This window comes from Nocardia sp. NPDC051787 (assembly GCF_040681325.1).
Taxonomy (GTDB): Bacteria; Actinomycetota; Actinomycetes; order Mycobacteriales; family Mycobacteriaceae; genus Nocardia.
Map to the genome: position 1 here is coordinate 1 of NZ_JBFAYO010000026.1, position 108599 is coordinate 108599.

At 67.7% G+C, this 108599-nt stretch carries 102 protein-coding genes, 1 tRNA gene, 1 pseudogene and 2 riboswitches; of the genes and pseudogenes, 66 read left to right on the forward strand and 38 right to left on the reverse strand.

Features of this window, described 5'->3' with window-relative positions; all coding sequences use genetic code 11:
- On the reverse strand, positions 1-208 hold a 208-nt coding region (locus tag AB0M45_RS24590; protein ID WP_364333584.1), incomplete at its 3' end, for an acetyl-coenzyme A synthetase N-terminal domain-containing protein.
- Between the two features lie 402 nt (positions 209-610).
- On the opposite strand from AB0M45_RS24590, the gene AB0M45_RS24595 reads away from it, so the two are divergent.
- Genes AB0M45_RS24595 through AB0M45_RS24615 form a run of 5 tightly spaced genes read left to right on the forward strand, consistent with a single transcriptional unit; the run spans position 611 to position 6597 of the window.
- The gene (locus AB0M45_RS24595; protein WP_364333830.1) at positions 611-2200 is read left to right on the forward strand and encodes an ABC transporter substrate-binding protein; all 1590 of its coding nucleotides are present in this window, start codon (positions 611-613) and stop codon (positions 2198-2200) included.
- Between the two features lie 55 nt (positions 2201-2255).
- On the forward strand, positions 2256-3182 hold the full coding sequence (locus AB0M45_RS24600) for an ABC transporter permease (protein ID WP_364333587.1): 927 nt from the start codon (positions 2256-2258) through the stop codon (positions 3180-3182).
- Complete coding sequence (locus tag AB0M45_RS24605; RefSeq protein ID WP_364333590.1) at positions 3175-4134, forward strand: ABC transporter permease; 960 nt, start codon at positions 3175-3177, stop codon at positions 4132-4134. Before AB0M45_RS24600 ends, AB0M45_RS24605 begins: the two co-directional genes overlap by 8 nt.
- Positions 4131-5825: an ABC transporter ATP-binding protein gene (locus tag AB0M45_RS24610; RefSeq protein WP_364333593.1), complete on the forward strand. Its 1695-nt coding sequence runs from the start codon at positions 4131-4133 to the stop codon at positions 5823-5825. Before AB0M45_RS24605 ends, AB0M45_RS24610 begins: the two co-directional genes overlap by 4 nt.
- Positions 5826-5850: 25 nt before the next feature.
- Entirely contained in the window at positions 5851-6597 is a 747-nt protein-coding gene (locus AB0M45_RS24615; protein ID WP_364333596.1) for an oxidoreductase, read from the forward strand.
- 492 nt (positions 6598-7089) lie between these two features.
- Here the strand turns inward: AB0M45_RS24615 and AB0M45_RS24620 are convergent, their stop codons facing one another.
- Positions 7090-7899: an HAD-IB family hydrolase gene (locus AB0M45_RS24620; protein WP_364333599.1), complete on the reverse strand. Its 810-nt coding sequence runs from the start codon at positions 7897-7899 to the stop codon at positions 7090-7092.
- Positions 7900-8427: 528 nt separating this feature from the next.
- Between AB0M45_RS24620 and ssd the strand changes: the two genes are divergently transcribed.
- The 7 genes from ssd (at position 8428) to AB0M45_RS24655 (ending at position 13794) form a co-directional block, all read left to right on the forward strand.
- Positions 8428-9537, forward strand: coding sequence for a septum site-determining protein Ssd (gene ssd / locus AB0M45_RS24625; protein ID WP_364333602.1), 1110 nt, complete (start codon positions 8428-8430; stop codon positions 9535-9537).
- A 93-nt stretch (positions 9538-9630) separates the two neighbouring features.
- Positions 9631-10815: a TadA family conjugal transfer-associated ATPase gene (locus AB0M45_RS24630; RefSeq protein ID WP_364333605.1), complete on the forward strand. Its 1185-nt coding sequence runs from the start codon at positions 9631-9633 to the stop codon at positions 10813-10815.
- Positions 10812-11606 (forward strand): type II secretion system F family protein, encoded by a 795-nt coding sequence (locus tag AB0M45_RS24635; protein ID WP_364333609.1) that lies wholly within the window; start codon positions 10812-10814, stop codon positions 11604-11606. Before AB0M45_RS24630 ends, AB0M45_RS24635 begins: the two co-directional genes overlap by 4 nt.
- A gap of 159 nt (positions 11607-11765) precedes the next feature.
- Positions 11766-12389 carry a type II secretion system F family protein gene (locus AB0M45_RS24640; protein WP_364333612.1) on the forward strand — a complete coding sequence of 208 codons (624 nt, stop codon included), beginning with the start codon at positions 11766-11768 and terminating at the stop codon, positions 12387-12389.
- Positions 12390-12596: 207 nt separating this feature from the next.
- Complete coding sequence (locus AB0M45_RS24645) at positions 12597-12797, forward strand: DUF4244 domain-containing protein (protein ID WP_364333833.1); 201 nt, start codon at positions 12597-12599, stop codon at positions 12795-12797.
- 59 nt (positions 12798-12856) lie between these two features.
- Positions 12857-13171: a TadE family type IV pilus minor pilin gene (locus AB0M45_RS24650; protein ID WP_364333615.1), complete on the forward strand. Its 315-nt coding sequence runs from the start codon at positions 12857-12859 to the stop codon at positions 13169-13171.
- Between the two features lie 134 nt (positions 13172-13305).
- Positions 13306-13794, forward strand: a complete 489-nt coding sequence (locus tag AB0M45_RS24655) for an Rv3654c family TadE-like protein (RefSeq protein ID WP_364333618.1) — start codon at positions 13306-13308, stop codon at positions 13792-13794.
- 288 nt (positions 13795-14082) lie between these two features.
- On the opposite strand, the gene AB0M45_RS24660 is transcribed toward AB0M45_RS24655, so the two are convergent.
- Complete coding sequence (locus AB0M45_RS24660; RefSeq protein ID WP_364333621.1) at positions 14083-16485, reverse strand: DEAD/DEAH box helicase; 2403 nt, start codon at positions 16483-16485, stop codon at positions 14083-14085.
- 436 nt (positions 16486-16921) lie between these two features.
- Here AB0M45_RS24660 and AB0M45_RS24665 point away from each other — a divergent pair, with 436 nt between their 5' ends.
- From AB0M45_RS24665 to AB0M45_RS24685, 5 genes are all read left to right on the forward strand, one after another.
- Positions 16922-17128, forward strand: coding sequence for a cold-shock protein (locus AB0M45_RS24665; RefSeq protein ID WP_011206895.1), 207 nt, complete (start codon positions 16922-16924; stop codon positions 17126-17128).
- A 376-nt stretch (positions 17129-17504) separates the two neighbouring features.
- Complete coding sequence (gene topA, locus AB0M45_RS24670) at positions 17505-20348, forward strand: type I DNA topoisomerase (RefSeq protein WP_364333836.1); 2844 nt, start codon at positions 17505-17507, stop codon at positions 20346-20348.
- A 37-nt stretch (positions 20349-20385) separates the two neighbouring features.
- Positions 20386-20892 carry a DUF664 domain-containing protein gene (locus AB0M45_RS24675; RefSeq protein ID WP_364333627.1) on the forward strand — a complete coding sequence of 169 codons (507 nt, stop codon included), beginning with the start codon at positions 20386-20388 and terminating at the stop codon, positions 20890-20892.
- A gap of 63 nt (positions 20893-20955) precedes the next feature.
- The gene (locus tag AB0M45_RS24680) at positions 20956-22161 is read left to right on the forward strand and encodes a DNA polymerase III subunit delta' (RefSeq protein ID WP_364333630.1); all 1206 of its coding nucleotides are present in this window, start codon (positions 20956-20958) and stop codon (positions 22159-22161) included.
- Positions 22162-22223: 62 nt separating this feature from the next.
- A tRNA-Thr gene (locus AB0M45_RS24685) sits at positions 22224-22299 on the forward strand.
- Positions 22300-22662: 363 nt separating this feature from the next.
- On the opposite strand, the gene AB0M45_RS24690 is transcribed toward AB0M45_RS24685, so the two are convergent.
- Together AB0M45_RS24690 and AB0M45_RS24695 are read right to left on the reverse strand one after the other, a co-directional pair.
- Complete coding sequence (locus tag AB0M45_RS24690; RefSeq protein ID WP_364333633.1) at positions 22663-23133, reverse strand: SAM-dependent methyltransferase; 471 nt, start codon at positions 23131-23133, stop codon at positions 22663-22665.
- Between the two features lie 11 nt (positions 23134-23144).
- Positions 23145-24416: a helix-turn-helix transcriptional regulator gene (locus AB0M45_RS24695; RefSeq protein WP_364333636.1), complete on the reverse strand. Its 1272-nt coding sequence runs from the start codon at positions 24414-24416 to the stop codon at positions 23145-23147.
- Positions 24417-25344: 928 nt separating this feature from the next.
- Here AB0M45_RS24695 and AB0M45_RS24700 point away from each other — a divergent pair.
- The 3 genes from AB0M45_RS24700 to AB0M45_RS24710 all read left to right on the forward strand — a co-directional run bounded on the left by AB0M45_RS24700 (position 25345) and on the right by AB0M45_RS24710 (position 27305).
- A complete protein-coding gene (locus AB0M45_RS24700; RefSeq protein WP_280294631.1) occupies positions 25345-25554 on the forward strand; it encodes a hypothetical protein in 210 nt (69 codons plus the stop codon).
- 69 nt (positions 25555-25623) lie between these two features.
- Complete coding sequence (locus AB0M45_RS24705) at positions 25624-26157, forward strand: hypothetical protein (RefSeq protein WP_364333640.1); 534 nt, start codon at positions 25624-25626, stop codon at positions 26155-26157.
- 50 nt (positions 26158-26207) lie between these two features.
- The gene (locus tag AB0M45_RS24710) at positions 26208-27305 is read left to right on the forward strand and encodes a hypothetical protein (protein ID WP_364333643.1); all 1098 of its coding nucleotides are present in this window, start codon (positions 26208-26210) and stop codon (positions 27303-27305) included.
- Positions 27306-27403: 98 nt separating this feature from the next.
- Here the strand turns inward: AB0M45_RS24710 and AB0M45_RS24715 are convergent, their stop codons facing one another.
- Together AB0M45_RS24715 and AB0M45_RS24720 are read right to left on the reverse strand one after the other, a co-directional pair.
- Positions 27404-27886 carry a hypothetical protein gene (locus AB0M45_RS24715; RefSeq protein WP_364333646.1) on the reverse strand — a complete coding sequence of 161 codons (483 nt, stop codon included), beginning with the start codon at positions 27884-27886 and terminating at the stop codon, positions 27404-27406.
- A 176-nt stretch (positions 27887-28062) separates the two neighbouring features.
- Entirely contained in the window at positions 28063-29133 is a 1071-nt protein-coding gene (locus AB0M45_RS24720) for a hypothetical protein (protein WP_364333649.1), read from the reverse strand.
- 882 nt (positions 29134-30015) lie between these two features.
- Here AB0M45_RS24720 and AB0M45_RS24725 point away from each other — a divergent pair.
- Positions 30016-30240: a hypothetical protein gene (locus tag AB0M45_RS24725; RefSeq protein WP_364333652.1), complete on the forward strand. Its 225-nt coding sequence runs from the start codon at positions 30016-30018 to the stop codon at positions 30238-30240.
- Between the two features lie 212 nt (positions 30241-30452).
- On the opposite strand, the gene katG is transcribed toward AB0M45_RS24725, so the two are convergent.
- The 5 genes from katG to AB0M45_RS24750 form a co-directional block, all read right to left on the reverse strand.
- Positions 30453-32684: a catalase/peroxidase HPI gene (katG, locus tag AB0M45_RS24730; RefSeq protein WP_364333655.1), complete on the reverse strand. Its 2232-nt coding sequence runs from the start codon at positions 32682-32684 to the stop codon at positions 30453-30455.
- A gap of 33 nt (positions 32685-32717) precedes the next feature.
- The gene (locus tag AB0M45_RS24735) at positions 32718-33161 is read right to left on the reverse strand and encodes a Fur family transcriptional regulator (RefSeq protein WP_364333658.1); all 444 of its coding nucleotides are present in this window, start codon (positions 33159-33161) and stop codon (positions 32718-32720) included.
- Between the two features lie 72 nt (positions 33162-33233).
- Complete coding sequence (locus AB0M45_RS24740; RefSeq protein ID WP_364333661.1) at positions 33234-33656, reverse strand: PPOX class F420-dependent oxidoreductase; 423 nt, start codon at positions 33654-33656, stop codon at positions 33234-33236.
- A 107-nt stretch (positions 33657-33763) separates the two neighbouring features.
- Complete coding sequence (locus tag AB0M45_RS24745; RefSeq protein WP_364333664.1) at positions 33764-34201, reverse strand: hypothetical protein; 438 nt, start codon at positions 34199-34201, stop codon at positions 33764-33766.
- Positions 34202-34450: 249 nt separating this feature from the next.
- Positions 34451-35530 (reverse strand): alpha/beta hydrolase, encoded by a 1080-nt coding sequence (locus AB0M45_RS24750; protein WP_364333667.1) that lies wholly within the window; start codon positions 35528-35530, stop codon positions 34451-34453.
- 144 nt (positions 35531-35674) lie between these two features.
- Between AB0M45_RS24750 and AB0M45_RS24755 the strand changes: the two genes are divergently transcribed.
- From AB0M45_RS24755 to AB0M45_RS24765, 3 genes are read left to right on the forward strand one after another with little or no spacing between them, the layout of a single operon-like run.
- Entirely contained in the window at positions 35675-36052 is a 378-nt protein-coding gene (locus AB0M45_RS24755) for a glyoxalase superfamily protein (RefSeq protein ID WP_364333670.1), read from the forward strand.
- Between the two features lie 38 nt (positions 36053-36090).
- Positions 36091-36567 carry a DUF2752 domain-containing protein gene (locus AB0M45_RS24760; RefSeq protein ID WP_364333673.1) on the forward strand — a complete coding sequence of 159 codons (477 nt, stop codon included), beginning with the start codon at positions 36091-36093 and terminating at the stop codon, positions 36565-36567.
- A gap of 28 nt (positions 36568-36595) precedes the next feature.
- Positions 36596-36784, forward strand: a complete 189-nt coding sequence (locus AB0M45_RS24765; RefSeq protein ID WP_364333675.1) for a hypothetical protein — start codon at positions 36596-36598, stop codon at positions 36782-36784.
- Here the strand turns inward: AB0M45_RS24765 and AB0M45_RS24770 are convergent, their stop codons facing one another.
- The gene (locus AB0M45_RS24770) at positions 36785-38131 is read right to left on the reverse strand and encodes a M1 family metallopeptidase (RefSeq protein WP_364333839.1); all 1347 of its coding nucleotides are present in this window, start codon (positions 38129-38131) and stop codon (positions 36785-36787) included.
- Positions 38131-42045, reverse strand: a complete 3915-nt coding sequence (locus AB0M45_RS24775) for a Pls/PosA family non-ribosomal peptide synthetase (RefSeq protein WP_364333678.1) — start codon at positions 42043-42045, stop codon at positions 38131-38133. The genes AB0M45_RS24770 and AB0M45_RS24775 overlap by 1 nt, the downstream gene beginning before the upstream one ends.
- 682 nt (positions 42046-42727) lie before the next feature.
- Positions 42728-42841: riboswitch (SAM riboswitch) on the forward strand.
- Between the two features lie 47 nt (positions 42842-42888).
- Between AB0M45_RS24775 and AB0M45_RS24780 the strand changes: the two genes are divergently transcribed.
- On the forward strand, positions 42889-44208 hold the full coding sequence (locus tag AB0M45_RS24780) for an aminotransferase class V-fold PLP-dependent enzyme (protein ID WP_364333681.1): 1320 nt from the start codon (positions 42889-42891) through the stop codon (positions 44206-44208).
- Between the two features lie 68 nt (positions 44209-44276).
- On the forward strand, positions 44277-44876 hold the full coding sequence (locus AB0M45_RS24785) for a Uma2 family endonuclease (protein ID WP_364333684.1): 600 nt from the start codon (positions 44277-44279) through the stop codon (positions 44874-44876).
- Positions 44877-45131: 255 nt separating this feature from the next.
- Here AB0M45_RS24785 and AB0M45_RS24790 read toward each other — a convergent pair whose 3' ends face one another.
- From AB0M45_RS24790 to AB0M45_RS24800, 3 genes are all read right to left on the reverse strand, one after another.
- A complete protein-coding gene (locus AB0M45_RS24790) occupies positions 45132-45683 on the reverse strand; it encodes a flavin reductase family protein (protein WP_364333687.1) in 552 nt (183 codons plus the stop codon).
- A 64-nt stretch (positions 45684-45747) separates the two neighbouring features.
- Positions 45748-46224, reverse strand: coding sequence for a YbaK/EbsC family protein (locus tag AB0M45_RS24795; RefSeq protein WP_364333690.1), 477 nt, complete (start codon positions 46222-46224; stop codon positions 45748-45750).
- Positions 46225-46278: 54 nt separating this feature from the next.
- A complete protein-coding gene (locus AB0M45_RS24800) occupies positions 46279-46599 on the reverse strand; it encodes a 2-oxo-4-hydroxy-4-carboxy-5-ureidoimidazoline decarboxylase (protein WP_364333693.1) in 321 nt (106 codons plus the stop codon).
- A gap of 191 nt (positions 46600-46790) precedes the next feature.
- Here AB0M45_RS24800 and AB0M45_RS24805 point away from each other — a divergent pair, with 191 nt between their 5' ends.
- Both AB0M45_RS24805 and AB0M45_RS24810 read left to right on the forward strand, forming a co-directional pair.
- Positions 46791-47612, forward strand: coding sequence for a crotonase/enoyl-CoA hydratase family protein (locus tag AB0M45_RS24805; RefSeq protein WP_364333696.1), 822 nt, complete (start codon positions 46791-46793; stop codon positions 47610-47612).
- A 177-nt stretch (positions 47613-47789) separates the two neighbouring features.
- Complete coding sequence (locus tag AB0M45_RS24810) at positions 47790-48032, forward strand: hypothetical protein (protein ID WP_364333699.1); 243 nt, start codon at positions 47790-47792, stop codon at positions 48030-48032.
- A gap of 135 nt (positions 48033-48167) precedes the next feature.
- Here AB0M45_RS24810 and AB0M45_RS24815 read toward each other — a convergent pair whose 3' ends face one another.
- Positions 48168-48659, reverse strand: a complete 492-nt coding sequence (locus AB0M45_RS24815; protein ID WP_067469153.1) for an inorganic diphosphatase — start codon at positions 48657-48659, stop codon at positions 48168-48170.
- A gap of 197 nt (positions 48660-48856) precedes the next feature.
- Here AB0M45_RS24815 and dacB point away from each other — a divergent pair, with 197 nt between their 5' ends.
- The 4 genes from dacB to hpt all read left to right on the forward strand — a co-directional run bounded on the left by dacB (position 48857) and on the right by hpt (position 53212).
- Entirely contained in the window at positions 48857-50317 is a 1461-nt protein-coding gene (dacB, locus tag AB0M45_RS24820) for a D-alanyl-D-alanine carboxypeptidase/D-alanyl-D-alanine-endopeptidase (RefSeq protein WP_364333842.1), read from the forward strand.
- A gap of 13 nt (positions 50318-50330) precedes the next feature.
- Complete coding sequence (locus tag AB0M45_RS24825) at positions 50331-51440, forward strand: zinc-dependent metalloprotease (protein ID WP_364333702.1); 1110 nt, start codon at positions 50331-50333, stop codon at positions 51438-51440.
- A 162-nt stretch (positions 51441-51602) separates the two neighbouring features.
- Positions 51603-52601: a tRNA lysidine(34) synthetase TilS gene (gene tilS / locus AB0M45_RS24830; RefSeq protein ID WP_364333845.1), complete on the forward strand. Its 999-nt coding sequence runs from the start codon at positions 51603-51605 to the stop codon at positions 52599-52601.
- Between the two features lie 56 nt (positions 52602-52657).
- Positions 52658-53212, forward strand: a complete 555-nt coding sequence (gene hpt, locus AB0M45_RS24835) for a hypoxanthine phosphoribosyltransferase (RefSeq protein WP_364333848.1) — start codon at positions 52658-52660, stop codon at positions 53210-53212.
- A gap of 3 nt (positions 53213-53215) precedes the next feature.
- Here the strand turns inward: hpt and AB0M45_RS24840 are convergent, their stop codons facing one another.
- The 3 genes from AB0M45_RS24840 to AB0M45_RS24850 are packed head-to-tail and all read right to left on the reverse strand — an operon-like array spanning position 53216 to position 59093.
- Positions 53216-53932: a cyclase family protein gene (locus AB0M45_RS24840; RefSeq protein WP_364333705.1), complete on the reverse strand. Its 717-nt coding sequence runs from the start codon at positions 53930-53932 to the stop codon at positions 53216-53218.
- Positions 53929-56589: a protein kinase gene (locus tag AB0M45_RS24845; RefSeq protein WP_364333708.1), complete on the reverse strand. Its 2661-nt coding sequence runs from the start codon at positions 56587-56589 to the stop codon at positions 53929-53931. Before AB0M45_RS24845 ends, AB0M45_RS24840 begins: the two co-directional genes overlap by 4 nt.
- Complete coding sequence (locus tag AB0M45_RS24850) at positions 56586-59093, reverse strand: serine/threonine-protein kinase (protein WP_364333851.1); 2508 nt, start codon at positions 59091-59093, stop codon at positions 56586-56588. Before AB0M45_RS24850 ends, AB0M45_RS24845 begins: the two co-directional genes overlap by 4 nt.
- Positions 59094-59317: 224 nt before the next feature.
- On the opposite strand from AB0M45_RS24850, the gene AB0M45_RS24855 reads away from it, so the two are divergent.
- Entirely contained in the window at positions 59318-60802 is a 1485-nt protein-coding gene (locus AB0M45_RS24855) for an amidase family protein (protein ID WP_364333711.1), read from the forward strand.
- Here AB0M45_RS24855 and AB0M45_RS24860 read toward each other — a convergent pair.
- The 3 genes from AB0M45_RS24860 to AB0M45_RS24870 all read right to left on the reverse strand — a co-directional run bounded on the left by AB0M45_RS24860 (position 60792) and on the right by AB0M45_RS24870 (position 64570).
- The gene (locus tag AB0M45_RS24860) at positions 60792-61679 is read right to left on the reverse strand and encodes a LysR substrate-binding domain-containing protein (protein WP_364333714.1); all 888 of its coding nucleotides are present in this window, start codon (positions 61677-61679) and stop codon (positions 60792-60794) included. The genes AB0M45_RS24855 and AB0M45_RS24860 overlap by 11 nt on opposite strands.
- A 435-nt stretch (positions 61680-62114) precedes the next feature.
- Positions 62115-62948, reverse strand: a complete 834-nt coding sequence (locus AB0M45_RS24865) for an SDR family oxidoreductase (RefSeq protein WP_364333717.1) — start codon at positions 62946-62948, stop codon at positions 62115-62117.
- Positions 62945-64570 carry an aldehyde dehydrogenase family protein gene (locus AB0M45_RS24870; protein WP_364333720.1) on the reverse strand — a complete coding sequence of 542 codons (1626 nt, stop codon included), beginning with the start codon at positions 64568-64570 and terminating at the stop codon, positions 62945-62947. Before AB0M45_RS24870 ends, AB0M45_RS24865 begins: the two co-directional genes overlap by 4 nt.
- Before the next feature lie 168 nt (positions 64571-64738).
- Here AB0M45_RS24870 and AB0M45_RS24875 point away from each other — a divergent pair, with 168 nt between their 5' ends.
- On the forward strand, positions 64739-66037 hold the full coding sequence (locus tag AB0M45_RS24875) for a helix-turn-helix domain-containing protein (protein WP_364333723.1): 1299 nt from the start codon (positions 64739-64741) through the stop codon (positions 66035-66037).
- A 10-nt stretch (positions 66038-66047) separates the two neighbouring features.
- Here AB0M45_RS24875 and AB0M45_RS24880 read toward each other — a convergent pair whose 3' ends face one another.
- The gene (locus tag AB0M45_RS24880) at positions 66048-66311 is read right to left on the reverse strand and encodes a DUF2277 domain-containing protein (RefSeq protein WP_040773219.1); all 264 of its coding nucleotides are present in this window, start codon (positions 66309-66311) and stop codon (positions 66048-66050) included.
- A gap of 159 nt (positions 66312-66470) precedes the next feature.
- Here AB0M45_RS24880 and AB0M45_RS24885 point away from each other — a divergent pair, with 159 nt between their 5' ends.
- Entirely contained in the window at positions 66471-67304 is an 834-nt protein-coding gene (locus AB0M45_RS24885) for a DUF1266 domain-containing protein (RefSeq protein ID WP_364333727.1), read from the forward strand.
- Here AB0M45_RS24885 and AB0M45_RS24890 read toward each other — a convergent pair.
- The gene (locus tag AB0M45_RS24890) at positions 67284-68228 is read right to left on the reverse strand and encodes a hypothetical protein (protein WP_364333730.1); all 945 of its coding nucleotides are present in this window, start codon (positions 68226-68228) and stop codon (positions 67284-67286) included. The two genes, AB0M45_RS24885 and AB0M45_RS24890, sit on opposite strands and share 21 nt — an antisense overlap.
- A gap of 431 nt (positions 68229-68659) precedes the next feature.
- Here AB0M45_RS24890 and ftsH point away from each other — a divergent pair, with 431 nt between their 5' ends.
- The 21 genes from ftsH to AB0M45_RS24995 all read left to right on the forward strand — a co-directional run bounded on the left by ftsH (position 68660) and on the right by AB0M45_RS24995 (position 89561).
- Positions 68660-71044 carry an ATP-dependent zinc metalloprotease FtsH gene (ftsH, locus tag AB0M45_RS24895; RefSeq protein WP_364333733.1) on the forward strand — a complete coding sequence of 795 codons (2385 nt, stop codon included), beginning with the start codon at positions 68660-68662 and terminating at the stop codon, positions 71042-71044.
- A 240-nt stretch (positions 71045-71284) separates the two neighbouring features.
- Complete coding sequence (gene folE, locus AB0M45_RS24900; RefSeq protein WP_364333854.1) at positions 71285-71890, forward strand: GTP cyclohydrolase I FolE; 606 nt, start codon at positions 71285-71287, stop codon at positions 71888-71890.
- A gap of 161 nt (positions 71891-72051) precedes the next feature.
- Positions 72052-72909, forward strand: coding sequence for a dihydropteroate synthase (folP, locus tag AB0M45_RS24905; protein WP_364333857.1), 858 nt, complete (start codon positions 72052-72054; stop codon positions 72907-72909).
- On the forward strand, positions 72906-73343 hold the full coding sequence (folB, locus tag AB0M45_RS24910) for a dihydroneopterin aldolase (RefSeq protein ID WP_364333736.1): 438 nt from the start codon (positions 72906-72908) through the stop codon (positions 73341-73343). The genes folP and folB overlap by 4 nt, the downstream gene beginning before the upstream one ends.
- Positions 73344-73473: 130 nt before the next feature.
- Positions 73474-74010: a 2-amino-4-hydroxy-6-hydroxymethyldihydropteridine diphosphokinase gene (gene folK, locus AB0M45_RS24915; protein WP_364333739.1), complete on the forward strand. Its 537-nt coding sequence runs from the start codon at positions 73474-73476 to the stop codon at positions 74008-74010.
- A 2-nt stretch (positions 74011-74012) separates the two neighbouring features.
- Positions 74013-74483: a DUF3180 domain-containing protein gene (locus AB0M45_RS24920; RefSeq protein ID WP_364333860.1), complete on the forward strand. Its 471-nt coding sequence runs from the start codon at positions 74013-74015 to the stop codon at positions 74481-74483.
- A 70-nt stretch (positions 74484-74553) separates the two neighbouring features.
- On the forward strand, positions 74554-75477 hold the full coding sequence (locus AB0M45_RS24925; protein WP_364333742.1) for a DUF6779 domain-containing protein: 924 nt from the start codon (positions 74554-74556) through the stop codon (positions 75475-75477).
- A gap of 156 nt (positions 75478-75633) precedes the next feature.
- Positions 75634-76563, forward strand: coding sequence for a DUF2520 domain-containing protein (locus AB0M45_RS24930; RefSeq protein ID WP_364333745.1), 930 nt, complete (start codon positions 75634-75636; stop codon positions 76561-76563).
- Positions 76563-77543, forward strand: coding sequence for a pantoate--beta-alanine ligase (gene panC, locus AB0M45_RS24935; RefSeq protein WP_364333748.1), 981 nt, complete (start codon positions 76563-76565; stop codon positions 77541-77543). The genes AB0M45_RS24930 and panC overlap by 1 nt, the downstream gene beginning before the upstream one ends.
- A 13-nt stretch (positions 77544-77556) precedes the next feature.
- Entirely contained in the window at positions 77557-77976 is a 420-nt protein-coding gene (gene panD, locus AB0M45_RS24940) for an aspartate 1-decarboxylase (RefSeq protein WP_364333751.1), read from the forward strand.
- A 17-nt stretch (positions 77977-77993) separates the two neighbouring features.
- Positions 77994-78791, forward strand: coding sequence for a type III pantothenate kinase (locus AB0M45_RS24945; protein ID WP_364333753.1), 798 nt, complete (start codon positions 77994-77996; stop codon positions 78789-78791).
- A 181-nt stretch (positions 78792-78972) separates the two neighbouring features.
- Complete coding sequence (locus AB0M45_RS24950) at positions 78973-79581, forward strand: cysteine dioxygenase (protein ID WP_364333756.1); 609 nt, start codon at positions 78973-78975, stop codon at positions 79579-79581.
- A gap of 8 nt (positions 79582-79589) precedes the next feature.
- Positions 79590-80012, forward strand: a complete 423-nt coding sequence (locus AB0M45_RS24955) for a rhodanese-like domain-containing protein (RefSeq protein ID WP_364333863.1) — start codon at positions 79590-79592, stop codon at positions 80010-80012.
- 261 nt (positions 80013-80273) lie between these two features.
- Complete coding sequence (lysS, locus tag AB0M45_RS24960; RefSeq protein WP_364333866.1) at positions 80274-81773, forward strand: lysine--tRNA ligase; 1500 nt, start codon at positions 80274-80276, stop codon at positions 81771-81773.
- 116 nt (positions 81774-81889) lie between these two features.
- Positions 81890-82249, forward strand: coding sequence for an Lsr2 family protein (locus AB0M45_RS24965; protein ID WP_040773246.1), 360 nt, complete (start codon positions 81890-81892; stop codon positions 82247-82249).
- A gap of 180 nt (positions 82250-82429) precedes the next feature.
- A complete protein-coding gene (locus AB0M45_RS24970; protein ID WP_364333760.1) occupies positions 82430-83077 on the forward strand; it encodes an FHA domain-containing protein in 648 nt (215 codons plus the stop codon).
- A gap of 133 nt (positions 83078-83210) precedes the next feature.
- Positions 83211-83804: an anthrone oxygenase family protein gene (locus AB0M45_RS24975; RefSeq protein WP_364333763.1), complete on the forward strand. Its 594-nt coding sequence runs from the start codon at positions 83211-83213 to the stop codon at positions 83802-83804.
- A gap of 160 nt (positions 83805-83964) precedes the next feature.
- Positions 83965-84849, forward strand: a complete 885-nt coding sequence (locus AB0M45_RS24980) for an alpha/beta fold hydrolase (RefSeq protein ID WP_364333869.1) — start codon at positions 83965-83967, stop codon at positions 84847-84849.
- A 287-nt stretch (positions 84850-85136) separates the two neighbouring features.
- Positions 85137-87692, forward strand: coding sequence for an ATP-dependent Clp protease ATP-binding subunit (locus AB0M45_RS24985; RefSeq protein ID WP_364333766.1), 2556 nt, complete (start codon positions 85137-85139; stop codon positions 87690-87692).
- Between the two features lie 482 nt (positions 87693-88174).
- Positions 88175-89002 (forward strand): alpha/beta hydrolase, encoded by an 828-nt coding sequence (locus AB0M45_RS24990; protein ID WP_364333769.1) that lies wholly within the window; start codon positions 88175-88177, stop codon positions 89000-89002.
- A gap of 151 nt (positions 89003-89153) precedes the next feature.
- The gene (locus tag AB0M45_RS24995; RefSeq protein ID WP_364333772.1) at positions 89154-89561 is read left to right on the forward strand and encodes a hypothetical protein; all 408 of its coding nucleotides are present in this window, start codon (positions 89154-89156) and stop codon (positions 89559-89561) included.
- 172 nt (positions 89562-89733) lie between these two features.
- Here the strand turns inward: AB0M45_RS24995 and AB0M45_RS25000 are convergent, their stop codons facing one another.
- Complete coding sequence (locus AB0M45_RS25000; RefSeq protein ID WP_364333775.1) at positions 89734-90522, reverse strand: oxidoreductase; 789 nt, start codon at positions 90520-90522, stop codon at positions 89734-89736.
- A gap of 71 nt (positions 90523-90593) precedes the next feature.
- Positions 90594-91169 carry a TetR/AcrR family transcriptional regulator gene (locus AB0M45_RS25005; protein WP_364333778.1) on the reverse strand — a complete coding sequence of 192 codons (576 nt, stop codon included), beginning with the start codon at positions 91167-91169 and terminating at the stop codon, positions 90594-90596.
- A 177-nt stretch (positions 91170-91346) separates the two neighbouring features.
- On the opposite strand from AB0M45_RS25005, the gene AB0M45_RS25010 reads away from it, so the two are divergent.
- A complete protein-coding gene (locus AB0M45_RS25010) occupies positions 91347-91634 on the forward strand; it encodes a hypothetical protein (protein ID WP_364333781.1) in 288 nt (95 codons plus the stop codon).
- Between the two features lie 26 nt (positions 91635-91660).
- On the opposite strand, the gene AB0M45_RS25015 is transcribed toward AB0M45_RS25010, so the two are convergent.
- The 3 genes from AB0M45_RS25015 to AB0M45_RS25025 all read right to left on the reverse strand — a co-directional run bounded on the left by AB0M45_RS25015 (position 91661) and on the right by AB0M45_RS25025 (position 96212).
- Positions 91661-92668, reverse strand: a complete 1008-nt coding sequence (locus AB0M45_RS25015) for a hypothetical protein (RefSeq protein ID WP_364333784.1) — start codon at positions 92666-92668, stop codon at positions 91661-91663.
- 756 nt (positions 92669-93424) lie between these two features.
- Positions 93425-94117, reverse strand: a complete 693-nt coding sequence (locus AB0M45_RS25020; protein WP_364333787.1) for a response regulator transcription factor — start codon at positions 94115-94117, stop codon at positions 93425-93427.
- A 352-nt stretch (positions 94118-94469) separates the two neighbouring features.
- Positions 94470-96212, reverse strand: coding sequence for a histidine kinase (locus tag AB0M45_RS25025; RefSeq protein ID WP_364333790.1), 1743 nt, complete (start codon positions 96210-96212; stop codon positions 94470-94472).
- Positions 96213-96473: 261 nt separating this feature from the next.
- Here AB0M45_RS25025 and AB0M45_RS25030 point away from each other — a divergent pair, with 261 nt between their 5' ends.
- Positions 96474-97376, forward strand: a complete 903-nt coding sequence (locus AB0M45_RS25030) for an ABC transporter ATP-binding protein (RefSeq protein ID WP_364333793.1) — start codon at positions 96474-96476, stop codon at positions 97374-97376.
- Positions 97373-98236: an ABC transporter permease gene (locus tag AB0M45_RS25035; protein ID WP_364333796.1), complete on the forward strand. Its 864-nt coding sequence runs from the start codon at positions 97373-97375 to the stop codon at positions 98234-98236. Before AB0M45_RS25030 ends, AB0M45_RS25035 begins: the two co-directional genes overlap by 4 nt.
- On the opposite strand, the gene AB0M45_RS25040 is transcribed toward AB0M45_RS25035, so the two are convergent.
- Positions 98156-98839 (reverse strand): helix-turn-helix domain-containing protein, encoded by a 684-nt coding sequence (locus tag AB0M45_RS25040; protein ID WP_364333799.1) that lies wholly within the window; start codon positions 98837-98839, stop codon positions 98156-98158. The two genes, AB0M45_RS25035 and AB0M45_RS25040, sit on opposite strands and share 81 nt — an antisense overlap.
- 107 nt (positions 98840-98946) lie before the next feature.
- On the opposite strand from AB0M45_RS25040, the gene AB0M45_RS25045 reads away from it, so the two are divergent.
- The 3 genes from AB0M45_RS25045 (at position 98947) to AB0M45_RS25055 (ending at position 100680) form a co-directional block, all read left to right on the forward strand.
- Positions 98947-99594 carry an NAD(P)H-dependent oxidoreductase gene (locus AB0M45_RS25045; RefSeq protein ID WP_364333802.1) on the forward strand — a complete coding sequence of 216 codons (648 nt, stop codon included), beginning with the start codon at positions 98947-98949 and terminating at the stop codon, positions 99592-99594.
- A 1-nt stretch (position 99595) separates the two neighbouring features.
- Entirely contained in the window at positions 99596-99916 is a 321-nt protein-coding gene (locus AB0M45_RS25050) for a multidrug efflux SMR transporter (RefSeq protein ID WP_364333805.1), read from the forward strand.
- 323 nt (positions 99917-100239) lie between these two features.
- Positions 100240-100680, forward strand: coding sequence for an OsmC family peroxiredoxin (locus tag AB0M45_RS25055; RefSeq protein ID WP_364333807.1), 441 nt, complete (start codon positions 100240-100242; stop codon positions 100678-100680).
- Positions 100681-100862: 182 nt separating this feature from the next.
- Here the strand turns inward: AB0M45_RS25055 and AB0M45_RS25060 are convergent, their stop codons facing one another.
- From AB0M45_RS25060 to mhuD, 4 genes are all read right to left on the reverse strand, one after another.
- A complete protein-coding gene (locus AB0M45_RS25060) occupies positions 100863-101258 on the reverse strand; it encodes a hypothetical protein (protein WP_364333810.1) in 396 nt (131 codons plus the stop codon).
- 104 nt (positions 101259-101362) lie between these two features.
- A complete protein-coding gene (locus tag AB0M45_RS25065) occupies positions 101363-102145 on the reverse strand; it encodes a CbtA family protein (RefSeq protein WP_364333813.1) in 783 nt (260 codons plus the stop codon).
- Positions 102136-102330, reverse strand: coding sequence for a CbtB-domain containing protein (locus AB0M45_RS25070; protein ID WP_039794710.1), 195 nt, complete (start codon positions 102328-102330; stop codon positions 102136-102138). Before AB0M45_RS25070 ends, AB0M45_RS25065 begins: the two co-directional genes overlap by 10 nt.
- 29 nt (positions 102331-102359) lie before the next feature.
- Positions 102360-102512, reverse strand: a riboswitch (cobalamin riboswitch).
- An 80-nt stretch (positions 102513-102592) separates the two neighbouring features.
- Positions 102593-102907: a mycobilin-forming heme oxygenase MhuD gene (gene mhuD, locus AB0M45_RS25075; protein ID WP_364333818.1), complete on the reverse strand. Its 315-nt coding sequence runs from the start codon at positions 102905-102907 to the stop codon at positions 102593-102595.
- 58 nt (positions 102908-102965) lie between these two features.
- On the opposite strand from mhuD, the gene AB0M45_RS25080 reads away from it, so the two are divergent.
- Positions 102966-103712, forward strand: coding sequence for an alpha/beta fold hydrolase (locus tag AB0M45_RS25080; protein ID WP_364333821.1), 747 nt, complete (start codon positions 102966-102968; stop codon positions 103710-103712).
- A gap of 45 nt (positions 103713-103757) precedes the next feature.
- Here the strand turns inward: AB0M45_RS25080 and AB0M45_RS25085 are convergent, their stop codons facing one another.
- Entirely contained in the window at positions 103758-104702 is a 945-nt protein-coding gene (locus tag AB0M45_RS25085) for an A/G-specific adenine glycosylase (RefSeq protein ID WP_364333872.1), read from the reverse strand.
- An 87-nt stretch (positions 104703-104789) separates the two neighbouring features.
- On the opposite strand from AB0M45_RS25085, the gene AB0M45_RS25090 reads away from it, so the two are divergent.
- Together AB0M45_RS25090 and AB0M45_RS25095 are read left to right on the forward strand one after the other, a co-directional pair.
- On the forward strand, positions 104790-105413 hold the full coding sequence (locus AB0M45_RS25090) for a carbonic anhydrase (protein ID WP_357734849.1): 624 nt from the start codon (positions 104790-104792) through the stop codon (positions 105411-105413).
- Positions 105414-105537: 124 nt separating this feature from the next.
- Entirely contained in the window at positions 105538-106191 is a 654-nt protein-coding gene (locus AB0M45_RS25095) for a hypothetical protein (RefSeq protein WP_364333825.1), read from the forward strand.
- Between the two features lie 202 nt (positions 106192-106393).
- Here the strand turns inward: AB0M45_RS25095 and radA are convergent, their stop codons facing one another.
- Positions 106394-107791, reverse strand: a complete 1398-nt coding sequence (gene radA, locus AB0M45_RS25100) for a DNA repair protein RadA (RefSeq protein WP_364333827.1) — start codon at positions 107789-107791, stop codon at positions 106394-106396.
- A 569-nt stretch (positions 107792-108360) separates the two neighbouring features.
- Between radA and AB0M45_RS25105 the strand changes: the two are divergent.
- A pseudogene (locus AB0M45_RS25105) lies at positions 108361-108599 on the forward strand (IS110 family transposase); the annotation flags it as partial.

Sequence of the window (108599 nt, forward strand, 5' to 3'; positions counted from 1 at the left end):
CGACGAACCACCGCGCCACCGGCGCGGCGGTCCAGTCCAGCACCTGCTCGAACGGTTGATGCCAATGCAACCGCCCGGCCTGCTCCGCCCAGAACGCTTCGCGGTCGGCCGCGGCCCGCTGGTACAGCGTGGCGTCGGCGTTCGCCGCGGCGGCGAACTCCGGGGTGGGTGGGTACGAGTCCCTGTGGTCGGCGGTGGTTTCAGTCATTTCGTCTCTTCTTTCCACGTAGCCTGAGCGCACGATTCGACGCAGCCGAGTTCGACAGTAATCAACTGTGACCTACGCCGCGTGCGGTGTGTCGGCCGGGTTTCGCGGCCGTCACGCCGTCGCGCGTCCGCCCGGAGGCCGCCCGGACGCGGCGACCTCGGCGGAGGCAATGTTGCGGCCGCGCGGGTATTTATGCACCAAACTTGGGGTGTTTCGGCGATGTTGCCGGATCGGTAACAAGTGCAACGAAGTCGGATCAATCCGGTGACAGTGCCCGCGCCGGTGGTTACTCTGCCAACCACACAGGCGGATCGTGTCGGCATGCGCTGGTGGACTTCGCGCGGGTGCCGCCCGGCTCCCCCCTTCTCGCAACGGGAGAATGCGTTGAAATTCCACAGAGCGATGGCGCTGACCGCGGCAGTATTACTGGCCACGAGCCTCGGGCTGGCCGCCTGTTCCCCTGGCGACGGCGCCGATGCCGACATCGTCACCGTCAATGGCGGCGAGCCGCAGAATCCGTTGGTACCCACCAATACCAACGAGAACATGGGTGGCCGTGTGGTCGATCGGTTGTTCGCGGGCTTGAAGTACTACGACGCCAACGGCAAGGCGCATGACGAAATCGCGGAGTCGATCCAGACCGCGGATCGCAAGAACTTCCGGGTGACCATAAAGCCGAACTGGAAGTTCACCGACGGCACGCCCGTGACGGCCAAGTCGTTCGTCGACGCGTGGAACCATGGTGCGCTCGGCACCAACGCGCAGCTGCAGAGCTATGTGTTCAGCCCCATCCTCGGTTTCGACGAGGTGTCCGCGGAAAGGCCGACGGCACAGACGATGTCCGGGCTGAAGGTGATCGATGACCGCACCTTCACCATCGAGCTGAAGGCGCCCTCGATCGACTTCGAGACCGGGCTCGGGTACGCACCGTTCTATCCGTTGCCGGAGGCGGCGTTCAAGGACATGAAAGCGTTCGGCGAGAACCCGATCGGCAACGGCCCCTACAAGTTCGCGCGCACCGGGGCGTGGGAGCACAACGTCAAGATCGATCTGGTGCCCAATCCGGACTACCCCGGTGGTCGCCCGGCCAAGAACAAGGGTCTGCGGTTTGTGATGTATCAATCCTTCGACACCGCCTATGCGGACCTGCAGGCAGGAAACCTCGACGCGCTCGACACCGTGCCGGACAGCGCGCTCACTTCCTACAAACAGGATCTCGGCGACCGCGCGATCACCAACCCCACCGCGCAGAACCAGCACATCGGCATCCAGTCCAACGTGCCGCACTTCTCCGGCCAGGAAGGGCTGCTGCGGCGCAGGGCGATCTCGATGGCGATCAACCGAGAGCAGATCTCGGAGAACATCTTCCACGGCACCCGGATTCCGGCGCGCGACTTCACCGCGAGCACGCTGCCCGGCTTCGACCCGAACCTGCCCGGCTCGGAGGTGCTGAAGTACAACCCCGACGAGGCCGAGAAACTGTGGGCGCAGGCCGACGCGATCGCGCCCTGGTCGGGCCGCTACGAGATCGCCTACAACTCCGACGGCGGCCACCAGGCCTGGGTCGAGGCCGTGGCGAACAGCGTGAAGAACGTCCTCGGCATCGACGCCGTCGGCACGCCGTACCCGACGTTCAAGAACATCCGTGACGAGATCAACGGCCACACGATCAACAAGGCGTTCCGCTACGGCTGGCAGGGCGACTACCCGACCATGCTGCAGTTCCTCACTTCGCAGTACTACAGCTACTCCGAGACCAACAACGTCGACTACAACAACCCCGAATTCGACCGCCTGCTCGACGCCGCCCAGGCCGCGCCGACCCAGGAAGAGTCCTACAAGATCATCGCGCAGGCCCAGTCCCTGCTGATCAGGGACATGGCCGACATCCCGGTGCTCGACTACGTGGCCGCCGCGGGCCGCTCGGCCCGGGTGTCGAAGGCCGAACTGGCCTGGAACGGCCTGTTCGACTTCGAGAACATCGAGAAGTAGCCGCCCGCCGCCCTGCGTCGCCTCCGGCGCGGGCAGCGCTGACCCAGGAGGCGAAATGGCCTGGTATGTCCTGCGGCGTCTGCTTCAGATGATCCCCGTGTTCCTCGGGGCGACGCTGCTCATCTACGCCCTGGTGTTCCTCGTTCCCGGCGACCCGATCCACGCGTTGGCCGGTGACAAGCCGATGACGCCCGCGGTGGAGGCGCAGCTGCGGGCGCGCTACCACCTCGACGAGCCGTTCCTCGTGCAGTATCTGCTGTATCTGAAGGGCATCGTCACGCTGGACTTCGGAACGGCCTTCTCCGGCAGGCCGGTGCGGGACGAACTCGCGCGCGCGTTCCCGATCACGATCGAGCTCGCGTTGCTGGCGGTGCTCGTCGAATCCGTGTTCGGCATCGCGTTCGGGCTGATCGCGGGGTTGCGCAAAGGCAGGCTGTTCGATTCGACGATGCTGGTGATCAGCCTGATCGTCATCGCGGTTCCGGTCTTCGTGGTCGGCTTCCTCGCGCAGTTCCTGCTCGGCGTGAAATGGGGAATCGCGCCGGTGACCGTCTCCGGTCGGGCGACGATCGGTGAACTGCTGGTCCCGGCGTTCGTGCTCGGATCGCTCTCGTTCGCCTACGTGCTGCGGTTGACGCGAAACTCAGTGGCGGAGAATATGTCCGCCGATTACGTCCGCACCGCGACGGCCAAGGGGCTCGGCAGGCGCCGCGTGGTGACCGTGCACATCCTGCGCAACTCGATGATCCCGGTGATCACCTTCCTCGGCGCCGATCTCGGCGCCCTGATGGGCGGTGCGATCGTCACCGAGGGGATCTTCAACATTCCGGGCGTCGGCGGCACGCTCTACCAGGCGATCACCCGGGGCGAACCGCCGACGGTGGTTTCGTTCGTCACGGTGCTGATCGTCATCTTCCTGATCACCAACCTGGTCGTCGACCTGCTCTACGCCGCACTCGACCCGAGGATTCGCTATGCCTGACCCGACCAAGGGCGGCGGCCAGGAGCGCCGCGGCCACGAGCACTTCGTCGCGCCGCCCGACGAGGTGGAAGTGCTCGCGACCGACGTCGTCGTGGATTCCGGTGCGCCCACCAGCATTTGGCGCGACGCGTGGCGACAGCTGCGACGCAATCCGATCTTCATCGCCGCGGCGGTGCTGATCGTGTTCGTGTTGATCGTGGTGATCTGGCCGGGCTGGTTCACCAGCCAGGACCCGCGCTACTGCCACGGCGACTTCAGCATGGACCCGCGCAGCGCGGGCCACCCCTTCGGCTTCGACAAGCAGGGATGCGACATCTACGCCCGAACCGTCTACGGCGCACGGGCTTCCGTGCTGGCCGGAGTGGGCGCGACCGTGCTTTTCGTGCTGATCGGCGGCACGCTGGGGGCGCTGTCGGGCTTCTACGGCGGACTACTGGACGCGTTCGTATCCCGGGTCGCCGAGATCTTCTACGCGATTCCGCTGATGCTGGCCGCCATCGTGATCATGCAGCTGCTGGATGCGCGCACGATCTGGACCGTGATCATCATCCTCGCCTCGTTCACCTGGCCACAGGCGGCGCGGATCGCCCGCAGCGCGGTGATCCAGGCCAAGAACAGCGACTACGTCACGGCGGCACAGGCGCTGGGAGTGTCCCGGCTACAGACGTTGCTACGCCATGTGCTGCCGAACGCGGCGGGACCGCTGATCGTGGTCACCACGCTGTGGCTGGGCGTATTCATCGTCACGGAGGCGACACTGTCCTACCTCGGCGTCGGGTTGCCACGCACGGTGGTGTCCTGGGGCGCGGATATCGCCACCGGGCAAAAGGAGATCCGCACCTCGGCGATCCTGTTCTATCCCGCGACGGCTCTGGCACTGACCGTGCTGAGTTTCATCATGCTGGGCGACGCGATGCGGGACGCCCTCGATCCGAAGGCGAGGAAGCGATGAGGGACGGGCAGCCGCTGCTCGAGATCACCGACCTGAACGTGAGTTTCACCGCCGATGGCAAGCAAGTGCCCGCGGTACGGGACGTGAGCCTCTCGGTGTACGCGGGCCAGACCGTGGCCATCGTCGGCGAATCGGGCTCGGGCAAATCGACCACGGCGCACGCCATCATCGATCTGCTGCCGGGAACGGGACGGGTCACCTCCGGCTCGATCCTGTTCGACGGCAAGGACCTCACCGCGGCCTCGAAACGAGACATCGTCGCCGTCCGCGGCAGCGGCATCGGATTCGTGCCGCAGGACCCGATGTCGAATCTGAATCCGGTCTGGAAGATCGGGTTCCAGATCCGGGAGACCCTGGAGGCCAACGGCATCGCGAAGGGCAGAGCGGCCGGCAAGCGAGCCGTGGAACTACTGGAGGAAGCGGGCATGCCCGATGCCGGACGCCGGGTGAACCAGTATCCGCACGAGTTCTCCGGCGGCATGCGCCAGCGCGCGCTGATCGCGATCGGCCTGGCCTGCCGTCCCGAACTGCTCATCGCCGACGAGCCGACCTCGGCGCTGGACGTGACCGTGCAGCGGCAGATCCTCGACCATCTCGATCGGCTCACCACCGAACTCGGCACGGCGGTCCTGCTGATCACCCACGATCTCGGACTCGCGGCGGAGCGCGCCGAACACTTGGTGGTGATGTATCGCGGGCGGGTGGTGGAATCCGGCCCGGCCTTGCGGATCCTGCGCGATCCTCAGCACCAGTACACCAAGCGGCTGGTGAGCTCGGCGCCCTCGCTGGCCGCGCAGCGGCAGTCGTCGGTGCGGCGGCGGGCCGAGGTCCGCGCGCAGGCGGTGCGGGTGGCCGAGCAGGCCGCGGCGGCCGATGCCGAGCCCACGGTGGGTCCGGACGAGGTGGTCGTGGCCGAGAACCTGACCAAGACATTCCGTATCCGCGACCGCGTGCCGTGGAAATCGACCGAGTTCGTCGCGGTGGACGATGTGTCGTTCCGGCTACGCCGCGGTCGCACCACGGCGATCGTCGGCGAATCCGGCTCTGGCAAAACGACGGTGGCCCGGATGGTGCTCGGTCTGCTCGCCCCGACATCCGGATCCGTCACCTTCGACGGCAACGATGTCGCCACGCTGGATCGCAAGGGCGCCTTCGCCTTCCGGCGCCGGGTGCAACCGGTCTTCCAGGACCCCTACGGCTCGCTCGACCCGATGTACACGATCTACCGCACCATCGAAGAGCCCCTGCGCACGCACCGGATCGGCACGCCCGGGGAGCGCGAGGCGACCGTTCGGGAACTGCTCGACAAGGTCGCGCTGCCGTCCAGCGTGCTGCGGCGCTACCCGAACGAGCTGTCCGGCGGGCAGCGTCAGCGGGTGGCCGTGGCTCGGGCGCTGGCGCTCCGGCCCGAGGTGGTGGTGTGCGACGAGGCGGTGTCCGCACTCGACGTACTGGTGCAGGCACAGATCCTGCGGCTGCTCGGCGAGCTGCAGGCCGAGTTGGGGCTGACGTATCTGTTCATCACCCACGATCTGGCCGTCGTCCGGCAGATCGCCGACGACGTGCTGGTCATGCAGCGCGGGAAGGTGGTCGAGGCGGCTTCCATCGACGAGGTGTTCGACAACCCGCGCCAGGAGTACACCCGCAAGCTGCTCGACGCGATCCCGGGGCGCGCCCTGCTGGCCGGGTAAGGGCAGGCAAGTAGCCTCGTATGCCGTGACCGATCCGCTACAGCCCCTCGCCGATCTACCGGGTGTCCGGGACGCGGCCGACCGTGCCCGCGACGCGCTCGCCGAGGTGCACCGGCACAAGGCGAACCGTCGTGGATGGCCGACCACGGCGGCCGAGGCCGCGGTGCGTGCGGCCCGTTCCTCGGCCGCTATCGATGGCGGCAGCACGGAACTCCCGGCCGACGGCCGCGTGGCCGATCCGATCCTGGCCGGTTCGTTGCGGGTGGGGCAGGCGTTGGACGGTGACGCATTGCGGAACCTGGTAGCCACCTGGCAGCGGGCGCCGCTGCAGGCGCTGGCGCGGCTGCATCTGCTCGCCGCCGCGGATCTGGTCTCGGTGGAGGAGTCGCTCGGCAGGCCGCGGGGCGAGGCGGGTGTGGCGCAGCGGCTGGATCTGTTGGCGCAAACGGTGCTCGGCTCGCGAGCGCCGGCACCGGTGATCGCCGCGGTAGTACACGGTGAGCTATTAGCGCTGCGACCGTTCGGGACGGCGGACGGCGTAGTCGCGCGGGCGGCCTCACGCCTGGTCGCCGTGTCCAGTGGGCTGGACCCACACAGTCTCGGTGTACCGGAGGTGTTCTGGTTGCGTAGGCGCCAGGCCTATCTCGACGCTGCCGCCGGGTTCGGGACCGGAGATCCGGAGGCCGTGGGCGGCTGGGTGATCTTCTGCTGCGGGGCCTTCGAGGACGGGGCGCGCGAAGCCACATCGATCGCCGACTCGGCGGTGGGATAACGGCGGCCCCCTACACGTCAAAGCGGGCGGCGTTGTCTGTCGACCTCACCGCCCGCTAGCACGGACTACCGGGTTACCAAGCGTGCTGGTTGGGTTGTGTTCTGCGGCCTCGGCGACCATCCGGATATCGCCGGTTCATCCCCGCAACCTGTGCGAGGCCCTCGCCGTCGAATACCCGGATTTCGCAGGCCCACAACGCTTCTGCCCTTGTCGCGGCGTGCTCCGCGTGGGTGCCTGGTGTCCGTGCTGGGAAGGAAGGCAGGGAGACAGTCCCTTCTCTTCTGGTACTGCCTAGGCCTTCCGCCCTTCCGTAGTTACCTTTCTACACTGTGACCGCATTCACAGCAAGGGTTCCGATGGCATTGAATAAACGGCGTGTTTTTGGGCGTTTCGTGGGTAAAATCCCTGGTCCTTCGCCCCTTGTGCGGAGTAAGCGAACCTACTGGCAAGGACCTGGCGACCCGCGCGGGGCGGCGCCCGAACGTTCGAACCTCAGCGGCGACGGCGCAGGATCCGATAGCTGATCGCGCCGGCCAGTACCGCACTCACACCGACCACGGCCGTGGCCGCGAGCGTGGTGGACGACGGCGCCTGGAAGCGCGCCCACAGCGACACGGGGTTGGAGAAGGTCAGAATGGGCCAGCCGCGCGCGGTGGCCTCCCGGCGCAGATTGCGGTCCGGATTGACCGCGGTCGGGTGCCCTACCGCGCCGAGCAGCGGCAGATCGGTGATCGAGTCGGAGTAGGCGTAGCAGCGCGACAGGTCGTAACCCTCGCTGGCGGCGAGCTTTTCGATCGCGGCGACCTTACCCTCGCCGTAGCAGTAGAACTCGACCTCGCCGGTGTACTTGCCGTCCACCACCACCATCCGGGTGGCGGCGGTATGCGAGGCGCCGAGCGCTTCGGCGATGGGGGCGACGATCTCCTCGCCGGAGGCCGACACGATCACCACGTCGTGCCCCCGGATCTTGTGGTCGGCGATCAGGTCGGCCGCCTCCGCGTAGATCAGCGGCTCGACCAGCTCGTGCAGTGTCTCGCCCACAATGGATTTCACCTGCTCGACATCCCAGCCCGCGCACATGCTGGTCAGGTGGGCGCGCATCCGCTCCATCTGATCGTGGTCGGCCCCCGACAGCAGGAACAGGAAGTGGGCGTAGCTGCTCTCCAGGACGGCGCGGCGGTTCAAGAGCCCCTGGGCGTAGAAGGGCTTGCTGAACACGAACGTGCTCGATTTCGCGATCACGGTCTTGTCCAGATCGAAGAAGGCGGCGACGCGACCGCCCGTGGTGGGTGGGTTGTCCACCCGACCAGGATAGGCGGCGGCCTCGCCTCCGCTCGGCCCGGCGCGAGCTACGGACGGACTTCAGTGGAACTTCGTGCGGTCGTGTCGTTGCCGCGGCTGCCTCTGCCTCTGCCGCTGCCTCTGCCTTGGCTCGGCGGGGCTGGAGGCGGACTTTGTCCAGGTGCGTCCATTGGGCATGGGGTGTCCTGGTCGGGGGCGGGCCGCGGTGGGAGACCGTGCCGGAGGGTTTGCCCCGCAGACGCCGGGGCTGGGGTGGCCGCAAACTTCTCCGATTCCGGACTTGCGTCGTGGCCGGGGAATAGGTGTAGTATTGCTGGCACCTGGACATGGTCCAGGCGCGTTCAGCCCGACCCCCCGGGGCTGAACCCGACGGCCCCAGCCTCCTCCCCCCCCGGCTGGGGCCGTCCTCTATTTCCGGGACGATTCGTTTGGCGGCGTGGCTCGAGAAGTTGTCCACAGCCCGTGAGTTATCCACATTCGGCACGGACCCCCTTCTTTGCCGGGTCGGATTCGGCCACGCTGACCTGCATGAATCTCGACCACTCGGCGCCAAGCGGCGCGCCGCCGGCCCTCGTGCTGATCCACGACGCCCGCTTGCGTGACGAAGTCCGGCGCATCGCGGCCGCCGCCGAACGGGACCTCGACGAGCCGTCGCAACCTGTCGGAAGGCATGCCTGGACCGGCGCGGCGTTGGTGATCCTCGACACAAATGCCGCACGAGACGTGGCGGCGGGCGGGTATCTGCGCCGGACCGGGGTGGTGCTGGTAACCGACGGTGAGCCAGGTTTGCTCGATTGGCAGGTCGCGGCATCGGCCGGCGCCGAGCGGGTTATCGCTCTGCCGGGTTCCGCCGTGGGGCTCATCGAGACGTTTGCTGAGTACGGCGAGCGGCGTGCGGGCGACGGGGTGGTCGTCGCCGTCGCCGGGGCAGGCGGTGGGGCAGGGGCGTCCACATTGGCCGTCGCGGTCGCACTGCGCGCCGCGGCCGGGGGGTTCCGGCGCGAGACCTTGCTGGTCGACGGCGCACCCTTCGGAGGAGGGCTCGACCTGCTGCTCGGCATCGAGACCACAGCGGGCCCGCGCTGGCCCGACCTGGTTGTCGAGGACGGACGGGTGTCCGCGGCCGCGCTGCACGGCGCGCTGCCGGAGGCCGCGCCCGGCCTTGCGGTGCTGTCCTGCGCTCGATGTGGTGCGGGACGGTTGCCGCGCGAACTCGGCGCGGCCAGTGTCCGTGCGGTGCTCGAAGCAGGCCGTGCCGCAGGCGATTTCGTAGTTTGCGACATTTCGGGTGAGCGCGGGGCGCATGCCGACCAGATGCTCGACGCGGCGGATCTTGTCGTGTTGGTCGTTCCGGCGCGGCTGCGGGCGGTCGCCGCCGCCGAAGCGGTGTCCGCCCACATCGCTCGGCGAAACCCGAACCAGGGCTTGATCGTTCGTGGTCCGGCACCCGGTGGACTACGTGGAGACGAGGTCGCCGAAGTGCTCGATCTTCCCCTGCTCGCCGCCGTCCGCGCCCAAACCGGGCTCGCGCACCGTCTGGAGCGTGGCGCGGTCTCGGTGCGCCGCCGGGGACCACTGCGCGATGCCGCCGACGCGGTCCTCGGTGTACTCAGCGCACCAGCTGGGCAGCGACGGTGACGAGGCAGCCATGAGTGAGTGGAGCGGGCGAACGATGGATACGGCACCATTCGCGGTCATGCCGGACCCGAGGAGTGTCAGCGAGGTGCAGGCATGAGTCCGTTACTGACGCGTGAGCTGCTGGATCGAGTGCGCGAGCGACTGGCCACAGAGACGGGTGACCCGGATCCGGCCCAGGTCGCCGCCGCGATCCGGGCCGAGGCAGGCGGCGTGCTCGGCGACACCGACCTGCTGCGGGCACTGCGGTTGTTGCAGACCGAGATGACTGGCGCGGGCGTGCTCGAACCGTTGTTGCACGATCCGGACGTCGCGGACGTGCTGGTAACCGGCCCGGACGCGGTGTGGATCGATCGCGGACGTGGACTGGAGAAGACCTCCATCAAGTTCCCCGACGAGGCCGCGGTCCGGCGGCTCGCGCAGCGCCTGGCACTGTCAGCGGGACGGCGGCTCGACGACGCACAACCTTGGGTGGACGGCCGGCTGTCCGGGACCGGTGCGGCGCTGGGGGATTCGTTCGGTGTCCGCTTGCACGCGGTACTCGCGCCGGTCGCCCACGGCGGCACCTGCCTTTCGCTGCGCGTACTTCGCCCGGCTACACAGGGGTTGGACGCGCTCGCGTCGGTGGGTGCGGTGCCGGCGGAGGCAAAGCTGTTGCTGGAGCGGATTGTTCGGGCACGTCTGGCGTTCCTGGTGGTCGGCGGCACCGGGGCGGGGAAGACGACGCTCCTGTCCGGTCTGCTGGCCACGGTGCATCCGACCGAGCGGATCATCTGCGTCGAAGACGCCGCCGAGCTCGCACCGCCGCATCCCCACGTCGTCCGCTTGGTTGCCAGGACCGCGAACGTCGAGGGCGTCGGTGCGGTGACCGTGCGCGATCTGGTCCGGCAGGCACTGCGTATGCGTCCGGACCGAATCGTGGTCGGCGAGGTCAGAGGCGCCGAGGTCGTCGACCTGCTGACCGCGTTGAACACCGGTCACGACGGCGGCGCGGGCACCGTGCACGCCAACTCGCCGCGGGAGGTCCCCGCGCGCTTGGAGGCCCTTGCCGCGCTGGGTGGGATGGACCGCGCGGCACTGCACAGTCAACTCGCCGCCGCGGTTCAAGTCGTCCTTCATGTGCACCGCCGATCCGACGGCACGCGCGGACTGCGTGAGATCGGCCTGGTGCACCGCGCCGACGGTGGCCGAGTGCGAATCACGCCCGCGTGGCACTCCACGGGCGTGGCTCCCGCCGCCGCCGACCTGTCCCGCCTGCTTGCCGAACGGCTCGACGGATGACCGCGGCGATGGTGTGTCTCGCGCTGGCGCTGGTCGCGGTCCCCGCGCCTGGATCACGACGCCGGTTCGCCCGGATGTTCGTCGGACGAGGCGAGCGCCGGAGGCTCGCGTGGAGCACCATGGCTCGCGCTGGTGCCATCGCAGGCGTTGTAGCCGTACTCGTCCCGCTCGGACCAGGTCCTTTCCTCGCGGCGAGCATGATCGCAGGGACGCTGGGGCTGCGGGTCCGCCGGTCCGCGCGGGACCGGCGCAGGAACGTCGAGCGCGGCTACCTGCTCGAGGCGCTGGAAGCCGTCATCGGCGAGTTGCGGGTAGGCGCCCATCCGAGTACGGCCGCCGAGGTCGCGGCGCGTGAGGTACCCGGCGAGTCGGCACGAGTCTTCGCTGTCGGCGCGGCACGCAGTCGGCTCGGCGGATCAGCGGCCGAGGGGCTGCGCCGACCGGAGTCCCTTGTGGCGGAGGAACTGTCCCGCATCGCCGGCGCGTGGCAGGTCGCCGAGCAGCACGGTCTCGCACTCGCCGAGTTGCTGTCGGCAGCCCGTACGGACCTCACGGAGCGCATCCGGTTTCACGGCCGCACCACCGCGGCGTTGGCCGGTGCCCGCGCCACCGCAGCGGTTCTGGCCTGTCTGCCGTGTCTCGGTATCGCGCTCGGCCAGATGATGGGCGCTTCTCCTCTGCATGTCCTCTTCGCCTCATCCGCAGGCCGGGTGTTGCTGCCCCTTGGCACCGGGCTGGCCTGTGCCGGGTTGCTGTGGACCGATGGAATTACGCGAAAGGTGCTGGCGTGAGAATGCTTTCATCGATACGTCCTGATCGGGCGCTGTGGCTGCGTCGCGTGTGGTTCATGCACTTGTTGCTCGGAACGGTTTGGGCGCGAGTGCCTCTGCTGCCGTTGACGCTGTGCGCGAGGGATTTTCACGCATCTGCTCCGGGAATGGAGGATTGGGATGACAGTGACGACGGAGACGGTGGCACCGCTGCTGTTGTTGGCGATTGCCCTGGCACTACTGCCGGGACGGGTGGCGGTCAGTCGGCGGTTGCGTGCCCTCCGCCAGCCGGTCGGCGGGCCGGTCGAGGTGTCGCGTGGAGGAAACCGGAACGCCGATCCGCTGGCCGCCGCCTCGGTCTTCGACCTGCTGGCTGCGTGCCTGCGAGCCGGCCTGCCGATGGCGGGCGCGGCGCGGGCCGTGGCGCCCGAGGCGCCGGAACCACTGGGCGGAGCACTGCGGCGGGCGGCGGATCTGCTCGCGCTGGGCGCGGACGCGGTCACCGTGTGGGAACAGGTCGCCCGGGATGGAGCCGGGCGTCCGGGGGCCGCCGAGATCGAATCGCTGGCCAGGATGGCGCGCCGTTCGGCCCGGTCCGGTGCATCACTGGCGGTCGCGGTCGGCGAGCTGGCCGAACAGCGCAGGGCTGCGGTCGAAGACGCGGCCGCCGCGAAGGCGGAACGCGCAGGCATCCTGATCGGCGGACCGCTGGGCTTGTGCTTCCTTCCCGCGTTCGTCTGCCTCGGCATCGTGCCTGTGGTCATCGGCTTGGCGGGCAGGGTACTCGGCGGCGGTCTGCTGTGATCCCACCGAGCGCCTCCTCAGCGGCGACGCGTTCCTGCGCCGCAGCCGAGCGGATTCGGATCGGCCGGCTGGGTTCGATGCGGTGGCGTGGGACCGCGCTGCGCCGTGCGTCGGGGGAAGCGTGCTCGTGCGGAGGGGCCGCACGGGCCAGAAAGAGAGGGGAATCGCGTGCGTATCGAGTGGGTGACGAGGTCCGTCGGCCAGCGACTGCAGGCTATATATACGGGCCTGCGCGGGCGAGCGGTGCAGGCGTTGGTCGCGGAGGACGGCATGAGCACGGCGGAGTACGCGATCGGCACGATCGCGGCGGCGGCGTTCGGTGCGGTGCTCTACGGCGTAGTGACGGGCGACAGCATCGTGAACGCGCTGACGAAGATCATCGATCGGGCGCTCAACACTTCGGTGTAGGCGGCGGCATCGGTGGGGAGCATCACGGTCGGCCGAGTCGGAGTGACGACCGAGGTGCGGTGACAGTTGAGGCGGCGCTCGCACTGACCGCAGTCGTCGCCACCGTCGTGCTGTGTCTCGGTGCCTTGCTGGCGGCGTCGACGCAGGTCCGCTGCGTCGATGCCGCCCGCGAGGCGGCGCGTTTGGCCGCGCGGGGCGATCACGGCAATGCCGTACCCACGGCCCACCGGATCGCCCCGCCGTCGGCCGACATCGCTCTGCGCACCGAAGGCACCCGTGTGGTCGCTGTCGTCTCCGCCCGAACTCCCCTTCTGCCGCTGCTCACGCTCCGCGCCGCGGCGGTCGCCACCCTCGAGCCGGGGGCTACCCCGTGACGGCGAAGTCCTCGCTCCGCTCGCGGGCACAGCCGGCACTTGTCGATCCGGCCCGCCATCAATGTGCCACCGGTCGTGGTGCTCGGCGGACCGGGAGATCTGGCGTCACGCGGCCTGCGGCTGGACTTCATCGCGTGTCCAGGCGGGAAGCGGCGAGCCACTGTGAGCGGCAGCACGCAGGTGATGCGCATCATGGACGTCCGCGTCGCGGGCGGACCCGTCATGAAGACGTCGACCCGACCGAGCACGGGGCCTGGCGGCGGTTCGCGGAGGCAGTTCACGGCGAGAACGGTGTAGGCACCGTGTTCGCCGGCTCGGCGTTGGTGGCGCTGCTCGGTGCCACGTTGTTGATCGCGCACGTCGGCGCGGTAGTGGTGGCGCGGCATCGTGCGCAGGCGGCGGCGGATATGGCGGCGCTGGCCGCGGCGAGCGCATTGGTGCAGGGAGTGGATCCGGCGTGTGCCGAGGCGGATGAGGTGGCGCGGCGAATGGGGACACGGATCCGGATCTGTGCGGCCGCGGAGTGGGACGTGACCGTCACTGTCGAAACGAATGTACCAATAGGTCTGTATGGCGATCGCAGTGTCCGAGCGATCGCTAGAGCTGGACCAGTTGAAGACTGAAGAGTTCGATACACAGCCGCCCGGACGTCGCTTTAGGGTGGCGGGAATCGGGAATTCTACTGGCCGGTCAAAAACCGGCTCGCACAATTCTCCGCGGCGCTCTGGATATCAAAAACGAATGAATGCGCATGTTCGCAACGGACGATGTGGCAATAGTCTAGTTAACATGAATTCTCTCCTTTTTATTCTGTGGGCTTGCGCGGTGCCGCACCAGTAGGAGGTGTCCCAGTGTTCCCTGCGAGTGCGCTGGCAACCTGGACAAACGATCACGTGCCGGGCACCGCGTCGTCACGAATCGAGCGAGACGCCGTCACCGTCGGTCAATGCGGCCAGCACAGCGGTGAGCAGGCGTGCCGCGCCGGCCTTGTCCAGCGGGTGGTTCCCGTTGCCGCACTTGGGCGATTGGACGCAGGACGGGCAGCCGGCGGCGCACCCGCATGACTCGATCGCCGCGAGGGTCGCCGAAAGCCACCGCCGCAGCTGGGCGAACCCGCGTTCGGCGAAACCGGCGCCGCCTGCTTGGCCGTCGTAGACGAAGACCGTGGGTAGCCCGGTGTCCGGATGCTCGGCCGTGGAGACACCGCCGATGTCCCAACGGTCGCAGGTCGCCACCAGCGGCAACAGGCCGATCGCCGCGTGCTCGGCCGCGTGCAGCGCTCCCGGAACGTCCTGGGGTTCGATCCCCGCCAGCGCCAAGAGTTCCGGTGTCACCGTGTACATCACCGCCCTGGTGGGGAGTGTTCGCGGGGGCAGATCGAGTTCCACGAGGTCGAGCACTTCGCCGGTGGCCAGCGTGCGCAGGTAGCCGATCACCTGGCTGGTGACCCGCACCTGCGCCAGAGCTGTCGTCACGTGACCGTGGCGGTGATGCTCGGACATCGCGTCGATGGTGATCGAAGTCGTCTGCCGCGCGCTGGTGGTCCATCCCGGTTCGGCGGCATGCACGAAGGCCACACCATCCTCGAGATCCAGCTCGTCGACCACGTAGGTCTCGCCCTGATGGAGGTGGACGGCGCCCTGGTGCAGCGTTGCCTGCGCCCGTCCCGCGTCGGCGGTGCCCAGTAGCCTGCCGGTCTCGCCGTCCACGATGGCCACCGGCGTACCGATTCCCCCTCGGACGTCGACGGCGTCGTGCGGCTGCGTCTCCGCGGTCACATACCACCGTGCGCTGTTGTGCGCCCCGCGTCGTCTGATCAGCCCTTTCGCGGTGAGGTCGTGCAGCACTTCGCGGGCGCCGAGCTCGTCCACCTCGCTGTCGGTGAGCGGCAGTTCCAATGCGGCGCACAGCAGTTGCGGACCGAGCACGTAGGGGTTGCGCGGATCGGTGATGGTGGCCTCTATCGGCTTGTCCAGCAGCGCGTCCGGGTGGTGGACCAGGTAGGTGTCGAGTGGATCATCCCGGGCCACGAGCAGGACCAGCGATCCCTGGGTACGCCGTCCCGCTCGCCCGGCCTGCTGCCAGAACGATGCGACCGTGCCGGGAAAACCCGAGATGACCACGGCATCAAGCCCCGCGATATCGACGCCCAGTTCCAGTGCGTTGGTCGTCGCCGCACCCAGCAGCGACCCGTCCGACAACGCCGCTTCCAGGTCGCGCCGGTCCTCCGCCAGGTAGCCCGCGCGATAGGAGGCCACCCGCGCGGCGAGGTCGGGATCGACTTCGGTCAACAACCTCCTGGCATCCATCGCGGTCTGCTCGGCGGCCCTGCGCGAGCGGACGAAGGTCAAGGTCCGCGCCCCTTCCGCCACCAGATCCGCCATGATCCGCGCCGCCTCCGTGGTGGCCGCCCTGCGTACCGGAGCGCCGTTCTCGCCGGTCACCGCGGTGAGCAGCGGCGGTTCCCAGAGCGCGACCGTGCGCGGCCCTTGAGGGGAGCCGTCCTGCGTGACCGCCGCACAGGGCGCGCCGATCAGCCGGGACGCGGCCGCCGCTGGTTCGGCCGTGGTCGCCGAGCACAGCACGAACACCGGATCGGCGCCGTATCGCGCGGCGATCCGCCGCAGCCTGCGCAGCACCAGCGCGACGTGCGAGCCGAAGATCCCGCGATAGGCGTGGCATTCGTCGACGATCACATAGCGCAGCCTGCGCAGCACGCGTGCCCAGCGCTGGTGCGACCGAAGTATTCCCAGGTGGAGCATGTCGGGGTTGGTGAAAATCCAGCGCGCGTTGGCGCGCACCCACTGCCGGATCTCGGCCGGTGTGTCGCCGTCGTAGGTGGCCGGACGGATATCCCGCAGCGGACCTTCGTGGGTCAGTTCCCCGACGGCACGCAGCTGATCGGCGCCCAGCGCCTTCGTCGGAGCCAGGTACAGCGCGGTGGCTTTCGGATCCGTTTGCAGCGTCGTGAGCACCGGAAGCTGATATCCGAGTGACTTGCCCGACGCGGTCCCGGTGCTCACGACCACGTGTTCACCTTCGAAAGCCAGGCCTGCCGTCTCGGCCTGATGACTCCAGGGCGCGTCTATGCCCGTGTCGCGCAACGCCGCGACCACGTCCGGCGATGCCCATGCGGGCCAGGTGGTGCGATCGGCCGCCCGCGCCGGCAACTCGACGACATGGGTCAGCCGACAATCGCGCGCCTGCCGGGGGTCGTCATCCGGGACTCCGGCTAGGACACGATTCAGCAACGATGTGCCGTAGCGGTGGTCGGTTCGGGGCTGTGCTCGGGCCGCCGAGTCGGCTGGATTCACGAGATGATCCCCGCAACACGCTCGGAAAGTGTGAAACGTGTGCGTCCGGGAAGCATCACCTGCCATTTCGATACCCAATAGCGACCTGGGTCACAGCTGGATTGCCGAACGTCCACTCGGTTATCAGAAGGCAAACGAACTGCAAGTCCGGATTCCGCCATTGTGTCCCTCACCTGCGCATTCGCAAGATCAACTTTTTTGCAAATTGTCGGTAACTCGACTGTTGAATTGCCCGGAGACATGGTTCACTGGTTCCTGGTCGCAAGCTTCTGTGTTCGAGGGACGGATCCAAAGTCCAAACCGTCAGCAGGATCGATGTTGCGAACGGTGTGCTTGGTGCTTTCCTGCAGGGGGAACCAACAGTACAGCGGTCGGAACGGACCCGGTGGACGAACCCAGTTGTCCGCCGTTCCGGTAAGAAAAGAGAAGGAACAGAATGGCACAGGGAACTGTGAAGTGGTTCAACGCGGAGAAGGGGTTCGGCTTCATCGCGCCCGAGGACGGCTCCGCTGACGTCTTCGTCCACTACTCCGAGATCCAGGGTTCGGGCTTCCGCACCCTCGAGGAGAACCAGAAGGTCGAATTCGAGGTCGGTCAGGGCACCAAGGGCCCGCAGGCCACCGGAGTGCGTGCGCTCAGCTGAGCGGCGCAATGATCCACCCGCTCGTCCCTCACCGCCGGAAACGGGGTGAGGGACGAGCTATATCTGGGGGTAGACACGGCCCGCGCGAACTGGCGGAACGTCCGTCGAGCACGCCGCCGCGCAGAGGTGGCCGAAAGGCAGGGCATACTGATTCGAACTGACGCGCGTACCCTCAGTGGTTCGAGTCGCAAGCACTCGACCACACGCGGCGTCACGGTATAAACGTGTCTGGTGGCGACGTACAGCCGTCGCAGCCGCTTACCCCAGCCGCGCACAGCGGAAACAACGCAGCGCGGGTCGATCAGGAAAGGTGTATTCGCCGGTGGCAACACGAGACCGCGGTGCAGCCGACCAGGGCCGTCCCCTGCGTCGTCTCGTGATCGTCGAGTCCCCGACCAAGGCCCGCAAGATCGCGCCGTACCTCGGTCGTAACTACACGGTCGAGGCGTCGGTCGGTCATATCCGGGATCTGCCGCGGGGCGCGGCCGACGTCCCGGCCAAGTACAAAGGGCAGCCCTGGGCGCGCCTCGGTGTGGACGTGGACAATGATTTCGAGCCCATCTACGTCGTGAGCCCGGACAAGAAGGCCAAGGTCACCGAGCTCAAGAGTCTGCTGAAGGACGCCGACGAGCTCTACCTGGCCACCGACCCCGACCGCGAGGGCGAGGCCATCGCCTGGCATCTGCTCGAGACGCTCAAGCCGAAGGTGCCGGTCCGGCGGATGGTGTTCCACGAGATCACCGAGCCCGCCATCCAGGCCGCCGCGGCGGACACCCGCGAACTCGACAGCGACCTGGTCGACGCCCAGGAGACCCGCCGCATCCTGGACCGGCTGTACGGCTACGAGGTCAGCCCGGTGCTGTGGAAGAAGGTCATGCCGCGGCTGTCGGCGGGCCGCGTGCAGTCGGTGGCCACCCGGGTGATCGTGCGGCGCGAGCGCGAGCGGATGTCGTTCCGTTCGGCGGAGTACTGGGACATCGCCGCCAAACTCGACGCGGGCACCGGCGAGGAAGGCGACACCACCAACCCGAGAGCCTTCGGGGCCCGGCTGGTCACCGTCGATGGCGCCAGAGTCGCTACCGGGCGGGATTTCGGTCCGGACGGCCACCTCAAGGCCACCAACGGCGTCATGGTGCTGGACGAAGGCTACGCGCGACGGCTCGCCGAGGCGCTGGACGGTACCGACCTGGTGGTTTCCTCGGCGGAGGCCAAGCCGTACAGCCGCAAGCCGTATCCGCCGTTCATGACCTCGACGCTGCAGCAGGAGGCGGGGCGGAAGCTGCGTTTCAGCTCCGAGCGGACCATGCGGATCGCGCAGCGGTTGTACGAGAACGGCTACATCACCTACATGCGTACCGACTCGACCACGCTGTCGGAGTCGGCGATCGCCGCGGCCCGTGCGCAGGCGACCCAGCTCTACGGCGCCGAGTACGTGCACCCCACCGCGCGGCAATACAACCGCAAGGTGAAGAACGCCCAAGAGGCGCACGAGGCGATTCGCCCGGCGGGCGATACGTTCGCCACGCCCGGCCAGCTGCACTCGCGGTTGGACAACGACGAGTTCCGCTTGTATGAGCTCATCTGGCAGCGCACCGTCGCCTCGCAGATGGCCGATGCCAAGGGCACCACGCTGACCCTGCGCATCACCGGCGTCGCCGGCACCGGTGAGGAGTGCGTGTTCTCCGCCTCCGGTCGCACCATCACCTTCCCCGGCTTCCTGAAGGCCTACGTGGAGAGTGTGGACGAGGAGGCGGGCGGTCAGTCCGACGACGCCGAATCCCGCCTGCCCGCGCTGGAGGAAGGCCAGGCGGTCACCGCGGTCGAGCTGAATCCCGACGGGCACAGCACGAATCCGCCCGCCCGCTACACCGAGGCGTCGCTGATCAAGACGCTCGAAGAACTGGGCATTGGTCGTCCGTCGACGTATGCGTCCATCATCAAGACGATTCTCGATCGCGGGTACGTGTACAAGCGCGGCAGCGCACTGGTGCCGTCCTGGGTGGCGTTCGCCGTGATCGGCCTGCTGGAAGAACATTTCGGCCGACTGGTCGACTTCGACTTCACCGCGGCCATGGAGGACGATCTCGACGCCATCGCGGGTGGACGCGAACAGCGCGGAAACTGGTTGTCCAGCTTCTACTTCGGCGGCGATCATGGCGTCGAGGGCTCGGTCGCGCGCTCAGGCGGGCTCAAGAAGATGGTCGGCGACCGGCTCGACGACATCGACGCCCGAGAGATCAACTCCATCAAGCTCTTCAGTGATGCCGACGGACGAGACGTCGTCGTCCGGGTCGGGAAGTACGGGCCGTACCTGGAGCGGATGGTCACGAATCCCGATGATCCCGAGGGTGATTCGGTCTCGCAGCGAGCCAATCTGCCGGACGATCTCCCGCCGGACGAGCTGACCCCCGAGGTCGCCGAGAAGTTGTTCGCGACGCCGCAGGAAGGCCGGTCGCTCGGCGTGGACCCCCAGACCGGGCACGAGATCGTCGCCAAGGAAGGACGTTTCGGTCCGTACGTCACCGAGATCCTGCCTGAGCCGCAGGTCGAGGAGGGGCAGGAGCCCGCGAAGAAGAACGCGAAGAAGGCTGCCGCGCCGAAGCCACGTACGGGTTCGCTCTTCAAGTCCATGGAGCTGGCCACCATCACGCTCGACGACGCGCTCGAGTTGCTGTCGCTGCCGCGTGTGGTCGGTACCGATCCGGCCAGCGGTGAGGAGATCACGGCGCAGAACGGACGGTACGGGCCGTATCTGAAGAAGGGCACCGATTCGCGGTCGCTGAACACCGAGGACCAGATCTTCACCGTCACGCTGGAGGAGGCGCTGAAGATCTACGCCGAGCCGAAGCGCCGCGGGCAGGGTTCGAGCTCGGCTCCGCTGCGTGAACTCGGCACCGACTCGGCCTCCGGCAAGCCGATGGTGATCAAGGATGGCCGCTTCGGCCCGTACGTCACCGACGGCGAGACCAACGCGACGCTGCGCAAGGGCGACGAGATCGAGTCGATCACCCCGGAGCGGGCCATGGAGCTGCTCGCCGATCGGCGGGCGCGTGGGCCGGTGAAGAAGGCCGCAAAGAAGACAGCGGCGAAGAAGGCCCCCGCCAAGAAGGCCGCCGCGAAGAAGACGGCCGCCAAGAAGGCGACCACCACCAAGACGGTCGCCAAGAAGACCACGGCGCAGAAGGCGGCCGCGAAGAAGACCGGCGTCGGAAAGGCGTGAATGCCCGAGGCTCGTCTTCGGCCGTAGCGTGAGCGCCATGAGTACCGAACAGGAACGCGAGGATCTGATCGCGATGCTCGCCGACCAGCGCGAGCTCTTCCGCATCACCCTGCGCGGCATCGGTGAGGAGCAAGCGCGGCGGCGCACCACCGTGAGCGAACTGACCCTCGGCGGTCTACTGCATCACCTGACCAACTGCGAACGGCACTGGACCTCGGTGATCGTGCGCCGGGACGAACACGCGGAACTGGACGTCTCGAAGTTCGAGGGTGAGTACGTCATGGCGTCCGACGAGACTGTGTCCGGGTTGCTGGCGGCCTGGGACGAAGTCGCCGCGGCAACGGCCGAGCTGATCCGTTCGGTGGACAGCCTCGACAGCTCGATTCCGACGCCGACGGCGCCGTGGACGCCGGAGCGGATCTGGCAGTCGGTGCGCTATACCGTCCTGCACATTCTGCGGGAGATCGCGCACCATTCCGGGCACGCCGACATCATCCGCGAGGCGCTGGACGGCGCGAACAGTACGCGGCAGCGCGCCTCCTAGCTCGCGGTTCCGATGCGCCGACGCCCGGCGGCGGTGTCGGTGCGGGCGGCTAGGGTGTACGGCGTGGCGGGTGTCTTCGATCGGTTGGTCGGCCAGGAGGCGGTCGAGTCCGAGTTGACGGCTGCCGCCATCGCGGCGCGCGCGGGCGCGGTCGAGGGGGCGATGACGCACTCGTGGTTGTTCACCGGCCCTCCGGGATCGGGCAGATCTGTTGCGGCGCTGTGCTTCGCGGCCGCATTGCAATGCACCGACCCGCAGGCTCCCGGGTGCGGCAGCTGCCACGCCTGCACCACGACCATGGCGGGTACGCACGGCGACGTGCGCCGGGTGGTGCCCGAGGGACTGAGCATCAGCACCAAGGAGATGCGCGAGATCGTGCAGGTCGCCTCGCGCAGGCCGAGTACCGGCCGCTGGCAGGTGGTGGTGATCGAAGATGCCGACCGGTTGACCGAAGCGGCGGGCAACGTGCTGCTCAAGGTGGTCGAGGAGCCGCCGGACCGGACGGTGTTCCTGCTGTGCGCGCCCTCGGTGGATCCGGAGGACATCTCGATCACGCTGCGCTCCCGGTGCAGGCACGTCCACCTGGTGACGCCATCGGTGCCCGCCATCGCGCGGGTGCTCACCGAACGCGACAAGCTCGACGAGAAGACCGCGACCTGGGCGGCCTCCATCAGCGGCGGGCACGTGGGACGTGCCCGCAGGCTCGCCACCGACGAAGAGGCGCGTGCCCGCCGCCAGCGTGCACTGGCCTTGGTCGCCGCGGTCGGCAAGCCCGGAGCGGCCTACGCCGCCGCCGACGAACTGGTGCGCGCGGCCGACGACGAGGCCAAGCAGATGAGCGCCACCCGCGACGAACGCGAGCGAGAAGAACTCGCGACCGCACTGGGCGCGGGCGGCACCGGAAAGGGCGCGGCGAGTGCCACCCGCGGTTCCGCCGGCGTATTGAAGGACCTGGAACGACGGCAGAAATCCCGCGCCACGCGCACCGGCCGCGACGCCCTCGATCGTGCCCTGATCGACGTGGCCGGCGTCTACCGCGACGCGCTTGCCGTCCGGTTCGGCGCCGCCCGCCGTGATTCCGGCATCGAGCTCACCCACCCCGACCTATCCGACCAGATCCACGACCTGGCCGCCCGCGTGCGCCCCGAGGGCCTGCTCCAGTCCATCGAGGCCGTCCTCGCCTGCCGCGCGGCCCTCGACCTGAACGTCAAACCCCGCTTCGCCCTTGCCGCCATGGCCGCAGCCCTGATCGCGGCCCAGGCACAGTGACCGTGACCACCCGTTTTCGCGATCCGGCCCCGAGACGATAGACTCGCTTGGCCGAAAGGCACGCCGCCTTAGCTCAGTCGGTAGAGCGCTTCACTCGTAATGAAAAGGTCGGGGGTTCGATTCCCCCAGGCGGCTCCATCTACCAGCGGAAACTCAGATATTTGCGGGCCGTGATCAGGCCCGATGACACGGAAACGACACGGTTTAGCTTCCGTGTCGGTCCAGAATGGCCGTGAAGTCGGGCGCTTCGTGCGGCTTGTCGATGTAGTGCTTGCGGGCCGCGGGGTGTCGACATCAAGGCCGAAACCGGCTATATGGCATCCGCTACCGGTTGACCGAAGCCGGGTAGCCGTACACGGTGTACCAGACGTACACCCCTCAAAAACTGGGATCTACCAGCGAGAATGAGGGGTGTACCGACCGTACACGGTGTACGCGCGCCCGATGAATCAACGAGCCCTGCCACCTTCCTCCCACGAAGGGGCGGGGTATTCCGTCGGTCTAGAAATAGTCTTTGAGCATCTCGGCGGACCATGGAGCTTGCCGGACCTCTCCACGTGGGCCGAACTCCGCAAACCACGGCTTGATGTCCAGCACTGGAGTGCCGTCTACCGCGTCCAGTTCGGCTACGTGGAGGTCCAGGCCATCTACTCGGAGCAGTCGAGAACGGGATACCCCGAGCCAGTTGAGGCGTCGCATGTTCCGATGCCCGAAGATGCCGACCTTCGGCCATGCGGGGTTGTCGCGGGCACTGCGCGCGCCGAAGTGCAGATCGGTTTGGTCGGTCAGGTGGAACCGGAACACGATTTCGAGGTGGCTGAACGCGTCCAAGCCTTGCACGGACTCTTCGGTGAACCGGGGATCGTCTATGCGGATGATTGCCTGGGTGCCGCCCCAGTGATCGTCTGTAGGTTCGCGACGGCCACCCACCACATGGGCAATCGGCACTACGTCGAATACTTCGTCTGCCATACGACCTTGTCTTACTTCCCGTTGGCGGCTAGATAGTCTGCGGCCCGTTCATCGACCGCGTTCGCACCTGCGATGCGCCGATAAGGCGCCACAGTTGCGCGTATGTCACGAGCAACTTTCCTGGTGCGCCCTGACTGGACACCGTCCATGGTGTCGAGTGCCGAGGTCCAGGTAGCGCACGCCTGTTCCAGTTCACCGCTGCGTGCCTGCACGGTGCCGAGGTAGCCGAGCGTCACCGCGTGAGTCCGGGTGAATGCCGTGGCCTTGCGTTTGCGGACACTGAGCTGGAATTGGTCGGCTGCCCCTGCGAGGTCGCCCGCGTCCCGCAATGCGCAAGCGGTTTCGTGGGCAAGGCTTGCTTCGGAGAAGAAGAACACCCGAGTGGGTTCGTGATCCGAGTCGGAAGCGGCCGCAAGGTCCTGTTCGGCCTGGAGAAGGGCTTTCGCTGACTCGGCGGTCCGACCGGCCGCGCTCAATGCCTTGGCGTGGACAACCTTCAGTAGCGCCCGCTCCCGTGGGCAAGCGGCTCGGTAGCGGTTGCCGTTGACCGAGGCTTCGGCGAGTTGTAGCCCTTGTTCGGGGTGCCCGAGGTCGACGGCTTGGTGTGCCATGGCGCGCAGCACGTGACCGGCCAATGGGGCGTCATCTGCTTCGGCGGCAAGCTGGGTCGATGTGGCGAAGTAGCGCTGTGCGGCGGCGTGTTCGTCGTTGTCGAACGCCATCCAGCCGACCAGGTACGCCATTTCGGCTGCCGTTGCGAACATGTCACGTCGCACAGTCTCGCTGGCAAAAGATCCCTTCAGGTAGCTGGTTACCTCGTTGGTCAGGTACTGAACGACGGCGGTCCGGCCATGCCCGCCGCCAAGTCGCTGATCAAGCTGAGAAAACACGAGCATCACGTCTCGCACGGCGGCTACGTCGGCTTTCCCCACGTGCCGAACGCCGGTTTCCTTGCGTGGCACGCCAGCCGTCACCGGGTCGCCCCAGCTCGGGAGCAAGACGGACGCGGTAAGCGCTGTGGAGTAACCGACACGTAGGAAAGAGCGCCGTTCCACATCAGCCTTTCCGAGGTTGAGCAACGTAGCTACCGGGTCTTGGATGCGACCAAAACGCTTTTCATACCACGCTATGACATCCGGTGTCGGCGTGCGCTGTCCGGTCTCGTAGTAGGCAAGTACGGACTTGCTGTAGTGAATCTGAGTAGCCAGTGCGGCCAGGGACACTCCAGCGGCTTCGCGGGCCGCTCGGAGTTGCGCACCGACGATCGCGGCGTGACTGTCCATATCGCCGAATCTAGCCCGTTGCGGCCGCGAATCCTGCCGGTTGTGGATGCGCTGTGGACATCAATCCGTATTTCTCGGCTCATCTTCCGTGGTCATCTGAATGTGCGCCTGGCAGGGAGTATGGAACCGCAGACGCCGCAAGGCATCCGCTCCCGTCCTCGGGTACCGGTCAGGGGGTCGTCGAGGACCGTTCGCACCCTAAGCCTTTCCGATACGAGTAGAGGTCTTCATGGGCCACATAGCGTTTGGGGACACCCCGGTGTCCCGATGTCACTTCTACCGGCGTGTGTGCGATCTGCCTGCGGTGATCGACCCGCCCGAGCTGGGACGCATCATCATGCGCTCGTCGCACGTCGGGGCACTGACCATGCCTGCGCCTTTGGGTCGCGCTGTCAGAGACGTGATGCGGCGGCGTCGAGATGCGTTGGGGCCGATCGTGGCGCATCCTCGCTCGAACAGGTGGACGTATCTGATCAGACCCGATCTTCCTGAGGACACGAAGCTTTTCGCGGAGTTATTCCGGATCAACGTGTCGATTGTCCGGGAAGGTGGGACGGTCGCGTTGCCCTCGCCCACGGCTGAGTCCGGCGCGGTCCGGCATTGGATCGAAACACCCCGCGATCGGTTCCGTCCGTCCGGACTTCTTGTCGTGGAGTGCATCCGGGCGTGTGGCGGTCCGGGTCGGCGTTGGGCGGTCGCTCATGTCTGACTGCACGGTTCTGCTGTCGCGGTGCCGATGGTGGAAGACAGCAGACGGAACACCGAACGGGCAGCGTGGTTTCGTGACGCACGTCAGGTGCCCGGACTCCCGACATTGCCTGCACCTGGTCCCCTTGGTCGACGGCACGATCGGGGAGCACGAACGCAACATCGGTGGTGTCTGCCCGTGGATCGGCTTCCGGGTGGTTGATGATCGGAGGAATGCGTGATGACTTCTCCGCTGCCGGACGATCCGGATGTGCATCTGTCGGTGTTCCTGCACGGCGCGCGGTTCGACTTCGCGGCCTGCCTCACTGCCGCTCTGATGTTCGTTCAAGAGCATCGGGAACGGCACTACGTCGACGCCGTGAACGTGCTCCCTGATAGCGCTGAGGGCTGGCCGAGGTTGCCGTGTGAACGGCTGTATGTCGAGCGATGATGTTCCTTGCCCGGTGACCGTGCGCGCGCGACACTGACCTGTTCGGACTATGACGAGAAGGAGCTAGGCGTGGGGAATGACGAGCAGTTGATCATGGATCTCGGCGTACCCGTCGAGCAGACCGAATGGGGTAAATGGGTCGACCCGGAACGCCGCAAGGCGCAAGCCCAGAAGTTCATGGACTATGCGGGCATACGTGAGATTCCTTCGGGACCATGGCCGGAAGACTCGGCGGAGGTGAAACGGCTCAACCCCGTTGTCGCGGAGTTGTTCCCGGATTTGGCTACCGCGATGGCTCCCGAGAACGCCGACATGGCCGATGCTTTCATTTGCTTCGTCGGCGAATGCTTCATCAAGTTCGCGGGCGCTGAATGGATCGACTACGACTGGCCCGGCGGAGAATACACGTTCTATGAAGACATAAATCCCGCACTTCTATTCGACACAGACGACGAAGATGAAATCACGGCATGGTACCTGATGAACAGCATGATTGGATACAACCCCGAAGATCACGAAGGGATGTTCTCGGATATGGCCGCAGCCATCCGTGAATATGCGGGCTATCACAACGAGAAGCGCAGCGAAGATTCCAGCGCGTAACGTAGTCATTCACCTTCAGTCAACTGCTTCACGCCTCCGGGGGCGCGGCAATGCCCGAGTACGACAGGGACCGCCATTACTACAACAACAACGAGCGTGGCAGGATATTTGAAAACGGCGCGGCTCAGTACTTTCGCGACCGTGAAAATGGGTACGTCCAGCAGTCGCGAATTTTCAAGGTCCCGAATGTAGGTAATATTAAGTTCGACAAGATCAGAGACGACCGAGGGCTGATCTTCGCGGTTGAAGAGAAGTCCGGGAGGATGGAGAGTAAGAAGGATAAGAAGCAGCTGGAGGTTGTTCGAGCGCTTCTCGACAAGGGTGAAATACAGCAACACGTACTACGGACCGTCGAGGGCGAATACAGGTCCCCGGAAGTGCAGAAGCTTATAGATGGCTTGGTCCGCGACTTCAAGGAAAAGTTCACGCATCAAATCATCCCCCGACACGTTGCACGCGAGATTTGGGCAATTGGACTACAAAGGGAAGCAGGTAAGCAGCTCGAATTGCCCGGTGTCCGCGAGAAGGCGGGGCAGGAAAAGGCTCAGGAGCTACGAAAGCGGCGCGATAAAATCGCATTGCTGGCGCGAGCGCGTGCGCGAGCCGAAAAATTCGCGAAGATGCTGCGGTTCCGGGAAGGTGCCACGCGTGGCAGGGCGGATGCCCCGCAGAAGATCGAACGTGATCGGCAAGCGCGAGAAGAAGCCGAGCGAGCCAGACAAGCACGCGAAACCGATGAGCGTGGACGGGTTGAACGGGCGGCTGCCGAACGGGTGGCGGTGGAATTCCCGGTGCCCGAACAGTTTCAGGAATGGGAAGCCGTCGACGCGGGGGAACAGGCGGCCCGGGACGTGGCCGATGCTGCCAGCCTGGAACGCGCAGCAGCCGACGCCCGCACGGCGGAGGAGAAAGCTCGCGAACAAGCCCGCATTGAGCGTGAGGCAGCCGACAACAAGGAACGCGCAGAAGAACTGGCGCGACGGCAAGGGCGGGGAGTGCCCCCGGAAGTGGTGAAGCTTCTCGGGCTCGGGCAAGCGCAACCACCGTCAGCGGCGGTGCGGGAGCCACCGGGGCAAGCTCCGCAGGTGCAGCGCGGCGGCACCGGCTACGGGCAGGAACGCAGCCGAGGAATCACCCGAGACCGGTGAGGAATCATCTGTACCCGGGCACACACGCGTGGACAAAAATAAGTGGCACCGAGCGCATTAGATAAGGTTCCTGGCTCTGAGCCATGTATCCCAGTCTGCTAAGGCAGCATTGGCCAGATCAAGCGCGTCATGAACAGTGCCATTATTGCCACGATAGTCCAGGTGTGTTGGGTTGCTCCTCCAGTGCTTTCGAGGTGTGTGACTGTGCCGTCGCTATGAATTTCCGCGGCTGCTGGCGGGGCAAAGATGGTAACGCCTTGGGTCACAATCTGTGCATGTTGCCCACCCGCAGTACGTGCCTGTCCGTGCAGGTGCAAATGCTTGATCCCGTTGGCTATATCAGCGCATGCCGCAAGCGCGATTGAGCGATTGATTAGCCTCTCGACGGCCCGGCCGTAACGCCTTTTTGGCCCACCGAACTTTATCCAATCCTTCAGCTTGTAGGCTTCTTCGAAGAAGCGGTAAAGCGCATCGCGGGCCTCGTCCGAGCCTACATCTGTCGCCGTGCCGCACAGTACCGTAAGGCGTTTGTGCGCCCTATGCATGCGTGCGTACTGATCACGCCATCCTTCATTCAGCATGAGGATCTCCTAAGTACTCCGCGCGGCGGCGAAGAGAGCCAGAGTAGATGAACAGAGAAAAGCCGTCAAACTCCCGGCCTCTTGGATCGCTCCAGACGGTCCGCAAGCTGAGCCGGGACTCGGCTCTCAAGCTCGAACTGATACCACCACAGTAAGCATGCGCGCCATCCCGGTCTTCAGCCCCACGAATATCTCTCATTCAGTGCAAGCATCAGACTGGTCGCAACCATCACGGCGATGATCGCGTTATCGCGTGTAAAGTGTTCCGGATGCGCCTGATGAATGGTTACATGCCGAGATAGCGCTTCCGGGCGCGGTTTGGGGCTTTTGGGGCTCCATTCCGTCAATAGGTTGACTACCGGCCCGACGCCGAGCACGTACCGTAGCTGATTGGCGCTGAATGCTGCATCCAGGTTCTTAACAACACATACGCTCTTGGCCTTGTTGTGCTTGCCGTCGATATGGGCGGTGATGAGCGTGTCACAGATGCTGATGCAAAGCGCCTGCGCCGCCTCGAAATGGTTCTCTCTCAGTGCTCGAATGGCTCTGCGGATCAAGGGCCGCAGCGCCACTACCTCATCTCCGAGCGGCTCGTCCAGCGCCTCGGCACAATCGTCCAATATTTCCGGAGTGCGCGCTACGAGTACTGCTACGCGTCCAGCACGGTCGGGCTCTGCGACGAGTTCGGATACGATTTCTCCGCGAGGAATGTAGACGATGGGTATGCCCTCTTCTTCGACGATCTGCTTCGCGAGCGCGAAGTCCGGAGGGTCATCTGGCCAGTTATGCGGCCATCTCTTCGCGAGCTCCTCAAGTATTCCGCCGATATCCGGCAATTCTATTTTCGGAATTCGCAGCGTGAGCAAATCCTTCGACAGCAGAGCTGCCGTGTCGATGACCGGCACAATGCTCATGTCGAGCTTCAGCAGGTTCCTCGTGACGCTATTTAGCGCGCTGGCCTGCATCATCCGGATGCTCGCGGAATCCGAGAACAGATCTGGCACCCCGAGCTTCCCCGGTCCATACTCCGCCGCTGAAAGGATCGGTGGTATGCCTTTGCCTATCAAGTCCGCAACCGGAAACGAGCGCTTCAGATCAGTAAACCCTGAGATATTAAACGACGGACCGACCAATTTGCTAAGGTCCGGCAATTTCATTCTCTGGAACACGGTCTCCCGGAGGTGCTGCGTAGCAGCAGCATTGATCACTCGCATAAAGCTGTCATCGAAGCCCCGCCGACCGGTCACGCGCAAACACTACATGACCACAGGTGGCGACGCGTCAGCATTTCCGTCAGCGTACACAGGAGGCCTCGGAATCCGTATACACCGCGATCCACGGAGCGGTGCGGTGTGCCGTGGTGTTGGGGTGGGGAGTGGTCCCCGCCCGGACTCTAACTATTCGTCCCGTATAGCAAGAGCGAGACGGCTAGGGTCCCAAGGGTGCCCGCACGGTCGCTGTGGGCCAAGTCTTAGCGGGGACGGGGCCAGGGGACCTGACGCTAGGTACTTGACAGATCCTTCAGGTGAGAAGCCTGTCGGCCGGATTCTACCTGCGACACGCTAACGACACGTTTTCGGTGAATGCCGACCGGATTCGATGGGAAGAGACCGGTACCGCATTCCGCTGAGCTCCGCTGGTAGTGGGCACGATTGGGAATCGTTGCTAATGGTGTGCTGGCGACGATCCGTAAAGAAAAGGTCGGGGGTTCGATTCCCGCAGGCGGCTCCATACTTCCGGGGTTCCGGGGCCGGTGGCGACACCGTTGGTCTCGGACGGCCCGTTCAACCCCCCGCCACCGCATCACGCTGCAGCACGTCTTGGCATATTTTGTCGCAACGACCTGCAACGCAGCAGCAGCTGGCGCATCTTCCCGCGCGGTGACGTACAGGCACGCATCGTGAAGGCGCTGTCGGCGTGTCTCGATATCACGTGTGCCGGGTGCTCATGTTTCGCTGCCGCTGTTCCCGAGGAGGCGGTTGCCATCGGTACGAGTTCATTCGGCTTCCGGATGACGCTCGAACGGCAGCGCTGAGTAACACTGCGGTAACGGCCGAAGCGGAGCCCGCGATGGTATTGGCGGTACGCCTCAGCGGACCGAAACCCTAAGAGAGAAAGGAGGATTCGAGATGACTCGAATCACTCGGCTCACCATCGGCGCGCTGTTGACCGTCGCTGTGCTGTCACCCGCTGCGACCGCGCAGGCCGAGATTCCGCAGCCTATTCCGTCCGTGTCCTTGGTGGGCGCCGACGATAGCGGCTTGTCCAGCGGTTCGGCGGGGCTCCAAAAGCAGGTCGTATGCACGATCATCAAGCTGGTGCTTATGAACCAGGGCCCCGAGTTCTGCCGGTAGAACCTCGAGGGCGCGTCCGCGAACCGATCGCCAGCGCCACGGCTCACACCCCGAACAGTCGGTGCCCCTTGGCGAGGCTACGGCACACGGGGCCAACGCCTCTCACATGCGGAATCGTGTGCGGGGGCCTTTGCTGGTCGACATGAGGTCGCCGAACCCCGAACGAAATCCAGGCCGGCCCGGAAGGGCCGGCCTGGAACTCGTCGATAAGATCAGGCGAGGTCGAACCGGTCGTTGTTGACCACCTTCACCCACGCGGCGACGAAGTCGTTCGCGAACCGTTCCTTGGCATCATGCTGTGCGTACACCTCGGCCAGCGCACGCAGCACCGAGTGCGACCCGAAGATCAGGTCGTTGGCGGTGGCCGTCCACTTGGCCTGGCCGGAGGACCGGTCGAAGCCTTCGTAGACGTTCTCCGCCGACTCGGACGGCTTCCACTCCGTGTTCTGGTCGAGGAGGTTGACGAAGAAGTCGTTCGACAACACACCTGGGCGGTCGGTGAACACGCCGTGTTCGGTGCCGCCGTAGTTGGCGCCCAAGGCGCGCATGCCGCCGATGAGCACTGTCAGCTCCGGTGCGGTCAGGTCCAGCATGTACGCCCGGTCGAGCAGCAGACGCTCCAGCGGAGCCTTCTCGCCGGTCCGCACATAGTTACGGAACCCGTCGGCCCGCGGTTCGAGCACCGCGAACGACTCCACATCGGTGTTCTCCTGCGTCGTGTCCGTCCGCCCCGGTGCGAACGGCACCGTGAGGTCGTGCCCCGCGTCCTTGGCCGCCTTCTCGACCGCCGCGGACCCGGCCAGGATGATCAGGTCGGCAAGGGAGACCTTCTTGCCGCCGGAGGCCGAGCTGTTGAAGTCCTGCTGGATCTGCTCGAGCACCGGCAGTACCTTGTCCAGCTCGGCAGGCTCGTTGACCTCCCAGTTCTTCTGCGGCTCGAGGCGGATCCGAGCGCCGTTGGCGCCGCCGCGCTTGTCGGTGCTGCGGAAGCTGGCCGCCGATGACCAGGCGGTCTTGACCAGCTGCGCAACAGACAGGCCGGACTCGAGGACCTTGCTCTTCAGCGCCGCGATGTCCTGCTCGTCGACCAGCTCGTGGTCGACGTCGGGAACCGGATCCTGCCACAGCTGCGGCTCGGGAACCCACGGCCCGAGGTAGCGGCTGATCGGTCCCATGTCGCGGTGCAGCAGCTTGTACCACGCCTTGGCGAACGCCTCGGACAGCTCCTCGGGGTGATCCAGCCAGCGACGGGTGACCTCCCGGTAGATGGGGTCTTCCCGCAGCGCCAGGTCCGTGGTCAGCATGGTCGGGGTACGTGCGGGACCACCGAACGGATCCGGGATGGCACCCTCGCCCGCGCCGTCCTTCGGCTTCCACTGCCATGCTCCGGCGGGGCTCTTGGTCAGCTCCCACTCGTAGCCGTACAGGTTTTGCAGGAAGCCGTTGCCCCACTTGGTCGGGGTGGCTGTCCAGACGACCTCCAGGCCGCTGGTGATGGCGTCCTTACCTTTGCCGGTGCCGTAGGCGCTCTTCCAGCCAAGGCCCTGCTGCTCGAGCGGGGCGGCTTCCGGTTCGGCGCCGACCAGGCCGGCATCGCCGGCACCGTGGGTCTTGCCGAAGCTGTGGCCGCCGACGATCAGTGCGGCGGTCTCCACGTCGTTCATCGCCATGCGGCCGAACGTCTCGCGGATATCCCGCGCCGCGGCCACCGGATCCGGCTGACCGTTGGGCCCTTCGGGGTTCACGTAGATCAGGCCCATCTGGACGGCACCGAGCGGACTCGCCAGATCACGGTCACCGCTGTAGCGCTCGTCGCCGAGCCAGGTGTCCTCCGGACCCCAGAAGACCTCTTCCGGCTCCCAGATGTCCGGGCGGCCGAAGCCGAAGCCGAACGTCGTGAACCCCATCGACTCCAAGGCCACGTTGCCGGCGAAGACGAGCAGGTCGGCCCAGGAGATTTTGTTGCCGTACTTCTGCTTGACCGGCCACAGCAGCCTGCGAGCCTTGTCCAGGTTGGCGTTGTCCGGCCAGCTGTTGAGCGGTGCGAAGCGCTGGGCGCCCTGACCGCCGCCGCCGCGGCCGTCGGCGATGCGGTAGGTACCGGCGGCGTGCCAGCTCATCCGGATGAACAGGCCGCCGTAGTTGCCGTAGTCGGCGGGCCACCAGTCCTGCGAATCGGTCAGGACCGCGGCGACGTCGGCCTTGAGGTCATCGACGTCGAGTTTCTTGAATTCTTCGGCGTAGTCGAAGTCCTCACCCAGCGGGTTGGCCTTGGACGAGTGGGCGTGCAGCACCGAGACATCGATCTGCTCGGGCCACCAGTCCTTGTTGCTGCGGGGGCGATGCTCCGTCTTCGCGGTCGGGGACGGGATGGCCGGGTTCTCGCTCTCGCTCGCGCTCTGAGTTCTGGTGTCAGGATTGGGTGGGCGGCTATCGGATGACACGGCATTCCTTCCTGAATGAGTGATGGGCTGCGATCACGGGTGCGATCGGGAAGCCTGGGATTCCACACAGTCGGGACACAGGCCCCAGTAGATGACCTCGGCCTCGTCGATCGAGAAGCCGTGGTCATCGGACGCGGTCAGACATGGGGCCGCGCCGACGGTGCAATCGACATCGGCAATCACCTCGCATGCCCGGCATACGACATGGTGGTGGTTGTCGCCGACCCGCGACTCGTAACGTGCCACGGAGCCGGACGGCTGAATACGCCGGACCAGGCCGGCGGCGGTGAGCGCGTTCAGCGAGTCGTACACCGTCTGGTGGGACACGTCGGGCAGACCGGATCGCACGGCGCGGATGATCGAATCCGTGTCGGCGTGCGGGTGGTCGTGCACCGCGCTCAGCACCGCGACCCGGGGACGGGTCACGCGCAGCGAAACTCCCCGCAGCATCTGCTGAAACTCCGAGGCTGTTGCCACGGAAGGAAGTCTTGTCCCTTTTCTGGAACGAGTCAAGAGTCTGTTGCCGAGCGGTTCCTGTGGGCCGAGTTGTCAGGATGCCCAGGGGCCGATGCCGCCGACCTTGTCGATGCGGATGCGGGTGAGGTAGCCGGGCGGAGCGTCTTCCGGTGGGAACTTCGCAGTCGGGCTGGCCAAGGTCTTGGCCAGTTCGGTGAGCAGTTCGGGCGCGCCGCCCTCGACGACGCGCGCGGTGCCGGTGATCGACAAATACGGGCGCATCACCTCGCCGCGTTCGGGCGAGAGGATGGTGACCGCGACGCGCGGGTCACGGCGGACGTTGCGAATCTTCTGGTACACGCCGAGATGGGCGGTGACTAGCTCGTCGCCGTCCGGCGTGGATTGCACGGCCACCCAGACGACGGATACCTGAGGGCTGCCGTCGGGGTTGATGGTGACCAGCGTTGCGTCGGCGCCGGAACCGATGAGTGCGCGAGCGTCGTCGTCGAGTTTCATGTGTTGTTCTACCGCTCGACCACCGCATTCATTCCCGGTCCTGCCGGCCATTGGTCGGACAGGTATGGGTGCACCAAAGGGCGAAATCGACTGCCCCGATTGCGCGATTACGTGACGACGAACGTTCCCTTGCCGGGCATGTGCGGATAGTTGGTCGCGATCAGCACTTCGGCTCGGCCGAGACCCGAGGGGATGGTGAGCGGTACCCAGTGGCCGTGGACATTCTCGCCGGATGGCGTATCGTCGCTCACCCAGACCGGTGGGAGGCCGCCGAACTCGCCGGTATCGGAATCTCGCCAATACACCGTGATCTCTACGTGGCAGGAGCCACCTGGGAAGGCGGGGGTGAAGACGAACTCCGGGCGGATCCATAGCGTTGGATTGTCGGAGGAGTTGCGGGCGGGATCGTACTGCGCCGCAATCATTCCGATGCCGGTACCGCCGCCACCACAGAGGGTGCGTGCCGGTGTGACGCCTATGGGAATCGCGGACGAAGTCGGAGCGGTCAGCGCGAGTGCCCCAGCGGCCAAAGCCACTGCTGTCATTCCGCGATAGCCCTTCACCGTTGCTCCACTCTGTTGTAGGGGCCGAACTACCTGCCCATGTGTCGCTCGAGATTCGCAGAATGTTAACCACCGTGCGCGGGATCGACGTCCGCCTCTTGCTGTCGATGGGAAGAGGGCTACCGCGAGCGGGATCGGGTAAGCCGAAGGGGCGCAAGCCGTTACTCCTGGGCCGGGCGCCGTTGACCGACCCAGGAGAACGTCTTCCGTCCAGCGCGCGGCGGCGGTGGATCAGCCGGCGGCTGCGGAACGCAGGTGGACGCGCTCGGCGATGCTCGCCAATTCCGCGTTGAAGCGGTCGGCGGCTTCGATATTGCCCAGGTGGCCAGTGGGCCACACGTGGTACGCGGCGAGATGACCGGCGTCGCGGAGCGCGTCGGCGATCCGGCGTGACATGCGCTCGGGCAGCAACCGATCGTGCATGCCCGCGATCACCGTGGTCGGCACCGTGAGCGACGCGGCGGCCTCGGCGAGATCGATGTCGGCGAGCGCGGCGGCGTGCCTGCCGCGGGTGAGCGGCCGGCAGGACCGCACGATGCCGAGGGCGAACTCCACTTGGTCCGCGGTGGCCTGCTCGGTCATCACGCGCGCCTTGAGCAGCGCGCTCGCCGGCCAACCGCCCGGCAGTGGCACCGGGGCGGTGAGCAAGGTCTCGGCGACGATCATCGGCATCCGTACGGTGGCGCCGAGTACGGTGATCGGCCGGTCGGCCAAGGTCAGCGGCTTGTTCAGCAGCGGAAGCAGATCGGTGTCGTAGCGGATATTGCCCGAGCTGGTGTTCAGCAGTACGGCCGCGGCGGCCTGCCGCCGCACCTGGTCCGGGTAGGCGGAAGCCCACGCCTGCACGGTGATTCCGCCCATGCTGTGCCCGACGAGCACCGCGCGCCGACCCGGGCGCAGCGTGGCGGACAGAACGGCGGACAGGTCGTCGGCCAGCGTTTGCTTGCCCGGCGCGGACTTGCCGAGTTCGCTCGCGCCGTGACCGCGCTGGTCGTAGCAGACCACTCGATATCGGTCGGCGAAGGCGTTGATCTGCGGATTCCAGTACTCGATGCTGCAGCTCCAGCCGTGGATGAGGACGATGACGTCGGCATCGGCGGAACCGTAGGCGTGCACCCGAAGGCGAGCGCCGTCCTTGGTGGTGACCGGGATGACCGCACAGGGGGCGGTGGGGGCGTTCAGAGACGCGGTCCGGAAGGTGCGGGACCGCAGTCCGGCACGGTAAGCGGCTGTGAGCGCGCCGTTGCGCGCGTCCGCCAGCGTCCTCATCGACTTCACCAGCATCGAGCACTCCTTTGTGTCCTCCGTCACCGTACAGTGCTAGCAAGATGCTTGCTAGTGCTAGCGCTCGATGACGGCATTCCCTGGCTTGTACCGGGGAGTACCCCGAATTCGGTCCGGTCAAAAGATCATTTCGCAGCTGATCTTGCCGGAGCCCGGTGCGAGTATCAGGGCATGGTCAACGAGGAGATCCGCTTCGAACCGCCGATACCCGTGCTGCGCATGTTCGACGTCGCGCGGACCTTCGAGTTCTATCGGGACTATTTGGGTTTCACCGTCGACTGGGAGCACCGCTTCGGCGCCGAGTTCCCGCTGTACGCGCAGATCTCCCGGGCCGGAGCGAGGATTCATCTCAGCGAGCATCACGGTGACGGCACGCCCGGCAGCGTCGTATGGATCGCGGTGGACGACGTATTCACCTGGAAGGCGGAATTGGCGGGCAAAAGCTACGGCTACGCCGAACCCGGCAGCCCCGAGGACGGTCCGGGCGGCCCGGGGTTCGAGCTTGTCGATCCATCCGGCAACATGCTGCGTTTCGCCCAGCCGGAGTAGCTGCGCGCTGCACGACAAACACGGCTACGGTTGATGCTGTGGACATCGCGCGCACTGACTCCGGACCCGCGACCGTCGCGGAGGCCGAGCGGAGGACGGAGACCGAGCCGAGGACCCGTTGGCGCGGAGTTGGACTGCCGCTGCTCGTGGCGGGCGTCGGCGTGGGTGTCGGCGTGCTGTTGCACCTGCGCGATCCCCATGTCGAAGGCTCCTACGGCACCTGCCCGGTCTATGCGCTGACCGGTTGGTATTGCCCCGGCTGCGGCGGGATGCGCGCCGTGCACAACCTCACCGATGGCCAGATCGTCGATGCCCTGCACAGCAATCTGCTCGCGATTCCCTTGGTGCTCGCGTTCGCGGTGTGGGTGACGGACTGGACCATCCGGGCTTGGCGTGGTCAAGCGATGCGTCTGCCGCCGATCAGCCGGACCACCATGTGGACATTTTTCGGATTGCTGGCGGTATACACCGTGCTGCGCAATACGCCGTGGGGAACCTTGCTCACACCGGTGTAGCCGCCAGGCGTGGAGGCAAGTTCCAAATATGAATGATTCGCTGAAGACAAGGCTGCGGGAGAAGTTGCTGCGCCAGCTCGCCGAGGATGGCCCCCTCGACACCGAGCACGACGACCCACGGCAGATCGCCGTGGAAACCGATCTCGACGCACTGGAGAACGTCGCGGAGGACGATCCGCTCGTCGAAGAGCTCGCCGCGCGCTACCTGGTGTTCTGATCAGGCGATCGACGCGCCGCCGTGCGGCGGCAGCTGGGGCAGCGGTTCGGCGAGCAGCCAGCTGTCCCACAGCGGGCGCAGCGGCATCAGGCTGTAATGCCCCGCGAGGTCGGTGAATTCCTCCGTGGTCACCGAGGAGTGGCGGTAGCGGATGGTCCACTCGCGCAGCAGGTTGAAGAACGTCGAGTCGCCGAGTTCCAAACGCAGCGCGTGCAAGGTCAGCGCACCGCGTTTGTAGACGCGGTCGTCGAACATGCGCCGAGGTCCCGGGTCGCCGACGATGATGTCCTGCGGCTGGCGGGACAGATTGTGCCGCGCGGCGCGCGCCAGCTGGTCGGCCGTGGGCCCGCCCGCCGCTTCCGACCAGATCCATTCCGCGTAGCAGGCGAAACCTTCGTGCAGCCAGATGTCGCGCCACTGCCGGATGGTCAGGCTGTTGCCGAACCACTGATGGGCCAGCTCGTGTGCGACCAGCCGCTCGGCGCCGCGGCGGCCGTCGCAGTGGTTGGCCCCGAAGATGGAGATGCCCTGCGCCTCGATCGGGATCTCCAGCTCGTCGTCGGTGACGACCACCGTGTAGCCCTCGAACGGGTAGGGGCCGAACTTCTCGGTGAAGACCTCGAGCATCTTCGGCTGGCGGGCGAAGTCGTGGTCGAAGTTGGCGCGCAGCCGGGGCGGAAGGACGGCCTGCATCGGCACCGGGGCCTGCGCGGAACCGATGCGATGCTTGCGGTAGTGGCCGATCTGGATGGTCGCCAGGTAGCTCGACATCGGCTCGGACTGCTCGTAGACCCAGGTGGTCTGGCTCGCCTTGGTCTGCTTGCGCAGCAGGGTGCCGTTGGCCAGCGCGTAGTACGGCGAATCGGTGGTGATCGAAATCCGGTAGGTCGCTTTCGAACTCGGATGGTCGTCACAGGGGAACCAGGATGCCGCGCCATTGGGCTGGCTGGCCACGAGCGCGCCCTCGGTGAGCTCCTCCCAGCCGACCTCGCCCCACGGTCCGCGCACCGGCTTCGGGATACCGCCGTAGTGCACCACCACCGACAGCACGCCGCCCGCCGGAATCCGCTGCTGCGGAGCGATCACCAATTTGCCGTGCTGATGGGCGAATTTCGTGGCCTTGGTTCCGTTGACGAACACCTTCGAGACGGTGAGTGCCTGGGCGAGGTCGAGCGCGAACCGCGGGCGAACGGCGGTGGTCACCGCGGTGATCGTGGCGCGTCCGGTGAGCCGGTTGCCTGCGACCCGGTAGGCCACTTCCAGTTCGTATCGTGAGACCCGGTACCCGCGATTGCCGTTCTGCGGTAGGTACTCATCGATGGGGGCTTCGTAGAACTTGCCCGCCATCAGCTCGCTCCGGGGTCGCCCGCGAACCAGGGTGCGATCGGGTTGCCCCACCAGCGCGACGATGCCGGGACGGTGTCGCCGCGCATGACCAGCGAGGCCGGGCCGATGGTCGCGCCGTCGCCGATAGCCGAAGCGGGAAGCGCGACGCAGTGTGGTCCGAGGGTGGCGCCCGCGCCGAGGGTGACGCCGTCCATGGCCATGATCCGATCATGGAACAGATGGGTCTGCACCACGCAGCCGCGTTCGACGGTCGCGCCGTCGCCGAGAGTCACCAGGTCCGCCTCCGGTAGCCAATAGGACTCGCACCATACCCCGCGGCCGATGGTCGCGCCGAGCCCGCGAAGCCACAGATTCAGTACGGGCGTACCGGTTGCCGCGCGGGCGAACCACGGCGCGGCAACCGTTTCCACGAAGGTGTCGGAGACCTCGTTGCGCCACACGAACGAACTCCACAGCGGGTGCTCCTCGGCGCCGATCCGCCCCACCAGCAACCATTTGGCGGCCACCGCGCTCGCGCCCGCGACCGCACCGGCCGTCAGCAGCACCAGCCCGCTGAGCAGCCCGGCGGCCAGGTGGCCGAACGTTTGCGCGAGCCAGGCCAGAGCGCACAGCGCACCGAGTCCGATGGCGAAAGTCACCAGGACTGGGAAGAGCCGACAGGTTTCGACGATGGCGCGGGCGATGCGCAGGCGGGCGGGCGGGTCGAAGGTTCGTGCGGTGTCGGTGCTTTCCGCCGTGCGGCGCAGCCGGACCGGCGGGCTGCCCAGCCAGGAGGAGCCTGCCTTTGCCTTGGACGGCGCCGCCGACAGCACCGCGACCAAGCCGTTCTTGGGGACGCGGCGGCCGGGGGCGGTCATCCCGGAGTTACCGAGAAACGCGCGCTTGCCGACCTTGGCCTCGCCGATATGCAGCCAGCCGCCGCCGAGTTCGTAACTCGCGATCATGGTGTCGTCGGCCAAGAAGGCGCCGTCGGCGACGGTGGTGAACTTCGGCAGCAGCAGCACCGTGGACGCCTCGACGCTCTTACCGATCTTCGCGCCGAGCAAGCGCAGCCACACCGGCGTGAGCAGGCTCGCGTACAGCGGGAACAGGAAGGTGCGTGCGGAATCCAGCAGCCGCTCGGTGGCCCACGCCTGCCAGCCGACGCGACTGCGCACCGGGTGGTAGCCCCCGGTCAGGCCGATACTCAGCAGCCGGACCGCGACGATGGTGGCCGCCGCGTATACGCCGAGGCTGAGCAGGGTCGCGACGGGAAGGACCGCGAAGGCGCGGACGACGCCTGCGCCGAGCGTGCGGGTATCGCGGACGAACCAAGCGAGGAACGCGCCGCCTGCGCCGAGGCCGAGAATCGGCATGGCGGCCAACGCCATCGATGTGACGCCGAAGACGCCGACCCAGCGCCGGGCCCGGTCGGGCGTATGCGCCGGCCAGCGATGCTGCGCCTTGCCGACTTTCACCGCGGGTGAACCCGCCCACTCCTGTTCGGCCTTCACCTTGCCCGACACCGCGGAGCCCGGCGCCACCTCGGCGTTCTTCCCGATCTTCGTGCCGGGCAGCAGGATCGAGCGCGAGCCGACCACCGCGCCGGGGCCGATGGTGATCGGGCCCAAATGCACCACGTCGCCGTCGATCCAGTAACCGGACAGGTCGACCTCCGGCTCGACGCTGCACCCGTCGCCGAGTTCGAGCATGCCGGTCACCGGCGGCAGGGTGTGCAGGTCGACGCCCTTGCCGATCTTCGCGCCGAGCGCCCGTGCGAACGGCACCATCCACGGTGCGCCGGCGAGGTTCTCGGCACCGCTGGCCTCGGACAGGCGGACGGCCGCCCACAGGCGCAGGTGCACCGAGCCGCCGCGCGGATAGCGGCCCGGCCGGACGCCGCGCAACAGCAGCCGTGCGCCCGCCACGCAGATCGCCATGCGGCCGGGCGGCGAGATGAACAGTGCGAACGCGGCCAGCATCCACCACCAGGACAGCCGCGGCAGCCATGGCAGCGAGCCGGACCAGGCCGCGATATTGCCGACGATCGCCAGCCAGGTGAGCCACTGCAGGCCGGTGAGCGTGGTCAAGGGGATAGTGGCGAGCACCTGCACCGCCTGCGCGGCCAGCGGCGTCGGGCGCACCGCCCGTTCGGCGACGGCGACCGCGGGCGTGGTCTGTTCCAGCAGGTCGACCAGGGCGCCGAGGCGGGGATGGTCGTAGAGATCGGCGACGGCGATTTGCGGATAACGTTCGCGCAGGGCGGCGACCAGCTGTGCGGCCGCCAGCGAGCCGCCGCCCAGATCGAAGAAGTCGGCGTCGAGATCGCCGACTTCTCCACCGAGAATCGAATCCCATAGTCCGGCAACCCATTGCGCCGTGCCGGTCAGGTCGTTGTCGTCGTCGTCCTCCGCGGTGCCCGGCAGCGGCCACGGCAGCGCGTCGCGATCCACCTTGCCGGAGGTGCGCGTCGGTAGCTCGTCGACCACCGCGAGCCGGGGGACCAGCGGGGCCGGAAGTCGTTCGGCGAGAATGGCTCGTGCGGCCTTGGCGTCGAAGTCCGGTCCCGGCCCGGTGAGGTAGCCGACCAGTAACTTATTGCCCGCCTTGGTGGTTCGTATCGCGGCGGCGGCGCCGGTGACGCCGGGAAGATGCTGGAGTGCGTTGTCGATCTCGCCGAGTTCGATGCGGCGGCCGCCGAGCTTGATCTGATCGTCGGCGCGGCCGAGGAAGACCAGGCCCGCGCTGTCGTTCCGGACCAGGTCGCCGCTGCGGTAGGCGCGATCCCAGCCGACCGAGGGCAGCGGCGCGTACTTCTCCGCGTCCTTGACCGGGTCGAGATAGCGCGCCAGGCCGACACCACCGATCACCAATTCGCCGGATTCGCCCTCGGCCACCGGATTTCCCGCCTGGTCCACCACGACGAGATCCCAGCCGTTGAGCGGAAGCCCGATGCGAATCGGCCACTGGCCGTTCAGCCGTGCGGCGCAGGCGACGACCGTGGCCTCGGTGGGCCCGTAGGTGTTCCATACCTCGCGAGTCGAATCACCATCTCCGGCAAGGCGTTCGGCGAGCTCGGGTGGGACGGCCTCGCCGCCGAAGATCAACAGGCGCACCGCCTCCAGCGCCTCGACCGGCCAGGTCGCCGCCAGGGTCGGCACCGTCGAGACGATGCTGATCTCCCGCCGCACCAGCCAGGGTCCCAGGTCGGCGCCGGTGCGCACCAGGTCACGCGGGGCGGGCACCAGGCAGGCGCCGTTGCGCCAGGCCAGCCACATCTCCTCGCAGGAGGCGTCGAAGGCGACCGAGAGACCGGCGAGAACCCGGTCACCGGGGCCGATCGGGGCATCGGGGAGGAACAGGTCGGCTTCGGCGTCGACGAACGCGGCGGCGCTGCGGTGGGTGACGGCAACGCCTTTCGGGGTTCCGGTCGACCCGGAGGTGAAGATGATCCAGGCGTCGTCGTCGGGGCTGGGAAGCGCCGACCAGGTGCGCGCGCCCTCGTGCTGCTCCGCGGCCCGGATACCGGCGGCCGTCGTCTCGATGCCGTCAGCGGTGACGATCGCGGTGACCTGGGCTTCGCCGAAGACGAGCTGGGCGCGATCGTCCGGGTCGTCGGCATCGACCGGCACGTAGGCGGCGCCACTGTAGAGGACCGCGAGGATGGTGACGTAGAGCCCGCGCGTGCCGGAGGGCATGCGCACGCCGACCCGGTCACCGGGACGCACGCCCGCCGTGGCGAGGCGCGCCATAGTCTTCTCGACCTCGACGACCAGTTCGAGATAGGACAGCACCACCTGGCCGTCATCGATGGCCGGCGCGTCGGGATGTGTGAGTGCCGTAGCGGTCAGGATGTCGACCAGCGTCCTGGCCTGTGGCGCATGGTCGCCCCGCGACAACGGGCGCACCGGCGCGTCGACCTCCGTTCGGAGCATGGTGCTCAGCGAACCTCCCATCGACCTGCCTCATACTTTCCGTTGTCGCGCCATAGCTGGGTTACCAAAGGGCAAATGCCACGATTGGCCAGCTGTCCACGGTACTGGGTTTGTTTCCTCGGCGCCTGCCGCGCTGCTCGAACGGGGAATGCCCGTCTCGCTTCGCTCGAGAACCACGGCGGCCGGTGTGGCCGTGCCGGCGGTAACCGCGCTCAGGTTCGGCTGCTTGTTGGTAGCTGGAGAAGGAGTTGGTGTCGGAGCCAACTCTCTCGCTGAGAGATCGCGAATCGGGGGGCGACTGGCTGCGAACAGATAACGCTTGGTTTTGCTGCCGGAAAAAGTTCGGTCCGCTGTGGTTATCTGAGAGGCGAGCGCCGATTGTCCGGGTTCCGGGATGCTGCTGCGTGTTTGCTGCATTTGTTCAGTTGTGGCTTTGTCGTGGATGAGGTGCGGTGCCTGCTCCGAATCGGAAGCGGGAGGCGTGATGTATTCGGGGCAACTGCGATTCGGTGGATGTGAGTTCGATGACGAACGGCGCGCGCAGCACTTGGTCGGGGTGTTCGTAGGACTCGCGAGTGTGCTTGCGATGACTCGCGTCTGTGGTCATGTCCCGATCGGGATGTGTCGGCTCGGATTGGCATGCGGTTGACAGTGCCGGGCCGCTTCTGCCAATCTCGGGTCAGGTCACGAGTGCCAGCGCTAAGCCCCGGCTTGCTGGCCGGCAACCCTCCTCCGCGGTGGGGTGCTCCGGGTGACGACCCGGCCGACGCCCAACCGGGCGCGGCAAGCGCGGACTCGGCGGATCGTTCGATCGCGGGTCCCTTAGCCGACGGGATGCACGTGATGACTACTGCTGTCGACAGCACCTGTGCCGCACTCGCCCGGGTCTCCGGCGACGAACTGCTGGTGCCGCTCGTGCAGGGCGGAACGGCGACCTACGCCAACTTCGACTACGCGGCGAGCGCGCCGGCGTTGGTGGAGGTCACCGACCGCGTGCAGCGGCTGTTGCCGTTCTACGCCAGCGTGCACCGCGGCGCTGGGTACGCCTCGCGGATCTCCACCGAGTGCTACGAGGCCGCCCGCGGATCGGTGGCCGAGTTCCTGGACGCCCCCGACGATCAGGTGGTGGTGTTCACCCGCAATACCACCGACTCGCTGAACCTGCTCGCGTCCTGCGTGCCCGGCGACACGGTGGTGCTCGATATCGAGCACCATGCCAACTTCCTGCCGTGGACGAGGCACGGCCGCCGCGTCGTGCAGGCGGCCGACACCGTCGAGGAGACTGTCGGCAGGCTGGTCGCCGAGTTGTGCAGCAAGCCAGCCGCGTTGCTCGCGGTGACCGGCGCGTCGAACGTCACCGGCGAGGTGCTTCCGCTGGAGCGGCTGGCCACCATCGCGCACCAGTGCGGCGCCCGGATCCTGGTCGACGCCGCCCAGCTGGCGCCGCACCGCCGGATCAGCCTGCGCGACATCGGAATCGATTACCTGGCCTTCTCCGGCCACAAGCTGTACGCGCCCTTCGGTTCGGGTGTGCTGGTGGGCAAGCGCGATTGGCTCGACGCGGCGCAGCCCTATCTGGCCGGCGGCGGGGCGGTTCGTGAGGTGAGCACCACCGACGCCGAGTGGGCGCCCGCTCCGCAGCGGCACGAGGCCGGGTCGCCGAACGTGCTCGGCGCCGCCGCGCTGGCCGCCGCTTGTGACGCGCTCTGTGCCATCGATGCCGAAACCCTTGCCGCCCATGAAAAGCGGCTCGCCGACCGGCTCCGCGACGGCCTCGCCGCGATTCCGGGTGTGCGACTGCTGCGCATCTGGTCCGATAGCCCCGACTCGGTCGGTATCGTCGCCTTCGCGCTCGACGGATTCGCTCCCGGTCATGTCGCCGCCTACCTCTCCGCCGAACACGGCATCGGCGTGCGCGACGGACGTTTCTGCGCCCACCCGCTGCTCGCCCGCCTCGGCGTGGACGGGGCCCTGCGCGCCAGCATCGGCCTCGGTACCACCTCCACCGACGTGGACCGCCTGATCGATGCGGTGTCCACCCTCGTGACCACCGGCCCCACGTGGGATTACGCCGCCACGAATGGCCTGTGGAACCCCACCCCCGAAACCCGCCCCTTCACCTCCACGGCCCCCACCGGCGCGGCCCCCTGCCTGGTCGGCTGAAGACGCCGACCTAGCGGCGTTGCCGGATACTATCGGCGTATCCGGCAATCCGACCCCGAGGTGGACCTATGAGCACGCTGCCAGTCTGGGCCACCGACCCGGGCGCTCTCCTCATCACGGAGGAGGGCTACGACGCGCTTCCGGAAGATATTCAGCGGCAGATCGAGGTGGTTGACGGCCACGTGATCGTATGCCGCAGCGGAACTTTCCAGCACAACAACGTGGCCCGGCGGCTCGCGAACGCTTTGGAGCAGGCGAGCCCCGACGAGCCGTGCACCGGCGTGGTGACCGATTTCGAGATGCACTACGTCCGGAGCCGTCCAGCGAGCCCTGGTTTCTCGTTTCGCCGCCCGGATGTCGCGCTGTACCGGTGCATCGATGGCGATCGGAAGCTGACGACCGCGGACGTACTTCTGGTAGTGGAGGTCGTCTCGCCGGGATCGGAGTACACCGACACCGTCGACAAGTGTGCGGAGTATGCGAACGAGGGGATCCCGATCTATCTGATCGTGCACTTGGCCGCCGATCGCACGGTGAAGATCATCCAGGAGTACCGCCTCGACTGGGCGAGCCGCAGCTACCGGCTGGCGGAGACGCACCAGGATGTACTTCGGCTGACCGACCCTTTCCCGGTCGACGTCGACTTCGCCGACCTGGACGGCGCCTGAGCTGTCGCGCCGAGGTCCAGTAACGCCGCATCGCGGAGCGGCGCACCGCCGAGGAGGATGAGACCACTAGCTGAGCGTGGCGACTGGGCGGAGATCAAAAATCGCCGGATGAACGAGCCGGGTGCGGCGGAAGCTGCCCGGCTGGCCTATGAACTCGGCCGGACGATCCGGCGGATGCAGGAAGAGAGGGCTGGAGTCGGCCCGGACTGGCCGACGCCGCTGGCATGACCCAGTCCGCTGTCGCGAGATTCGCCGTCAGTCGCCCAGCGGGGTGGGGCGGTAATAGCGGCCGTTGTAGTAGAGGAGCGGCGCCGCGGCGGGCTCTTCGTCGGTGTTGTCGTGGACCCGGGTGACCAGGCCGACGACGAAGGTGTGGTCGCCGATGGGGATGAGCTGGTGCACGGTGGTGCGCAGCCAGATGGGGGTGCCGTGCAGGACCGGCTCGCCGGTGTCCAATGAGGTCCACAGGGAGCGGTCGGTGAATCGCTCCTCGGCGGCGCGCGAGAACCGGTGGGCCAGGTGCTGCTGGTGTTCGCCGAGGAAATGGATGACCACGGATTCGGCGTCCAGCATGGCGGTCAGGCTGGAGGACGTGTGCGCGATGTTGAACGAGACCAGCGGCGGGTCCAGTGACAGCGACGCGAAGGACGTCGCGGTGAAGCCGACCGGTCCGCGCGGCGACCTGAGCGTGACGACGGTGACGCCCGCGGGGTAGTGGCGCATGGAAGCGCGATACTGCTCGGCGGTGATGCCGCTCAGATCATCGGGGATCTGGAGTTCCGTCTCGGGCCGTGGTGCTTCTGTCACAGGACGAAACTACGCCGGGTCGCCGGGCCGGTGCGGAGCGCGTGGTAGGGGGAGCTGCCGATGTTCAGTCCACGTCGAGCGGAAGACCCGCGGTGATCCGCAGCAGCTCCGGGAACGACGTGCGGAAAATTGTGTTCGGGTGCCCGCCCGCGGCCCAGAGCTCGCGATGTCGCGAGAGCGCGTTGTCCACCCAGGTCGGCAGGTTGGTCGGATGGCCGACCGGTGCGACACCGCCGATCGGCTGGCCGGTGACCTCGCGCACCAGCTTGGCGGGGGCGCGGGTCAGGGTTCCCTCCAGGCGCGCGCCGGTGTTCGCCAGGTCGACCTGGTGCGCGCCGGAGACCAGCAGCAGCACCGGGTCGTCATCGAGCAGGAAGACCAGCGACTTCGTGATCGCGCCCACGTCGACGCCCAGCGCTCTGGCGGCGTCCGCAGCGGTGTGCGTCGGCTCCGGCTGGGCCATGATCAGGCCGTGGTGGCCCCGGGCGATGAGGGTATCGGCGACCCGGCAGGCGACCGGTGGCAATGACGACCTGCGCATCCCACCAGGGTAGAGCGATTGCGGGTAGTACGCCGGGCGAGTCGCGCTGCCGGCTCAGTATTCCGGATACCCTTCGCTCGGGCCGAGCATCCCAGAGATCCGCGCCCGGGTGATCCGCGCGAGCTGGGGCAAGTCGTGCGACGAGACGCGCTCGTGCACAAGCGCTTCGAGGGCACGGTCGACATCTCGCTGGGAGAGGGCGAGCAGCTCGACATCCGCCTTGGTGAGCAGCGCGTCCCGGTCGGGGTAGGGGCGGGCGTCGGTCAGTTTCGCCGCCCAGGTGACGTTGCAGCAGCATTCGTACAGCGCGTGAATCGCGCGGCCCCGCGGCATTTCGTTGAACCGGTCGAGGCCGATTCCGCGATGCATCAGCATGATCTCCTCCGAACCCGGTGAATGAGGGTTGCTGACTCGACCATGATCCGGCCTGCGCCGAACCGGGAACCAGTGCGCTGCCGCTAATTTGCACAGGATTTACACGCTGTGCGGTTTGCGCGGTGCGTCCGGTATGCCGGGATGTCCCGGCCCGGAGTTCCGATCTCATATTCTCTCGATACGCTGTACAAATGACAGATTGGCAGGCTTTCACCGTCGAAACGAAGGACAACGTCGCGCAGGTGACGCTGACCGGTCCCGGCAAGGGCAATGCGATGGGCCCGGATTTCTGGCGCGAGCTGCCGGAGATCTTCCAGGCGCTGGACACCGACCCTGAGGTCCGCGCGATCGTGCTGACCGGTTCGGGCAAACACTTCTCCTATGGTCTCGACCTGCCCGCGATGAGCGGCATGTTCGGCCCCCTGCTGGCCGATCGGGCCTTGGCCGCGCCGCGCACCGACTTCCTGACCGAGCTGCGCAAGATGCAGGCTGCGGTCACCGCCGTGGCGGACTGCCGCAAGCCGGTGATCGCCGCGGTATCCGGGTGGTGCATCGGCGGCGGACTGGACCTCATCGCGGCCGCCGACTTCCGCTACGCCAGCGCCGACGCGAAATTCAGCCTGCGCGAGGCCAAGGTCGCGATCGTCGCCGATATCGGGTCGCTGCACCGGCTGCCCGGCATCATCGGCGAGGGGCACCTGCGTGAGCTCGCCTACACCGCCAAGGACATCGATGCCGCGCGTGCGGAGAAGATCGGCCTGGTCAACAACATCTTCCCGGATCAGGAAGCGGTGCTGGACGCGGCGCACGCCACCGCGCGCGAGATCGCCGCGAATCCGCCGCTTGTCGTGCAGGGGATCAAAGACGTGCTGGATCAGCGGCGCAAGGACGAGATCGCCGCGGGCCTGCGCTACGTCTCGGCGTGGAATGCCGCGTTCCTGCCCTCCGAGGACCTGTCCGAGGCGGTCAAGGCGGTCTTCGAGAAGCGGGCGCCCGAGTTCCGCGGCAAGTGAGTCCGGCGGCGCGTCCGGATCTGAACGGACGCGCCGTGCCGGCCCATGGGATGGAGGGTGGGCAAGGTGATTCGCCCCAGGGTTGCCCTTCCGTCACCCTAGGGGTGGCTGTGCGAGGCGGCGATCGACCATAACGTTCGTGACGTCAGAAACTCCGCCCCGCATTCAGGAGCAACAATGCGTATCAAGTCCATCCTCGCCGCTGGTCTGCTGGCCATCGCCGCCGTCGCCGGGGTGTCGACGGCAGCTTCGGCCTCTGCCGTGCCTGGATACCAGGAGGTCGCCTATGGCGGCACCTACGTCGGCACCTACGCCACCTTCGACGCCTGCCGCGCCGACGGCATCTCGCCGAGCACCGGCGGTTACTACTGGGAGTGCGTCGAGACCTACGGCGGCTGGGACCTCTACATCTACTACTGAGCCACCTGTCACTGAGAAGGGACATCCGGTATCCGGATGTCCCTTTTCGCCTTTCCGGCCACGACGGGCCCGGAAAGCAGAGCGGGGAGCCCGGACGTTACCGGACTCCCCGCTTCTGTTGCGCCGGACGGGCTTTCAGTGCCCGCCCTGGTCCTTCAGTCGCTGGATGGAAGCCTCGACCTCGGCCTCGGCCTCGGCGCGGCCGACCCACTCCGAACCCTTGACGTACTTGCCGGGCTCGAGATCCTTGTAGCGCTCGAAGAAGTGCTTGATCGCGGCCAGTTCGAACTCGGGGACATCCTTCAGGTCCTGGATGTGGTCCCAGCGCGGGTCGCCGGCGGGCACGCACAGGATCTTGTCGTCGCCGCCCGCCTCGTCGACCATCTTGTACATCGCGACCGGACGGGCCTCCACGATCACGCCGGGGAACACCGAGTCGGGCAGCAGGACCAGCGCGTCCAGCGGGTCACCGTCCTCGCCGAGGGTGTTCTCGATGTAGCCGTAGTCGGCGGGATAGACCATGGACGTGTACAGGAACCGGTCGAGCCGGACCCGGCCGGTCTCGTGATCGACCTCGTACTTGTTCCGGGATCCCTTGGGGATCTCGATGGTGACGTCGAACTCCACGCCATCTCCTTCACTGCATCGGTGCCGAGCCGGCGACTCGGCTTTCTTTTCGGCGACTCCCGACTCGGCCGCCGCGGAGTGCGCCGACTCGCCAGGTTGTTCGGGGGAACGGTTGCGCAACGAGGATAGTGTGGTCGGCGGGGAGATGGGTGCGGCAGGCGGCTGCTGCGGGAATCGGTCAGGAGAGCGGCGGCGACGTGTTTGGTGGCAACGAGAACATCGGTGGGCTTGCTGCCCGGCGGCGGCGCAACAGATCGATCGGCGTAGCGGTCACGCTGGGCGTATTACTCGGGGTCGTGGTCGTGGCGCTTTTCACAGTGCGGCCGTGGACCGACGAATTCCGGCACGGCACGCTGACCATCGCCGCCCCGCCCGCGGCGGTCGAGCCGTCGCCGCAGGTCAGCCCGGCACGCTCGAACGCGCCCGCGCCGAGTCCCGCCGGTATCGCCGCGGCGCTGGCCCCGGTGATCGGCAACCCGGATCTCGGCGCGTTCGCCGGCCAGGTGACCGATGCCGACAGCGCCATGGTGCTGTGGAGCGGTGACGCGAACAAACCGATGATCCCCTCGTCCACCGCCAAGATCCTCACCACTGCGGCCGCCCTGCTCACGCTGCCCGCCGAGCACCGGATGACCACCAGGGTGGTCGCCGGTGCGACGCCGAACGAATTGGTGCTGGTCGGCGGCGGCGATCCGACGCTCACCGCGCAGCCGGACGGCAAGGGTTACTACCCGAACGGTCCGCGCCTGTCCGATCTGGTGGCGCAGATCAGAGCCGCGGGCCGACCGGTGGACACGATCGTCGTCGACACCTCCGCCTACACCGGCCCGACCATGGCTCAGGGCTGGGACCCGATCGATATCCCCGAGGGGTCGATCGCTCCGATCGAGCCGGTGATGATCGATGGCGGCCGCCTGCAACCGCTCGTCGAGTACTCGCCGCGCACCGCCACCCCCGCACTGGACGCGGGGCGGCGCCTGGCCGCCGACCTCGGGCTCGACCCCGCCCTGGTCAGGATCGGCGTCGCGCCGCAGGGCGCGGCCGAGATCGCCAGCGTGCAATCGGCGCCGCTGCGTGATCGGCTGCGGGACACGATGGTCTACTCCGACAATGTGCTCGCCGAGGCGATCGGACGGGAGATCGCGACGGCGACCGGCGGCGAGGCCTCCTTCAGCGGCGGCGTCGCCGCGGTGCGAGCGGCGCTGAGCACGGCCGGTTTCGATCTCACCGGCTTGGATATGCACGACAGCAGCGGGCTTTCGGTCGACGACCGGATCCCCGCCCGGTTGCTCGACCGAGTCGTGGCGACCGCGGCCAAGCCCACCGGCGCCGCTGTGGTGCAACCGGCGGGCACCAAGGCCAAGCCGGAGAACGACCGGATCGCGGCGACCTTGGCGCCGATGCTCGACAGTCTGCCGGTTGCGGGCGCAACCGGCTCGTTGACCAGCCGATACGTCACCAGAGACCGGCAGGGCGCGGGCTGGGTCCGGGCCAAGACCGGAACTCTGTCGGTGTCCAGCGCGTTGGTCGGGTATGTGCTGGACGCCGATGGGCGGGTGCTGACCTTCGCTCTGATGTCGAACGATCGACCACCGGAGGTGAGCAGGCCCGCGTTGGATGCGATCGCAGGCACACTGCGAAACTGTGGATGCTCGTGACGGGTGGTTGACCATGACCCAACAAGATTCCGGCACAGCCGGGCCCGGCCCGGTGGGCGCGGTCGAGCGGCGGAAGGGTCGTACGGGTCTGTCCGGCGTTGTCGACTGGCGCCTGGCCGCGAAAACCGGTTCCGCCCTGGTGCCGGCGGGTCCACGCACGTCGCGCTACTCGGCCGAGCAGGTCGTCGCGGAACTGGCCGACGCGTCCGTACGCGCCGAAGCGCCGGTTCGCGAGGTGAGCGGACTGCTGGACGACCGCCCGGTGCCGGCCGCCAGAATCGTCGACCGACCCGGCTGGATCACCGCCGCCGCCGACTCGATGGCCCAGCTCACCGGCACCGGTGGTGCACCCGCCGGAACCAAGCTGTTCGCCGGCAAGCCCGCCGGTGTGCAGGCGGGCGCGATGCTCGCGTTCCTGTCCACCGCGATCCTCGGCCAGTACGACCCGTTCACGGGGTCCGACGGCACCCTGCTGCTGGTCGCGCCGAACATCGTGGCCGTGGAGCGCGCGCTCGGGGTCTCGCCGAGCGATTTCCGGCTCTGGGTCTGCCTGCACGAGGTGACGCATCGAGTGCAGTTCTCCTCCGCTCCCTGGCTGGCGGAATACATGCGCGCCAACGTCGAGGTGCTCGGCGAAGTCGGCGACGAGCCGCTGGCCGAGATGCTCTCCCGGCTGGTCGAGGCGGTGCGCGAGCGCCGTCGCGGCGGCGTATCCGACGACCCGGCCGCGCGCGGCGTGGTCGGCCTGCTGCGCGCCACTCAGGCGCAGCCGCAGCGGGAGGCGCTCGACCGCCTGCTCATGCTCGGCACCCTGCTGGAAGGGCACGCCGATCACGTCATGGACGCGGTCGGTCCCGCGGTCGTCCCGTCGGTCCGGCAGATCCGCACCGCTTTCGATCAGCGCCGCAGGCGTCCGACCAACCCGCTGCAACGTCTGCTGCGCGCCCTGCTCGGCGTGGACGCGAAGGTCGCGCAGTACGTGCGCGGCAAGAAGTTCGTCGACGAGGTGGTCGGCACCGTCGGTATGGCCCGGTTCAACACCGTGTGGACCGACGCGGACGCCCTGCCCCGTACCGACGAGATCGAGAACCCGCAGCGCTGGATCGCGCGGGTGCTGGGGTAACCCGCACGAGAATCCCATCGGTACGCCGTGGCGGAACCGTACAGCACGGTCAGTCGGTAGGCTGCGCGCATGGGGCGTGCGCCAGGAACGACACCCGGGCGCTTCGGTTCGGAGGCCGGGTCACCGGGTTCTGGGGGCCCGCGTGCGCCCGATGCCACCGGTGTGCGGCGCCTGCCCGAGACCGCCGCCGTGCTCGCCGTCCGCAGGGCGGTGCGGGAGTGGCTGAGCCGGTTCGGTCCGGGCGAGAACCAGGAGCAAGCGGTCGCGGTGGCCCTGTCCGGCGGCGCGGATTCGCTGGCGCTCACGGCGGCGGCCGTGGTGGAGACCAACGCGGTCGACGCGCTGGTGGTCGATCACCGGTTGCAGCCAGGATCCGGCGCGGTCGCCGCGGAGGCGGCGGCCAAGGCGCTCGCGCTCGGCTGTCGGTCCGCGCGGGTGCTCGCGGTCGAGGTCGGCACCGAGGGAGGGGTGGAGGCAGCGGCGCGCCGGGCTCGATACGCCGCACTGGACGCGGCGCGCAACGGTCTGCCGGTGCTGCTCGGTCACACGCTCGACGACCAAGCCGAAACCGTGCTGCTCGGGCTCGCGCGCGGATCGGGTGGCCGCTCGATTCAGGGCATGGCCGCGTGTGCCGAGCCGTGGGGGCGGCCGTTGCTCGGCGTGCGGAGGGAGACGACCCGGCAGGTGTGCGCCGACCTGGGGGTGACGCCACACGACGACCCGCACAACGCCGCGCCGGAGTTCACCCGGGTTCGCCTGCGCACCGAGGTATTGCCGCTGCTGGAACAGATTCTCGGCGGCGGGGTGGCCCCGGCGCTGGCTCGCACGGCCGAGCAACTGCGCGAAGACGGCGCGGTGTTGGACGCGCTCGCCGCGGAACTGCTGCACACCGCGAGTGATGGGCAAGCGCTCGTGATCGAGACCCTCGCCACTGCGCCCGCGGCGCTGCGTAAACGGGCGATTCGGGCATGGCTGCTGGCGGGCGGTGCGAAAGCCCTGACCAACAAGCATTTACAGGCCGTCGACGAGTTGGTGACCGCTTGGCGCGGACAGGGCGGTGTCGCTGTCGGCGGAGGAAGGCCCGGCAGCAGGTTGGTCGCCGGGCGCGAACATGGCAGGCTGACACTGCGGCTGGGCGAGGATGACCATCGGAGGCGATGACGCAGACTCCCACCGGCCCATCGGGCTTCACCACCACGGAAGGGAATCCAGCTGACGTGTACGGGGACGACATCGCGTCGGTACTGATCACCGCCGAACAGATTGCCGCCAAGACCCAGGAGCTGGCCGAACTCATCGCCAAGCGCTATCCCGTCGATGCCCCCGAGGGCGACCTGCTGCTGGTCGGCGTGCTCAAAGGTGCGATCTTCTTCATGACCGACCTGGCCAAGGCACTGCCGATCCCGACCCAGATGGAGTTCATGGCCGTCTCGTCCTACGGGTCGTCGACCTCGTCCTCCGGCGTGGTGCGCATCATGAAGGACTTGGACAAGGACATCGCCGGCCGTAACGTCCTGATCGTCGAGGACATCATCGACTCCGGGCTCACCCTGTCCTGGCTCAAGCGAAACCTGTCCACCCGCAACCCCGCGTCACTCGAGGTGGTCACGTTGCTACGCAAGCCCGACGCGCTACGCACGCACGTGGACGTCGCGCACGTCGGCTTCGACATCCCGAACGAATTCGTCGTCGGCTACGGTCTCGACTACGCGGAGCGCTACCGGGACCTGCCCTACATCGGCACCCTCGACCCGAAGGTCTACGGGGGCTGACCGCTACCTCGGCAGGATGCCGAAAATTGTTGCGGGGGAACCGGATCCGTCGCGGTAGAGCGGACCGCCCACCAGCACCCACGACCCCGAGGCGGGCAGCTCGGCGAGGTGCGCCAGACATTCCAAGCTGATCCGATGCTCGCCGTAGAGCAGCTTCGACACCGCGTAGGTGTCATCGGTGCCCAGGTCCGGGCCGAACGTGTCGATGCCGAGCGCGCCGCGGTGGCCGAGCCTGCCGGTGCGCAACAGCCATTCGACGGTCTCCACCGCGAAGCCCGGTTGGTGGCCGGCCGATTCGCCGGTGCCGATGAACTCCGGTGTACCCCACTTCGCGTCCCAGCCGGTCCAGGCGATCACCGCGGCTCCGTCCGGAATCCGGCCGTGCTTCGCCTCCCACTGTCGCAGGTCGTCGACCGTGATCGCGTAGTCGCGATCGTTCGCGCACCGCTGCCTGAGGTCGATCTTCACCGCGGGCAGCAGCAGGTCGTCCAGATCCAGCTCGTCCGCGGCGAGTCCATCGGCGTCGAAGTGGATCGGCGCGCCCCAGTGGGTTCCGGTGTGTTCGCCCTGCTGGATATAGCGCAGGTAGTAGCCGTCGTTCGCGATGGTGGCCACGATGTCGGTGCGGAATTCCGGATCGTCGGGGTACAGCGGCGTGGTGGCCGGATCGTGCACATGCGACAGACTCACCAACCGCCCCAGCGGCCGCGGTGCGGTCATCGCGTTCTCTGCGGAATCGCCCTGGCCACGGCGAGCAGGTCGGACTCGAGGAGCCGGAACAACCGGTAGGTCAGCACAAAGGCCAGAATGCCACCCACGCTCAGCACGCGCACCGGAACGATCACCAAACCCAGGTCGGCGGCGTCGACGAAGGTCGCGCTCGCCACACCGAGCAGCGGAACCGACGCCGCGACACCGAGGTAGAAATTGCCGCGCTCGGCCAAAGCCCGGAGCTGGCGCTCGTCGCCAGGACCGATCCCTCCGCGTACCAGCAACTGTGGATAGACCGAGCGCAGCGAGTACACCATGATCGGGAAGAACGGATAGGCCAGCGCTATCGCCGCGCACACCACCTGCGCGGCGAAGAAATGCAAGAAGGTCTTCGGCGGCAGGTCGACACCGGAGAATGCCACTCCCAGCGGCCAGAGTACGCCCGCGACCAGCCAGAAGCCGAACGGCACCCATACCGCCCAGTCGCCCATCAGCAGCGTGTCGCGACGCGCTTTCGCGAGCGTGCGCGCGGAGTACTCGTGACCGCGTCTGAGACGATACGCGAGGGCGAGGGGCCGCCGGGCGAGGAACAGCAACAGCAGCGCGGCCACCGGAAACGCGATCACGTTGTTGATCAATCCGACCGCCGCGAATTTCTCCTGGTCGGTCGGGGACATCCGGTCGATGATCAGGGTCTGGTTCAGCTGGATGTTGTACAAGCTCGCGAGCACGTTCGGCACGCCGATGCACACCACCGCGATCGGGAGCAGCCAGCCGCTGGCTCGGTAGGCGAGGCTGTCCGGCGGGGGATCGACCAGGTCCCGCGCGCGGGCGTCCAGGCACAGGTCGAGCTGAACGGCGAGTTCGGCGCCGCTGCGCCAGCGGCGCTTCGGGTCCACGTGCAGGCATTCCAACAGCACGCGGCGCAGTGCGGCCGGTGTTCCTTCCGGCACGCGCGACAGCGCCATCGCCGAGACGCCGCGTCGGCGCACCTCGAGCATTCCCGCGTAGGTTTCCGCGGTCGGGACGGACTCGGCGAGCGGTGGGTCATCGAACGGGCGCGTCCCCGTGAGCATCTCCCACAGCAGCACACCAAGGGAATACACGTCGCTGCTGGCGCCCGGCGCGGGCGCGTTGGGATCGAGGTAGCGCGCCAACTGCTCGGGCGAGCGGTAGGCCAGCGAATCCGTCGAGACGGCGGCCTCCGACGCCCCGTTCGCGCGCGGTCCCGACTCGCCGAGGGCGAAATCCGCGAGTTTCGGGATGCCCTCGGCGGTGAACAGAACGTTCGCCGGTTTGATGTCGTGGTGCAGCACGCCGTGGTGCGCGGCGTAGTCCAGCGCGTCGGCCAGCCGCCTGCCCACCCACGCCACGGTCTCCGGCCAGCTCAGCCGCGCGATCTCGGCCCGCACACTCGAATCCGACGGCCTGCTCTCGCCCTTGGCCTCCATGGCGCTGTCCACCGCGCGCAGCAGCAGCGCGCCACCGTCGGCAACCGGTCCGCGACGACGTTGCTCGAGCACGCCGACCGCGGTGCCCCCGGGGAGGTACTGCATGTAGACGAGGCGAGGGAGGGCGGTGGCCGCGGCCGTCCGGGCGTCCGAAGTAGCGGAGCCGAGGATCGGATCGCGCGGTGCCGCAGGAGTGGCTGCGGCGCGATCCGGCGGGCTGACGAGTGCCGCGTCGGGGCCGGCCGTTCGGTCGGCGAGCGCCACGTCGGAGTGGGGCAGGACGGCGGTATCTTCCGCCGTCGCTTCATCGGCCCGCCGCGTGACGGCCTCGCCGTCCGCGCCGGGGCCGGTCGTGCCGGGTTCGGCGACGGTCGCTTCTCGGGCGTGCTCGGCAGGGTCGATTGTCTCCCGGCGAGCGGGAGGACTGGCGATTGTGGCGTCCGGATCGAACGGCACGGCGACAGTGGTGTCGGGGTCGGGCCGCGGCTCGGTGATAGCGGCACGCGCGTCGGGCGCTACGGCGATTCCGTGCTCGCCGGCGGGTGGAGCGGAAACGGTCCGGGTGTATGCGATGTCGGCGCTGAGCACCCGCTGGTCGAAAACACGCACGATGTGGGCGTGGTCGAGCTGGGCCATCATGTGCGGTGCGCCCGCCCGTCCGGCCGAGAACCGCACGGCGACAAGCCGTTGCATGGATCGCTGCCTGGCGAGGAAGACACGGCCGAGCAGGCCGGCACCTAGGTCCGTGAGCAGGTCGAAGTCATCGATCCGCAGGCCGCGGGTGAGATCGGCCAGCGCGGCGGCGGCTGGGCTCGATTCGGCGGTGTCGACCTCCGCCGCGTCGCCGGCGGCGAAGTCGGCGAGGCGTTCGCGGACCTCGTCGGCCAGGTCCGGATACACGGCGAGAAAGTCCGGCAGCGGCAGCGGCGCACGTCTGCGGCGCGCCAGAAACTCCTCGCACACGAGCTCGACGAGTTCGGGGCTGCCGTCCACTTCGGGGAATTCTTTGCGGTACTCGGCTACCGGCTTGCCGAGCCCTTCGCGTTCCCAGCGCCGCCGCAGATCGACCCGGACCAGATCGGTGAGCACGGCCAGGCGCACCTGCGTGCCGTCGGGAACATAGTCGGAGATCCGCGGCGGTAACCGATCACCTTGGAGACTGCGTTGCCAGGCGGTGGCGAAGCGGGCGACGGCGTCGGTGCGCGAGGAGGTCACCTGCCGGTCTCCGCCGCGTCCGCTTCGACGCGCGCCTGCTGGTCAGGGGGCGCGCCCGCTACGGCGGATTCCGGGTCGACGACGCGCTCCAGCGCCCGCAGATCCGCCTCCAGCGCACGGAACAGCAGATAGGTGCCCACGAAGGCGATTATGCCGCCGACGCACAGCAGCCGGACGGCGAAGATCACCGACGGGATGTCCCCGGCGGGGAGGAAAGTCACTCCAGCGACCGCGAGCAGCGGAACCGACGCGGCCACCGCCAGGTACCAGTTGCAGCGCTGGTCCAGCCCTCGCAGCCACACCGCGTCCTCGGGACTTATATCCCCGTGCCGGAGGAACAACGGGTAGATGCACCGCACCATGTAGAAGGTCAGCAGGAAGAACGGATAGGCCACCGCGATCGCCCCGCACACCACCAGCGAGGAGAAGAAGTGCACCACGTCCCCTGCCGGTATGTCTCCGGTGGACAGCTGTAGCGCGAGCGGAAAGATGGCGCCGGCCAATACCCACAGCGAAAACGCCACGGCGACAGCCCGATCGCCCATCAGTAGCGCGTCGCGTCTGGCACGTCGCAGGGTGTCGGGGTCGTATCGTCGTCCTTTGCGTAAACCGCGCGGCACCGTCAGCACGTATCTGGCCATGTACAACACCAGCGCGATGCCCGCCGGGAAGAAGATCGCGTTCACGACGCTGGTGATGACGAGGAACGTTCGCTCGGCTTCCTCGGTCATCCTGCTGATGATCAGATGCTGGTTGTGCTGGATGTTGTAGAGCGAGGCGAGCACATTCGGCAGTGCCACCGCCAGCAGCGCCACGATCACGATGTAGGGGCGCAGCCGCCGCCGCCAGCTGTTCTGCGCGGGGTCGACCAGTTCCCGCGCGCGTTGGTCCAGGCACATCTCCAGCTGTCTGGCCAGGACCGCGCCGCTGGACCACCGGCCGTCCCGCTCGGGCGCCAGACAGGTCAGCAGTATGCGGCGCAGGGCGGCTGGGCAGTCGGGCGGAACGCGGTCCAGCGCCGCGGCCTCCACGCCGACGCTGCGGCGCTCCAGCATGGCCTCCAGGGTGGTGTCGTCGCCCTGACCACCCGCGCCCGCCGTGCTGTCGTCGAACGGCTTGGCTCCGGTGAGCAGCTCCCAGAGCACCACGCCGAGCGAGTAGATGTCGGCCCGGGTGTCCAGGTCGGCGGCGCCGCGGTCGAAGCCGGGATGACAGGCTTCCAGCTGTTCCGGCGACATGTAGGCCAGTGAGCCGCCGAAGTAGGCGACCGGGCTGGTGCCCTCGACATTGCGGCTGAAGCTGATGTTGAAGTCGGCCAGCTTCGGCACCCCCTCGGCGGTGAGCAGCACGTTGGCCGGTTTCACGTCGCGGTGCAGCACGCCGTGCGAGGATGCGTAGTCCAGCGCCTCGGCAAGCCTGCGCCCGAGCCAGGCCACCGTCTCCGGCCAGCTCAGCGCCGCGATCTCGGCTCGCACGCTGGAGTCGGTCGGCCGGATCTCACCTTTCTCCTCCATGGCCGCGTCGACGGCGTCCAGCAGCAGTTGCCCACTGCGGTCGGCGGGCGGGACGGCCCGTACGCGGCGCAGCACGCCGAGCAGCGTGCCACCGGGCAAGAATTGCATGTAGAGCAGCCGGAGCCGGCGCGTGGTGCCCTCGGCGTCATCGAGCAGCCGCTGGTCGAAGACCCGCACGATGTAGTCGTGGTCCAGCTGGGCCAGTGTCTGCGGTTCCGTGCCGTGATCGGCGGAGATCTTCACCGCGACCAGCCGTTGCAGCGACCGCTGCCGCGCGAGGAAGACCCGGGCGAACGCACCGCTGCCCAAACCGGTCAGCAGATCGAAATCATCGATCCGCTGGCCGATTTCGATCCGGTCGAGCGCGTTGCCTCGGCTCGGCCCGGTCGCGATCGTGGAGGGAACGGCGGTGGCCGTGCCCGTCAGATCGGCGGCGGTCGTTCTGGTCACCTCAGAACCACGATCGTGCTCGACCGTTTGGTTCAATGCGGTGTCGTCGAGCGCGGAGCGGGTACGCGCGAATGCGGTACGGGTGGAATCCTCCAGCACCGCCCGCCGGGTGCTCTGGTCGATCTCGTCCGCGTTCAACAAGGCGTGCAGTTCCTCCGCCTGATGCGGATATTCGCGCAGACAATCTCGCGGATCGACCCGTTCCCCGCTGTGGCGGCGGATGACGAACTCCTCGTACACCAGACCGGCCGGGATTTCCCCGGGAGTGAGTTCGGAAAATTCGGCGCAGTATTCGGCCAGGCGTTTACGTGCGGATGGTTCGGGCCCGGCGCCCTTGGCCGCCGAGGGACGGCGCAGCCAGCGATGGCGCAAATCGACGCGGATCAGCTCGACCAATGCCTCGCGGCGCAAGGTGGTCGCGTCGGGCAGGTACTCGGCGATCTCGGGCGGGCGACGAGTGGATTCCCACGCCGCGGAGAAGGCCGCCACCGCGGCGAATTCGGCATGCGACAGGTCGCCATAGCCTGCACCGGTGGCCATACCCGTGTAGGTATCGGAACTGCTCTCGGAGTTCGCACTCATACTCGGACCTAGTGGGCTCGGCGGACGCCGCGGAATCCGCAGTGGTCGGTCGGTGGATGTGCCGCAAAAATTTCCGCCACACCCGACACCATCATCCCCCGCGCCGTATTCGAAATGATAACTTGCGGCTCGACAGCGGATCACCCGATTTCGACAACGATGCGACGGGGGATGACCAGCACATGTCTGATGATGCCGCGGTAATGGCGGACGGCTCGATCTCGACGAGAACAGCCGCGCCGCGAACAACGATTCGCAATGGCAGGACCGCCGAGGTGGTCGCTCAGCTACTGTCCGCCGCCACGGATACGCGCTCCGGGCGCGGTCGAGAAGTCGAGCCCGATCTCCGGCACGACACCGCCGTGACGATCGCGGCGGGTGTACGGGACGGCGTGCTGCTCCCCAGCCGGGTGGTGGCCGATGCAGCGACTCGGATCGCGGCGGTGGAGCGGGAATCGAACCCGCTGCCCGTTCTTCGCGCCGAACTGGCCGCGGCCGAGGCCGCCGCGCTGGAGGAGCGGGACGACCTCGACGTACTGCCGCTGGCCGGTGTGCCCGTCGCGATCGAACAGGGCGCGTCGATCGCTGGCGAGCCCATGCTGTGGGAGTCGGTGGCCGGGCATCCCGTTGCCGCCCGGCTGCGCGGCGCGGGCGCCGTCGTCGTCGGGCTCGGCGCAGGAGAGGCGCAGGACAGACGGGACACGGGCGACGCTCCAGAGCGCCTCGTGCACAACCCGTGGAACGCCACGCGTGACGCGGGCGGATCGGCCGGTGCGGCTGTCGCGGCAGGACTTGTGCCGCTGGCGCACGGCAGTGACGGCCTCGGTTCGGTGCGCGTCGCTGCGGCCTGCTGCGGGGTTTTCGGGATCAAGCCCGGGTGCTACACCGCAGCCGGGGCGAGCGGTTGGCCGGACTTGGTCGAAAACGGCGTACTGGCGACGACGGTGCAGGACGCGGCATTGGCGCTGTCCGTGCTGGCCGCGCGGCCGAATCTAGCCGAGGTGGACCCACCCGGCCGACTACGCATCGGGCTGGCCGTGGATCCACCGTCGCGCCTGGTGCACGTCGACCGGCATTGGACCGCAGCCGCCCGCAGAGCCGCTTCGGTCGCCGCGGCGGCAGGCCATCTCGTCGAAACCGCCGCCGTGCCCTACGGCAACGCCCTATTCGCGGTCTTCCTACGCTGGCTAGCCATGGGGGCGCGCGACGCCCCCGCCCTACCCCAGTCCGCTCGACTATCGGGTCGCACCCGGCGCCAACTCGCCCTCGGCCGGACGGTGCACAACTTGCGGCTCGTGCGCCCAGCCCAGATCGACCGGGTCGAGGCGCGACTACTGGAATTCTTCGACCGATACGACGTGGTGATCACTCCCACGCTCGCCGCCCCGCCACCAAAGGCGCGGGCCTGGCACTCCCGCGGTCGACCGGCCACTCTGCTCGCCGGCGCGCGGTTCACACCTTTCACCCCGCTGTGGAATCTGGTCGGCTGGCCCGCCGCCTCTGTGCCGATGGGCATGCATCCGTTGTCGGGGACGCCCGTGGCGGCACAGCTGGCCGGCCCGCCGGGCAGTGAATCCACCCTGTTGCGACTGGCCGCGCAGCTGGAGACCCGGCACCCCTGGCAGCGCACCGCGCCCTCAGCCGCGACGTCCTCGGTCAGACGCTGACCGCGGATTGCTGCGCGGCGAAGCCGCCGTCCACGGCGCGGCCGGCGAACTCCAGGATGGTCGGCCGGTTGTCGTCGGCCCGCCACGCCACGGCGAGCTCACACGGCGCGAGCCCGGAGATGGGGCGCGCGGTGAGGCCGGGCCAGCGGTACATCGGCACGTTGTTCTCCGCGAGCAGGCAGACGCCGAGGCCGAGGCTCACCGCCTCCAGCCGGTCCTCCGGGGTCGCGGCCTCGGCGCCGATCTTCGGCGCGCGGCCGCCACGGCCCTCGTTGCCGAGCCAGAAGTCGCGCACGGCACCGGCTTCGGTGGGCAGCGCGACGAACGGCTCGTCGAGCAGATCGGCGAATTCGACGGTCTCCGAGACCGCCAGCGGGTGGTTCTCCGGTAGTAGCACCCAGCGCGGCTCGGTGCGTAGCACCTGCCAGCGGTAACGGCTCGGGTCCGGCAGCGGAAGCCAGACCAGGGCGAGGTCGGCCTGACGGCCCGCGAGTCCGCTGGAGGGATCGGTCCAAGACGCGGCATGCAGTGCGAGGCGGTGGCCGCTCGCGCTCTCCAGATCGCTGAGCAGGCCGCGGCCGAGCGCGGACTGAATGCCGACGCGCAGCACCTCGCCCGCCTCCTGCAGCGAGACGTTGGTGACTTCCCAGAGCTCCAGGATCTTGCGGGCGCCTTCGAGCAGCTCCTTGCCCGCGACGGTCAGCGCGACACTGCGCTGATTGCGGTCGAACAAGACCACGTCGAGCTGACGTTCCAGCTGACGGATCTGACGCGACAGGGTGGGTTGAGCGATGTGCAGCCGCTGAGCGGCGTTGGTGAAGTGCAGTTCCTCAGCGACGGCGACGAAATACCGCAGGTCGCGCAAATGCGGGTCCATAGCCCCTTGCTATCAGAATCAGTCCTGAATTTCCAGCCTTATCAGGCCGAAAAGTCCGGATACGGGCACCGAAACAGTCGGTAGGTTTGTTAGAGACAGCATATTGCTTGTCATGGTGCTCCGCACTAGGCAGTTGGCCAATCCTCGGCATGCGCCGAGCTATCCGACTCGAAACTCGCAGTTGGGCGTTTGACCAGCATTGATGTGAGGATACCGGCGGCGTCGTTAGCGGATTATGGACACCCGAAGGGTTGCCGATGACCCGCTGCGCATTTGCCAACGAACGTCCAGTAGGTGTAATCGATCACTCGCGTGACTTTCATCACATATTGTTTGTGACACCAATCCGTGCGCGCCATGTGGAGTGCCCGAACGCACCGCGGCGCCGCCCTCCGGATGAACCCCGGGACGGCGGCGCCGCGGCCTGGCGATGGATCACACTCCGCGGGCGCGCTCCTCATACGCTTTGCGCTTGCCGGCATCGACGTCGTCCAGGAACGCGTGTCCGGAGCCGAGCGCGCGGCCGATGCTGTCACCGAGCTTCTCTGGCAGCAGCCCGACGACCTGGGCGATGAACCCGGCCAGCGCGGTCACCCTGACTTTGGACTTCGGTGCGACGATCAACTCGGCGATGGCGTCGGCGATCTCTTCCGGCTCGGCCGCACGCAGCAGGCCGGGCGCCGTGACGCCCGCGCCCAGCTCGGTATTGGTCAGCGTGGGCAGGACCGAGGAGAAGTGCAGGCCGGTACCCCGGTATTCCTCGCGCAAAGTATCGGTGAACCCCAGCACGGCGTGCTTGCTGGCGTTGTAGGTGGCCAGGCCCGGGATGTGCGTCTCGCCCGCGAGCGAGGCGATGTTGATGATGTGCCCGCGCCCGCGCGCCAGCATCCTGCGCAGGCCGAGTTTGGAGCCGAGAATCACGCCGTAGACGTTGATGTCCAGGATGCGGCGCGTCACCTGGTCCGGCTCGTCCACCAGCTTGCCGGTCGGCATGATGCCCGCGTTGTTGATCAGCACGTCGACCGGGCCGAGAGTGCGCTCCACGTCGTCGAGGAAACTCTCGAACGAGTTCTGATCGGTCACGTCGAGCTTGCCGTAGAGCTCGAACCCGCGCGCCGTGCCGACTTCTTTGACCGCGGCCTCGTCGATATCGCCGATGGCGATCTTCGCGCCGAGAGTCTGCAGCGTGGTGGCTGTGGCGAGTCCGATGCCGCGGGCGCCCCCAGTGATGACGACGACTTTGCCGCGGACCTGCTGCACATCGATCACTTGTCGTCACCCTTCAACTTCAAGAGGGCGGGCAGGTCGAGGCGGCGCAGACCGCGCGCACCCGCCGCGCGCATGGCGCCGAGCGCGAACAGGAGCTTCGGCATCGAATACGGGTACCAGAACAGTTCCTTCTGCTGAGTCGGCAGGATCGGCGTAGTGATCGCCTGCTGACGGCAGTACTTGCGCACACCGTTCGCCCCGCCCCAGCGGGCGCCGAAGCCGGACAAGCCCCAACCCCCCATCGGCAGCGCATAGCTGAACAGGTTGGCGAACACATCGTTGATGTTGACCGCACCCGCATCGAGTTGCCGGGCGATCCGCGCGCCGCGCTCTTTGTCGCCCGTCCACACCGACGCCGACAGCCCGTAGACCGAGTCGTTGGCCAGCCGGATCGCCTCCGCCTCGTCGGCCACCTTCATCACCGGCAACGTCGGGCCGAAGGTCTCCTCGGTGACGCAGGACATGGTGTGGTCGACGTCGACGAGCACGGTCGGCTCGAACGCGGTGCCGAATCCGGCCCGCTTGCCGCCGGTCAGCACCTTCGCGCCCGCCGCGACGGCCTCGTCGACGTGGCGCTGCACGATGGCTACCTGGTTCTCATTGGCCAGCGCGCCCACGTCGTACTTCGCGTCGCGTCCGTCCAGGCCCTGGCGCAGCGCCTTGACGTTGGCGGTCAGCTTGGCGACGAACTCGTCGTAGACCGGCGCCTCGACATACACCCGCTCCACCGAGATGCAGACCTGGCCGGAATTGAACATGCCGCCGAAGGCGATGCCGTGCGCCGCGCGATCGAGGTCCGCGTCGGCCAGGACGATGGCAGGGTCCTTGCCGCCGAGTTCGAGGCTGTAGGGGATCATCCGCTCCACGCAGGCGGCGGCGATCTTGCGGCCCGTGGCGGTGGAGCCGGTGAACTGGATGTAATCGGCGTTGCCGACGACGGCGGCCCCGGTCGCGCCCGAGCCCGTCACCACCGCGAAGACCGGGGGAGCGCCGATTTCCGCCCAGCCCTTGGCCAGTTCGAGCGCCGACAGCGGAGTCACTTCGGACGGCTTCAGGATGACGGCAGCACCGGCGGCGAGCGCGGGAAACACGTCCATCACCGGCATGGCGAGCGGGAAGTTCCACGGCGTGATCACGCCGACCACAGGATAGGGCCGGTAGACCGTGGTCAGTCGCTTGACCCTGGCCAGCGGACTGTGCGGCGACGGGTGGTCGTCGGCGAGGAACTTGGCCGCGCGGCGCGCGTAGTAGCCGATCAGATCGGTCGCGAAGCCGGGGTCGATCAGGGCGTCGACCCGTGGCTTCGCGGTCTCCGACTGCAGCACGGTGGCCAGGCGGTCGGTGTTGTCGATCAACCAGTCCTGGAACTTCAGCAGCCATGCTTTGCGGCCGTCCGGACCGATCGCCTCCCATTCCGGCTGGTACAGCCGCAGCTCCCGAACTTTCGCCGCGACCGCGTCCGCGGTCTCCTCCGGCACCGTGCCCACGACCTCACCGGTACCGGGGTTGCGCACCTCGATGACGGCCGCGGTGTCGCCGGTCTTCGCGGTTTTCGTGCGTGGCTGCGTTTTCTTGGCCGTGGTCTTCTTGGTCGCGCCCGGCGCTGGTTCGGTGTTGGTCACTAGCTGTTCTCCCACTGACGTTGTGCTGAACCGCGGTGTTCCTGTGAATCAGGCCACTGAACTATGATCGTGACACAATTCATGGGGAGTTTCTTGGCCCCATTCGTCAATGCTGGCTGGTGGGTTTGTGTCTTGAACACAAGTAGTCCCGAAGGGGAGGAGTCGGCGATGACCGTTCCGCCGTCGCCGCGCGCCGCGACCAGGTCGAGCCCGGACCCGGACGAGGTGCGGGACTGGCTGGCCGACTACGTCTACGAGACGATGCGCGGCGAGACGCTAGACCGCCTCGTCACCCGGCTCGACGACGTCATCATCGCGCGCATCCCCGAACTCGCCGATCGCGATATGCGCCGCGATCTTGCGGCGAGCACCAGGGCGCACGCCAGGATCGTGCTCAGCCGCCTGACCAGCGACGCCTTCGAGTTCTCGCTGCCGGAGGAGGCACACGCGTTCGCGCGCAGCGTGGCCAGGCGCGGATTCGCGTTGCGGTTGCTGCTGCGGGTTTACCACGTGGGCATGGAGGCGGTGCTGGACTACATGACCGAGGTGGTCGAGCAGCGGCAGGCACCGCCGGAGATCGAGCGTGTGGTGCTGCTGCGGCTGTTCGAGCGCGCCACCAAGTGGATGGGCACCTCGGTCGAATTGCTCACCGAGACCTACATGGAAGAGCGCGAGCAGGTCCTGCGCGCCGCGCTCAACCGGCGCGCCGAGACCGTTCGCGCCGTGCTCGAGGGCGACGACGTGGACGTCGAGCAGGCGTCGGTGCGGCTGGGATACCGGCTGTCCCAGCAGCATCTGGCCTTCCTGTTGTGGACCGATGAGCCCGGCGGCGGGGACGGTGAGGCGACCGGAATGCTGGACCGGGTCGCGGCTCGGCTGGCCGCGGCCATCGGCAGCGGGCGCGTGCTCACCGTCCCCTCCGGCGCCAGTGCGATGTGGGCCTGGGCGGGGTTGGACGACCCGGAGCGCGCCGCCGAACTCGCCGCGCCGGGTGAGGTCGAGCGGCTGGTTTCCGGTCAGGTCGAGGCTCCGGTGCGGGTGGCGCTCGGGGTACCAGCCGGGGGGATCGCGGGTTTCCGGCAGAGTCATCATGAGGCGGTCGCCGCGCGGAATGTCGCCGAGCGCGCGCCCATGGACGGGCGGGTGACCGGGTATCGCGCGGTGGAGATCGCCTATCTGGCGGGCGCCGACGACGCCGCCATGCGCGGGCTGGTGCAGCGTGAGCTGGGCGCGCTGGCGGCCAGGGACGCGAACGCCGCGCGCCTGCGCGAAACGCTGCACGCCTACCTGCGCAGTCACCGCAGCCCGGAGACCACGGCGAAACTGCTCGGCGTACACAAGAACACGGTCCGCTACCGCATGCAGCGGATCGAACACCTCCTGGGATTCACGATCGAGGAGCGGCGTTTGCCGCTGGAGATCGCGCTGGCCTGCGTCGCGATCTACGGCGTGGACGCCCTGCCCTGAACCGGCCGGACTACTCGCCCGCGGCCTCGCGCGCCGCGAGGCGGCGTAGCGGTGGCTCGGTGGTGGGCGCGACCCTGCGGTCGGGCAACTCGGCGAGCAAGGTGGTGGTCGCCGCTGCGATGGCCGCGACGGCCTTGTCGACGGCCGGTTTGGTGGTCGAGCTCAGGCCGGACACGCCACCGACCTTGCGCACGTACTGCAGTGCGGCGGCATAGATTTCCTGCTCGGTTGCGGCAGGTTCCAAACCACGCAGGACGGTGATGTTTCTACACATGCGAGAACACTAGCCCCAGACCACGACCTGCGTCAGGCAAGTAGACACCGAGCGGCGATCGATTCGCTCGACGCATATGCGTCGCGGCCCAACGCGACGACCAACGCCGGAAGCGCGAATACCCGGCCCGCGTCGTGACGGATGGGGAACAATCGGGTCATGTCTTCGCGCGGTGTACCGACCTTGACGACGTTTCCGTATGCGGAGCTGGACGAGCGGGAGGAAGACCATTGGTCCGGCGCCGCGATCTCCGACGACCAGCTGCGGGCGCTGGCTCTCGGCGCCTTCTACTCCGCGCGCTGGGACGCGTTCCACGACGCGCTGCTGCTCGGGCCGGAACGCGCGCATCCGCTCGGTGACCGGCGCGAGCTGGCCATCGACACGCTCACCGGCGCATGGGGCATCACCGACGGAACCGAGGCGCGAGCGTCGATGGAACAGTTGCTGGACGGTATGCACGCCCCGCTCTACGCTTTGGTGCATCCGCTCGTGACGGCCTCGATCAATGCCAGTGAGCGTGACCGCTTCGGCGAGCGGGCCGACCGGCACCGGGCGTTCCTGCGGCAGGTCGGCGCGTTCCGCGGCATGGACAACCCCGAGGCGCTGGTCCGTGACTACGACATCTGGTCGCAAGCGATCAAGATCGGTTTCACCGATCATCTGGCCAGGCCGCTGCCCAGCGACATCCACGCCTGGGATCTGGCCAGGGTGGTTGCGGTGGCGAGAATGGCTTACACCGCTGGCTACCTGGATGCCGACTTGGCCTGGAGCTATCTCGGGCGCGCCTTGCCGATCGCGCAGAGCAAATACCGCAACTGGCGCCAGTTCGGGGACGCCTACCTCACCGGCTGGACCTATTGGCAGGCCTGCGAGGACCTGGCCGAGCTGAAAAACGGCGGCGTCGACCGCCGCATGGAGCTGCTGCGGCTGTGGCTGCGCCCGACCAGCCCGTGGCGGCGGGTCGCGCTGAACTCAGCTCCCGTCGGGGAGTGAGCGCAGGATGCCGCGGCCGTAGCGCTGGAACTGCGCGTCGTCGACCATGCCGAGGGAGTGCCGCTCGACCAGCAGCTCCCATTCCGAATACAGCTGGGCCACACCGGGATCCGCGGACCCGCTGGCGCCGTCCGCGGATTCGCGGCGCACCGCGAAGTTCACCGCGCAGGTGACCCGCTCGGTGTCGGCGCGCTCGGCGCCCGCGAAACGCAGTGTCCGGTTGCCGTCGTGCACGTCCATGCCCGTCGTGCCGCGCACCGGGCCGATCTCGCCGGGGCCGACCGGGGGAGTGTCGGTGTTCCGCGCCCAGATGACCGCGGGGATGGGAAGTTCGTACGCGTACCGCGGCTCGCCGATGGCGATGAACAACAGCCGTTCCGTCGTCGCGGCGAGCAGACCGAGCCCGGTCCCCGCAGGCGGATGAGCGACCGCCAGGGCGGTCTCCAGGACATACTCGTCAGGCGTCACGTAACGATGCAGAGCGGCTATGGCCGGTTTGGCCTCGCGGCGCGGCGTCATCCGGCCGGTCGCCCGGTCCACGTCCGCGCGGGTCGGGCCGCTTCGGCCCCAGGTGGGTGTGGGCGGACGCAGATCGGGCGCGGCCACGTCGACGCGCTGCGTGGCCAGAATGTGGGCGTTGATCCGGTCGACGATCTCGGTGGCCGCGGGGACGTCGTGCTCGGCGATCAGTACCGGCAGTGGGGTGCGGTCCGCGGGCACGCCGGTGAGCACCGGCGTCGGATATCGCAGGTAGATTTCGATGACCACCGCGTCGTCCGCGCGCCGGTTCAGCCGGACCTTGAGCAGGTCCGAGACGGGAACGTCGAGTACGCGCTCGCCGTCGGATCCGGGCCGCAGAACGATCAGCCTGCCGCGGCCGTGACGCAGTATCGCTGTAGGTGTCCGTAACTCGACTATGTCCATACCCCCTGCGTTCTTGTCCGATTCGCGGCGCTCCCGGGGGCCTTGGTGGTTACGCGAGCTACCGTGCCCGTCGCTCGCGCCGCTCTGTCTGATGGGTGGTGCTCCGGGTGCCCTTCGTGGTTACGCAAGCTACCGCCTCCGTGCCCGTCGCTCGCGCCGCGTGTTGTGTCGTCGCTCACGATAGGCCGAACATGCCATGATTGTTGCCACTTGGAGGAAGCCGAACCGGAGACATCGGGAACCACCGTCGGTCTCCGGCCGTTTACCTCTTTAGCTGCACCTGCAGCCGAACTGCGCGATGTATCGAGTAGACCGTACGCGGTAACGTGGCATGTCCGCATCCGAACCCCCGCGGAACCGGACGCGCCAGACGCATCGCTAGGCAAGAACCGGAGACACCGGAAAGGACTGGCCGCCCCGGCCGACGCTCTATGAACCGCAAGACTGTGTTTCGCACCCTGGCCATAGTCTCGGGCATCCTGCTCGTGATCTATGCGTTCAGCTACTTCGGCAACGACACGCGGGGCTGGAAGAGCGTCGATACATCGGTTGCCCTGAGCCAGCTCGAAGACAAGAGCAACGTTCAGAACGTTCAGATCGATGACCGCGAGCAGCAGCTGCGGATCGAATTGAAGAACGGCAACGACGCCACCGGTGGTCAGGCAAAGATCATCGCGAAGTATCCGGGCGGCAGCGAGACCTCCGCGCAGATCTTCGACGCCGTCAAGAACTCCGGCGCTCACTACAACACCGTGGTCAAGCAGGAGAGCTGGTTCACCCAGATCCTGCTGTTCGTGTTGCCGATGGTGATCCTGCTCGGCCTGTTCATCTTCGTGATGGCCCGCATGCAGGGCGGCGGGCGCGGCGGCATGATGGGCTTCGGCAAATCGAAGGCCAAGCAGCTGTCCAAGGACATGCCCAAGACCACGTTCGCCGACGTGGCCGGTGCCGACGAGGCGGTCGAAGAGCTCTACGAGATCAAGGACTTCCTGCAGAACCCGGTCCGCTACCAGGCCCTCGGCGCCAAGATCCCCAAGGGTGTGCTGCTCTACGGCCCGCCCGGCACCGGCAAGACCCTGCTGGCCCGCGCGGTCGCGGGCGAGGCGGGTGTGCCGTTCTTCACCATCTCCGGTTCGGACTTCGTGGAGATGTTCGTCGGTGTCGGCGCCTCCCGAGTACGCGACCTGTTCGAGCAGGCCAAGCAGAACAGCCCCTGCATCATCTTCGTCGACGAGATCGACGCGGTCGGCCGCCAGCGCGGCGCAGGCCTCGGCGGTGGTCACGACGAGCGCGAGCAGACCCTGAACCAGCTGCTGGTCGAGATGGACGGCTTCGGTGACCGCACCGGCATCATCCTGATCGCGGCGACCAACCGTCCCGACATCCTCGACCCCGCGCTGCTGCGTCCCGGCCGTTTCGACCGGCAGATCCCGGTCGGCAACCCCGATCTCGCCGGTCGCCGCGCCATCCTGCGGGTGCACTCGCAGGGCAAGCCGATCTCGCCGGATGCCGACCTGGACGGCCTCGCCAAACGCACCGTCGGCATGTCCGGCGCGGACCTGGCCAATGTGATCAACGAGGCCGCGCTGCTCACCGCCCGCGAGAACGGCGCGATGATCACCGGCGATTCGCTGGAGGAATCGGTCGACCGCGTGATCGGCGGCCCGCGCCGCAAGAGCCGGATCATCAGCGAGCATGAGAAGAAGATCACCGCCTACCACGAGGGCGGTCATACGCTCGCCGCGTGGGCGATGCCGGACATCGAACCGGTGTACAAGGTCACCATCCTCGCCCGCGGCCGCACCGGTGGTCACGCCATGACGGTGCCCGAGGACGACAAGGGCCTGATGACCCGCTCGGAGATGATCGCCCGCCTGGTCATGGCGATGGGCGGTCGCGCGGCCGAGGAACTGGTGTTCCACGAGCCGACCACCGGCGCGTCCTCCGACATCGACCAGGCCACCAAGATCGCTCGCGCGATGGTCACCGAGTACGGCATGAGCGCCCGGCTGGGCGCGGTCCGGTACGGCCAGGAACAGGGCGATCCGTTCCTTGGCCGCTCGATGGGCATGGGTTCGGAATACTCACACGAGGTGGCCGGCGCGATCGACGAGGAGGTGCGCAACCTGATCGAGGCCGCGCACACCGAGGCCTGGGCCATCCTCAACGAGTACCGCGACGTGCTCGACGATCTGGCCACCGCGCTGCTGGAGCGGGAGACCTTGCACCGCAAGGATCTCGAGCAGATCCTCGCCTCGGTCCAGAAGCGGCCGCGGATCACCGCGTTCAACGATTTCGGCGATCGCGTGCCGTCGGACAAGCCGCCGGTGAAGACCCCGGGCGAACTGGCCGCCGAGCGCGGCGAGGCGTGGCCGCCGGAGCCCTTGGTGAAGCCGGTAGCCGCGTCCGCGCAGCGCGAGCCGCAGGGCGCCAACGGTTACCCGCCGCACGATGGTGGGTACGGTGCGCCGCCGCAGTACGGCCGCCCCACCGCGCCCGGCTACCCGCTTCCGCAGACGCCCGCTCCCGGCTACCCGCGCCAGGGGACGCACGGCTCGCGGCCGGACTACGGCGCTCCGGCGGGCTGGTCGGCTCCCGGTTGGCCGCCGCGGGACGAGCCGCAGCAGCAGGGCCAGCCCGGCGGATGGGGCGATCCTCAGCAGCCGCGGCAGGGCTACCAGCCATGGGGTGGGCCCGACGACGGCTATGGCGGTGACGGATACGGCGACCGTGGTGGCTATGACGAGCCCCGTCGTGCCAACCCGGTCGGCGAGAGCGAGAACGGCGATTGGGATGGACCGAACGGGCGACACTGAAACCAGGGCGGCCTTCGGTCCCCGGGTCTGTCGGTCGCGCCGCAGGGGCTGATCGGCGGCGCAGCGGACCTGTCGCTCGCGCCGCGGCCGGTGACGATTAGGCTCGATCATCGGGGGTGCCGAGTGATTGCCGGCATCCCGAGATTTTGGAGGTGTCCTCGATTGTCGGCCAACAATCATGGCGGTGGCTACGTCCTAGCCGAGTCGAATACTGCTGAACACGACGGTGTCGACCTCGGCATCACCGAGCCCGGCCTGGTGGCACTGGAAACCGGCAAGTCGTTCGACCAGGCCCGTGCCGAAGCCGCGGTGCGGGAATTGTTGCTCGCCGTCGGCGAGGATCCGGACCGGCCCGGTCTGCGGGAGACGCCCGCCCGGGTCGCGCGCGCGTACCGGGAGACGTTCGCCGGGCTCTACGTGGAGCCGGATTCGGTGCTCAACACCACGTTCGACGAGGGACACCAGGAACTTGTCCTGGTCCGCGACATCCCGATGTACTCCACGTGTGAGCACCATCTGGTGTCGTTCCACGGCGTCGCTCACGTCGGCTACATCCCCGGCCCGCACGGACGGGTCACCGGTTTGTCGAAACTGGCCAGGCTGGTCGACCTGTACGCCAAGCGCCCCCAGGTGCAGGAGCGCCTGACCAGCCAGATCGCCGACGCGGTGATGCGCAAGCTGGACCCGCGCGGCGCCATCGTGGTGGTCGAGGCCGAGCACCTGTGCATGGCGATGCGCGGCATTCGCAAGCCGGGCGCGAGCACCACCACGTCCGCGGTGCGCGGACTGCTGCAGTCCAACGCTGCCTCGCGCGCCGAGGCGCTCGATCTCATTCTGCGTAAGTGAGCGGGCCGGCGGTGTCTGGACTGAGGAGCGACGAAAGCGCAGCGACTGGAGCGACGAGGGAAGACACCGCGAGGAGCGCCGAGGACGGGCGCACGGTCACGGACGCTCAGATGCTCGGGCCCGGAGGTATCAGGGCGCGCGGTGGGCGGTCCTGCGTGGTGATGGGCGTGGTGAACGTCACTAGCGATTCGTTTTCCGATGGCGGCAAGTATCTCGATCCCGAACTGGCCATCGCCCACGGCATCCGGCTGTATGCCGCTGGCGCGGACATCATCGATGTCGGCGGCGAGTCCACCAGGCCGGGCGCGGTCCGTATCGACGCGACGACCGAGGCGGCTCGGGTTGCGCCCGTCATCCGTGGACTGGTCGCGGCGGGCGTGCCGACCAGTGCGGACACCATGCGCGCCGCGGTAGCCGAGGCGGCGATCGAAGCCGGGGTCTCGGTGGTGAACGATGTCTCCGGTGGCCGCGCCGATCCCGGCATGGTGCGGGTGGTCGCGTCCGCCGGGGTCCCGTGGATTCTCATGCACTGGCGGGCAGGGGCCGACTACCGGCACACCGGTCCCGCCGACCACTACGACGACGTGGTCGCCGAGGTGCTGGCCGAATTGAGCGCGCAGGTGGGCGTGGCCGTCGCCGCCGGAGTCGATCCCTCCCGGTTGATCCTCGACCCGGGTCTGGGTTTCGCGAAGAACGCCGAACACAACTGGGCCCTGCTCGGTGCGCTGCCCGAACTGGTCGGGCACGGACTGCCGATCCTGATCGGGGCCTCACGCAAGCGTTTCCTCGGCGCGCTGCTCGCCGACGACGCCGGACCGCGTCCACCGGACGGCAGAGAGACAGCCACCGCGACCATCTCGGCGCTTGCCGCGCTGCACGGCGCGTGGGGTGTGCGCGTGCACGACGTGCGCGCCTCACTGGATGCCATGGCTGTCGTCGACGCGTGGCAGAATGCCGCACGGCAGCGCGCCGCAGAGCACGACACCGTCCGCCCGAGTGCGCGAGGAGCTCACCGATGAGCCAGTCCCCGGTCCACGCCGAAGCCGGTGCCGTGTCGCCGAACGCGCCGGTCCGCCGTGGCGCCGACCGGATCGAGTTGCGCGGCTTGCGCGCCTACGGGCATCACGGGGTGTTCGATCATGAACGCCGCGATGGCCAGGAGTTCCTGGTCGATCTGACGGTGTGGGTGGATTTCGCGGTCGCCGCGGCGTCCGACGACTTGGCGGCCACGGTGGACTACGGTGCGCTGGCCGAGCGCGCGGTGCGGATCATCCAGGGCCCGCCGCGCAATCTCATCGAGTCGGTGGTGTCGGAGATCGCCGACGACGTGATGACCGATCCGCGGATCAGCTCGGTCGAGGTGGTGCTGCACAAGCCATCCGCACCGATCCCACACACCTTCGCCGACGTCCGGGTGGTCACCTCACGCCGCCGAGGGGAGCACCCCGCATGATGGCCTGGCGGCGGCAGCGCAGCGTGACCACGCAGGGCCCTGCTCATGCGGACAGTGGGCACAGCATGAGTGAGCGCAATCCGGGCGCGGTCCTTCCGCGGACCGAGCCGAGCGCCGCGGAGGCGTGCCGATGACTCGTGCGGTGCTGTCCATCGGCTCGAATCTGGGTGACCGGCTCACGCATCTGCGGAGCGTGCTGGACGGGTTCGGCGACCGGGTGCTGGCCGTGTCCGCGGTGTATTCGACCGCGCCATGGGGCGGTGTCGCCCAGGAGGACTACCTCAATGCCGCTGTGCTGGTGGCGGATCCGGCATTCGACTGCGCGGACTGGTTGCGCCGTGGCCAAGAGCTGGAGCAGGCCGCGGGGCGGGTCCGCGACGCGCGCTGGGGGCCGCGCACGCTCGACGTGGACGTGGTGTGGTGCGCCGAACTGCGCAACGGCGAGCCCGTGGCTTGTCGCAGCACCGACCCGGATCTGATCCTGCCGCACCCGCAGGCGCACCGCCGTGCCTTCGTGCTGGTGCCGTGGCTGGACGTCGTGCCCGACGCGGTGCTCGAGGTCGACGGCACGCCGTACGCCGTCGCGGAGCTGCTGGAGCGGCTCGATCCGGCCGAGCGCGCCGGGGTGCGCCGCACCGCGTTCTCGCTGACGGGCACGGCGTCGTGAAACTGAAGCCGACCCGCGTTCTCGACCTGGTGGCGAACGTGCTCATCGCCGCGCTCGTCGCGTGGATCGCCACCAGGGTGGCCTACGATAATTTCCCGCCGATCTCGATCTTCGCGGGCGCCTCGCTCTATCCGGTGGCCGCCATCGAGGCTGTGCTCGCTTTCGTGATCCGGTCCAGGGTCAACGACCATCAGGTCGGCGATGGCCGCCACCAGCTGCATCCGATCACCGCGGCCCGCGCCGTAGCGCTGGCCAAGGCGTCGGTGCAGGTGGGTTCGATCGCCGCCGGCATCTGGCTCGGTTTCCTGTGCTGGGTCTTCCCGCAACGCGGGACGTTGCGCGCCGCGGCGGCCGACAGCCCAGGCGCGATCGTCGGGATGCTGGCGGGGGTGGCTTTGGTTGCTGCGGCGCTCTGGTTGGAGTACTGCTGCCGCGCCCCCGAGGACCCCACCGACGATGCGGCAACTACATAGCTAGTTTCACGAGTGCGTTCACGAAACCGGAATCTGGGCGGCGGACCATGTTTTAGCTACCCTGGCTGCCATGGCTTCACCCTCCCGTAGCAGCACTTCCCGTCGACGACGGGACGACGCGGGAAAACTGTTCACCGGCGTCCTGATCCTGTTGGGTCTGGTTGCCAGCGTTTTCCTGGTCTTCAGTAACAATGTGCAGTTCGTACGGGTAGGTCTGGTCGCAGCGCTGTGGGCCGCCGCGATCGGCGCGCTGGCCGCGACGAGGTACCGCAAAGAGGCCACGATCGACAAGGCGAAGGTCCGCGATCTGCAGACGGTCTACGAATTGCAGCTGGAGCGCGAGGTCACCGCGCGCCGCGAGTACGAACTCGGCGTCGAGGCGCGCGTGCGTGAGGAAGTCGGCGCCGACGCGGCCGAACTAGCGGCGCTGCGCGCCGAGCTCACCGTGCTGCGCCAGAGCTTGCAGCGGCTGTTCGACGGGGATCTGCCGATGGATCGGCCCGCGCTACGTGCCGACGCAACGCGGATTCAGGAGCTGACCAGCTCGAGCGCGGAATCGGCGAACAATAGCTCCGCGAATGCCGGAATGTGGTCGGTCTTCGCCGACCAGCAACCGCATAGCAGTATGACGCCGATCTTCGAGCCCGATCACCCCGAGCCACCGGTCTTCGCCAGCCCCTTCGACGAGCCGGTCACCGCGGAGACCGCGATCGTCTCCTTCGACGAGGACGACGACGAGCAGACCCGGTACGCCGAGGCGCGCGGTTGGGCCGACGCCTTCACCGAGACGGTCGACGAACCGCGCGACGAACCTCCGACGCAGCCCGCCGTGCGGCCCGAACCCCGCCCCGAGCCCGTTTCGGGGCCGAGCGTCGGCACGCCGAGCACGCGTAGGCGGCGCAGGGCCGAGGACGACGGACAGACGCCGTCGCGCCGCCTGTCCGTCGCGGAGATCATGGCGAACTTGCAGTCCGAGCAGCGCGAAGGGCACTGAACGCCGCCGCTGTACCAGCCGGGTAGTGCGGTCTAAATCACGCGGTCACCCCGTGGCATCGGCGAACCGCGTGCCGATATTCTCGTGACGTACCGTCCGGTACCCGCATGGCGGGACTGGAACGACATCGAGAGGACAACGTTGACCTCGAGAAGCGTGAATTCCGATAGCGCTACTTCGGGCTACGACCCCGCGCCCGCACGCCTGACGGTGGGAATCGTCTCGGCGGGACGCGTGGGTTCTGCATTGGGCGCCGCCCTCGAGCGCGCCGGACATGTGGTGTTCGGCGTCTGCGCGATCTCCGACGCCTCGGTTCGCCGTGCCCGTACCCGGCTGCCCGACTCGGAGATCCTGCCGATCGAAGAGGTGGCCGCGCGCAGCGAGCTGCTGCTGCTCGCCGTGCCCGACACCGAGCTGGCCGGTCTGGTGCGTGGCCTGGCCGGGGCCGGTGTCGTCCGGCCGAGCACCATCGTGGTGCACACCTCCGGCGCGAACGGAATCGGTGTGCTGGCCCCGCTGGCCGAGTTCGGCGCCCTTCCGCTGGCCATCCACCCCGCCATGACCTTCACCGGCCACGACGAAGACGTGACCAGGCTCGGCAACGCTTGTTTCGGCATCACCGCCGCCGACGAGGTCGGCTACGCCATAGCGCAGTCGCTGGTGATCGAGATGGGCGGCGAGCCGGTGCGAGTGCCGGAAGAGAACCGGCCGCTGTACCACGCGGCGCTCGCGCACGGCAGCAATCACCTGGTCACGGTGATCGTCGACGCGCTGGCCGCGCTGCGCGTCGCGTTGGAGGGTCCCGGCCTGCTCGGCCAGCAGGTGGTCGACGACCAGCCGGGCGGGCTGGCCGAGCGTCTGCTCGCCCCGCTGGCCTCGGCCGCGCTGGACAATGCCTTGCGCCGCGGCCAGTCCGCGCTGACGGGCCCGGTGGCCCGCGGCGACGCGGAAGCGGTCGCCGCCCATCTGGCCGCGCTGACCGCGGTCGATCCGCGACTGGCCGAGGGGTATCGCGCGTTGTCGCTGCGCACCGCGGAACGGGCGGGTTCCGCCCCCGCCGTTATCGAGCTGCTGGAAGGACGCTGATGTTCGATCCGAAGTTGCGCGGTGCCTACCGGCCCGGCGAGCTGACCGTGCACCACGATCCCGCGGCGCTCAGCGCGGTGTCCGGCGCCTTGCGCGGCGTCGGCCGCACGGTCGCGTTGGTGCCGACCATGGGCGCCCTGCACGAGGGCCATCTGGAGATCGTGCGGCTGGCCAAGCGGACCAATCAGGTGGTCATCGTCTCGATCTTCGTCAACCCCTTGCAGTTCGGCGCGAACGAGGACCTGGACACCTACCCCCGCACGCTGGACGCCGACGTCGAACTGCTGGGTGCGGAGGGCGTCGAGCTGGTGTTCGCGCCGAGCGCGTCCGATATGTACCCGGACGGTCCGCGCACCACCGTGCACCCGGGCCCGCTCGGCGCCGAGCTCGAGGGGGCCAGTCGGCCGACCCATTTCGCGGGCATGCTCACCGTGGTCGCCAAATTGCTGCAGATCGCGCGCCCCACCGAGGCGTTCTTCGGTGAGAAGGACTACCAGCAGCTCACGCTGATCCGGCAGATGGTTCGCGACCTGAATTTCGACGTGAAGATCACCCCGGTGGTCACCGTTCGGGAGGCCGACGGCCTGGCCCTGTCCTCGCGCAATCGCTATCTCGATCCGGTGCAGCGCGAATCGGCGCTCGCGTTGTCCGCCGCACTGTCGGCGGGCAAGCACGCGGCCGGTCTCGGCGGCGAGGCCGTATTGGCCGCCGCTCGCCAGGTGCTCGCCGCCGCGGCCGGCGTCGACCTCGACTACTTGGAACTGCGTTCGGCCAACCTTGGTCCGGCCCCGGCCACCGGCAACGCCAGGTTGCTGATCGCGGCCAAGGTCGGTGCAACCCGGCTCATCGACAACATCGCCATCACCCTCGGCGCTCCGATTGATGGGCACCCCGCCGTCTCCGGTTCGCGGCCCGCCGCGGATTACTCCCAGCCTGCCCCGGCGGTGTCAGATCCCGCCCTGCTCCCTCCCGCGAACTAGAAAGGGCGACGCAATGCTGCGCACCATGATGAAGTCGAAGATCCACCGCGCCACCGTGACGCACGCCGACCTGCACTACGTCGGCTCGGTCACGGTGGATCAGGCCCTGCTCGACGCCGCCGACCTGCTGGAAGGCGAGCAGGTCTGCATCGTGGACATCGACAACGGCGCCCGGCTGGAGACCTATGTCATCGCCGGTGAGCGGGGTTCGGGCGTGATCGGGATCAACGGCGCCGCCGCCCACTTGGTGCACCCCGGTGACCTGGTCATCCTGATCGCCTACGGTCAGCTGAACGAGCAGGAAGTCGCGGAGTACGACCCCAAGGTCGTGTTCGTCGACGAGCGCAACCGCCCGGTCGAGCTGGGCTCGGACCCGGCGCACGCGCCGGAGGGCTCGGGACTGACCTCGCCGCGCTCGCTGTCGTTCGTCTGAGAGCCGGCGACCGGGACATGCTGCTGACCATCGATGTCCGCAACACCAGTATCGAACTCGGTCTGTTCTCGGGGACCGGGGCGCATTCGAAACTGGTGCGGCACTGGCGAATGCACACCAATCCGCTGCTGACCGCCGACGAATTCGCCATGCAGGTGCGCGGGCTGGTCGGCGCGCAACTGGACGAGGTGATCGGCGTCTCCGCGCTGTCGACCGTGCCGCCGGTGCTGCGGGAACTCCGCGGAATGCTGAGTCAGTACTGGGGTCACGTTCCGCACGTGCTGGTGGAACCCGGTGTGCGGACGGGTATTCCGCTGTTGGTCGACAATCCGAAAGAAGTCGGCGCGGACCGCATCGTCAATTGCCTGGCCGCCTACCAGCGGTATTCCTCGGCCGCGATCGTCGTCGATTTCGGCACGGCGATCTGCGTGGATCTGGTGTCGAAGAAGGGGGAGTTCCTCGGCGGGATCATCGCGCCCGGCGTGGAGATCTCCACGGAGGCGCTGGTGGAACGCAGCGCGCTGCGGCGGGCCGAGTTGACCCGGCCACGGTCGGTGCTGGGGAAGAACAGTATGGAATGCATGCAGTCCGGCGCGGTATTCGGATTCGCAGGCCTGGTGGACGGACTGATCGATCGGATTCGCGACGAGTTCGACGCCTTCGCCGGCGACGACGTGGCGGTGGTGGCTACCGGCGCGACCGCGCCGTTGATCGTCCCGGAATCCGAGACCATCGAGGACCATGACCCGCATCTCACGCTGAACGGCCTGCGGCATGTATACGAACGCAACCAGCGGCGCAAGGGAAGTGTCTGATATGCGCGGTGTTGGCTTCGTCGCAGGACCGGCACTTGCCGACACCGCACACCGTGCTGTTAAACTCGCATTCGTGTTTTTTAGCGTGAGCACCCAGGAGTGTTGTCGAGGCTGACCTGCCTCGACCGATCGAGGCTGCATACCCGCCCTCGACCGATACCTTCCTCCTGGAGATTCGCTCATGCGTTCTTCCGTACTTTCCGTTTCGTCCGCGCGTACCGCGTTGTCGGCCACCCCGCCGCTGGATCGTTCGGTGGCGCCCGCGCTGCCGACGCGGCTGCGCCCGGCCGATCTGCTGCGGCTGACCGACGAAGGTGCCGAAGACGTGCTGGCCGGGCGCTACGACCATCTGCTTCCCGCGAACGGCGAGTGGCCGATCGACGAGCGCTGGGCGACCAGATTGCTCGCCGACGACGAGGTGGACGTCTGGCTGATCAGCTGGACGCCGGACAAGTCCACCGAGTTGCACGACCACGCCGGATCGCTCGGCGCGCTGACCGTGCTCAGCGGCGCGCTGTCGGAATTCCGTTGGAATGGAACGGAACTGCGCTGCCGCATGCTCACGGCGGGTGATCAGGCGTCGTTCCCGATCGGTTGGGTGCACGACGTGATGCGCGCGCCCGACGCCGTGCCGGGCGCCGCCGCATCCGCGGGCCCGCTCGATCCCACGCTGAGCGTGCACGCTTATTCCCCACCGCTTACCGCCATGTCGTATTACGAGGTGACCGGCCACGGCACCCTGCGGCGCACCCGAACCGTCCTCACCGACCAGCCCGAAGGTGATATGTAATGACCCGTTTGACCGTCGATCAGATGCTCGAGAACGCGCGGGCCCAGCTGAACCGGATCTACGCCTTCGAATTGCCGGAAGCGATCGAGCGGGGCGCCATTCTGGTGGATATCCGGCCCCAGGCGCAGCGCGGGCGCGAGGGCACCTTACCCGGCGCCTTGGTGATCGAACGCAATGTGCTGGAATGGCGGCTGGATCCCTCCAGTTCCGCCCGGCTGGCCTTGGCCGCCGACCACGACATGGAGTGGATCGTCGTCTGCTCCGAGGGCTATACCTCCAGCCTGGCGGCCGCCGCGCTGCAACAACTGGGACTGCACCGGGCGACCGACCTGGTCGGCGGCTACCAGGCACTGAAGGCGGCGGGCCTGCTGAACGTCGCGGTGCGGACGCCGCACTTCGCCCGCGAGCTCGACGCGCTCGCCTCGCTGTAATTTCCCGCGATCACTTCCATCTCGAATTAGCCGGGCGCACAGGTGTTTGCGGGCACCTCATGGTGCGCGCCGGCGATTTTCGAGTTCCCTGAGGGCCCGCGGAGCAGCCCGGGTGGGGCGCCGGGCCGATACCGTTTCGTTACTACCGGCCGGAGCCCGGGCGGCCCGCAAAACGATTTCCGGTGCACGCTAGGGTTGTTCGATGTGAGCACCCCGAACTCTGCATCCTCCAGCGCATCGACATCGGATTCGCGGCCTGCCGTGGCGCCCGACGCCGACGACGCCCCGGAGCAGATACGGATTCGCCGGGAGAAGCGGGAGCGGCTGCTCGCGGCCGGTGGCGAGGCCTATCCGGTCGTCGTTCCGCGTACGCATACCCTCGCCGAAATTCGGGCCGCATATCCCGACCTGTCTGCCGACACGGCCACCGGCCAGCAGGTCGGTGTCGCCGGACGCGTCATATTCATGCGTAATACCGGCAAGTTGTGTTTCGCGACGCTGCAGGAAGGCGACGGCACCAAGCTGCAGGCGATGATCAGCCTCAACGGGGTGGGCGTGGACTCGCTGGCCGCGTGGAAGGCCGACGTCGACCTCGGTGACTTCGTCTTCGTGCAGGGGGAGGTCATCGCCTCGCGGACCGGAGAACTGAGCGTCATGGCCGATTCCTGGTTCATGGCGGCCAAGGCGCTGCGCCCGCTGCCGGTCGCGCACAAGGAGATGAACGAGGAGTCCCGGGTCCGGCAGCGTTATGTCGACTTGATCGTGCGTCCTGAAGCCAGGGAAATGGCGCGTACCCGCATCGCCGTGGTGCGGGCGCTGCGCGACGCGCTCGAGCGCCGGGGATTCCTCGAGGTGGAGACGCCGATGCTGCAGACGCTGCACGGCGGCGCGGCGGCCCGGCCGTTCGTCACCCATTCGAATGCCCTCGATATGGACCTCTACCTGCGCATCGCGCCCGAACTGTTCCTGAAGCGCTGCGTGGTCGGCGGCTTGGAGCGGGTCTTCGAGATCAACCGGAACTTCCGGAACGAAGGTGCGGACTCCACGCATTCCCCCGAGTTCGCGATGCTGGAGACATACCAGGCATATGGCACCTATGACGACTCGGCGCGGATGACCCGGGAATTGGTGCAGGAAGTGGCCCAAGCGGTGTTCGGCACGCAGGTGGTCACCCTGGCCGACGGCACCGAATACGATCTGCGCGGCGAGTGGGCGACCGTCGAGATGTACCCGTCGCTGTCGGACGCGCTGGGTGTGTCGGTCACGCCGGAAACGTCCGTTGCTGAATTACGGGCACTCGCGGATCGGGTCGGTCTGGAAATTCCCGAGGACAAGGGCTATGGCCACGGGAAACTCGTCGAGGAACTATGGGAACACCAGTATGGCGACAAGCTGTACGCACCGACTTTCGTGCGCGACTTCCCCGTTGAGACATCCCCGCTGACCAGGCAGCATCGCAGCCGAGCGGGCGTGACGGAGAAGTGGGATCTCTATGTGCGCGGCTTCGAGTTGGCCACCGGCTATTCGGAGTTGGTCGACCCGGTGATCCAGCGCGAGCGGTTCGTCGACCAGGCTCGGCTGGCCGCGCAGGGTGACGACGAGGCGATGGCGCTGGACGAGGACTTCCTCGCCGCGATGGAGCACGGCATGCCGCCGACCACCGGAACGGGTATGGGAATCGATCGGTTGTTGATGGCGCTGACCGGATTGGGAATCCGAGAAACGATACTGTTCCCAATTGTGCGTCCGGTCACCAGGTGACCACTCAGATTGCAAAGCAGCGACTCCGTCTTGGAATTTCCGGAATTCGAGGTATTCTTGCCTCGGGTAATCGGCCTAGTATGCGGGTCGCACGATTTCGAGAGGACGTTCATCTCATGGCAAAGAAGGTCACCGTTAGCCTGATCGACGATGTCGACGGTGAGTCCATCGCAGACGAGACCATCGAGTTTGCGATCGACGGTGTGTCGTACGAGATCGATCTGTCGTCGGCAAATGCGGCGAAGCTGCGCGACGGTTTGGAAGAGTGGGTTTCGAATGCGCGCCGGGTCAGCGGTCGGCGCCGGGTCAAGGCCGCCGCGACGGCGGCGGGTACGCCCAAGAGCCGGGTCTCCATCGACCGGGAACAAAGCGCCGCAATTCGCGAGTGGGCGCGTCGGAATGGACACAAGGTGTCCGCGCGGGGTCGAATCTCGGCCGACATCACCGACGCGTACAACAAGGCCGCGAAGGGATAGTTCTATTTCGGCCGCCGTCCCGGCGAATCGTGCGACGTCGGGGCGGCGGTCTTGTTTGTGATAGGGCTTCGATATAGCAGCAAGACCAGATCACACGGTGGCCCGTGACGGGAGGCGAATCGATCTTGCTCGAGGTTCCCGAACGGGGCACCATGGAAACGTGCGACGGTCACTGGCGGTATGGAAAGGCGAGGTATCGGCGCAGTGACAGGATTCGTCGGATCATTCTTACGGTTCACTGATGACGACGGTCGCCAACAGGAGTTCACCCTGACGCCTGACCGCGGCCGTGTCACCATCGGTCGTTCTCCGCATGCCGATCTGTCGCTGAGCTGGGACGCGGAAGTCTCCCGGCTGCACGCGGCGGTCGAATACCTGGGCGCGCACTGGACCATCGTCGACGACGGCATTTCCCGCAACGGCACGTTCGTCAACGGTGACCGGCTGGTCGGCCGGCGCAGGCTGATGGCCGGCGACGTCATCCGGGTCGGCACCTCGAAGGTGTCCTTCCACGATTTCGGCGGTGTCGCCGACGACATCACCCGCACCTCGACCGGCTCGATTCCCACCGCGCGTTCGCTCACCGAGACGCAGCGCTCGGTGCTGATCGCGCTGTGCCGCCCGTACAAGCACGGCGCCGGTTTCGCTACGCCCGCGTCCAATCAGCAGATCGCGGAGGAGCTGTTCCTCAGCGTCGACGCGATCAAGACCCATCTTCGCGCGCTGTTCGCCAAGTTCGGCGTGGAGGATCTGCCGCAGAACCAGAAGCGGGTGCGGCTGGCTGGACTGGCCATGCAGAGTGGGCTCATTTCCGATCGGGACCTGTGAGACCTACACCGTAGACGCTCGCTTAGCCGGTCGAGCTTCTCGGCCATGGAGAGTGCCCGCGTCAGGCGCTTGACTTGGAGGCACGCGTCGGCGGCGATTCTGCTCCGGCCGGGTTTTCGAGCAGGAGGAAATCATGACCGCCACACGTCTCGCCGCACTGGTGCTCGCCACGCTGGCGACGGGCCTGATCGCGGGTCTTTTCTACGCGTACGCCAATTCGGTGATGCCCGCCCTGGCCCGCACGGACGACCGCGCGATGATCGACGTGATGCAGAAGATCAACGTGGTGATCATCAACCCCTGGTTCATGATCGGGTTCCTCGGCGCGGTCGGGTTCACCATCCTGGCCGCGGCGCTGCACCTGGGGCGGGAGCACCGGAGCACGCTGATCTGGATCGTGCTCGCGCTGGTGCTCAACGTGATCGCCTTCGCGGTGACCTCCGGGTTGAACGTCCCGCTCAACGACCAGCTGGCCGCCGCAGGTGATCCCGCCTCGATCACCGATCTCGCCGCAGTCCGCGCCGATTACGAATCGGCTTGGGTCCGTTGGAACATCGCGCGCGGCGTCTTCCACACGCTGGCCTTCCTGGCGCTGTGCGGCGCGCTGTTCGTCGCGGGCGTCCAGCAGGGGAAGTCGACCGTCGTGGCAGGAACGGCGGGTCAGGTGATCGCGGGCCAGTACGCGGCGCCGAACCAGCCCGGAGTGCCCGCTCTCGGTCAGCGCTAGTTTTCTCCGGCAACCCGCCGGAATTTCCCCCGCCTGGGACACTCCATGCGGTAGCTTCCCGGAACACGGTCGATACCTGGAGGCTATCGTGCGACGTGTCTCAGGCTTTTCGTTGGTCGTCTCGTTGGTCGTCGTGCTGCTCGCCGTGGTCTGCGCCGCCATGGCGGGCTCGACGCACGCGCAGGAGCGATATCCCGTCGACTACAACTTCTTCGCCGGAATTCCCGCCGAGCTGGCGAATCCCGGTGGGTCGCTGCCCGGCACCAACGACTGGTCCTGCCGGCCGAACCCCGCGCGCCCGAACCCGGTGGTTCTCGTGCACGGCACAGGTGGTGGCGCACAGACGAGTTGGGGCGTGTATGCGCCACTGCTGGCCAACGAGGGCTACTGCGTGTACGCGGGCACCTTCGGCAACTACGACGTGCCCTGGCCCGGGTCGGCCATCGGCGGCATGCTCCCGATCGAGCGGAGCGCGGCGCAGCTCGGCGCGTTCGTGGACCGGGTACGCGCCGCGACCGGCGCGGCCCAGGTCGACCTCATCGGCCACTCCCAGGGCAACTTCATCGGCAACTACTTCGTCAAGCGGCTCGGCGGTGCGGCGAAGGTGGACAAGATGGTCGGACTGGCCCCACCCTGGCTCGGCTCGAACGCGGGCGGCATGGCGGAACTGAACGATTTCGGCACGCGGCTGGGTCTGGGCCCGGTCTTCGACGCGGTGGCCGGATCGCCGTGCCAGGCATGCCGCCAGGTGTTGCAAGGATCGGAGTTCGTACGCGCCCTCAACAAGGACGGCGTCTACCACCCCGGCGTGACTTATACGAATATCGCGACCGTGCTGGACGAGCTGGTCGTGCCCTACACCGCCGGACTGGTCGCCGGGCCTGGCGTGACCAATATCGTGGTTCAGGACGGCTGCACGCAGGACTACTCTGGGCATACGGGCATAGCGGGCAGCCCACGAGCCGCGACCTACGTGCTCAACGCGCTCGATCCCGCGCATCCACGCCCGGTGCCCTGCGGTTTCGTCGCTCCGTACACCGGGTAGGTAGCCGGGGTCATACGTGTGCGCCGGAGATCCGGTCGTCGGGCAGCCTGTTCGCTGAGGGCAAAACCTGGCCGGAAACGAATCCCGCGATGCCCACGTTATGAGTGAATGACCGTGCTGTCGCCGGTCGGCAATAGGGTGGACTGGCGACGGCGGCATCCCCCGCCAACTAGAGTGGAGGCGGGGGCCGCAACCCCCGGGCTTCATGGCAGTCTGACGCCCACGGTTGTACACAGCACACTGCGGCGTCTGTTGCCAGAATGTCGGAGCAGGAGAGTGAGGGAGCGATGTTCGAGAGGTTCACCGACCGCGCGAGGCGTGTCGTTGTCCTGGCCCAGGAAGAGGCCCGGATGCTCAACCACAACTACATCGGCACCGAGCACATCCTGCTGGGGCTGATCCACGAGGGTGAGGGCGTCGCGGCCAAGTCGCTGGAGTCGCTCGGCATCTCGCTGGAAGGCGTGCGCAGCCAGGTGGAGGAGATCATCGGCCAGGGCCAGCAGGCCCCGTCCGGGCACATTCCGTTCACCCCGCGCGCCAAGAAGGTGCTGGAGCTGAGCCTCCGCGAGGCACTGCAGCTCGGCCACAACTACATCGGCACCGAGCACATCCTGCTCGGCCTCATCCGCGAGGGCGAGGGCGTGGCGGCGCAGGTGCTGGTGAAGCTGGGCGCCGATCTCAACCGCGTGCGTCAGCAGGTCATCCAGCTGCTGTCCGGGTACCAGGGCAAGGAGCCGGTCGAGTCCGGCTCGCGCGGTGAGGCGGGCACCCCGTCCACCTCGCTGGTGCTCGACCAGTTCGGCCGCAACCTGACCCAGGCCGCGCTCGAGGGCAAGCTCGACCCGGTCATCGGCCGCTCGAAGGAGATCGAGCGGGTCATGCAGGTGCTCAGCCGCCGCACCAAGAACAACCCGGTGCTGATCGGCGAGCCCGGCGTCGGTAAGACCGCCGTGGTCGAGGGTCTCGCGCAGGCCATCGTCAACGGCGAGGTCCCCGAGACGCTGAAGGACAAGCAGCTCTACACCCTCGATCTGGGCTCCCTGGTCGCGGGCAGCCGCTACCGCGGTGACTTCGAAGAGCGCCTGAAGAAGGTGCTCAAGGAGATCAACACCCGCGGCGACATCATCCTGTTCATCGACGAGCTGCACACGCTGGTTGGTGCGGGCGCCGCCGAGGGCGCCATCGATGCGGCCTCGATCCTGAAGCCGAAGCTGGCCCGCGGCGAGCTGCAGACCATCGGCGCGACCACCCTCGACGAGTACCGCAAGTACATCGAGAAGGATGCCGCGCTGGAGCGCCGGTTCCAGCCGGTGCAGGTGGGCGAGCCGACCGTCGAGCACACCATCAACATCCTCAAGGGTCTGCGCGATCGCTACGAGGCGCACCACCGGGTCTCCATCACCGATGGCGCGCTCGTGGCCGCCGCCACCCTGGCCGACCGCTACATCAACGACCGGTTCCTGCCGGACAAGGCGATCGACCTGATCGACGAGGCCGGTGCGCGCATGCGCATCCGTCGCATGACCGCTCCGCCGGACCTGCGCGAGTTCGACGACAAGATCGCCGAGGCGCGCCGGGAGAAGGAGTCCGCGATCGACGCGCAGGACTTCGAGAAGGCCGCGCGGCTGCGCGACAAGGAGAAGCAGCTTGTCGCCAAGCGGGCCGAGCGCGAAAAGCAGTGGCGTTCGGGCGATCTGGATGTCGTGGCCGAGGTCGACGACGAGCAGATCGCCGAAGTGCTGGCCAACTGGACCGGTATCCCGGTGTTCAAGCTCACCGAGGAGGAGACCACCCGTCTGCTCCGCATGGAGGACGAGCTGCACAAGCGGATCATCGGCCAGGAGGACGCGGTCAAGGCCGTCTCCAAGGCGATTCGCCGCACCCGCGCCGGTCTGAAGGACCCGAAGCGCCCGTCCGGCTCGTTCATCTTCGCCGGTCCGTCCGGTGTCGGTAAGACCGAGCTGTCCAAGGCGCTGGCGAACTTCCTGTTCGGTGACGACGACGCGCTCATCCAGATCGACATGGGCGAGTTCCACGACCGCTTCACCGCCTCGCGGCTGTTCGGTGCCCCTCCGGGCTACGTCGGCTACGAGGAGGGCGGCCAGCTCACCGAGAAGGTGCGTCGCAAGCCGTTCTCGGTCGTGCTGTTCGACGAGATCGAGAAGGCCCACCAAGAGATCTACAACACCCTGTTGCAGGTCCTGGAGGACGGCCGCCTCACCGACGGCCAGGGCCGGACCGTGGACTTCAAGAACACGGTGCTGATCTTCACCTCGAACCTCGGCACGTCGGACATCTCGAAGGCCGTCGGCCTCGGCTTCACGCAGAGCAACGCCGAGGGTTCGAACTACGAGCGGATGAAGCTCAAGGTCAACGACGAGCTGAAGAAGCACTTCCGGCCCGAGTTCCTCAACCGTATCGACGACGTGATCGTCTTCCACCAGCTCACCACCGAGCAGATCGTCGAGATGGTGGACCTGATGATCGGCCGCGTCGCGACGCAGCTGAAGAACAAAGACATGGCGATCGAACTCACCCAGAACGCCAAGAACCTGCTGGCCAAGCGTGGCTTCGATCCCGTGCTCGGTGCCCGGCCGCTGCGCCGCACCATTCAGCGCGAGATCGAGGACCAGCTGTCGGAGAAGATCCTCTTCGGCGAGATCGGCCCTGGCCAGACCATCGCGGTCGACGTCGAGGGCTGGGACGGCGAGGGCTCCGGCGAGGACGCCAAGTTCACCTTCACCGGTAAGGCGAAGCTGACCAAGGCCGCCGCAGAGGAGAAGCCCGAAGTCGTGCTGACCGGCGCGTCGGAAGGCTCCGCGGAGGCCGCCTCCGGCGAGTAACTCCTGAGCACAAGAGGCCCGCATCACCGGTAGACGGTGGTGCGGGCCTCTTGTGTGCCGCGCGGGGTTCCGGAGGGCGAGCAGCCCCCTAGTTGGTCGGCACGCTGAAACGCCTCGCCGATATCGGAATCGACATGGTGATCGGCAGGGTGGCCGGAGTGGATGCGATCACCGCGCTGGACGTCATCGCCGAGAGGTGATTCCGGCCGTCGCCGAGTTATGAACCGTGGCGGCGAGCGTTACGCCGGGTGTGCGGTCGGCGCACGGCCAGGGTCCTGCGGCGTAATGGCGCACAAATTGCCGACTCCGGCCGATTCTTTCCTGGCCCAGGTCGAAAACCTGACCTGGTGACCAGACAAGTCCCGCCGCCCTATCGGAAGGCTCTGCGCACTGGTCTGGCGTGACCAGGTGGAACACCGTGTCAGTGGCCGTGTCAGGCGGGCGTCAGAGTGGTGTCAGGCCAGACGCCGAGAGTGGTTGCCATGACGAACAACAGCATCTCCTCGACCGACTCGAAGTGGACCGGCATGGTGCCGGTCGACGATACGGCCCTGGCTGTCACCGATACCGGCGGTCCCGGTATCCCCGTGGTCTACCTCAATGGCCAGTTCGCCACGCAGGGTTACTGGCGGAAGGTCATCGCCGACCTTGGTCCCGGGTTCCGGCACATCACCTACGACGAGCGGGCGCGCGGGAAGGCGCGGCGTTCGGCGGACTATTCCTTCGAGGCCGCCGTCCGGGATGTCGATGCCGTCCTAGCGGCCAGGGGTGCGGACCGGGCGCTGCTGGTGGGCTGGTCCTACGGGGCCGTCGTCGCGGCACACTGGGCCGCCCGGAATCCGGACCGTGCCGTGGGCGCGGTCCTGGTGGACGGCGCGTTCCCGTACGACTGGCTCGACGAGGCCATGGAGCAGCGGATCCGCACGCTGTACAAGCGGCTGAGCTGGTTCATTCCGCTGCTGCGCCCGACTGGGTTGACCCCGCGGATGAGCGCCGCGCAGCAGGCCGAGAGCAACATCGAGCTCGGCAGGCTCTCTCGCGAGCGCGAGCTGGGCCCCGTGCTGGACGACATCACCGTGCCGGTGCGGTATGTGGTTGCTTCGGGCACGTCCTTCGGAAGCCGCGGTGATGAGCAGGAACGGATCCGCGCCGGTCTCGATGCGGTGACCGCCCGCAACCCGAACATCCGCATCAGCGCCAAGGTCGCCAGCAACCACGGCGCCCTCCTGCGCAAGGACTTCCGCGCCATCGCCGCGGCCGTGCGCGAGACGGCAGCGGCCCAGGACCAGGGGGGTTCGCCGAGCCGATAACCGACGGGCTCACCATCGCACGGACGGCCGCGTTCGCCGCCGCAACGACGTACTCGACCCACCCCGGATACCTGGGCACCAACCCGGCCGCATCCACCATCCATCCGTTCAATCGCATTTCGCCCCAACAAATTCGAAGGAGCACACCATCATGTCCATCACCCTGACCGACCAGGACAAGGCCACCGTCCGGACCGCCACGTACGGCGCCGTCTCGCTGATGGCCGCCGCCGATGCCACCGGCTCGCCGCACAAGGCTTCCACCGACGGCACCATCGCCCTGGCATCGGCGACCGGCCTGGTCGGGCACGTGCTCGCCGCGAAGTCCAAAGACATCACGCTGAAGGGCAAGACCGTCGCCGAACTCGCCGACCACGTGCTGCCGGCCCTGACCGCAGCCATGAACCTGCTCGGAGAGAAAGATCCGGCCGAGGCCGAGAACTTCCGGAGCACCGTCATCGTCGCCATCGACGCGGCCGCCCGGCTTCACAAGGGCACGCCCAGCCCCGCCCTGGCCGGTATGGCCCGCAAGATCACCGCAGCCCTCGACGCCGCATGAGGGCGAAGAATCCGGCCGGTACCATCCGGCCGGATTCCACTCTCGGCGGCTGCGCCGCTGGTCAGACGGGTGCCTCGACCGGCGCCAGCAGCGCTGGGGCCGACCCCGGACCCACGCCATCCCAGCCTCACCGGTGAAGGTGGTGGTCAACGCGCCGGCTGAGGCGATGTCCTCAGCTCGTCTTGATGGTCCCGCCGTCGATGACGAGGTCGGCTCCGACGATGTTGGCAGCCTTGCCCGAGACCAGGAACGTCACGAGGGCCGCGACCTCTTCCGGTTCGGAGATTCGGCCCGAGGCGATGCCGAACTGGTCCGGCAGCGCCGCAAGCAACTGTTCGTGCGAGATGCCCTGGGCGGCGGCCAGCTTCGCGCCGACCCATTCGGAACCGCGCCAGATCCGGGTGCCGACCACGCCGGGGGAGACCGTGTTGACGCGGACCCCCTGCGGACCGAACTCCTCGCTCAGGCGCTTGCCGAAGGCAGTGAGCGCGGCCTTGGCCTCGCTGTAGCCGACCGGCCCGGCGGACGGCAGGTGTGCGTTGATCGAGGAGACGTTCACGATCGCGCCGCGACGGTCGAGCAGGCTGGGTAGGGCGGCGCGGGTCGCCCAGACGGCGCTGAACAGGTTGACATCCAGGAAGTGCTGCCACTGATCGTCGGTGCTGTCGAGGAACCCGCCCAGCGTCAGCCGGTCGGGGTTGCCGCCACCGACGTTGTTGATCAGGATGTCGATGCCACCGAGTTCCTCCAACGCGGTCTCCACGAGCGCAGTGGCGCCCTCTTGCGAGCTCAAGTCCACCGAAACGGTCGCCACGGTGGCTTTTTCGAGTTCGGGTGTGATGGTGCGGGCGGCGCCGACCACACGTGCGCCCGCGGCGGACAAGGTCTCGGCGACGGCGAGGCCGATGCCGCGGCTCGCTCCGGTGACGACGGCGGTCTTGCCGGTCAATTCGAGATCCATGGAGATCTCCTTTCTTGAACTACAGGTCAAAAATCGGGGTATGCGAGAGCCGCCGCAATGTGGCGGATCGGTCAGAGGGCGGTGAGGGCGACGTCGATGATGCGATACAGCGCTTCGGTATCGCGGGTTTTGGCCATGATGCGCAGACCGGCGGTGGTGTTGAGCAGGAACTCGGCCGTGGCCCGCGCATCGACGTCGGGACCGACGTCGCCGTCGCGTCGGCCCTGTTCGATCCGGGCGGCCAGCACCGCGACGATGCGCTCCTCGATGCCACGCAGGGCTCGGGTGATCTCCTCATCGTGGCCACCGAGCTCGGCGGCCGTGTTCACGACCATGCAGCCACGCCGAACCGGCTGTGCGACATCGGAATCCACGGTGTCACGCAGGTAAGCGCCGACGCGTTCGCGGGTGCTTCCCGGTTGGAACAGCAGCTCCTCGGCGTGCTCGACGCCCATCCGCCCGTAGCGGGCCAATGCCTGGTCGAACAGTTGCCGTTTGCTGCCGAATGTGTGGTACAGGCTGCCCTTGCCGACGCCGGTGGCCTCGGCGAGTTGCGCGGGAGAGGTGCCGCCGTACCCGTGGGTCCAGAACTCCTCCATCGCGCGCTCGACCACGATATCGGTTTCGAAGTTCCGCGGCCTGCCCACGGGAAGGACTCTAAATGTTCTTGACCTACAGGTCAAGAAAGCTGGTGGCGGCGGCGGTTCGTGGTCAACGCACCCGGCCGTGTCTACTCGAGCCTGGAACCCGGGTGGCTCCACACGGACCGCCCATTCCGCTTCCCGTACAGCCGACCCCGCTTCCCGTCCAATGGTGAACTCGAGATGTGGGAGTGGTTCCTGACCGATCAACCCACCCCATTCTTCGTCGAGATTTCCGTATACGACCCGCCCGGCAAAGCAGGCCGCACCCTGGACGTCGCGATATACCCTCCTGTCGGAAAGCAATTCACCGCTGCGCAGGCCACACAACTCGCCGAACGGCATCTCCCCTACTTGGCCCAGCCCGGTGCCGTGGACGACTACACGATCGAAACACGCAACGGCCCCGTTTTCGCGGTCTTCATCGGCGGTTGCCAGCCATCCTGGCGCGATGTCTTACCGGAGTCGTAGCCCTACGCGCGTCAGCATGAACGCTGCTAGTGCGAGTGAAGGGCCGGGCTGAGAGCGTCGAAGCGGCGGCGGAATCGTTCGGCGGCATCACCATTTCTGCGTGCGGCGGCCAGGCGTACCGGCCGCAATTCGGCCACCAAGCGTGGGGAGTTGACCGGACCTTCCAGAATCGATAGTGCGGAATGGCCTTCGGTGACAGCACTGCTGGTGTCCCCGAGGCCGGCGAGCGATGCTGCGAAATAGGCGCGATACGACGCCTCGTCTCGCGGTAGATTGCCGGGGCGTCCAATGCTTTCGCGAAACAGCTCCACCGACTGACTGTGTTGCCCAAGTATCTTGCGGCCCTTGGCCTCATGGACCTGAAGCTCGGCCACCGTGACATGGTCGAGCCAGGCAGGGTCGTCGGTGCCTTCGAGACCGCGATCCGCTTCGCGCCACACTCGTATCAGTGCCCGTTCGAACTCCCTGCGGTCTCCTATGGCTGCGTGTGCGGTGGCTTCTTCTGCCGCGCGCAGTGCGTTCAGCCGGATCGAAGGGAGCTGACGGACGAGTTCAGTCGCACGGTGCGCGAGCCGTATCGACTCCCGGCCAGGTTCGGTTGAGCCGACGCCGACATTTGCGAGGTCACCGAGCGCTGCCGCCAACAGCAGTGTGTCGCCGCATTGTTCTGCCAGCAGGACCGATCTCATCAGGCAGTGCCGCGTGATGTCCGGTCGTCCGCAGTCACGTGCCAACCACGCTGCGGTATTGGACAACCAGCCGACCGCATTCGCCAATTCAGCACCGGTGCGCGGACCGTATTCACCATGGTCGAGCAGGCGACGCGCCAAGCGGTACTGCTGAAGAGCGTACTGCGCGATACTGCCACCGCCGAAACGATTGTCATGCTCCCACAGCCGTTGCGTCAGGGTCTGGATATATGTGATGTGGCCGGTGCCGACGCGTATCGAGTCCGCCGCTGCTGCCGGTGTCGCAGTGCTCCCGACGACGGCTGCCATCGTTGTTGCTGCTAGGCCGAACTGTCTGCGGTCCACGTTCTCGGCTCCTTCACCCTCCCCGGTTTCGATGGTCCTCGGATCGGAGGGTTCGAGCAAGATCGGGTCAGCGCCGAGCGTGGGATACCGAGTGCGTCGGCGGCGCGGGTCAGTTCCCGAACATCGAAGATGGTGGCGACTTCGCCGCGTTCCACCCAATCCGTGCGCTGGCTCGCAGATTGGGCTACGACCTGGCCCGAACGCTGACTCTCGGGCCCGAGGTGGACGCACCGGTCATGCGGCTGCGCATACTCGTCGATCGCCTCGGTGCGGCCGCGGTCATCACGCCCCACCTGGAACACCTGCAAGCCGCCGAACAGCAAGTCATCGCTGTATCCGATCTCATCACTCTTGACCCAGAACGGATCTGGCGACACAGCCCTGCGGCTCACTGGGGTTCGGCCCATCCCGGAGGCTCGTCCGCGCGACCGACCCGCCCGTGTCGAATCGGTGCAGTGCGACGACCGGTGAGCGCCGCCGCGGGCCTCACGCCGACCATGCCCGATGTCGGTGGGCAGTCCCGCTGCCGCCCGACAAGTTGTTGCGGCGTGTGCCACGTGCGCTCATCGGGGATGTGCGGTTCATCGCCCACCGTCGAGTGGAGTCCGTCCGGCCATTGTCAGAGGGCTGCCCGCGCAGGCGGGTTTCCTCTGCGCGGGAGGTCAGCGAGCACCGTCGGTGTCCTGAGCGCTGGCGGATTCGGCGGCCCGATCGGTAATCGGGGCCAAGGCGTGTTGGGCTTCCCTGCGCACCGCGCTATTGCCAGCCCGGGCGGACCAGGCCGGATTCGTAGGCCATGACCACGAGCTGGGTGCGGTCTCTTGCGTTCAGCTTGGTGAGGATGCGGCTGACGTGGGTGCGCGCCGTGGCGGGGCTCATGAAGAGACGGTCGCCGATTTCGGCGTTGGTGAGACCCTCGGCGACCAAGGTCATCACCTCGCGCTCGCGGTCGGTGAGTTCGGCGAGAGTTGCGGCCGGTGGTGTCTTCGCGCGTGCGGAGAACTCCGCGATCAGCCTGCGGGTGACGCCGGGGGACAGCAGGGCATCGCCCCCGGCGACCACGCGGACGGCGCGCACCAGATCGGCCGGTTCGGTGTGCTTGACGAGAAATCCCGTCGCGCCGGAGCGCATCGCCTCGAAGACGTACTCGTCGAGTTCGAAGGTGGTCAGCACGACGACGCGCACGTCGGCCAGCTCGGCGTCCTCGGCGATCATGCGCGTGGCGGCAAGGCCGTCCAGGATCGGCATGCGGATGTCCATCAGCACCACGTCGGGGCGCAGGCTGCGGGCCATGCGCACCGCCTGTTCACCGTTGTCCGCCTCGCCGACCACTTCGATGCCGTCCTGGGCGTCCAGGAGTGCGACGAACCCGCCGCGCACCAGAGCCTGATCGTCGGCCACCAGGACGCGGATGCTGTCGTGCCCGGCTGCGCCGTCGTGGTCATGCATCGAAGGAGACTCCTCTGCGCCGCCCGGTTCGTCCCCACCGGACGCTACGGCTTTCCAGCGGATGTACTCGGCTGCCCAGCAGTGCCGGCATGCTGCAACTGCCGTAAGCGCGCCGCCCAGTGTGTGGGCCCGCTCGCGCATGCCGATGATGCCGTTGCCGCCGCTGCTGCCGGAACGCGACGGGACGCTGGTCGAGCGGGTGTTGTCGACGGTGATGTCGACCGAGTCCGCCGCGTAGCCAGCCGACTGCCCCGTGCGGTCGTGGTCGGCGGCGTGTCGACCGAAGGCGCGTCTCCCCTCTGGGTGTCGTCGTGGGGTCGTACATCGCAGCCTCCTCTGCCATCGGAAGGAGCTAGCGCTTCACGCGTCCGGCGGATGTGCTCGGTCGGTCGGTGGGTTCGTTTTGCGAACCGCCTGATGGGGCCGTAGTCGTCCCGGGGATGCCTGATGCGGCTGTGCTCGGGGCGGCCGTGCGCGGGGGCGGGGCCGTCTTGGTCGGCACATCGCTGCTCGGCGCCGTATCGGGTTCGGCCGCCCCCGGCGTGGATGCGCTTGTTGCCGCGTTGCCACGGACGGGCGTGCCGGAGGTGGCCGTGCTCGATGCTGCGTCGATCGGTCTGGTGCCGGGCGGCGTCGTTCCTGGCGTCGCCGTGCTCGGCCCGGCTGCTTCCTGATCGGTTGCGGTTGTCGCCACGTTGCTCCGTGCGGGCGTGCTCGGTGCTGTGCCGATCGGCGTTGGTCCTGGTGACGTCGTATCCAGTTGGGCTGCTCCCGGCTCAGGGGCTCGGGCGGGCAGCCGCGCCGCGACTCGGAAGCCGCCGCTGGGACGCGGGCCTGCCGTGAGCGCGCCGCCGAGTGCGTGGGCCCGCTCCCGCATGCCGATGACGCCGTTGCCGCCGCTGTTGGACCGTGACGGGGCGGAGGTGGGGCGTGTGTTGTCGACGGTGATATCGACCGAGTCCGTCGTGTAGCGCACGGTCACCGTCGCGTCGGCGCCCGGCGCGTGGCGGAGCACGTTGGTCAACGACTCCTGGATGATCCGCACCGCCGCCGCGTCGATGACGCTGGGCAGCTGCTGCGGGGTGCCGAGCACTCGGGTGCCGACGGTCAAACCGGTCGCGCGCGGGCGCTGCAACAGCTCGTCCAGGTCGCCGACGCTCGGAGCGGGAGCGCGCGGGGCGGGCGGCAGCTCGGCGGCATAGGCCTTCCTCGCGGAACTGTCGCTCGAAGCAGGCTCGGCAGTGGTCGAATCGCTGTCGTCACGCGAGCCGGGCGTGTGGCGATGGCCGGCCTCGTCCTCGGTGTGCGCGGCGGCCGGTTCGTCCTCGGGCGTCGCGACCGTTCCGGATCGGATCGTGTGCAGCAGCGCGTGCACCTCGGCGAGCGCGTCGCGGCTGGCGACTTTGATCGCCGTCAGCGCCGTCTCCGCGTGCTCGGGCCGCTTGTCGAGAAGTTCCAGCGCCACCGAGGACTGCACGTTGATCATCGAAAGGCTATGGGCGAGCACGTCGTGCAACTCGCGGGCGATGGCCAGGCGCTCCTCGCTGGCTCGCCGCTCGCGCTGCGCCTGCTCGTCCCGGAGCGCGGCTTCCGCCCGCTGTCTGCGGGCGACGAGCACGGCCTTGCGCTGCCGGATCCCTTCGGCCACCGACAGCAGCACGGCCAGCCACGCCATCAGCGCGAAGATCTGCCACAGGTCGGCGGGACGGCCGAGCAGCGCGGGCACCGGCCAGACCAGGGCGAGGTAGCCGAGCGGGACGAGTGGATAAGTCCACCAACGGGATCCACTGCTCGCGGCGGTCAGAAAGGCGATGACCAGCGAGACGAAGACGGGCCCGTACCCGTAGCCGCGCAGGGAATACGCCAGGCACGCGGCCAGGACGACGAACAGCACCGGCACCGGCTGCGCCCGCCGCCAGATCAGCGCCACGGGACCGGCGAGCAGCAGTAGGTACCCGAGCACATCGAGGGAGTGCACGCCCGTCTGCCGCATGTTCGCGAAGGTGCCTCCGACCACCTGAACCGCGGCCACGACGAGCGCGACGCCCCAGTCCAAGCCGACCGAGCTCCGATCCGTAAACGCTGCCACCCGCACGCACGTAGCCTATGCGGCTGAGCCCTGATTCGACGTCCGCCTGTGAACGTATTTCCCGAATACGGCCGATCGGCATTCGAAATATGCGATGGGCGCGGGCGAAGTTCCGCCGTCGCGGACGCGGTGAATCCGTCGTCGAGTGTGCCGTTGCGATCGGCCGTAGGGCTGCAGGTGGCGGTGTTCGTAGTAGTGCTCCGTACGTACACCGAACGTCGCTCCGCGACGGATGTCCTGGCCGGGTCGGCGGCGGATTCTCGGTGCATGACAGATTCGATCGTGGTCACCCGAGGGTTGACCAAACGCTACGGGGAGCACACCGCGGTGGCCGGTGTCCACATGAGCGTCGCATCCGGCGAGATATATGGGTTTCTCGGCCCGAATGGAGCCGGCAAGACCACCACGTTGCGCATGCTGGCCGGGCTGATCCGTCCCAGTGCGGGCACGGCCCTGGTGGCGGGGCGAAGCCCCGGCGATCCCGCGGTGGTCCGCCGGATCGGTGTGCTCATCGAAGGCCCTGGTTTCTATCCCTACCTCTCCGGCCGGGACAACCTGCTGGTGCTGGCGAAGTACCGCGGCCTCGGCCGGACCGACGTGACGGACGCGCTGCACCGGGTCGGCTTGACGCCCCGCGCGGACGACAAGTTCCGCACCTACTCGCTGGGCATGAAACAGCGGCTCGGTGTGGGCGCGGCGCTGCTCGGCGAACCTGATCTGCTCATTCTGGACGAGCCGACCAACGGCCTCGACCCCGCGGGCACGGCGGAAATGCGGGAGCTGATCTCGGATCTGGCCGCCGACGGCCACACCGTGTTGCTGTCGAGCCACCTGCTCAGCGAGGTGCAGGAGATCTGTGACCGGGTCGGAGTGATCTCGCGCGGCAGGTTGCTCACCGAAGCGACGGTCGCGGAGTTGCGCGGGGCCTCGTCGCTGCTGCTGCGCGCCGAGCCGCTGGAGTTGGCGTTACCCGCGGTGCGCCGATTGGTCGGCGAGCGTTCGGCGTTGCTGACCGCGCGGGGCATCCGGATCGAGTCGCAGACCGTGTCCGCGCCTGAGGTGGCACGTGCCGTCGTGGCGTCGGGCGCGGATCTTCTGGAACTGCGGGTCGACGAGAAATCCCTGGAGGAAGTGTTCTTCGAAATGACGCGACTGGAGGCGGTGCGATGAATACGTTGCGGCTGCGTGACCTGGTGGCCAGCACGAAAGCGGAAGCGCTGCGGCTACGGAAGTGGCCCGCGTTCTGGATAATCCTGGGCACCTGGATTCTGCTGAATCTTACGTTCGCCTATCTGTTCAACTACCTGGCGTATACCTCGGGCGAATCCGGCCGAATGTCCAATGGGCTGCCCCGCGAGGCGCTGCTGCGGCAGATGTTGCCCGCTGCGGTGCCGGAAGTGTTCACCCAGGGCATGGCGATGTTCGGCGGTGCGCTGCTGCTCATCCTCGGGGCGCTGACCATCGGCAGTGGATATGGCTGGGGAACTTGGAAAACCGTGTTCACACAAGGGCCTTCCCGGGTGCACGCGGTCGCCGCGGTGGTGGTGAGTCTCGCGGGCGTGGTGGCCGGGCTGGTGTGTGCGGCGTTCGTCGCGGATATCGCGGTGGCCGGAGTGATCGCCGTATCCGAATCGCAGCCGCTCGCACTGCCGGAACTGGACCGGACGTTGCTCGGAATTGTCACCGGCATCGCGATTCTCGGCATGTGGACGCTGGCAGGTGCCCTCATCGGCGCGATCGCTCGCGGCCCCGCACTCGCTGTGGGACTCGGCCTGGTCTGGGTGCTGGTGGTGGAGAACCTGCTGCGCGGCGTCGCGGGCATTTTCCCGCCGATCGAGGTGGTTACCGATCATCTGCCCGGCACGGCAGCGGGGTCGCTGGCCGGGGCGATGCGGACGGTCGACGGACCGGCCACGCCGGGTGTGCTCGATGTGCTTTCGAGAACCGAATCACTGGTCGTGCTGGCGAGCTACCTCCTGCTCTTCGCGGGCGGCACGATCTGGCTGATGCGGAAACGCGATCTGGCGTGAATCGCCGAGAAGCGTTTCCGCGATTGTGCGCAGCGCGTCGGTGATCTGCGCGGAGGTGAGGCCGCGCTCCCGTTGCCGCCGATAGACCTCCGCTGCCAGCGGCGCGAGAAGCGGATCGACCATCGCGTCTGGTTCCCGGATTCCCGCTGCTACCAACAGTACTCGCACGTGCGCGTACCAGAAGCCGTACGCGCCGGTCGCGAAGCGGGCTCCGCCGATTTCGGTGCCGAGCACCAAATGCGCGTGCTCGTCCAGCAATTCGACCATCGCGGCGTAGAAAGCGGCCAGCCGTTGTCCGGGTTCGGCTCCCGGGCCGAGCGGCGGTGGTCCGGAAAGCAACTTTTCTTGCAGGCCGTGCTCGTATTCGTCGAGCAGTGCCACCGCGATCGAGTTGATGTCCGGATAGCGCCGGTACAAGGTTCCGCGACCGACACCGGCCGCCTTCGCGATGTCATCCATCGTCACCGTACGGGGGTCCCGGTTGGCGAACAGTTCCGCTGCCGCCGCCAAGACCTTGGCCCGGTTGCGCGCCGCATCCGCGCGCTCGGGCGATTTCGCCCGGCCGGTCTCGGTACCGGTAAGCAGGTCGGCACGGGGTTCCATGCTGCGACTCTAGCCGACGCCGGAATAAGTGGACAATATGTCCGGTTAAGGCTAGCGTCGTTCGGAACTGAACCGGACGATATGTCCAATTAATTGGAGGTTTGGTCATGAGCACCTTGTTGCATCTCGATGCCAGTGCACGGCGTCGGTCGATCAGCCGGGAGCTGAGCGCCGCATTCGCCGGCGCATGGCGTGCGCGGCACCCCGACGGCGACTACCGCTACCGCGATCTGGCCGCCGACCCGGTGCCGTTCATCGGGGAAGCGTGGACCGAACTGTGCGATGCGGTGCTGGCCCTGCCGAGTACAGATCCGGAACGGCTCGGTGAACTGGTCCGCACCCCGGAACAGGCTGCCGCGTGGGGGATCATCCGGCCGCTGCTCGCGGAACTGCTCGCGGCAGACGTCATCCTGATCGGCACTCCGATGTACAACTACTCGATCCCAGCCTCCCTCAAAGCATGGCTGGACCAGGTGACCTTTCCTCGGATGTCGTTGGGCGAGCGGCGGTTCGTCGTGACGACCGCACGTGGTGGCACGTATTCGCCGGGCGCGCCCAAGGCGGCGTACGACTATCAGGAACGCTTTCTGCGCGACTTCTTCGCAGGCCATTTCGCGGTTGCGGACACGGTTTTCGTGCACGCGGAGCTCGCCAATTCCCGTCAGGACCCCGCGCTCGCGCATCGGCGCGCGGAGCACGACGTGTCCTACACCCTCGCGCTGGCGACGGCGCGCGATCTGGCCGAGGAGTACTGAGATGAACTGGGTGGTCCTCGGTATCGCCGGACTGGTGGAGATCGTCTGGTCGCAGAGCATCAAGCCGACCGAGAACTTCACCAGACTCGTGCCGACGCTGGTCTGTTTCGCCCTCGGCGTCACCGCCGTGTACCTGCTGTCCAGGGCGATGCAGACGCTCCCCGTCGGCACCGCCTACGCGGTCTTCACCGGCATCGGAGCCGTCGGCGCGATCACCCTCGGCATCGTCGTCAACAAGGACCCGCTCAGCGCGGGCCGCGTACTCGCGCTCGCACTGATCGTCGGCGGCATCGTGCTGGCCAGGATCACCAACGCGGAGTGACCTGCCGTTGTCCACCGGGCGAGCGACGGTTCCGGGCGCTGGATAGATGCCCGGCGGGCGCGTCCTGTCGCCGAGGCATCCTGGCGGTCCAGGTGTGCGTTCGGGCGTCGTCGATCGCTCGGTCGAGGGAGCGTCTCTTGGTTTGGGCGGCCATACCCGATGTGCTTGGCGCATCTGGGATTCCAACGCGCTGGACTTTGACCACAGCGCGAGTGCGGACCGGACGACGGCGCGAAACTGATCGGCGAAGCGGTGGGCTGGGGCGAGGCAGCCGGGGTAGGTTCGTCCTGAATCGTCAAACGATCATCGGCGAAAGGACCGTGATGCCCACACGTACCGCGCGTACCGCCTGGACCGGCACCCTGCAGGAGGGTTCGGGACAGGTCGAGCTGACCAGTTCGGGGGTCGGCAAGTACGACGTGTCGTTTCCGAAACGTTCCGCCGAGGAGGCCGACGGCACCACCAGCCCGGAGGAACTGATCGCGGCCGCGCACTCCTCCTGCTACGCGATGGCGCTCTCGGCGCAGATCGGCAACGCGGGCGGCACGCCGGAGAGCCTGGACGTCACCGCCGACGTGACCCTCGGCCCCGACCCGGCGGGCGGCTTCCGGATCACCGGCATCAAGCTGACCGTCCGCGGTCGCGTCTCCGGCATCGACGCCGACGCCTTCCAGGCCGCCGCTGCGGCCGCCAAGGCGGGCTGCCCGGTCAGCAAGGCGCTGGCTGGTGTCGACAACATCACCCTCGACGCGGCCCTCGCGTAGTTTCGCGCGGCCGCTTTGTTCCCCGCACACCGCGGTGACGTGTGCGGGGAACGAGGCGGGTGCCTGAAGAATCACCGCCTGCGGAGTCAGCCGCAGGGGCGCGGGTTTGGAGCGCGGCGGGTGCGCCAAGTATCAGCGTCTGCACGGGTGGCGCGGGTTTGGCGAGGCGGGTGCGCGAAGGATCAGTGCTCGCGGAACCATCGGCGGGCGGAGCGGGTGTAGAGCGCGGGAACTGCGATGAGTACGGCGGCTATGTGGGCTGCGCGGAAGACACCGAGCGATACGGACACGGCGGTGACGTCGGTGAACAGGTCGCGCAGTTCCTTCGCCGACATGGCCGCCGCCAGCGGCTCGCTGATCAGCGAGAGCAGACCGAACACGCCGATGCCCACGGTGATCAGCAGACGCGCCCAACGGTCGCCATGCGTCATACGTACCGCGACGGCCAGCACCACGAGGTAGATCACGATACGTATACCGAATCCGGCCAGCAGGTCCGCGCGTTCGGCGTCGAACGCACGCGCAGTACGCACGAACCCTTCGGCGACGCCCGCCAGCAAAGCGACGACAAGCCCCACGAAGGCGACACGAACAGCGCTTGGTGCGGGGACCCGCAGTGAGGCGGAAGGAAAGGCAGTGCCGGTCATAGGATCGACACTGCCGCAGCGCTTCCGGACGCGAATCAGTCCGCGGTAGCAGCCGTTACCCGTACCGGGGTATCGGTACGCGCCGCGAACTCGGTGAGTGCCGCGAAGCCAAGGGCCAAGCATGTCCACAGCGTCGCCGTCTCGGCCAGTGACGCGATCCGGAACTCCCACAGCAGGGTGGCCGGGAAATCCACACTGACTTCGTCGACGCCGGGCAACAGGACGTAGCCGAGCGCCGTCACCAAGACGAACGCGGCAACACCGCCGATCAGCCGGATCGTGGACAGTTGTGCGCGCAACACGGTGAACACCGCCACCGCGGCACCGACCGCCACGATGCCGAGCAGCACCGCCGCCAGCCACAGCAGGGTGCGGTCGTTGATGGTGTCGGGATCACCCACCGCCGGTGGATTGGCCGGATACTTGAAGAATGGCACCGCGACGATCGCGGCCCAGCCGGCTACGCCCAGCACCAATGCGAGCCGCGGCCCGGACAGCGTGGTGTAGCGGCGCGCGACATGCGCGACCGAGGCGTAGATGGCGCCGAGCGCGACCCCGGCCAGCCCGAGCGCGAGGAACTGCCCGAACTTCTGGCCGGTGCGGCTCACCAGGGGTTCTTCTTCGTCCCCGTGCGAATGCCCGGCCGGCGACTCGGCGTGCGTGTGCTCGGTGGCGGAACCCGCTTCTTCGATGGCGATCGCGGCGTCCACCTTGGGTTCGCCGACGAAATAACCGACTGTCGCGGCCAGCAGCCCGGCGATGAGGCCGGCCAGCAGGCCGCGAAGCAGCAGTGTCGTGAGCGATCCGATCAGTGGCACGGAAGCCCCAGCAGGTGGCGTCCGTCGTGCATCAGCTCATGCAGGTACATCCCGCTGCGCGAGATGACGCCCTGGTCGAATCCGACCAGGTAGAGCGTGAGTAGTGCGAGAAGAACGACACCGACCGTGACGAGCACGGTGGCCAGGGAATCGGTTGCCCGGCTGGGTGAATGCGCGATGGCCATTCGAGTCCTCCTTGGGATACGCGTCCCATCGGGTGGTGGCGCGACGGTGCCGGTGTCTGGCTTTCCGGCACCGGACTCGGTGCATGGAACACAGTGGCGCGACCGCTCCGGAATCTCACCGGAATTACCGCATCACCTTCGCGTTTGTCCTTCGAACTGTGACACTCGCACGCACCCGGCGTCAACTATGTCCGGCACGGGCGTACCACGGTGTCGGGCGAGTCGCCGGGCAGGCAGGCCTGCCCGGCGATAGGCACCGAGGTCAGTTCGCGGGCTTCCCGGCGACGTCGAGCACGACCTCGAACTCGAGCAGCGAAGCGCCCGTCGCGACCGGCTTCTGGCGCTCGCCCGCGTGCGCCTCGCGCGCGGGCCCGTCCCGCCACGCGGCGAAGGATTCCTCCGAATCCCACTGCGTGACAACGAAGTACCGGCTCTCTCCGGCGACCGGGCGCAGCAGCTGGAAGCCGAGGAAGCCGGGCGAGTTCTCGACCGCGTGCGCACGGTGGGCGAACCGCTTCTCCAGTTCGGGGCCGGCGCCCTCGGGAATCTCGATCGCGTTGATCTTCACAACAGCCATGCGTCCAAGCTAGCGGTTGCCGCCGAGCAGGTGTTCGGTGCCTCGTATTGTCGAACCGATGTTGCACGACGAAGGCGGGGCAGGCGCGCCGATTCTGCTGCTGCACGGACTGATGGGCAGCGCGCGCACGTGGCGCGATCAGCTGGACTGGCTGCGCGAACACGGCCACGTCTACACCTTCGACGCCGCCGGGCACGGCAGGCCCGCACCGGCGGAACTGACGACCGAGGCGTTCGTCGACGACCTTGCCATGAGCACGGCGGGAATCACCGAGCCCATGGTGGTGATCGGGCATTCGATGGGCGCGCTGCACGGTTGGGTGTTCGCCGCGACCCACCCCGAGCGGGTCCGAGCGCTGGTGATCGAGGACATCGCACCGGACTTCACCGGCCGCACCGCCGCGCACTGGGCCGCGATGATCGAGGCATGGCCGCAGCCGTTTCCCGACGCCGAGGCGGTGCTTTCCTTCTTCGGACCGGTGGCCGGGCAGTACTTCCTGAACGCGTTCGAGCGCGGACCGGAGGGTTACCGGCTGCACGGTTCGGTCACCACGTTCCGTGACATCTCCGAGGAGTGGGGCACGCGGGACTTCTGGCGGCAATGGCACGCCGTGCGGATGCCTACCCTGCTGCTGGAGGGCGAGCACAGCATCACCCCACCGGGACAGATGCGGCGGATGGCCGCCGCGCATCCGGAAGCCGACTACGTCTTGGTCCCCGGCGCGGGGCACCTCGTGCACGATGACCAGCCACAGCGTTACCGGGCGGAAGTCGAGCGCTTCCTGCGGCGGGTGCTCGGCGGTTAGGCGTGCCTCCGCCTTCGCTCCGGCCGAGCGCGGGCTGACGACGGACTACGTCCGGCAGCGCCCATCCGGGACGGCTTCCGCGTCGTGGCCGCCGCCCTCGCCCGCGAGCGCGAACAAGCCATCGGCGGTTTGTTCGATCAGGCCGTCCACCAGTAGCGAGTCGAGCGCCCGATCGCGTTGTCCGGGGTCGCGGGTCCAGGCCAGATCGAGGCGTATCCGCTCGACCGGCCCGCTGGCGTGGCGCAGGACGTCCAGCAGGCGACCGCGGGCTTGGCGGTCGGTGCCCTCGTACTTCTGGGTGCGGCGGACCAGGTCGGTCGCCGGCCGTCCCGCGGTGATCCACGCGCAGCTCGGCAGCGGACACCGCGAGCAATCCGGGGTGCGCGCGGTACACACGGTCGCGCCCAGTTCCATAAGGGCCGCGGAGAATACGGCGGCGCGGTCGATCTGGTGTGGCAGCAGAGCTTCGGTCTCGGAGAGATCGCGCGAGGACGGATTGCCCGCTTCCGCGCGCCCGTGCACCGCTCTGGCAACCACGCGGCGGACGTTGGTGTCCACCACCGGAACTCGCTGACCGTAGGCGAAACACGCGACGGCGCGCGCGGTGTAAGCGCCGATGCCGGGCAGGCCGAGCAGCACCTCCACGTCGGCGGGCACCTCATCGCCGTGCTCGGCCGCCAGTACTCCGGCGCACTCGTGCAGGCGCAGGGCGCGCCGCGGATACCCGAGCTTTCCCCAGGCCCGCAGCACTTCGGCCGGCGAGGCTGCCGCCATCGCCGATGGGACCGGCCAGCGCGCCACCCACTCGCGCCAGATCGGCTCCACGCGCACGACCGGGGTCTGTTGCAGCATGATCTCGCTCATCAGGATTTGCCACGCGGTGACGCCCGGCCTGCGCCACGGCAGGTCGCGCGCGGTCGCTCGATACCAGTCCAGCAACGTGTCCGCGTCGATGCCCTTCGGTGCGCCGTTCCGCACTGCCCTCACTATCCCTGTCCTATCGCCGCAAGGCGGTATTTGCCCACCCGTAACCAACCAAACTCGCTGGTAACACAACCGGCGTGCACAATGGTCGGTATGCCGGATTCCAACCCGATCAGTGCCTGGAAGTCCCTGCGAGAAGGCAACGAACGCTTCGTCAGCGGTACGCTGCTGCATCCTAGCCAGGGCGCCGCGGACCGGGCCAAGCTCGTCAGCGGCCAGCACCCGCACGCGATCCTGTTCGGCTGCGGCGACTCCAGGGTCGCGGCCGAATTGATCTTCGACCAGGGCCTCGGCGACATGTTCGTCGTGCGCACCGCGGGCCATGTGGTCGACAGCTCTGTACTCGGCTCGATCGAGTACGGGGTGCAGGTGCTCAACGTGCCGCTCATCGTAGTGCTCGGCCACGACAGCTGCGGCGCCGTGAAGGCGACCATCGACGCGCTCGACGGCGGCGAGGTCCCCGGCGGATTCATCCGCAGTGTTGTGGAGCGGGTCACGCCGTCCATTTTGATCGGACGCCGCGAAGGTCTGTCCACCGTCGACGAGATGGAGGCCAGGCACGTGGTGGAGACCAGCCGCCTGCTCATGCAGCGGTCGATGATCATCTCGCAGCGGGTCGCGACCGGCGAGTGCGCGATCGCGTGCGTCACCTACAAGCTGGCCGAGGGCAAAGTGCAACTGCACCGGGTCGTCGGCAACATCGGCGAGGTGGTCTGAAACCGCGGCGCGCCCAAGGTTTGCCCAGCGTGCCGGCGGAATGTACCTGCCGCCAACGGGTGCGGGCGGCCGACACGCCGTGCCCCTGAGACGCTGTGCCCGATCGTGCCCTTACCGTTGAGGCGTGCTGGAACCGAATGGACCGCTGCCACCGGAGATCTACTGGCGTCGTCGCGCATTCGCCATCGGCATCCTGGTGGTCGCGCTGGCGCTGGTGATCTGGGTCGTGCTCGCGGTCGTGCGCGGCGGTGACTCGCCGGGCGACACCAAGGTCGCCGGGTCCAGTTCGGTCGTGGCCAAGCCCGCCGACACCGGGGCGGCCAAGCCGTCCGGCGCCGGTGATTCCGGCGCACCGAAGTCGTCCGCCGCCGGCGTGGCGGCGGCGGCCCCGTGCCCTGACCAGTCGCTCGCGATCAAAGTGACCGTCGAGCAGCCCACTTACCGGACCGGCGAGCAGCCGGTGTTCGGGATCGTCATCACCAATATCTCGTCGGTGGCCTGCACCCGCGACATGGGCTCCGGTCTGCAGCAAGTGTCGGTGCATACGCTCGACGGCCAGCGGCGGCTGTGGTCGAGCACGGATTGCTACCCGGACGGCCAGCCCGACGTCCGCACGATGAATCGCGGTGAGCAGGCGGCGTTCACGGTGACCTGGTCGGGCTCCACCTCGCAGCCCAACTGTGCGGGCGAACGTGTTCCGGTGCCGCCGGGCGCGTACAACGTGGTGGCGCAACTGGGTTCGGTGCGCAGCGCGGCCGAGCCGTTCAACATCGCTTGACTGTGCCTGTTTTGCAGCGCCTGCGGCGCTGCGTGTTCGCGGCCCCCTTGTGGCTCGCGTCCGAGCGACCGCCGCTTGCGACTTCGTCGCTTGCGCATCGGCCACTCGGACGCGAGCCGGGCCGCGAACGGGCAATGTTCGGTCTCGCTGCGCTCGAAAGCGGGGCTCGGGCCGGTGTGGTCGCGTTTGTGGTGAGCGTGCGCTAGCTCGCAGCCTCTTCAGGTGCGGCACGCAGTTTGCGGAGGCCCGCTATGCGGATGGCTGAGCGGAGGTCGCTGACCTCGTGGATTTTCATAGTGGTTTTCGCGGGGGCAAGGCCGGGAGGTATCAGGGCGGTGGTGAAGCCGAGGCGTTCGGCTTCGGCCAGTCTGCGGCTCACGCCGGTCACCTTGCGGACCTCGCCCGCCAGCCCGACCTCGCCGAGGATCACCCAGCCCGGAGGGATCGGCACATCGGCTTCGGCGCTGGCGATGGCCAGTGCGATGGCGAGGTCGGCCGCGGGCTCGACCAGGCGCATGCCGCCGACCGTCGCGGCGTAGACGTCGCTTTTGCCGAGGAATACCCGGCCGCGGCTCTGCAGGACGGCCAGCACCATGGCGACCCGGTTGTAGTCCAGCCCGCTCACCGCGCGGCGCGGCTGCGGGATCTCGGTCTTCACGGTGAGGCCCTGCACCTCGCCCACCAGGGGTCGTTTGCCGTCCATCGCGACGGTCACCGCGGTGCCCGGCACCGAATCGGTCCGGTGGTGCAGGAACAGGCCCGACGGATCGTCGACACCGGCGATACCGTCCTCGTGCAGTTCGAAGCAGCCCACCTCATCGGCGCTGCCGAAACGGTTCTTGATGCCGCGCACCATGCGCAGCGTCGAGTTCTTGTCGCCCTCGAACTGCAACACCACGTCGACAAGGTGTTCGAGCGTGCGCGGACCGGCCACGTTGCCGTCCTTGGTGACGTGCCCGACCAGCAGCACCGCGACCCCGCTCGCCTTGGCCAGCGAGGTCAGCGCGGCGGTCACCGCGCGCACCTGGGTGACGCCGCCGATCACGCCGTCGGCGTCCGGAGCGAGCATGGTCTGTACGGAGTCGACCACGAGCAGCGTCGGGCGCACCTGCTCGATGTGCCCGAGCAGGATCGACAGATCCGATTCCGACGCCAGATAGACCCGCTCGTGCACCGCGCCGGTGCGATCGGCGCGCAGCCGGACCTGGCCCGCTGATTCCTCCGCCGTGACATAGAGCGATTTCTCGTCGCGCTCCCTCGCCCACCGATGGGCGACCTCGAGCAGCAGCGTCGACTTGCCCACCCCCGGTTCGCCGGACAGCAGCACCACCGAACCGGGCACGACGCCGCCACCGAGCACCCGGTCCAGCTCGCTGACTCCGGTCGGCCTGGCCTTGGTGACCTTGGCGTCGATTTGGGAGATCGGCGCGGCCGCGGTACTGGGCAACATCGCCTTGCGCCCAGGGGCACCGACCGCACCTGCTCCGACGGCGACCTCGTCGACGGTGCCCCAAGCCCCGCACTCGGGACACTTGCCCACCCATTTGGCGACTTCGTGCGAACAGGCGGAACACCGGAAGATCGGCTTGGTCTTTGCCACACGGGCACCTTACGCACCAGCACCGACATGGTCGGATTGCTGCGGCACCGCGTGCCGGACGCGATATACCTGTGCCGAGTCATGCACAGGGGCCGATTCCCCAATACCTGCGGCGCGCCGTGCCGGATGCGTACAGACCACTACACCTGGCCGAATCATGGCACCGCTGCATACGCCAACTCTGGAGTCGGAGGCACTACCGGAAGGCCAGCGAGCGCTACCCGCAACTACACCGGCCCAACCCCCAGTTTCGAGCGAAGCTTTCCAGGAGTGCTGCGCTCCGCCGTGGGTGAGGAAAATTCGCTGTGTGTGGCGGTTGGGTGTGTGGCTGCGGGTTGTGGTCGGTGGTTGTGGCGGGTGATGCTGGGTGGGTGTTTCGGTCGACCCCGATGTCTCGGTGTTGCCGGTGAGCCCGCAGCGAAGCTTGGGGCGGAGGGCACCATCTGGTCCACGGGTACCGTGGAATGTTGTCTTCGAGCACGAGTGTCAGACTTCTGTTCGACCCCCGCCCTCCCCGAAACGCGTACCCACACAATCGAACACAGGTATGTCAGGATCGGTGGTGCGTGATGGATGTGGTGCACGCGCGGTGCGCGGGGATCGATTGCTCGAAGAAGGACGCCAAGGTGTGTGTCCGGGTGCAGGGATCGGGTCGGCGCGCGAAGTCGGCGGCGGTCACGACGTGGGGCGCGACGACGAGCCAGATCCTCGCGCTATGTGAGCATCTGGTCGCGGCGAGGGTCACCTGTGTGGTGATCGAGTCCACCAGCGACTACTGGAAACCGTTCTATTATCTGCTTGCCGAGGA

What these genes read in the sequence shown, in the direction of transcription:
- AB0M45_RS24595 (WP_364333830.1), top strand. Translation starts at nt 611, where the DNA reads ATGGCGCTGACCGCGGCAGTATTACTGGCCACGAGCCTCGGGCTGGCC.
- AB0M45_RS24600 (WP_364333587.1), top strand. Translation starts at nt 2,256, where the DNA reads ATGGCCTGGTATGTCCTGCGGCGTCTGCTTCAGATGATCCCCGTGTTC.
- AB0M45_RS24605 (WP_364333590.1), top strand. Translation starts at nt 3,175, where the DNA reads ATGCCTGACCCGACCAAGGGCGGCGGCCAGGAGCGCCGCGGCCACGAG.
- AB0M45_RS24610 (WP_364333593.1), top strand. Translation starts at nt 4,131, where the DNA reads ATGAGGGACGGGCAGCCGCTGCTCGAGATCACCGACCTGAACGTGAGT.
- ssd (WP_364333602.1), top strand. Translation starts at nt 8,428, where the DNA reads ATGAATCTCGACCACTCGGCGCCAAGCGGCGCGCCGCCGGCCCTCGTG.
- AB0M45_RS24630 (WP_364333605.1), top strand. Translation starts at nt 9,631, where the DNA reads ATGAGTCCGTTACTGACGCGTGAGCTGCTGGATCGAGTGCGCGAGCGA.
- AB0M45_RS24635 (WP_364333609.1), top strand. Translation starts at nt 10,812, where the DNA reads ATGACCGCGGCGATGGTGTGTCTCGCGCTGGCGCTGGTCGCGGTCCCC.
- AB0M45_RS24640 (WP_364333612.1), top strand. Translation starts at nt 11,766, where the DNA reads ATGACAGTGACGACGGAGACGGTGGCACCGCTGCTGTTGTTGGCGATT.
- AB0M45_RS24665 (WP_011206895.1), top strand. Translation starts at nt 16,922, where the DNA reads ATGGCACAGGGAACTGTGAAGTGGTTCAACGCGGAGAAGGGGTTCGGC.
- AB0M45_RS24675 (WP_364333627.1), top strand. Translation starts at nt 20,386, where the DNA reads ATGAGTACCGAACAGGAACGCGAGGATCTGATCGCGATGCTCGCCGAC.
- AB0M45_RS24690 (WP_364333633.1), bottom strand. Translation starts at nt 23,133, where the DNA reads ATGGCAGACGAAGTATTCGACGTAGTGCCGATTGCCCATGTGGTGGGT.
- AB0M45_RS24695 (WP_364333636.1), bottom strand. Translation starts at nt 24,416, where the DNA reads ATGGACAGTCACGCCGCGATCGTCGGTGCGCAACTCCGAGCGGCCCGC.
- AB0M45_RS24700 (WP_280294631.1), top strand. Translation starts at nt 25,345, where the DNA reads ATGACTTCTCCGCTGCCGGACGATCCGGATGTGCATCTGTCGGTGTTC.
- AB0M45_RS24710 (WP_364333643.1), top strand. Translation starts at nt 26,208, where the DNA reads ATGCCCGAGTACGACAGGGACCGCCATTACTACAACAACAACGAGCGT.
- AB0M45_RS24715 (WP_364333646.1), bottom strand. Translation starts at nt 27,886, where the DNA reads ATGCTGAATGAAGGATGGCGTGATCAGTACGCACGCATGCATAGGGCG.
- AB0M45_RS24725 (WP_364333652.1), top strand. Translation starts at nt 30,016, where the DNA reads ATGACTCGAATCACTCGGCTCACCATCGGCGCGCTGTTGACCGTCGCT.
- AB0M45_RS24740 (WP_364333661.1), bottom strand. Translation starts at nt 33,656, where the DNA reads ATGAAACTCGACGACGACGCTCGCGCACTCATCGGTTCCGGCGCCGAC.
- AB0M45_RS24745 (WP_364333664.1), bottom strand. Translation starts at nt 34,201, where the DNA reads ATGACAGCAGTGGCTTTGGCCGCTGGGGCACTCGCGCTGACCGCTCCG.
- AB0M45_RS24755 (WP_364333670.1), top strand. Translation starts at nt 35,675, where the DNA reads ATGGTCAACGAGGAGATCCGCTTCGAACCGCCGATACCCGTGCTGCGC.
- AB0M45_RS24765 (WP_364333675.1), top strand. Translation starts at nt 36,596, where the DNA reads ATGAATGATTCGCTGAAGACAAGGCTGCGGGAGAAGTTGCTGCGCCAG.
- AB0M45_RS24770 (WP_364333839.1), bottom strand. Translation starts at nt 38,131, where the DNA reads ATGGCGGGCAAGTTCTACGAAGCCCCCATCGATGAGTACCTACCGCAG.
- AB0M45_RS24775 (WP_364333678.1), bottom strand. Translation starts at nt 42,045, where the DNA reads ATGCTCCGAACGGAGGTCGACGCGCCGGTGCGCCCGTTGTCGCGGGGC.
- AB0M45_RS24780 (WP_364333681.1), top strand. Translation starts at nt 42,889, where the DNA reads ATGACTACTGCTGTCGACAGCACCTGTGCCGCACTCGCCCGGGTCTCC.
- AB0M45_RS24785 (WP_364333684.1), top strand. Translation starts at nt 44,277, where the DNA reads ATGAGCACGCTGCCAGTCTGGGCCACCGACCCGGGCGCTCTCCTCATC.
- AB0M45_RS24795 (WP_364333690.1), bottom strand. Translation starts at nt 46,224, where the DNA reads ATGCGCAGGTCGTCATTGCCACCGGTCGCCTGCCGGGTCGCCGATACC.
- AB0M45_RS24800 (WP_364333693.1), bottom strand. Translation starts at nt 46,599, where the DNA reads ATGCTGATGCATCGCGGAATCGGCCTCGACCGGTTCAACGAAATGCCG.
- AB0M45_RS24805 (WP_364333696.1), top strand. Translation starts at nt 46,791, where the DNA reads ATGACAGATTGGCAGGCTTTCACCGTCGAAACGAAGGACAACGTCGCG.
- AB0M45_RS24810 (WP_364333699.1), top strand. Translation starts at nt 47,790, where the DNA reads ATGCGTATCAAGTCCATCCTCGCCGCTGGTCTGCTGGCCATCGCCGCC.
- AB0M45_RS24825 (WP_364333702.1), top strand. Translation starts at nt 50,331, where the DNA reads ATGACCCAACAAGATTCCGGCACAGCCGGGCCCGGCCCGGTGGGCGCG.
- AB0M45_RS24840 (WP_364333705.1), bottom strand. Translation starts at nt 53,932, where the DNA reads ATGACCGCACCGCGGCCGCTGGGGCGGTTGGTGAGTCTGTCGCATGTG.
- AB0M45_RS24850 (WP_364333851.1), bottom strand. Translation starts at nt 59,093, where the DNA reads ATGGCCACCGGTGCAGGCTATGGCGACCTGTCGCATGCCGAATTCGCC.
- AB0M45_RS24855 (WP_364333711.1), top strand. Translation starts at nt 59,318, where the DNA reads ATGTCTGATGATGCCGCGGTAATGGCGGACGGCTCGATCTCGACGAGA.
- AB0M45_RS24860 (WP_364333714.1), bottom strand. Translation starts at nt 61,679, where the DNA reads ATGGACCCGCATTTGCGCGACCTGCGGTATTTCGTCGCCGTCGCTGAG.
- AB0M45_RS24875 (WP_364333723.1), top strand. Translation starts at nt 64,739, where the DNA reads ATGACCGTTCCGCCGTCGCCGCGCGCCGCGACCAGGTCGAGCCCGGAC.
- AB0M45_RS24880 (WP_040773219.1), bottom strand. Translation starts at nt 66,311, where the DNA reads ATGTGTAGAAACATCACCGTCCTGCGTGGTTTGGAACCTGCCGCAACC.
- AB0M45_RS24885 (WP_364333727.1), top strand. Translation starts at nt 66,471, where the DNA reads ATGTCTTCGCGCGGTGTACCGACCTTGACGACGTTTCCGTATGCGGAG.
- AB0M45_RS24890 (WP_364333730.1), bottom strand. Translation starts at nt 68,228, where the DNA reads ATGGACATAGTCGAGTTACGGACACCTACAGCGATACTGCGTCACGGC.
- ftsH (WP_364333733.1), top strand. Translation starts at nt 68,660, where the DNA reads ATGAACCGCAAGACTGTGTTTCGCACCCTGGCCATAGTCTCGGGCATC.
- folP (WP_364333857.1), top strand. Translation starts at nt 72,052, where the DNA reads ATGGGCGTGGTGAACGTCACTAGCGATTCGTTTTCCGATGGCGGCAAG.
- folB (WP_364333736.1), top strand. Translation starts at nt 72,906, where the DNA reads ATGAGCCAGTCCCCGGTCCACGCCGAAGCCGGTGCCGTGTCGCCGAAC.
- folK (WP_364333739.1), top strand. Translation starts at nt 73,474, where the DNA reads ATGACTCGTGCGGTGCTGTCCATCGGCTCGAATCTGGGTGACCGGCTC.
- AB0M45_RS24925 (WP_364333742.1), top strand. Translation starts at nt 74,554, where the DNA reads ATGGCTTCACCCTCCCGTAGCAGCACTTCCCGTCGACGACGGGACGAC.
- panC (WP_364333748.1), top strand. Translation starts at nt 76,563, where the DNA reads ATGTTCGATCCGAAGTTGCGCGGTGCCTACCGGCCCGGCGAGCTGACC.
- panD (WP_364333751.1), top strand. Translation starts at nt 77,557, where the DNA reads ATGCTGCGCACCATGATGAAGTCGAAGATCCACCGCGCCACCGTGACG.
- AB0M45_RS24945 (WP_364333753.1), top strand. Translation starts at nt 77,994, where the DNA reads ATGCTGCTGACCATCGATGTCCGCAACACCAGTATCGAACTCGGTCTG.
- AB0M45_RS24950 (WP_364333756.1), top strand. Translation starts at nt 78,973, where the DNA reads ATGCGTTCTTCCGTACTTTCCGTTTCGTCCGCGCGTACCGCGTTGTCG.
- AB0M45_RS24965 (WP_040773246.1), top strand. Translation starts at nt 81,890, where the DNA reads ATGGCAAAGAAGGTCACCGTTAGCCTGATCGACGATGTCGACGGTGAG.
- AB0M45_RS24970 (WP_364333760.1), top strand. Translation starts at nt 82,430, where the DNA reads ATGGAAAGGCGAGGTATCGGCGCAGTGACAGGATTCGTCGGATCATTC.
- AB0M45_RS24975 (WP_364333763.1), top strand. Translation starts at nt 83,211, where the DNA reads ATGACCGCCACACGTCTCGCCGCACTGGTGCTCGCCACGCTGGCGACG.
- AB0M45_RS24980 (WP_364333869.1), top strand. Translation starts at nt 83,965, where the DNA reads ATGGCGGGCTCGACGCACGCGCAGGAGCGATATCCCGTCGACTACAAC.
- AB0M45_RS24985 (WP_364333766.1), top strand. Translation starts at nt 85,137, where the DNA reads ATGTTCGAGAGGTTCACCGACCGCGCGAGGCGTGTCGTTGTCCTGGCC.
- AB0M45_RS24990 (WP_364333769.1), top strand. Translation starts at nt 88,175, where the DNA reads ATGACGAACAACAGCATCTCCTCGACCGACTCGAAGTGGACCGGCATG.
- AB0M45_RS24995 (WP_364333772.1), top strand. Translation starts at nt 89,154, where the DNA reads ATGTCCATCACCCTGACCGACCAGGACAAGGCCACCGTCCGGACCGCC.
- AB0M45_RS25000 (WP_364333775.1), bottom strand. Translation starts at nt 90,522, where the DNA reads ATGGATCTCGAATTGACCGGCAAGACCGCCGTCGTCACCGGAGCGAGC.
- AB0M45_RS25010 (WP_364333781.1), top strand. Translation starts at nt 91,347, where the DNA reads ATGTGGGAGTGGTTCCTGACCGATCAACCCACCCCATTCTTCGTCGAG.
- AB0M45_RS25020 (WP_364333787.1), bottom strand. Translation starts at nt 94,117, where the DNA reads ATGCATGACCACGACGGCGCAGCCGGGCACGACAGCATCCGCGTCCTG.
- AB0M45_RS25030 (WP_364333793.1), top strand. Translation starts at nt 96,474, where the DNA reads ATGACAGATTCGATCGTGGTCACCCGAGGGTTGACCAAACGCTACGGG.
- AB0M45_RS25035 (WP_364333796.1), top strand. Translation starts at nt 97,373, where the DNA reads ATGAATACGTTGCGGCTGCGTGACCTGGTGGCCAGCACGAAAGCGGAA.
- AB0M45_RS25040 (WP_364333799.1), bottom strand. Translation starts at nt 98,839, where the DNA reads ATGGAACCCCGTGCCGACCTGCTTACCGGTACCGAGACCGGCCGGGCG.
- AB0M45_RS25045 (WP_364333802.1), top strand. Translation starts at nt 98,947, where the DNA reads ATGAGCACCTTGTTGCATCTCGATGCCAGTGCACGGCGTCGGTCGATC.
- AB0M45_RS25050 (WP_364333805.1), top strand. Translation starts at nt 99,596, where the DNA reads ATGAACTGGGTGGTCCTCGGTATCGCCGGACTGGTGGAGATCGTCTGG.
- AB0M45_RS25055 (WP_364333807.1), top strand. Translation starts at nt 100,240, where the DNA reads ATGCCCACACGTACCGCGCGTACCGCCTGGACCGGCACCCTGCAGGAG.
- AB0M45_RS25070 (WP_039794710.1), bottom strand. Translation starts at nt 102,330, where the DNA reads ATGGCCATCGCGCATTCACCCAGCCGGGCAACCGATTCCCTGGCCACC.
- mhuD (WP_364333818.1), bottom strand. Translation starts at nt 102,907, where the DNA reads ATGGCTGTTGTGAAGATCAACGCGATCGAGATTCCCGAGGGCGCCGGC.
- AB0M45_RS25080 (WP_364333821.1), top strand. Translation starts at nt 102,966, where the DNA reads ATGTTGCACGACGAAGGCGGGGCAGGCGCGCCGATTCTGCTGCTGCAC.
- AB0M45_RS25090 (WP_357734849.1), top strand. Translation starts at nt 104,790, where the DNA reads ATGCCGGATTCCAACCCGATCAGTGCCTGGAAGTCCCTGCGAGAAGGC.